Origin of the sequence: Amycolatopsis echigonensis (assembly GCF_002846615.1) — a bacterium.
GTDB classification, from domain to species: Bacteria; Actinomycetota; Actinomycetes; order Mycobacteriales; family Pseudonocardiaceae; genus Amycolatopsis; species Amycolatopsis echigonensis.
Window position 1 is genome coordinate 1 of record NZ_PJMY01000002.1, and the last position, 113,033, is coordinate 113,033.

The 113,033-nt window shown below is 69.2% G+C and carries 95 protein-coding genes, 2 tRNA genes, 3 rRNA genes and 5 pseudogenes (1 of these 105 running past the window's edge); 49 read left to right on the top strand and 56 right to left on the bottom strand.

Annotated features, from left to right (window positions below; translation table 11 throughout):
• Positions 1–463, bottom strand: a pseudogene (locus ATK30_RS01665) (hypothetical protein); the annotation flags it as partial.
• 509 nt (positions 464–972) lie between these two features.
• Here ATK30_RS01665 and ATK30_RS01670 point away from each other — a divergent pair.
• Genes ATK30_RS01670 through ATK30_RS01685 form a run of 4 tightly spaced genes read left to right on the top strand, consistent with a single transcriptional unit; the run spans position 973 to position 3,573 of the window.
• On the top strand, positions 973–1,173 hold the full coding sequence (locus tag ATK30_RS01670; protein WP_101433973.1) for a hypothetical protein: 201 nt from the start codon (positions 973–975) through the stop codon (positions 1,171–1,173).
• A gap of 44 nt (positions 1,174–1,217) precedes the next feature.
• Positions 1,218–1,973 (top strand): SDR family oxidoreductase, encoded by a 756-nt coding sequence (locus tag ATK30_RS01675; protein ID WP_101433974.1) that lies wholly within the window; start codon positions 1,218–1,220, stop codon positions 1,971–1,973.
• A gap of 13 nt (positions 1,974–1,986) precedes the next feature.
• Positions 1,987–2,643: a histidine phosphatase family protein gene (locus ATK30_RS01680; RefSeq protein ID WP_101433975.1), complete on the top strand. Its 657-nt coding sequence runs from the start codon at positions 1,987–1,989 to the stop codon at positions 2,641–2,643.
• Positions 2,644–2,652: 9 nt separating this feature from the next.
• The gene (locus ATK30_RS01685) at positions 2,653–3,573 is read left to right on the top strand and encodes an SMP-30/gluconolactonase/LRE family protein (RefSeq protein WP_101433976.1); all 921 of its coding nucleotides are present in this window, start codon (positions 2,653–2,655) and stop codon (positions 3,571–3,573) included.
• Positions 3,574–3,596: 23 nt separating this feature from the next.
• Here the strand turns inward: ATK30_RS01685 and ATK30_RS01690 are convergent, their stop codons facing one another.
• Positions 3,597–4,424 (bottom strand): enoyl-CoA hydratase family protein, encoded by an 828-nt coding sequence (locus tag ATK30_RS01690; protein WP_101433977.1) that lies wholly within the window; start codon positions 4,422–4,424, stop codon positions 3,597–3,599.
• Complete coding sequence (locus tag ATK30_RS01695; RefSeq protein ID WP_101433978.1) at positions 4,421–5,125, bottom strand: SDR family NAD(P)-dependent oxidoreductase; 705 nt, start codon at positions 5,123–5,125, stop codon at positions 4,421–4,423. Before ATK30_RS01695 ends, ATK30_RS01690 begins: the two co-directional genes overlap by 4 nt.
• An 88-nt stretch (positions 5,126–5,213) precedes the next feature.
• Between ATK30_RS01695 and ATK30_RS01700 the strand changes: the two genes are divergently transcribed.
• The 4 genes from ATK30_RS01700 (at position 5,214) to ATK30_RS01715 (ending at position 9,204) form a co-directional block, all read left to right on the top strand.
• Positions 5,214–5,987: a PaaX family transcriptional regulator gene (locus tag ATK30_RS01700; protein ID WP_101434417.1), complete on the top strand. Its 774-nt coding sequence runs from the start codon at positions 5,214–5,216 to the stop codon at positions 5,985–5,987.
• Positions 5,988–5,995: 8 nt separating this feature from the next.
• Entirely contained in the window at positions 5,996–6,787 is a 792-nt protein-coding gene (locus ATK30_RS01705; RefSeq protein ID WP_101433979.1) for a tryptophan 2,3-dioxygenase, read from the top strand.
• Entirely contained in the window at positions 6,784–7,983 is a 1,200-nt protein-coding gene (locus tag ATK30_RS01710) for a kynureninase (protein ID WP_101433980.1), read from the top strand. Before ATK30_RS01705 ends, ATK30_RS01710 begins: the two co-directional genes overlap by 4 nt.
• Before the next feature lie 147 nt (positions 7,984–8,130).
• Complete coding sequence (locus ATK30_RS01715; RefSeq protein ID WP_101434418.1) at positions 8,131–9,204, top strand: Glu/Leu/Phe/Val dehydrogenase dimerization domain-containing protein; 1,074 nt, start codon at positions 8,131–8,133, stop codon at positions 9,202–9,204.
• 388 nt (positions 9,205–9,592) lie between these two features.
• Here ATK30_RS01715 and ATK30_RS01720 read toward each other — a convergent pair whose 3' ends face one another.
• From ATK30_RS01720 to ATK30_RS01730, 3 genes are all read right to left on the bottom strand, one after another.
• Positions 9,593–9,778: a DUF5302 domain-containing protein gene (locus ATK30_RS01720; RefSeq protein WP_101433981.1), complete on the bottom strand. Its 186-nt coding sequence runs from the start codon at positions 9,776–9,778 to the stop codon at positions 9,593–9,595.
• A 71-nt stretch (positions 9,779–9,849) separates the two neighbouring features.
• A complete protein-coding gene (locus ATK30_RS01725; protein ID WP_101433982.1) occupies positions 9,850–10,272 on the bottom strand; it encodes a hypothetical protein in 423 nt (140 codons plus the stop codon).
• Between the two features lie 91 nt (positions 10,273–10,363).
• The gene (locus ATK30_RS01730; protein ID WP_101433983.1) at positions 10,364–11,230 is read right to left on the bottom strand and encodes an alpha/beta fold hydrolase; all 867 of its coding nucleotides are present in this window, start codon (positions 11,228–11,230) and stop codon (positions 10,364–10,366) included.
• 69 nt (positions 11,231–11,299) lie between these two features.
• On the opposite strand from ATK30_RS01730, the gene ATK30_RS01735 reads away from it, so the two are divergent.
• Positions 11,300–12,010 (top strand): TetR/AcrR family transcriptional regulator, encoded by a 711-nt coding sequence (locus ATK30_RS01735; RefSeq protein WP_101433984.1) that lies wholly within the window; start codon positions 11,300–11,302, stop codon positions 12,008–12,010.
• 204 nt (positions 12,011–12,214) lie between these two features.
• On the opposite strand, the gene ATK30_RS01740 is transcribed toward ATK30_RS01735, so the two are convergent.
• From ATK30_RS01740 to ATK30_RS01765, 7 genes and pseudogenes are all read right to left on the bottom strand, one after another.
• Positions 12,215–12,844 (bottom strand): TetR/AcrR family transcriptional regulator, encoded by a 630-nt coding sequence (locus ATK30_RS01740; RefSeq protein ID WP_101433985.1) that lies wholly within the window; start codon positions 12,842–12,844, stop codon positions 12,215–12,217.
• A 105-nt stretch (positions 12,845–12,949) separates the two neighbouring features.
• A complete protein-coding gene (locus tag ATK30_RS01745) occupies positions 12,950–14,644 on the bottom strand; it encodes a flavin monoamine oxidase family protein (protein WP_101433986.1) in 1,695 nt (564 codons plus the stop codon).
• The gene (locus ATK30_RS01750) at positions 14,641–15,417 is read right to left on the bottom strand and encodes a carbon-nitrogen hydrolase family protein (RefSeq protein WP_101433987.1); all 777 of its coding nucleotides are present in this window, start codon (positions 15,415–15,417) and stop codon (positions 14,641–14,643) included. The genes ATK30_RS01745 and ATK30_RS01750 overlap by 4 nt, the downstream gene beginning before the upstream one ends.
• Positions 15,414–16,799 carry an amino acid permease gene (locus ATK30_RS01755; RefSeq protein ID WP_101433988.1) on the bottom strand — a complete coding sequence of 462 codons (1,386 nt, stop codon included), beginning with the start codon at positions 16,797–16,799 and terminating at the stop codon, positions 15,414–15,416. The genes ATK30_RS01750 and ATK30_RS01755 overlap by 4 nt, the downstream gene beginning before the upstream one ends.
• Positions 16,800–17,286: 487 nt before the next feature.
• Positions 17,287–17,479 (bottom strand): annotated as a pseudogene (locus ATK30_RS47625) (hypothetical protein); the annotation flags it as partial.
• 22 nt (positions 17,480–17,501) lie between these two features.
• Positions 17,502–18,767 carry a HAMP domain-containing sensor histidine kinase gene (locus ATK30_RS01760; protein ID WP_101433989.1) on the bottom strand — a complete coding sequence of 422 codons (1,266 nt, stop codon included), beginning with the start codon at positions 18,765–18,767 and terminating at the stop codon, positions 17,502–17,504.
• 5 nt (positions 18,768–18,772) lie between these two features.
• Positions 18,773–19,456, bottom strand: a complete 684-nt coding sequence (locus tag ATK30_RS01765) for a response regulator transcription factor (protein ID WP_101433990.1) — start codon at positions 19,454–19,456, stop codon at positions 18,773–18,775.
• Positions 19,457–19,547: 91 nt separating this feature from the next.
• Between ATK30_RS01765 and pip the strand changes: the two are divergent.
• The 4 genes and pseudogenes from pip to lpdA all read left to right on the top strand — a co-directional run.
• Positions 19,548–20,486 (top strand): annotated as a pseudogene (gene pip / locus ATK30_RS01770) (prolyl aminopeptidase); the annotation flags it as partial.
• A gap of 75 nt (positions 20,487–20,561) precedes the next feature.
• Positions 20,562–20,966 (top strand): nitroreductase family deazaflavin-dependent oxidoreductase, encoded by a 405-nt coding sequence (locus ATK30_RS47630; RefSeq protein WP_460431641.1) that lies wholly within the window; start codon positions 20,562–20,564, stop codon positions 20,964–20,966.
• 55 nt (positions 20,967–21,021) lie between these two features.
• A complete protein-coding gene (locus ATK30_RS01775) occupies positions 21,022–21,801 on the top strand; it encodes a lysophospholipid acyltransferase family protein (RefSeq protein ID WP_167441802.1) in 780 nt (259 codons plus the stop codon).
• A 236-nt stretch (positions 21,802–22,037) separates the two neighbouring features.
• A complete protein-coding gene (gene lpdA / locus ATK30_RS01780; RefSeq protein WP_101433992.1) occupies positions 22,038–23,423 on the top strand; it encodes a dihydrolipoyl dehydrogenase in 1,386 nt (461 codons plus the stop codon).
• Here lpdA and ATK30_RS01785 read toward each other — a convergent pair.
• Positions 23,413–23,919 (bottom strand): GNAT family N-acetyltransferase, encoded by a 507-nt coding sequence (locus ATK30_RS01785; protein WP_101433993.1) that lies wholly within the window; start codon positions 23,917–23,919, stop codon positions 23,413–23,415. The genes lpdA and ATK30_RS01785 overlap by 11 nt on opposite strands.
• A gap of 37 nt (positions 23,920–23,956) precedes the next feature.
• The gene (locus ATK30_RS01790; protein ID WP_244194472.1) at positions 23,957–25,150 is read right to left on the bottom strand and encodes an MFS transporter; all 1,194 of its coding nucleotides are present in this window, start codon (positions 25,148–25,150) and stop codon (positions 23,957–23,959) included.
• A gap of 162 nt (positions 25,151–25,312) precedes the next feature.
• Here ATK30_RS01790 and ATK30_RS01795 point away from each other — a divergent pair, with 162 nt between their 5' ends.
• The gene (locus ATK30_RS01795) at positions 25,313–27,214 is read left to right on the top strand and encodes a S8 family serine peptidase (RefSeq protein WP_101433995.1); all 1,902 of its coding nucleotides are present in this window, start codon (positions 25,313–25,315) and stop codon (positions 27,212–27,214) included.
• Positions 27,215–27,252: 38 nt separating this feature from the next.
• Here ATK30_RS01795 and ATK30_RS01800 read toward each other — a convergent pair whose 3' ends face one another.
• The gene (locus ATK30_RS01800) at positions 27,253–27,885 is read right to left on the bottom strand and encodes a class I SAM-dependent methyltransferase (protein WP_101433996.1); all 633 of its coding nucleotides are present in this window, start codon (positions 27,883–27,885) and stop codon (positions 27,253–27,255) included.
• Between the two features lie 59 nt (positions 27,886–27,944).
• On the opposite strand from ATK30_RS01800, the gene ATK30_RS01805 reads away from it, so the two are divergent.
• Positions 27,945–28,682 carry an SDR family oxidoreductase gene (locus tag ATK30_RS01805; protein WP_101433997.1) on the top strand — a complete coding sequence of 246 codons (738 nt, stop codon included), beginning with the start codon at positions 27,945–27,947 and terminating at the stop codon, positions 28,680–28,682.
• Here the strand turns inward: ATK30_RS01805 and ATK30_RS01810 are convergent.
• Positions 28,666–29,697: an SDR family oxidoreductase gene (locus ATK30_RS01810; protein WP_101433998.1), complete on the bottom strand. Its 1,032-nt coding sequence runs from the start codon at positions 29,695–29,697 to the stop codon at positions 28,666–28,668. The genes ATK30_RS01805 and ATK30_RS01810 overlap by 17 nt on opposite strands.
• A gap of 71 nt (positions 29,698–29,768) precedes the next feature.
• Here ATK30_RS01810 and ATK30_RS01815 point away from each other — a divergent pair, with 71 nt between their 5' ends.
• A complete protein-coding gene (locus tag ATK30_RS01815) occupies positions 29,769–30,647 on the top strand; it encodes a LysR family transcriptional regulator (RefSeq protein ID WP_101433999.1) in 879 nt (292 codons plus the stop codon).
• Here the strand turns inward: ATK30_RS01815 and ATK30_RS01820 are convergent.
• A complete protein-coding gene (locus tag ATK30_RS01820; RefSeq protein WP_101434000.1) occupies positions 30,644–32,113 on the bottom strand; it encodes an ABC transporter substrate-binding protein in 1,470 nt (489 codons plus the stop codon). The two genes, ATK30_RS01815 and ATK30_RS01820, sit on opposite strands and share 4 nt — an antisense overlap.
• A gap of 134 nt (positions 32,114–32,247) precedes the next feature.
• Here ATK30_RS01820 and ATK30_RS01825 point away from each other — a divergent pair, with 134 nt between their 5' ends.
• Positions 32,248–33,546 (top strand): LVIVD repeat-containing protein, encoded by a 1,299-nt coding sequence (locus ATK30_RS01825; protein WP_101434001.1) that lies wholly within the window; start codon positions 32,248–32,250, stop codon positions 33,544–33,546.
• Here the strand turns inward: ATK30_RS01825 and ATK30_RS01830 are convergent.
• On the bottom strand, positions 33,543–33,953 hold the full coding sequence (locus ATK30_RS01830) for a hypothetical protein (RefSeq protein WP_101434002.1): 411 nt from the start codon (positions 33,951–33,953) through the stop codon (positions 33,543–33,545). The two genes, ATK30_RS01825 and ATK30_RS01830, sit on opposite strands and share 4 nt — an antisense overlap.
• The gene (locus tag ATK30_RS01835) at positions 33,950–34,888 is read right to left on the bottom strand and encodes a TetR/AcrR family transcriptional regulator C-terminal domain-containing protein (RefSeq protein ID WP_101434003.1); all 939 of its coding nucleotides are present in this window, start codon (positions 34,886–34,888) and stop codon (positions 33,950–33,952) included. The genes ATK30_RS01830 and ATK30_RS01835 overlap by 4 nt, the downstream gene beginning before the upstream one ends.
• A gap of 117 nt (positions 34,889–35,005) precedes the next feature.
• Between ATK30_RS01835 and ATK30_RS01840 the strand changes: the two genes are divergently transcribed.
• The 3 genes from ATK30_RS01840 (at position 35,006) to ATK30_RS01850 (ending at position 38,121) form a co-directional block, all read left to right on the top strand.
• A complete protein-coding gene (locus ATK30_RS01840) occupies positions 35,006–36,067 on the top strand; it encodes an FAD-dependent oxidoreductase (protein ID WP_101434004.1) in 1,062 nt (353 codons plus the stop codon).
• Positions 36,068–36,166: 99 nt separating this feature from the next.
• Positions 36,167–37,132 carry an alpha/beta hydrolase fold domain-containing protein gene (locus tag ATK30_RS01845; protein ID WP_101434005.1) on the top strand — a complete coding sequence of 322 codons (966 nt, stop codon included), beginning with the start codon at positions 36,167–36,169 and terminating at the stop codon, positions 37,130–37,132.
• Between the two features lie 23 nt (positions 37,133–37,155).
• A complete protein-coding gene (locus tag ATK30_RS01850) occupies positions 37,156–38,121 on the top strand; it encodes a helix-turn-helix domain-containing protein (protein ID WP_101434006.1) in 966 nt (321 codons plus the stop codon).
• Here ATK30_RS01850 and ATK30_RS01855 read toward each other — a convergent pair whose 3' ends face one another.
• Positions 38,122–40,719 (bottom strand): bifunctional FO biosynthesis protein CofGH, encoded by a 2,598-nt coding sequence (locus ATK30_RS01855; protein WP_167441803.1) that lies wholly within the window; start codon positions 40,717–40,719, stop codon positions 38,122–38,124.
• A gap of 135 nt (positions 40,720–40,854) precedes the next feature.
• Between ATK30_RS01855 and ATK30_RS01860 the strand changes: the two genes are divergently transcribed.
• A complete protein-coding gene (locus tag ATK30_RS01860; RefSeq protein WP_463672399.1) occupies positions 40,855–42,468 on the top strand; it encodes an IS1634 family transposase in 1,614 nt (537 codons plus the stop codon).
• Positions 42,469–42,766: 298 nt separating this feature from the next.
• Here the strand turns inward: ATK30_RS01860 and ATK30_RS01865 are convergent, their stop codons facing one another.
• The 5 genes from ATK30_RS01865 to ATK30_RS01885 all read right to left on the bottom strand — a co-directional run bounded on the left by ATK30_RS01865 (position 42,767) and on the right by ATK30_RS01885 (position 47,132).
• Positions 42,767–43,519, bottom strand: coding sequence for an SDR family NAD(P)-dependent oxidoreductase (locus tag ATK30_RS01865; protein WP_101434009.1), 753 nt, complete (start codon positions 43,517–43,519; stop codon positions 42,767–42,769).
• 8 nt (positions 43,520–43,527) lie between these two features.
• Complete coding sequence (locus ATK30_RS01870; protein ID WP_101434010.1) at positions 43,528–44,337, bottom strand: alpha/beta fold hydrolase; 810 nt, start codon at positions 44,335–44,337, stop codon at positions 43,528–43,530.
• A 67-nt stretch (positions 44,338–44,404) separates the two neighbouring features.
• Complete coding sequence (locus ATK30_RS01875) at positions 44,405–45,523, bottom strand: epoxide hydrolase family protein (RefSeq protein ID WP_101434011.1); 1,119 nt, start codon at positions 45,521–45,523, stop codon at positions 44,405–44,407.
• Positions 45,516–46,721 carry an RNA polymerase sigma factor gene (locus tag ATK30_RS01880; protein WP_101434012.1) on the bottom strand — a complete coding sequence of 402 codons (1,206 nt, stop codon included), beginning with the start codon at positions 46,719–46,721 and terminating at the stop codon, positions 45,516–45,518. Before ATK30_RS01880 ends, ATK30_RS01875 begins: the two co-directional genes overlap by 8 nt.
• Before the next feature lie 18 nt (positions 46,722–46,739).
• Complete coding sequence (locus tag ATK30_RS01885; protein WP_101434013.1) at positions 46,740–47,132, bottom strand: YciI family protein; 393 nt, start codon at positions 47,130–47,132, stop codon at positions 46,740–46,742.
• A 728-nt stretch (positions 47,133–47,860) separates the two neighbouring features.
• On the opposite strand from ATK30_RS01885, the gene ATK30_RS01890 reads away from it, so the two are divergent.
• The 3 genes from ATK30_RS01890 (at position 47,861) to rrf (ending at position 52,985) form a co-directional block, all read left to right on the top strand.
• Positions 47,861–49,380, top strand: a 16S ribosomal RNA gene (locus tag ATK30_RS01890).
• Positions 49,381–49,685: 305 nt separating this feature from the next.
• A 23S ribosomal RNA gene (locus tag ATK30_RS01895) occupies positions 49,686–52,801 on the top strand.
• A 67-nt stretch (positions 52,802–52,868) separates the two neighbouring features.
• Positions 52,869–52,985, top strand: a 5S ribosomal RNA gene (gene rrf, locus ATK30_RS01900).
• The 16S, 23S and 5S rRNA genes sit together here, the layout of an rRNA operon.
• A 115-nt stretch (positions 52,986–53,100) precedes the next feature.
• On the opposite strand, the gene cobF is transcribed toward rrf, so the two are convergent.
• Positions 53,101–53,862, bottom strand: a complete 762-nt coding sequence (gene cobF, locus ATK30_RS01905) for a precorrin-6A synthase (deacetylating) (protein ID WP_101434014.1) — start codon at positions 53,860–53,862, stop codon at positions 53,101–53,103.
• A gap of 114 nt (positions 53,863–53,976) precedes the next feature.
• Between cobF and ATK30_RS01910 the strand changes: the two genes are divergently transcribed.
• Both ATK30_RS01910 and ATK30_RS01915 read left to right on the top strand, forming a co-directional pair.
• Positions 53,977–54,183 carry a heavy-metal-associated domain-containing protein gene (locus ATK30_RS01910; protein ID WP_101434015.1) on the top strand — a complete coding sequence of 69 codons (207 nt, stop codon included), beginning with the start codon at positions 53,977–53,979 and terminating at the stop codon, positions 54,181–54,183.
• Between the two features lie 11 nt (positions 54,184–54,194).
• Complete coding sequence (locus ATK30_RS01915; protein WP_101434016.1) at positions 54,195–56,426, top strand: heavy metal translocating P-type ATPase; 2,232 nt, start codon at positions 54,195–54,197, stop codon at positions 56,424–56,426.
• 257 nt (positions 56,427–56,683) lie between these two features.
• Here ATK30_RS01915 and ATK30_RS01920 read toward each other — a convergent pair whose 3' ends face one another.
• The 3 genes from ATK30_RS01920 to ATK30_RS01930 form a co-directional block, all read right to left on the bottom strand.
• A complete protein-coding gene (locus ATK30_RS01920) occupies positions 56,684–56,965 on the bottom strand; it encodes a metal-sensitive transcriptional regulator (RefSeq protein WP_009081418.1) in 282 nt (93 codons plus the stop codon).
• 347 nt (positions 56,966–57,312) lie between these two features.
• Positions 57,313–58,134 carry a DivIVA domain-containing protein gene (locus tag ATK30_RS01925; RefSeq protein ID WP_101434017.1) on the bottom strand — a complete coding sequence of 274 codons (822 nt, stop codon included), beginning with the start codon at positions 58,132–58,134 and terminating at the stop codon, positions 57,313–57,315.
• A gap of 118 nt (positions 58,135–58,252) precedes the next feature.
• The gene (locus ATK30_RS01930; RefSeq protein ID WP_101434018.1) at positions 58,253–58,972 is read right to left on the bottom strand and encodes an MgtC/SapB family protein; all 720 of its coding nucleotides are present in this window, start codon (positions 58,970–58,972) and stop codon (positions 58,253–58,255) included.
• An 83-nt stretch (positions 58,973–59,055) separates the two neighbouring features.
• Here ATK30_RS01930 and ATK30_RS01935 point away from each other — a divergent pair, with 83 nt between their 5' ends.
• A complete protein-coding gene (locus ATK30_RS01935; protein WP_101434019.1) occupies positions 59,056–59,676 on the top strand; it encodes an L-threonylcarbamoyladenylate synthase in 621 nt (206 codons plus the stop codon).
• A gap of 948 nt (positions 59,677–60,624) precedes the next feature.
• Here ATK30_RS01935 and ATK30_RS01940 read toward each other — a convergent pair.
• Positions 60,625–62,172, bottom strand: a complete 1,548-nt coding sequence (locus tag ATK30_RS01940) for an FAD-dependent monooxygenase (protein WP_101434020.1) — start codon at positions 62,170–62,172, stop codon at positions 60,625–60,627.
• 94 nt (positions 62,173–62,266) lie between these two features.
• Here ATK30_RS01940 and ATK30_RS01945 point away from each other — a divergent pair, with 94 nt between their 5' ends.
• The 3 genes from ATK30_RS01945 to ATK30_RS01955 are packed head-to-tail and all read left to right on the top strand — an operon-like array spanning position 62,267 to position 65,185.
• Positions 62,267–63,523: a TetR/AcrR family transcriptional regulator gene (locus ATK30_RS01945; protein ID WP_101434021.1), complete on the top strand. Its 1,257-nt coding sequence runs from the start codon at positions 62,267–62,269 to the stop codon at positions 63,521–63,523.
• Positions 63,524–63,557: 34 nt separating this feature from the next.
• Positions 63,558–63,941, top strand: a complete 384-nt coding sequence (locus ATK30_RS01950; protein ID WP_101434022.1) for a YciI family protein — start codon at positions 63,558–63,560, stop codon at positions 63,939–63,941.
• Complete coding sequence (locus ATK30_RS01955; protein ID WP_101434023.1) at positions 63,941–65,185, top strand: RNA polymerase sigma factor; 1,245 nt, start codon at positions 63,941–63,943, stop codon at positions 65,183–65,185. The genes ATK30_RS01950 and ATK30_RS01955 overlap by 1 nt, the downstream gene beginning before the upstream one ends.
• A gap of 474 nt (positions 65,186–65,659) precedes the next feature.
• Here ATK30_RS01955 and ATK30_RS01960 read toward each other — a convergent pair whose 3' ends face one another.
• From ATK30_RS01960 to ATK30_RS01990, 7 genes and pseudogenes are all read right to left on the bottom strand, one after another.
• On the bottom strand, positions 65,660–66,139 hold the full coding sequence (locus ATK30_RS01960; RefSeq protein ID WP_101434024.1) for a nitroreductase family deazaflavin-dependent oxidoreductase: 480 nt from the start codon (positions 66,137–66,139) through the stop codon (positions 65,660–65,662).
• A gap of 125 nt (positions 66,140–66,264) precedes the next feature.
• Positions 66,265–66,996 carry a thioesterase II family protein gene (locus ATK30_RS01965; RefSeq protein ID WP_101434025.1) on the bottom strand — a complete coding sequence of 244 codons (732 nt, stop codon included), beginning with the start codon at positions 66,994–66,996 and terminating at the stop codon, positions 66,265–66,267.
• Positions 66,993–68,203: pseudogene (locus ATK30_RS47220) on the bottom strand (sialidase family protein). The gene ATK30_RS01965 and the pseudogene ATK30_RS47220 overlap by 4 nt, the downstream one beginning before the upstream one ends.
• A 52-nt stretch (positions 68,204–68,255) precedes the next feature.
• Positions 68,256–69,290: an AAA family ATPase gene (locus tag ATK30_RS01975; RefSeq protein WP_101434026.1), complete on the bottom strand. Its 1,035-nt coding sequence runs from the start codon at positions 69,288–69,290 to the stop codon at positions 68,256–68,258.
• Between the two features lie 55 nt (positions 69,291–69,345).
• On the bottom strand, positions 69,346–70,383 hold the full coding sequence (locus tag ATK30_RS01980; RefSeq protein ID WP_101434027.1) for an aliphatic amidase: 1,038 nt from the start codon (positions 70,381–70,383) through the stop codon (positions 69,346–69,348).
• 24 nt (positions 70,384–70,407) lie between these two features.
• Positions 70,408–71,034 (bottom strand): AmiS/UreI family transporter, encoded by a 627-nt coding sequence (locus ATK30_RS01985; RefSeq protein ID WP_101434028.1) that lies wholly within the window; start codon positions 71,032–71,034, stop codon positions 70,408–70,410.
• Between the two features lie 88 nt (positions 71,035–71,122).
• The gene (locus ATK30_RS01990) at positions 71,123–72,193 is read right to left on the bottom strand and encodes a substrate-binding domain-containing protein (protein ID WP_101434029.1); all 1,071 of its coding nucleotides are present in this window, start codon (positions 72,191–72,193) and stop codon (positions 71,123–71,125) included.
• Between the two features lie 95 nt (positions 72,194–72,288).
• Here ATK30_RS01990 and ATK30_RS01995 point away from each other — a divergent pair, with 95 nt between their 5' ends.
• Positions 72,289–72,696 (top strand): MarR family winged helix-turn-helix transcriptional regulator, encoded by a 408-nt coding sequence (locus tag ATK30_RS01995; RefSeq protein WP_101434030.1) that lies wholly within the window; start codon positions 72,289–72,291, stop codon positions 72,694–72,696.
• Here ATK30_RS01995 and ATK30_RS02000 read toward each other — a convergent pair.
• Complete coding sequence (locus ATK30_RS02000; RefSeq protein WP_101434031.1) at positions 72,693–73,439, bottom strand: IclR family transcriptional regulator; 747 nt, start codon at positions 73,437–73,439, stop codon at positions 72,693–72,695. The genes ATK30_RS01995 and ATK30_RS02000 overlap by 4 nt on opposite strands.
• A gap of 106 nt (positions 73,440–73,545) precedes the next feature.
• Between ATK30_RS02000 and ATK30_RS02005 the strand changes: the two genes are divergently transcribed.
• The gene (locus ATK30_RS02005) at positions 73,546–74,676 is read left to right on the top strand and encodes a CaiB/BaiF CoA transferase family protein (protein ID WP_101434420.1); all 1,131 of its coding nucleotides are present in this window, start codon (positions 73,546–73,548) and stop codon (positions 74,674–74,676) included.
• A gap of 17 nt (positions 74,677–74,693) precedes the next feature.
• Here the strand turns inward: ATK30_RS02005 and ATK30_RS02010 are convergent, their stop codons facing one another.
• Positions 74,694–75,968 (bottom strand): IS110 family transposase, encoded by a 1,275-nt coding sequence (locus tag ATK30_RS02010; protein ID WP_101434032.1) that lies wholly within the window; start codon positions 75,966–75,968, stop codon positions 74,694–74,696.
• A gap of 191 nt (positions 75,969–76,159) precedes the next feature.
• Between ATK30_RS02010 and ATK30_RS02015 the strand changes: the two genes are divergently transcribed.
• The gene (locus tag ATK30_RS02015) at positions 76,160–77,368 is read left to right on the top strand and encodes an acyl-CoA dehydrogenase family protein (protein WP_208637240.1); all 1,209 of its coding nucleotides are present in this window, start codon (positions 76,160–76,162) and stop codon (positions 77,366–77,368) included.
• On the opposite strand, the gene ATK30_RS02020 is transcribed toward ATK30_RS02015, so the two are convergent.
• The 4 genes from ATK30_RS02020 to ATK30_RS02035 all read right to left on the bottom strand — a co-directional run bounded on the left by ATK30_RS02020 (position 77,335) and on the right by ATK30_RS02035 (position 82,746).
• Positions 77,335–78,513: an MFS transporter gene (locus tag ATK30_RS02020; RefSeq protein ID WP_101434422.1), complete on the bottom strand. Its 1,179-nt coding sequence runs from the start codon at positions 78,511–78,513 to the stop codon at positions 77,335–77,337. The genes ATK30_RS02015 and ATK30_RS02020 overlap by 34 nt on opposite strands.
• Positions 78,510–78,998 carry a carboxymuconolactone decarboxylase family protein gene (locus tag ATK30_RS02025; RefSeq protein ID WP_101434033.1) on the bottom strand — a complete coding sequence of 163 codons (489 nt, stop codon included), beginning with the start codon at positions 78,996–78,998 and terminating at the stop codon, positions 78,510–78,512. Before ATK30_RS02025 ends, ATK30_RS02020 begins: the two co-directional genes overlap by 4 nt.
• Positions 78,999–79,046: 48 nt before the next feature.
• The gene (pdxR, locus tag ATK30_RS02030; protein WP_101434034.1) at positions 79,047–80,438 is read right to left on the bottom strand and encodes a MocR-like pyridoxine biosynthesis transcription factor PdxR; all 1,392 of its coding nucleotides are present in this window, start codon (positions 80,436–80,438) and stop codon (positions 79,047–79,049) included.
• A 172-nt stretch (positions 80,439–80,610) separates the two neighbouring features.
• Positions 80,611–82,746 (bottom strand): phosphocholine-specific phospholipase C, encoded by a 2,136-nt coding sequence (locus tag ATK30_RS02035; RefSeq protein ID WP_101434035.1) that lies wholly within the window; start codon positions 82,744–82,746, stop codon positions 80,611–80,613.
• Between the two features lie 289 nt (positions 82,747–83,035).
• On the opposite strand from ATK30_RS02035, the gene ATK30_RS02040 reads away from it, so the two are divergent.
• From ATK30_RS02040 to ATK30_RS02060, 5 genes are read left to right on the top strand one after another with little or no spacing between them, the layout of a single operon-like run.
• Positions 83,036–83,566: a YbaB/EbfC family nucleoid-associated protein gene (locus ATK30_RS02040; RefSeq protein WP_101434036.1), complete on the top strand. Its 531-nt coding sequence runs from the start codon at positions 83,036–83,038 to the stop codon at positions 83,564–83,566.
• Positions 83,567–83,580: 14 nt separating this feature from the next.
• Positions 83,581–83,913: a type VII secretion target gene (locus ATK30_RS02045; RefSeq protein WP_101434423.1), complete on the top strand. Its 333-nt coding sequence runs from the start codon at positions 83,581–83,583 to the stop codon at positions 83,911–83,913.
• Complete coding sequence (locus ATK30_RS02050; RefSeq protein WP_101434037.1) at positions 83,910–88,394, top strand: DUF6531 domain-containing protein; 4,485 nt, start codon at positions 83,910–83,912, stop codon at positions 88,392–88,394. Before ATK30_RS02045 ends, ATK30_RS02050 begins: the two co-directional genes overlap by 4 nt.
• Positions 88,391–88,990 carry a hypothetical protein gene (locus tag ATK30_RS02055; protein WP_208637241.1) on the top strand — a complete coding sequence of 200 codons (600 nt, stop codon included), beginning with the start codon at positions 88,391–88,393 and terminating at the stop codon, positions 88,988–88,990. The genes ATK30_RS02050 and ATK30_RS02055 overlap by 4 nt, the downstream gene beginning before the upstream one ends.
• Positions 88,991–89,033: 43 nt before the next feature.
• Positions 89,034–89,540, top strand: coding sequence for a hypothetical protein (locus ATK30_RS02060; protein WP_244194475.1), 507 nt, complete (start codon positions 89,034–89,036; stop codon positions 89,538–89,540).
• A 278-nt stretch (positions 89,541–89,818) separates the two neighbouring features.
• Here ATK30_RS02060 and ATK30_RS02065 read toward each other — a convergent pair.
• The 3 genes from ATK30_RS02065 to ATK30_RS02075 all read right to left on the bottom strand — a co-directional run bounded on the left by ATK30_RS02065 (position 89,819) and on the right by ATK30_RS02075 (position 91,270).
• Positions 89,819–89,890: transfer RNA gene (locus ATK30_RS02065), tRNA-Val, on the bottom strand.
• Positions 89,891–89,924: 34 nt separating this feature from the next.
• A tRNA-Val gene (locus tag ATK30_RS02070) sits at positions 89,925–89,996 on the bottom strand.
• 83 nt (positions 89,997–90,079) lie between these two features.
• Positions 90,080–91,270, bottom strand: coding sequence for a sigma-54-dependent transcriptional regulator family protein (locus tag ATK30_RS02075; RefSeq protein ID WP_416332583.1), 1,191 nt, complete (start codon positions 91,268–91,270; stop codon positions 90,080–90,082).
• Positions 91,271–91,437: 167 nt separating this feature from the next.
• Between ATK30_RS02075 and ATK30_RS02080 the strand changes: the two genes are divergently transcribed.
• On the top strand, positions 91,438–93,255 hold the full coding sequence (locus tag ATK30_RS02080) for a flavin-containing monooxygenase (RefSeq protein WP_101434040.1): 1,818 nt from the start codon (positions 91,438–91,440) through the stop codon (positions 93,253–93,255).
• Positions 93,256–93,289: 34 nt separating this feature from the next.
• On the opposite strand, the gene ATK30_RS02085 is transcribed toward ATK30_RS02080, so the two are convergent.
• A complete protein-coding gene (locus ATK30_RS02085) occupies positions 93,290–93,922 on the bottom strand; it encodes a TetR/AcrR family transcriptional regulator C-terminal domain-containing protein (protein WP_101434041.1) in 633 nt (210 codons plus the stop codon).
• 70 nt (positions 93,923–93,992) lie between these two features.
• Between ATK30_RS02085 and ATK30_RS02090 the strand changes: the two genes are divergently transcribed.
• Both ATK30_RS02090 and ATK30_RS02095 read left to right on the top strand, forming a co-directional pair.
• The gene (locus ATK30_RS02090) at positions 93,993–94,868 is read left to right on the top strand and encodes an alpha/beta hydrolase (protein ID WP_101434042.1); all 876 of its coding nucleotides are present in this window, start codon (positions 93,993–93,995) and stop codon (positions 94,866–94,868) included.
• Between the two features lie 9 nt (positions 94,869–94,877).
• Positions 94,878–96,380 (top strand): class I adenylate-forming enzyme family protein, encoded by a 1,503-nt coding sequence (locus tag ATK30_RS02095; protein ID WP_101434043.1) that lies wholly within the window; start codon positions 94,878–94,880, stop codon positions 96,378–96,380.
• Positions 96,381–96,383: 3 nt separating this feature from the next.
• Here ATK30_RS02095 and ATK30_RS02100 read toward each other — a convergent pair whose 3' ends face one another.
• The gene (locus ATK30_RS02100) at positions 96,384–97,793 is read right to left on the bottom strand and encodes an aminotransferase-like domain-containing protein (RefSeq protein ID WP_101434044.1); all 1,410 of its coding nucleotides are present in this window, start codon (positions 97,791–97,793) and stop codon (positions 96,384–96,386) included.
• On the opposite strand from ATK30_RS02100, the gene ATK30_RS02105 reads away from it, so the two are divergent.
• Both ATK30_RS02105 and ATK30_RS02110 read left to right on the top strand, forming a co-directional pair.
• A complete protein-coding gene (locus ATK30_RS02105) occupies positions 97,792–98,730 on the top strand; it encodes a DMT family transporter (protein WP_101434045.1) in 939 nt (312 codons plus the stop codon). The genes ATK30_RS02100 and ATK30_RS02105 overlap by 2 nt on opposite strands.
• A gap of 269 nt (positions 98,731–98,999) precedes the next feature.
• Positions 99,000–99,893: pseudogene (locus ATK30_RS02110) on the top strand (NADP-dependent oxidoreductase).
• 373 nt (positions 99,894–100,266) lie between these two features.
• Here the strand turns inward: ATK30_RS02110 and ATK30_RS45290 are convergent.
• Positions 100,267–100,428 carry a DUF6307 family protein gene (locus ATK30_RS45290; protein ID WP_167441804.1) on the bottom strand — a complete coding sequence of 54 codons (162 nt, stop codon included), beginning with the start codon at positions 100,426–100,428 and terminating at the stop codon, positions 100,267–100,269.
• Positions 100,429–100,771: 343 nt separating this feature from the next.
• On the opposite strand from ATK30_RS45290, the gene ATK30_RS02115 reads away from it, so the two are divergent.
• The 3 genes from ATK30_RS02115 to ATK30_RS02125 all read left to right on the top strand — a co-directional run bounded on the left by ATK30_RS02115 (position 100,772) and on the right by ATK30_RS02125 (position 103,259).
• On the top strand, positions 100,772–101,704 hold the full coding sequence (locus ATK30_RS02115; RefSeq protein WP_158242435.1) for an AraC-like ligand-binding domain-containing protein: 933 nt from the start codon (positions 100,772–100,774) through the stop codon (positions 101,702–101,704).
• A 75-nt stretch (positions 101,705–101,779) separates the two neighbouring features.
• Positions 101,780–102,793 (top strand): carbon-nitrogen hydrolase family protein, encoded by a 1,014-nt coding sequence (locus tag ATK30_RS02120; protein WP_101434047.1) that lies wholly within the window; start codon positions 101,780–101,782, stop codon positions 102,791–102,793.
• Between the two features lie 172 nt (positions 102,794–102,965).
• Positions 102,966–103,259 (top strand): PQQ-binding-like beta-propeller repeat protein, encoded by a 294-nt coding sequence (locus ATK30_RS02125; protein ID WP_143271339.1) that lies wholly within the window; start codon positions 102,966–102,968, stop codon positions 103,257–103,259.
• A gap of 23 nt (positions 103,260–103,282) precedes the next feature.
• On the opposite strand, the gene ATK30_RS02130 is transcribed toward ATK30_RS02125, so the two are convergent.
• The 5 genes from ATK30_RS02130 to ATK30_RS02150 form a co-directional block, all read right to left on the bottom strand.
• Entirely contained in the window at positions 103,283–104,083 is an 801-nt protein-coding gene (locus ATK30_RS02130) for a nitrilase-related carbon-nitrogen hydrolase (RefSeq protein WP_101434049.1), read from the bottom strand.
• Positions 104,080–105,531 carry an APC family permease gene (locus ATK30_RS02135; protein WP_158242436.1) on the bottom strand — a complete coding sequence of 484 codons (1,452 nt, stop codon included), beginning with the start codon at positions 105,529–105,531 and terminating at the stop codon, positions 104,080–104,082. Before ATK30_RS02135 ends, ATK30_RS02130 begins: the two co-directional genes overlap by 4 nt.
• A gap of 73 nt (positions 105,532–105,604) precedes the next feature.
• Positions 105,605–106,960 (bottom strand): histidinol dehydrogenase, encoded by a 1,356-nt coding sequence (hisD, locus tag ATK30_RS02140; RefSeq protein ID WP_101434051.1) that lies wholly within the window; start codon positions 106,958–106,960, stop codon positions 105,605–105,607.
• Positions 106,961–107,083: 123 nt separating this feature from the next.
• Entirely contained in the window at positions 107,084–108,043 is a 960-nt protein-coding gene (locus tag ATK30_RS02145; protein WP_101434052.1) for a LysR family transcriptional regulator, read from the bottom strand.
• A gap of 48 nt (positions 108,044–108,091) precedes the next feature.
• Complete coding sequence (locus ATK30_RS02150; RefSeq protein ID WP_101434053.1) at positions 108,092–109,084, bottom strand: nuclear transport factor 2 family protein; 993 nt, start codon at positions 109,082–109,084, stop codon at positions 108,092–108,094.
• A gap of 237 nt (positions 109,085–109,321) precedes the next feature.
• On the opposite strand from ATK30_RS02150, the gene ATK30_RS02155 reads away from it, so the two are divergent.
• A complete protein-coding gene (locus ATK30_RS02155) occupies positions 109,322–110,659 on the top strand; it encodes an MFS transporter (protein ID WP_101434054.1) in 1,338 nt (445 codons plus the stop codon).
• A 39-nt stretch (positions 110,660–110,698) separates the two neighbouring features.
• On the opposite strand, the gene ATK30_RS02160 is transcribed toward ATK30_RS02155, so the two are convergent.
• Positions 110,699–111,691, bottom strand: a complete 993-nt coding sequence (locus tag ATK30_RS02160) for a LacI family DNA-binding transcriptional regulator (RefSeq protein ID WP_101434055.1) — start codon at positions 111,689–111,691, stop codon at positions 110,699–110,701.
• 163 nt (positions 111,692–111,854) lie between these two features.
• Between ATK30_RS02160 and ATK30_RS02165 the strand changes: the two genes are divergently transcribed.
• The gene (locus ATK30_RS02165; protein ID WP_101434056.1) at positions 111,855–112,997 is read left to right on the top strand and encodes a cupin domain-containing protein; all 1,143 of its coding nucleotides are present in this window, start codon (positions 111,855–111,857) and stop codon (positions 112,995–112,997) included.
• Positions 112,994–113,033, top strand: partial view of an alpha/beta fold hydrolase gene (locus ATK30_RS02170; RefSeq protein ID WP_244194476.1) — the start only. Its footprint extends 668 nt past the window's final position; the window shows 40 of its 708 coding nt (coding positions 1–40); it begins with the start codon at positions 112,994–112,996; its stop codon lies beyond the right edge, outside the window. The genes ATK30_RS02165 and ATK30_RS02170 overlap by 4 nt, the downstream gene beginning before the upstream one ends.

Consider the following 113,033-nt stretch of genomic DNA (forward strand, 5'->3'; position numbering starts at 1 on the left):
GCTGGCCGCCGTCGGCCGCGATCTCGCAGCGGTCGTGCAGGCCGACGAGCTTCAGCTGGTGCTGCTGGTCCAGCGCGTCGGGCGCGCCGACGCGTTCCAGCAGCGGCTGCAGGATCTCGCGGGTGAACGTGACCGGTTCCTCGCCCGCCCGGTCGCGTCTGCTCGCGCCGCGCGGACGGGGCGGCGGCAGCAAGCCGAGCAGCGCGCCGTCGGGGACGTCGAGGATTTCCTCCAGCACCCGCACCGCCGACAGCGACCCGGCGCGTTCCGGCTGGCGTTTGCCCGACTGCCAGTAGCTGAGCGCGGTGACGCTGACCGTCGCTCCCCGGGCGCGCAACCGTGCCTGGATCCGGTCCAGGGAAAGGCCGCTCGCTCCGATCGCGGCGCGCAGCGCGCTCGCGAACGCGGTCCGGGCACCTCCGTCGGTGTCCGGACCGGCGTGGTCCGCATGCCGCTGCGTCATGTCCCGCCGCCCGCCCCCGCTGGTAACCGACCGTGCCGAGCCCGACACAGGCACGGTAGCAGCCGCCGGACCAGGCACAGCGCCGCGGGACTCGGACGAACGGGCTAGTACTGGCAACTGTGAACCATTGCCGTGACCTGCGCCGTCGCGCTTCCATGGCCAGGACGGAACGCGCCGCCCCCGGCGCGTCCGGAGCCTCGGCCCCGGCAGCGCGGACCGCGCCCCGCGCCCGGCCGGCGGCCGCGCCCGGAACCGGTGGCCCGGCATGCCCCCAGAGGCCGGGCCACCGGTCATCCGCGCGGATCCGCCGTGACTTGCGCCCGCGGCCGGGGCGGCAGACGATGAGCGGGATCCCCGTCCGCGGGGCGATTTCCCTCGATCGCAGGTGGTCGAAATGGTGAAATTCCTTCTTCTTTCCCGTGCTGACCAGTCGGCCCAGGCGCCGCCGGAAGCCGCCGGGACCCGCACGGTCGGCGTGCGGGAAATCCTTCCGCGGCAGGGGGCGTGAGATGGCCGCACCGGAATTCGACGGCAAGTGCGCCTTCGCGCTGAGTCTCGGTCCCGCGAGCAAAGCACCCGCGGGCAAGCCGGAGCACGCGCTGGAGATCGACGGCAAGACCTACTACTTCTCCGGGGCGGTGCCGAAATTCCTGTTCCGGCTGATCCCCGGCAGCCGGGAACGCGCGGACCGGAGGTGGACGGCGGGGTGAGCCGCGCCACCGCCAGGCTGGTTACCAGCGGGTAGGCTCCGGGCATGGTCTTGCGGCAGAACATCCTGATCACCGGAGCCAGCTCCGGTCTCGGCGAGGGAATGGCCCGGCAGTTCGCCGCCCGCGGCCGCAATCTCGCGCTGTGCGCCCGGCGCACCGACCGGCTCGACGACCTGGCCGCGCAGCTGCGCGCCGCGTACCCGGGGATCGCCGTCGTCACGCGCGCGCTCGACGTCACCGACCACGACCGCGTCTTCAAGGTGTTCGAGGAATTCCGGTCGGAACTCGGCCGGCTCGACCGCGTGATCGTCAACGCCGGGCTCGGCAAGGGACAGCCGGTCGGCGCGGGACGGTTCGACGCCAACCGGCAGACCCTCGAGACCAACCTCGTCGGCGCGGTGGCCCAGATCGAGGCGGCGGCGGGCATCTTCCGCGAGCAGCGCGACGGGCATCTCGCGGTGATCTCGTCGTTCATGGCGCTGCGCGGTTTTCCCCGGAACCTCACCGCGTACTCCGCGTCGAAGGCCGGGATCTCCGCGTTCGCCGAGGGCGCGCGGCTGGAGCTGAGCGACCACGGCATCAAGGTCACCGACGTGCGGCCCGGCTACATCAGCTCCGAGATGACCGCGCGCTCGACCAAGCGCAATCCGCTGATGGTGTCGGCCGAGGCCGGTGCGCACGCGCTGGTGAAGGCGATCGAAGCGGAACCCAAGCGCGCGTACGTCCCTTCGTGGCCCTGGGTGCCGCTGAGTCTCGCGGTACGCTTGGCTCCGGGCCGGTTGCTGCGGACGTTTTCCTGACGGGACGGCATAAATGGGTGCGATCTACCTGATCCGGCACGGCCAGGCGTCGTTCGGCGCGGCGGATTACGACGCGTTGTCGCCGCTGGGCTTCGAACAGTCCACTTTGGTCGGTGCGGAACTGAAGCGGCGCGGGGTCGAGTTCGCGCAGGTGCGCTCGGGAACGCTGGCCCGCCAGCGGGACACCGCGGCGACGGCGCTGAAGGTCCTCGGCTGCGACGTGCCGGTGGTCGAGGACGAACGGTGGAACGAATACGACCACGTCGACATCGCGCGGCATCACGCGGGCGGTGCGCCGCAAGAGGATTCGCGCGAGTACCAGCGGTTGCTGGACGCCGCTCTGACCGCGTGGGTCGGCTCCGGCGACAGTGGTCCGTGCACGGAAAGCTGGCCCGCTTTCCTCGACCGTTGCACGGCGGCGCTGGCCGAGCTGGTCGGTTCGCTGGGCAAGGGCGAGAACGGGCTCGTGTTCACCTCGGGCGGCGTGCTGGGCGCGGTCGCCGGGTCGTTGCTGGGCACGCCCGGGCCCGGGCTGCTGAAGCTGAACCGCGTCACCGTGAACACCGGGATCACGAAGCTGGCATCCGGTCGCGGCGGCGTGACTCTGTTGTCCTTCAACGAGCATCCGCATCTCGAAGGCGAGACCGCGCGGCTGCTCAGCTACCGGTAGGAGGCCGTCGTGCAGTTCGGTGAGGTCACGATCGTGCCGGTGAACGGGCACGGTCCGGAAGACGTGGTCGTGGACGCCGAGGGCCGGGTCTACACCGGCGTCGACGACGGCCGGATCCTGCGGGTTTCGCCGGACGGACGGCGGATCGACCTGGTCGGCGACACCGGCGGCCGCCCGCTCGGACTGGAGCTGTACGGCGACGGCGAACTCCTGATCTGCGACGCCCGCGCCGGGTTGCTGACCATGCCGCTGGCCGGCGGCGAGATCACGACTCTCGCGACCTCCGGCGCCGGGCTCGACTTCGTGTTCTGCAACAACGCCGCGGTCGCCGCCGACGGCACGGTCTACTTCACGGATTCCTCGCGTCGCTTCGGCATCGACAACTGGCGCGACGACCTCATCGAGCAGACCGCGGGCGGACGGCTGCTGCGCCGCACGCCGGACGGGCACATCGACCTGCTCGTCGACGGTCTCCAGTTCGCGAACGGCGTCGCGCTGCCGCCGGACGAGTCCTATGTGGCGGTCGCCGAAACCGGCGCGTGCCGGGTCAGCCGGGTCTGGCTGACCGGTCCGCGCGCGGGCGACCTCGACGTCCTGATCGGCGACCTGCCGGGTTTCCCGGACAACATCGCGACCGGTTCGGACGGGCTGATCTGGATCACCGAGGCCAGCCCGCGGCTGCGTGCGCTCGACCTCGTGCGCCGTCTTCCCGCGCCGGTCCGGACGGCGGTCCGCGCGTTGCCGGCTTCGCTGCAGCCCGCGCCGAAACGCCGGGTGGGCGCGGTCGCCGTCGATCCGGACGGTGCGGTGGTGCGCGAACTGCGCGGCGAGATCCCGGGTTTCCACCTGCTCGTGGGCATCCGCGAGTACCACGGCCGCCTGTGGTTCGGCTCCCTGGAAGAAAACGCGATCGCCTACACCGACCTCTGATCAGCTGTCCGTGAAGCGGGAAATCAGCGTCCGGTCCACTGTGGACTGCGGCCGGCGGACCACGCGGCGTAGAACTCCTTGTGGTCCTTGGCGGTCATCAGCAGCGCCTGCGTGATGGCTTCCAGCTCGATCGAGCTCCCGAGATCGCTGTCGAGTTCGCGGGTCAGCAGCACCTTCGTGGTGGAGTACGCCAGGGCCGGGCCGTCCGCGAGCCGTCGCGCCAGTGCGGCGGCCTCGCCGGCCAGCTCGTCGTCGGGGACCACCCGGTTCGCCAGCCCGATCGCTTCGGCCCGCGCGGCGGGAAGTTTGTCACCCAGCATCAGCAGTTCCGTCGCGCGGCCGAGGCCAACCAGGCGCGGCAGCAGATACGCCGAACCCATGTCGGCGCCCGCCAAGCCGACCTTGGTGAACAGGAAGGCGAACTTCGCCGATTCGGCCAGCAGCCGGAAATCGCTCGCCAGCGCGAGCACGGAACCGGCGCCCGCCGCGACGCCGTTGATCGCCGCGATGATCGGGATCGGCGTTTCGCGCATGGCTTTCACCACCGCGCCGGTCATCCGCGTGAATTCGAGCAGTTCCGCCGTGTCCATTTTCTGCAGTTCGCCGATGATTTCCTCGACGTCGCCGCCCGAGCAGAACCCGCGGCCCTTCCCGGTGAGCACGAGCACCCGCACGTCGCCGCGATGCGGCAGTTCGGCGACGAGGTCGCGCAGGTCGGCGTAGACGTCGAAGGTGAGAGCGTTGAGTTTTTCCGGACGGTCGAAGGTCACCGTCGCGACCCCGTCGTCCACCGTGAACTCGAAGTGCTCCCACGATTTCGTGAGCGGGACACTGGCGCGGAACGGGCTCATTTCTGGATTCCTCCACCGTCGAGTACGAGGGTCTGTCCGTTGATCGCGGCCGCCTCCGGGGCGGCGAAAAACTCCACGGCGTAAGCGATTTCGCCGGGTTCGAGCAGCCGTCCGAGCGGGGAGGCGGCGGCGAGCGCGGCTTCCGCGTCGGCTTCGTCGCGGCCGGTGCGCTCACGGATCCGGGCGACCGACGTCGCGGTCATGTCGGTGCGCACGAACGACGGGCACACCGCGTTCGCCGTGACGCCCGTGCCAGCCACTTCCGCCGCCACCGCACGCATCAGCCCGACCGCCGCGTGCTTCGACGCGGTGTAGCCCGAGGTGTAGCGCGCCCCGGCCAATCCCGCGGTCGACGCGACCGTGACTATCCGTCCGTAGTCGCGTTCGCGCATGCCCGGCAACACCTCGCGGGTGCACAGGAACGCGCCGGTCGCGTTCACCTCGAACTGGCCGCGCCAGTCGTCGAGACCGGTCTTCGCCAGTGGCGCGCTCGAGGACACCCCGGCGTTGTTGACCAGCACGTCGACCGGTCCGAGCCGGGCGAAGTACGCGCGGACGGCGGCTTCGTCGGTCACGTCGCATTCGGCGCGGCCGGGGGAGTGCACGGTCGCGCCGGCGTCGCGGAACCGCTCGGCGACGGCCGCGCCGATGCCGCGGGTGCCGCCGGTGACCACGACGACTCGGTCGGAAAAACTGCTCACTCCCGAAAGCTACACCGCAGCGGGCTGAGGTGTATAGAGTTGCCTCGTGCCCGACACCGAACCCGCCCGCACGCCCCAGGAGCTCGTGATGACGCTGCTGGGCAGCTACGTGCGCCCGCGCGAGAGCAGGCGCGTGTGGTCCGGCGGGCTTGTCGCGCTGCTGCACGAGCTGGGCTTCTCCGACGGCGCGGCCCGGATCGCGCTGACTCGGCTGGTGCGCCGCGGCCTGCTGTCCCGGCACCGCGAGGGCAGGCTGGTGCACTACTCGCTGACCCCGCGCACGGTCGCCCTGCTCGACGACGGCGACCGGCGGATCTTCGGACTCGGCCGCCGGGACGAACCGGCCGGGACCTGGACCGTGCTGTGGCAGAACATCCCGGAGACCCGGCGCACCTCCCGCGAACGGCTGGTGCGGCGGCTGCGGTTCCTCGGGTTCGGCCCGGTCCAGGACGGCACCTGGCTCGCCCCGCACGACCGCGAGGCCGAGGTGCTTGCGCTGCTCTCCGAACTCGAAGTCGCCGAACACGCCGGTCTGATGCTGGGCACGCCGTCCGCCGCGCTGGACGTGCGCCAGCTCGCCGGACGGGCCTGGGACCTCGACGGACTGTCCGCCCGCTACGCCGCGTTCGTCGCCGAATTCGGCGACTGCCCGAAGGATCTCAGCGACCCGGAAGCGTTCGCCGTGCGCACCCGGCTGGTGCACACTTATCGCGAATTCCCTTCGCTGGACCCGGAATTGCCGTCCGGGCTGATCCCCGCGCCGCAGACGCGGGCGGCGGCGGTCAAGCTGTTCCACGACCTGTATTCGGCGCTCGCGCCACCCGCTCAGCGCCACTTCGACCGAACCCTGTCCCCGAGATGAGGAACCCGATGACCGGAACAGACGACACCCAGGCCGCGCTCAGTTACACGTCCTACCTGGCGCTCGACGAGGTGCTCGCCGCGCAGCGCCCGCGTTCGGACGAACACGACGAACTGCTGTTCATCGTGATCCACCAGGTCTACGAGCTGTGGTTCAAGCAGATCCTGCACGAGGCCGCGTTCCTGCAGGAGAACCTGGAAGCGGGCAACACCGCGCATTCGATCCGCACGCTGCGCCGCATCCTGACCGTGCTGAAGGTGGTGGTCGCGCAGATCGACGTGCTGGAGACGATGACGCCCAGCCAGTTCACCAGCTTCCGCGCCCGCCTCGACGCTTCGAGCGGCTTCCAGTCCGGCCAGTTCCGCGAGCTGGAGGCGGTGCTCGGCCGCCGCGACGAGCGCGTGTTCGCGCACTATCCGGACGGCGGCGAGCAGCGCAGCCGGATCGCCGACGCGATGCGCCGTCCGTCGGTGTTCGACTCGTTCCTGGCCTACCTGTCCGGAAAGGGCTATCCGGTCGACACCGGACGCGACGTGACCCGTCCGCTGGAGCCGTCGCCGGAATTGCAGGAAGTGCTGCTGAAGGTCTACCAGGACGACGGCGGCCCGTCGGTGCTCGCCGAGGCGCTGGTCGACCTCGACGAGGGCCTGCAGGAATGGCGCTACCGGCACGTGAAGATGGTCGAACGCACGATCGGCGACAAGACCGGCACCGGCGGTTCGTCCGGCGCGGCCTACCTGCGCACCACGCTGTTCAACCCGATGTTCCCGGACCTGTGGGCTGTCCGGAGCCGGTTGTGACCACAGTGGAGTCCTTGCGCGCCAAGGGAAACGCGCTCGCCCCGCACTATTCGCGGTTCCGCGTCGCCGACCGGCTGCTGTTGTCCGCGCATTCGCACCAGGCCTGGCCGGACGTCGCCGAAGAGGGCCTGTGCGAAGCGTTCGCCGACGCCGCGGAGGAGGTGGACGAGAAGTGGGGCCGGGCGTTCGCGAAGGCCGACGAGCTGCGGAACGGGTTCCGGCAGTGGCTGTCTGATCCGCACGGCGACTACACGCTCGGCCAGAACACTCACGAACTCGTGCTGCGGTTCCTGTCCGCGATCGAGCTGCGGAAGCGGCCGCGATTGGTGACCACCGACGGGGAATTCCACACTTTGCGCCGCCAGCTCACCCGGTTGGCCGAGGAGGGCGTCGAGGTCGTCCGCGTGCCCGCCGCACCGGTCGCGACGCTGGCCGAACGGCTCGCTGAACAGGTCGACGGCCGCACCGCCGCGGTGCTCACGTCGGCGGTCTTGTTCGAGACCTCCTGGATCGTGCCCGGTCTCGCCCATCTGGCTGAAACGTGCCGGAGCCGCTCGGTCGAGCTGGTCGTCGACGCGTACCACGCGGTCGGCGCGGTCCCGTTCCCGCTGCACGACCTCGGCCTCACCAACGCGTGGGTGCTCGGCGGCGGTTACAAGTACCTCCAACTCGGCGAAGGCAACTGCTTCCTGCGGCTGCCCGCGCACGCGCAGGAGCTGCGCCCGGTGATTACCGGCTGGTACGCGGAATTCGGCGCACTCGCCGACGAACGCCGGCCGGACGAAGTCGCGTACGCCCCTGGCGGCGACCGGTTCGCCGGAGCCACCTACGACCCGTCGAGCCACTACCGCGGCGTGCGGGTGCAGCAGTTCTTCGCCGAACACGGACTCACCGCCGAGTTCCTGCGCGAGGTGTCGCAGCACCAGGTCGGCCTGCTCGCCCGCTGCTTCGACGATCTCGGCCTGCCGGACGACGTCGTCACCCGCGACCGCGAAACACCGCTCGACGGCATCGGCGGCTTCCTCTCGCTGCGCAGCCCGGTCGCCGGGCGCCTGTGCGAACGCTTGGCCGCGCGCGGCGTGCGGACCGACAGCCGAGGGCATTACCTGCGGTTCGGCCCCGCGCCGTACCTGTCCGATGAACAGCTCGAAACGGCGATTTCCACACTTCGGGAAGCTGTCGCGGATCTGGGGTGAAGCTCCCGGGATGCGGGTGGTGGCCCGGAGAACGGCGAAGTAGGTTGACGGTGTGCACTGCGGAACGGGCAACCCTCGTTCCCCGGTGCGCACCGTTCACACATGCGCGCGGCCACGAGCCGCGTGGGAGACAAAGGAGTCACCACCGTGACCGAAGGCGTGTTCGGCCGGCACAGCGGCCATGAGCAAGTCGTGTTCTGCCACGACGAGGCCAGTGGGCTGAAAGCCATCATCGGCATCTACTCCACCGCTTTGGGCCCGGCCCTCGGCGGCACCCGGTTCTACCCCTACGCCACTGAGGACGCCGCGCTGGACGACGTTCTCGCGCTCTCCAAGGGAATGGCGTACAAGAACGCGCTCGCCGGCCTCGACCTCGGCGGCGGCAAGGCCGTCATCATCGGCGACCCGAACACGCTGAAGTCCGAAGCGCTTCTCCGCGCGTACGGCCGGTTCGTGGACTCGCTCGGCGGCCGGTACATCACTGCCTGCGACATGGGCACTTATGTGCGCGACATGGACGTCGTCGCCCGCGAGACCCGGCACGTAACCGGACGTTCCCCGGAGGACGGCGGGGCCGGAGATTCCTCGGTGCTCACCGCCTTCGGCGTGTACCAGGGGATGCGCGCGTCCGCTGAGCAGGTGTGGGGCGTGCCCGAGCTGACCGGCCGCCGCGTCGGTGTCGCCGGGGTCGGCAAGGTCGGCCACATCCTCGTCGGCCACCTGGTGGAGGCCGGCGCGCACGTGGTGATCACCGATGTCGCGTCCAGCGCCGTGGAACGCGCCCGTGCCGCGTACCCGGACGTCGAGGTGGTGTCCGATGTGGACACCATGATCGAGACCGAACTGGACGTCTTCGCGCCCTGCGCGATGGGCGGCGTGCTCACCGACGAGACCGTGGCCGCCCTGCGCGCCCAGATCGTCTGCGGCGCGGCCAACAACCAGCTCGCGCACCCCGGCGTCGACAAGCTGCTGAACGACCGCGGCATCCTGTTCGCCCCGGACTACCTGGTGAACGCGGGCGGCGTGATCCAGGTGGACGACGAACGGCACGGCTTCGACTTCGCCCGCGCCCAGCGCAAGACGGCGGCCATCTTCGACACCACGAAGGCGGTGTACGAACTGGCGAAGGCCGACGGCGTGCCCCCCGCCGCCGCTGCCGACCGCCTCGCCGAACGCCGGATGACCGACGTCGGCCGCCTGCGCTCGATCCTCACGGTGTAACTCCGCAGAAGTCCGTGAAGGGCTCCTTGCGGGAATCAGATTCCCGCAAGGAGCCCTTCACAGCCAGCGACCGGTGGTGAGGGGCCCCTTCACGGACCGCCGCCCACCGCTTCACAGTGCTGCATCCAAGGTGACATCGGGGCCGCGAGCCCCGCCCCGTCGCGAACCGCAACCGGTGCACTAACCCAGCCAGGCTCCCACACCGCCCAACCGCAGCCGACGAACCCGACGGACGGTGCACCCACACCACCCCCGCACCCCGATACGAAGCCAAAACGCGGTCTGGGGTTGCTTGTCAAGGCATCTTTCCCGCCTTGACAAGCAACCCCAGACCGTCGTCACAATGGGGCTTCGGGGTGCCCCACGAACCTATTTCTCTATGCGGCGATCAGCCGCTCTTACGCCGAAAAGTCCGCTTATTAGCCGCCGGCCCATGCGCGTGCTGGCTCTGCTGTCCGGCGTTCTCGTGAGCGGCCCCCTCGCGCGCCTTGGCCTGTTTCCGCTCCAGCGCCTCGCGGAACTTCCGCTTGACGTCGCCCTCCCCGTCGCTGGGTGCCGGTTGCGCTTCACTCATGGCTGACCTCCGAAGGTGACGACGTGGTACTCCGCCAGCCTGGCACCCTTCGCGCACCTTGGCGAGCCATTTCAGAGTGACGCCACCCGGCGGTGGCTCGGCTCGCCAGCCTTCCGCTGCATCGGCACGACAGCCTCCGCGTCCACCGGACGAACCCGCTGAACCATGCGCCAGCCGGCACCGAGCACAAGCCCGAACACCGCCGCACCAGCCAAGATCACCGCCACCCAGGCGGTCACCGCAGTGAAAACCAGAGCCCCGGACCGGCCGTACGCGAAGCCGGACAGAACCGCCCAGCCCACCGCCGTCACCCCGGTCGCGGCGAGAGGAGTCGTGACCACTGCCACTGCGCCGATCACGAGCGCGACAGCCGCGACGGCGTAGCTGGGATGCGCAGTGCCTCCAGCGAGGTCCGCGCCGATCGCAGCCGCTACTACCGCCACACAACCGAGCGGGAAACCGAATCCGCCAGCGAGCCGTCGTTCAGTACGCATGCCCCATGGCACCCCGAGCGGGCGCGTGAAGGAGCCGCGCGGACGGGTTCCGTACGCCCCGGCGCTTGTTATTGACGGCTTCTTGACCTCTTCAGGCGCGCTCGGTCGCGCGGACGATCGCGGCCACGATGTCCGGCCACAGCGGTTCCGGCAGGTCGTGGCCCATGCCGGGGACGATGACCAGTTCCGCGTCCGGGATCGCCGCCGCGGTGGCTTTGCCGCCGCTGACGTCGATCATCACGTCTGAGTCGCCGTGCAGCACGACGGTCGGCACCCGGACGTCGTGCAGTCGTTCAGTGCGGTCGCCCGACGCGACGACGGCGGCCGCCTGCCGCTGCATCCCGACCGGGTGCCGTCCCCGGTCGTAGTTCCGGGTTGCCTTGCGCCGCAAGTACTCCTCGGTGGCCGGATAGCCCGGCGATCCCGTCACGCGGTAGTTCGCGATGCTCTGTTCGATCTGCTCCTCGCGCGATTCCGGCGCCGGTTTGGTGAGCGTCTCCAGCGCGGCGGGCGAGACCTGGCCGACCGACGGGTCGCCGGTCGTCGACATGATCGACGTCAGGCTCAGCAGCCGGTCCGGGTGGTCGATCGCGAGCTGCTGCGCGACCATCCCGCCCATCGAAGCGCCGACGACGTGCGCCTTCGCGAAACCGAGCGCGTCGAACAGCCCGACGGTGTCGTCGGCGAGGTCCGAGAGCAGATACGGAGCCCGGGCGGTGCCCGCGATGATCCCGGCGAGGTCCGGCGTGCCGAGTTCGTCGAACCAGGTGGACAGGCCCGCGTCGCGATTGTCGAAGCGCACGACGTGGAAGCCGCGGCTCGCGAGCAGCTCGCAGAAGCCCTCCTCCCAGGTGATCATCTGGGCGCCGAGTCCCATCACCAGGACGACCGGCGGGGCGGCCGGGTCGCCGAACGTGTCGTACTCGAGTTCGAGGCCGTTGGCCTGTGCGCGTGGCATGCCCCGATCATGCCGCAGCCCGGAACCGCGTGTGGCCGAGCCGGCCGGTCGCCGGTTACGGTGCACGGCATGCCGACTCCGCGTGCCGGACAGCGCGCCAGGTCCCGTTCCGCCGCCGGGCTGCCCGCGGTCACCGCGAAGAAGGTGGTCGACGCGGCGGTGAAGCTCACCATCGAACGCGGCTTGGAGAACTGGACGCTGCGGCAGCTGGCCGCCGCGATCGGCGCGTACCCGGCGGTCGTCTACCACCACGTCGGGGACCGCGACGCGGTGGTGTGCGCGGTGCTGGACCGGGTCGTCGGCCAGCTGCGGCTGCCCGACGACAAGCTGGAGTGGCAGGAGTGGTTCGTCCAACTGCTGACCGGCCTGCGCGAGGTACTGCGCAAGCATCCGGGCACGGCGCGCCGGATGGCGTCGTTCGGCCCGTCGGTGGCCGCGGCCACGCCCACGATGGAACGAGGGGTGCGGATCCTGCTCGACGCGGGCTTCGGCGACGAAAGCCCGCTCGCCTACACCGTGCTCACGACCACCGCGTGCCAGTACGTCGCGCTGGAGGACGACCGGGACCGCAGCCTCGCGTTGCGCCTGGACAACACCGAGGAATACGCCTCCTACCGGGACCGCGAGGACCTGCCCGGCATGGCCGCGCACGGCCGGATGATGCACGAGCTGCTCACCGACCCCGAAGCCGCGGCCGGTTACCATCCGCGACTGTTCGACTTCGCGATCCGCAACTGCCTCGACGGCCTCACCTGCCGATTGGCCCGGCTGCGCGGCTGAAATTCGCGAAATTGCTCCGCGTGAGCATCCGCACTGGGCCGTCCGCGTGGTCGTGGTGAAAAGTCGGGCGGCCGCTGCGCCGACTGACACCGATTCGATGCCTTCCCGGCGTAGCGTGGACAGCTACCGGGGGCCTCGCCTCCGGAAGGGGCCCCCGGCACTTTCCTCCCCCCTCGTGGTGCCGGGGGCTCTCCTTCCGGCGGGTCAGTGCTGGGGCGGATGCTGGATCGCGGGGAACACCCGGCTCACCAAGGTCACGAGCGACATGGTCAGCAGCGTGTGCACCTGCCTGCGGTCCAGCGAGCGGTGCACGAGCCATTCGCGGCCCGCCGCCTTCACCATGCCGGCGAACGCGCGCACCGCGGCGTTCAGTTCCTCGCCGTGCGCGCTGTCGCGGGACAGCCCGACCGCCTCGAGGACGCGGTCGGCCGACGCGCGGTCGGCCTCGGCGACGATCCGGTCCACCTCCGGATCGCGGCCGATGCCCTCCGGCGCGATCGCGGCGAGCCACAGCTTCTCCTGCCCGCGCACCATGTCGAGCAGCCAGTCGATGGCGGCGTCCGCGCGGACTTCCAACGGGCCGTCCGGCAGAATCTGCACCGCGATCCGCGGCACTGTGAGCGCACGCCGAACGATTTCGAGGTACAACTCCCTTTTTGTTCCGAAATAATGATTGATCAGTCCGCGGGCCACGCCTGCCTCGGCCGCGATGTCCGAAGTGGACACTTCCGAATACGGTCGTTCGCCGAACAGCCGCGCCGCACAGGCGTAGATCTGCTCTTTGCGTTCGTCCGGTTCGAGTCGCCGCCACTTCGGCGCCGGATCGGTGCTCATGGCATCAGTTTGGCATGATCGGTTCAGAACGGCGGATTGACCGGGCCGAATGTCGCGGCGGAAACACGTTCGGCTGCTACCGCGCGGTATGGGTTGACGACCCGGTCAGTCCGGAAGCTCGATCGGCGCGAGGTCCGCGAAACGGTCGCCCGGACCGGGATTCGCCGGATCGCTCGCGCCGCCGAAGTGCCGTTGCACGCCCCATACCGCGTTGAGCGCGGTCTGCACCGCGCCCTCGGCCCAGCCCGCGGTCCACGAGATGTCGTCCCCCGCAAGGAATAAACCGCGATAGCGTTCGGGCAGTGAATCCTGCACGAAGTGCGTGAAAAGCCGGTGCTGGTACCGGTAATGCCCGGGCAGGTTCGCCTTGAACGCGCCCATAAAATGCGGTTCGGCCTCCCACGACACGGTCACCGGGTCGCCTACGATGTGCCGCCGCACGTCGACGCCGGGGTAGATCTCGCGCAGCGACTGCAGCATCACCTCGACGCGGTCGGACACGGAAAGCGGCAGCCACTTCAGCGAATCGTCGGCCCACGTGTAGGACAGGCAGATCACCGCGGGCCGGTCCGGGTCGTCGCCGAGAAGGTAGGTGCCGCGCGGCATCCGGTCGGTGAGCGTCATGCTCATCGTTTCGCGGCCGGTGACCGGGTCGCGGTCGAGCCAGAACGGGCGGTCCACCGGCACGAACACCTTGGAGGACGCCATGTAGTGCGTGCGCTCGATCGCCGTCCAGTGGTCGATCGGGAACAGGGCCTCGTCGCATTCGATCTTCGACAGCAGCATCCAGCTCTGCGCGGTGAACACCGCGGCGCCGAACGTGCGGATGTGGCCGGAGGCGTCGGTGACGGTGACGTTGTTCGGCGCGGTGCGGTGCAGCCGCGTGACCCCCGGCCGCGGCTCGCCGTTTTCGTGCAGGGAAGCGAGATTCGTGCCGGACGGCCAGTGTGCGAGCTTCTCCGGGACGTGGTCCCACAGCCGCTTCGGGAGCTGTCCGCTGCCGCCGACGATGCTGTGGTGGTCGTCGTCCGCGCCGGTATAGACGACGCGGAGGATTTCGAGAATCGAGTTCGGGAAGTCGGTGTCCCATCCGCCGGTGCCGAATCCGACCTGGCCGAAGATCTCTCGATGCCGGAACGAGGAAAAGGCCGGGGAATCACACAGGAATCCGTAGAAGGTCTGGTTGTCGAGCAGGGGCACGAGCTTGTTCCAGATCTTTTTGACCGTCGCGGCGTCGCGATTGCGGATCGCGGTCTGCATCTCGGCGAATGACGCGTGCTCGTCGAGCGTGCGTTGCCACGCTCGCGCCACTTCGCCGTACACCTCGGGCAGATCTTCGGGCGTGCGCGCGTAATAGCTTTGGCCCTTGAGATCGACCACTGTGCTCGGCGTGGCGGGCGAAAGCGGGTTCGGGAACGGCGTGGTTTCCAGCCCGGCCTTGTCGATGTAGTGGAACAGCGACGTCGAAGACGGCGGGAAACGCATCGCGCCCATCTCGGCGACCACGTCGTCGGGCAGGCCGGGGAAGTGGTGCGTGCGCAGCCGGCCGCCGATGCCGTCGATCTCGTACACGACCGGCCGCAGCCCGAGCTTCATCAGCTCGTAGGCGGTCACGATGCCGGAGAGGCCGCCGCCGATCACCGCGACCTCGGTGCCGTGCACCTCCTCCGGCACGCTGCCGAGTCCGGCCGGATGCGCGAGGTAATCGTCGTAGGCGAACGGGAAGTCGGGGCCGAACATCGTGATCGGCCGGCCGGCGGGTTCCTCGGCGTGGATCGCGGCGGGAACTGCGGAGGTCATGCCCGGGGTCCTTCGGTGAGAGAGCGGTACAGCGACGGCCGTCGGTCGGCCAGGTACGGGGTTTCAGCTCGCGTTCGGGCGAGCACCGCGGGGTCGAGTTCGGCGAACAGCAGCTCTTCGCCCGGCCCGGCCTTCGCGACGACTTCATCCGGCGACGCGACTGTCGAGCGGCCGCAGTAGGCGAGTTCGCCCTCGGTGTCGCAGCGATTCGCGTACACGACGTACAGCTGGCTTTCGTGTGCACGGACCGGAATGAGCAGGTCCGCGACGCGCTCGTACGGCCGCATCAACGCGGTGGGTACGAGCAGCAGTTCTGTGCCCGCGAGCGCGTGCGCGCGGACCAGCTCGGGGAACTCGACGTCGTAACAGATCAGCAGGCCGGTGCGGAGGCCGTTCACCTCGGCCTGGACCACCGGCTCGTCGCCGGGCGAGAACTGGTCGCGGTCGAGGTCGCCGAACAGGTGGGTCTTGCGGTAGTTCGCGAGCCGTTCCCCTTGTGCGGACAGCAATTGCGCCGAGTTGTACACCGCGTCGCCGTCGCGCTCGGGATAGCCGTAGACCAGCGCGACCTTGTGTTTGGCAGCCAACGCGCCCAGCTCGGCCGCCCGGGGTCCATCCGCCGGTTCCGCCAGCTCGGCGACGGCTTGCGCGCCGATGTTGTACCCCGTCGTGCCCATCTCGGCAGTCACGATCAGCTCGGCACCGCGCTCGGCCGCGGCGGCCATCGCCTCGGGCAGCCGTTCGAACGGTCCTTGGTGGACGGCGACGATCATCGGACGCTCTCCGCGAGCCGCGAGCGACGGACGCTGTAGCCGAAGTAGATGACAAGGCCGAGCAGCATCCACGCGCCGAACACGATCCAGGTCGCCCCGTCGAGGCTGAACATCATGTAGGCGCAGCAAGCCACCCCGAGGATCGGCGTGACCGGCGAAAACGGCACGCGGAACGTGCGCTCGGCCTCGGGACGGCGTTTGCGCAGGATCAGCACGGCGACGTTGACCAGCCCGAACGCGAACAGCGTCCCGATGCTGGTGGCGTCGGCGAGCTTGCCGAGCGGGACGAAGGCGGCGAGCACCGCGACGAATCCGGAGACCACGAGCGTGTTGGTGCGCGGAACGCCGGTTTTCGGATGCACTGTGGACAGCGACTTCGGCACGAGCCCGTCGCGGGACATGGCGAACAGGATCCGAGTCTGTCCGTAAAGGACGGTCAGCACGACGCTGGAGATCGCCACGATCGCGCCGATCGCGAGCAGGATGGCCCAGAGCGGGTTGCTGGTGATCGTGGTCAGCACGTGGGAGAGCGCGGCTTGTTTGTCGCCGAACTGCTGCCAGGGCAGCGCGCCGATCGCCGCGACCGCGACGAGGCAGTAGAGAACGGTCACGATGCCCAGCGACAGCAGAATCGCGCGCGGCAGGTCACGCTGCGGGTTGCGCGCTTCTTCGCCAGCGGTGGAGGCGGCGTCGAACCCGATGTAGGAGAAGAACAACTTCGCCCCGCCGGCGCTCATCCCGGCCAGCCCGAGCGGCAGGAAGGGCGTGAAGTTCTGCGCCCGGACCGCGGTGAACGCGATGGCGCAGAACAGAATCAGCGTGCCGATCTTCACCGCGACCATGATCGCGTTGGCCCGCGCGCTCTCCTTCGCGCCGGACAGCAACAGCACCATCGCCAGCAGCACCACGACAATCGCCGGAATGTTGACCAGCCCGCCGTCGCCCGGAGGCCCGCTGAGCGCGTCCGGCAACGTCACGCCGAACGCCACGTGCAGCAGTTCGTTGACGTATTGCCCCCACCCGACCGCGACCGACGCGACGGAGACGCCGTACTCCAGCACCAAACACCAGCCGCACACCCAGGCGACCAGTTCGCCGAGCGTCGCGTACGCATAGGAGTACGAGGAGCCGGAGAGCGGGATCATGCCCGCCAGCTCGGCGTAGGAAAGCGCGGAGAACAACGCGGTGATGCCGGCCAGAACGAACGAGACCACGACGGCGGGCCCGGCCACCGGAACCGCCTCGCCGAGCACCACGAAGATCCCGCTGCCCAGGGTGGCCCCGATGCTGAGCATGGTCAGCTGGCTCAGCCCGAGTGACCGCTTCAGCGGACCGTGATCCGCCTCGGCCACCAGATCGGTGACCGGTTTGCGGCGCAGCATCGCCGTGGCGAGCCTTCCGCGCGCAGGACTGGTGGAGGTGGTGCTCACCGGCTGGCTCCTAGCGATTGATTGTGACGGCACTGTCGACTTCGAGCCACGGTATCGATCGAAAATTGCCCCGAGAACCGAGATCTGTTGTGGATTGCTGGCGATGGAGGGTGATTCATTGCGCTCTCGAGGTTGGTTTCTGCGGGGCTTGCCGGTCTGGGCCGAGGGCTTCCAGGCCGTTGTTGACTCTAAGTGATCGGGGAGGGGGCTCCGCGGCGGCGGCCTTTCCGGCGCAGGTCGGGCCAGGGATGCTGGCAACTGCGAGCCGGGTGCGGCGGTGCGTGCTCGGGGTGCCGGTCGTCGCGTACGCGGGCCAGTCAGGCGAAGAGACCGGGTCCGGGCGCGGTGGCTGGCTCCGCGTTCGGGGACGGAGTGCGGCGGGCAGAAGTGTTCCGGTCGCCTGCTGCGGAGATCGACAGTTCGGCTGGGCGAGCAGAAAACACCGCACTGCCGCCGCCCTGCCGTCGACCAACGGCCGGTCGGCCAGCAGCGGGACACCGGGCGCGTCCGGCTCGCCGCCGAGCACGATGCCGCCGCCGTGGACGTGCTGCGCAGCGGTGGTCCCAGCTCCGCGCCGACCATCGCAACCTGCACCGGCCCGGACTGCGCCCTCTTGCCTCGGACAGCCAGTGCTCGCTGCCGGGCGAGGGCGGGTCAGGAGGCGGGTGCTTCCGGAAGCAGCAGAGTGAACGTCGGCGGGTCGGGGCGGGACAAGCGCAACCGCCCGCCCTCGGCTTCGGCCAGGCTTCTCGCCAGGCGGAGGCCGATGCCGTGGCCGCTGGGGGAGTGGTCGGAGAACGGGTCGCGTTCGCCCAGGTCCGGGCCTTCGTCGAGGACGTCCACGGCCAGGGCGCCGCCGGCGTCGCGGGCTCGGACGGTGATGGCGCCCTCGCCGTGGTTCACCGCGTTGTCCAGCAGGACGGCCAGCACTTGCCGGACCGCGGGGGCGGACGCGCGTACCGGCGGTGGGTCGACGATTTCCAGGCGCAGCTGGCGATGGTCCGGCAGCGGGACGTCGTTCAACTCCGCCAGGAGGGCTGGCAGATCGAGTTCGGCGCGAGCGGCGCGGCGTTCCCGAGACAGCGCGAGCAGATCCTCGACGGTCCTTTCCAGCCGGTCGGCGGCGGTGATTCCGGCCCGCACCGCGGCGTAGGGGTCGCGGCCGGGAGTTTCCAGGGCGGATTCCAGCTGCAGGCGCAGACCGGCCAAGGGAGTGCGGAGCTGGTGCGAGGCCTCGGCGGAGAAGGCACGCTCCCGTTCCAGCGTTTCGCCGATGCGGGTCGCGGTGACGTCCAGGGCGGCGCCGACGCGGTCGATTTCCGGGATCGCCGAGCGCCGGGACCGGGCGGAGAAGTCGCCTTCGCCGAGCCGGGTCGCGGCGCAGGCCAGGTCTTCCAGCGGGCGGGTCAGCCGGGCGGCGATCCGGCGGGCGACGAGCCAGCTCGCGAGCACCGCGCCGATCGCGCATCCGGCCATCACCAGCCAGGTGATGCCGACGTCGTGAGTCAGCGCCGACCGGGGCAGCGACGCGCGCACGATGCCGGTGAGGCGGGCACCGGTCAGCACCGGGACGGCCAGCACGTCCTCGTCGCCGACCTTCTGGTTCAGCATGTCGCTGCGGCTGGCGGCGACTCCGCGCACGACGTCGTCCGCGGTCGGCGGACCTTCTCCGGCGAGAAGATGGCCGACCGGGTCGTAGACGCCGACCTCGGCGCCGTCCTCGTTGTCCGGGACCTGGAAGGGCTGGCCGGCGGCGAGCGCGTCGGAGATCACGACGGCTGTGCTGTCGGCGGCGCGCTCCAGCGCGGACGTGGTGTGCGTGCGGAAGTACCACAGCGCCCCGACGGCGAGCGGCAACCCGAACAGGCTCGTGGCCAGGACCGCCGCGAGGACGGTGAGCGTCACGATCCGGCGGCGCACTCCGTTCAGTCCCCTTCGAGCCGGTATCCGTGCCCGCGCAGGGTGGCGATCCTCGGCACCTCGTACGGCGACTCGGCGGCCGAGGCGAGCTTGCGGCGCAGCGCGGCGATGTGCACGTCGAGCGTCTTGGTGGAACCGTGCCAGTGCGAGTCCCACACGTCGGACATCAGCGTGTCGCGGCTGACCGCCTGCCCCGGCTGGACGGCCAGCCGCGCGAGCAGGTCGAACTCCCGTGCGCGCAGTGCGACCTCCCGGCCGTTCAGCGTGACCCGCCTGCTCGCGATGTCGACCTCCAGCGCGCCGATCCGGACGACTGGCGTCGACGGCGCGGCGGGCGCGCCGCGGCGGAGGTGCGCGCGCACCCGGGCGAGCAGTTCGGCCAGCCGGATGGGCTTGGTGAGGTAGTCGTCGGCTCCGGCCTCCAGTCCGACCACGACGTCCATCTCGTCCGCTCGCGCGGTCAGGATCACCAGCACCGCGCCCGGCAGGGCCGAGCGCAGCCGCCGGCACACCTCGACGCCGTCGACGTCCGGGAGGCCCAGGTCCAGCAGCACGAGATCGGCCGCGGTCTCGCGCAGCGCGCTCCGGCCGTCCCGGCACCATTGCACTGTGTGGCCGTGTCCGCGCAGCGCGGAGTCGAGGACGCTGCCGATCGCCGCGTCGTCCTCCACCACCAGTACCTTCGCCATGAGGTAAGCCTAACCGGAGCCCTCCGGCCGCGTCCGCGCGTCCACAGTGGACCCCCAGCGGGACACGGCCGAGGTCGGGCATAGTGGCTGCATGCTCGGTCTGTACCCGGAACTCGATCCGTACGACCACGGGATGCTGCCGGTCGGCGACGGCAACACGCTGTATTGGGAGGAATGCGGCAATCCCGAGGGCAAACCGGTCGCGTTCCTGCACGGCGGGCCCGGGGGCGGCGCTTCGGCGCGGCACCGGCGGCTGTTCGACCCGGAGCGCTACCGGATCGTGCTGTTCGACCAGCGCGGCTGCGGCCGGAGCACGCCGCACTGCAGCGAGCCGGACGTCGACCTCTCGGTGAACACGACCTGGCATCTGGTGTCCGACATGGAGCAGCTGCGCGAGGACCGCGGCATCGACCGCTGGCAGCTGTTCGGCGGCTCGTGGGGCAGTGTGCTCGCGCTCGCCTACGCCGAGACGCATCCGGAACGCGTGACCGAGCTGATCCTGCGCGGCGTCGCGACGCTTCGGCTCAAAGAAGTGCAGTGGCTCTTCGGCGGCGGCGCGGCGTGCATCTTCCCGGAGGCGTGGTCGCGCTTCCTCGCGCCGGTGCCGTACGCGCGCCGCGGCGGCGACCTGCTCGAGGTGTACCACGAACTGCTGAATCATCCGGACCCGAAGGTGCACGGGCCCGCCGCGCTCGCCTGGAGCCGGTGGGAGGGCGAGACGGTCAAGTTCACCCCTCAGGAAGAGGTGGTGGCCGCGTTCGCCGAGCCGGAGTTCGCGCTCGCGATCGCGCGGATCGAGAACCACTACTTCCGCCACGGCGGCTGGCTCGCCCCGGACCAGCTGATCCGCGGCGCCGGGAAGCTGTCGGGCATCCCGTGCGTTCTGGTGCAGGGCAGGTACGACGTGGTCACTCCCGCCACCACCGCCTGGGAACTCGCGCAGGTGCTGCCGGGCGCCGAGCTGAAGATGATCGGCGACGCCGGGCACGCCTTCGACGAACCGGGCACGCTGCACGAGCTGATCAGCGCGACCGACCGGTTCGCGGCAGGGTGGGAGGGCAGGTCCGGGCTGTCGAGCGCGGAAGTCGAACGAAAGGAAATCCGCATGCTGTTCGGTGACGAGCACGTTCGCCGTTACGAGGAGACCGACGGGGAGGTCGGGCACGACTGGCAGGAGGGCGTGCCGACGCTGGTGCTCACCACGAAGGGGCGCAAGACCGGGCAGGACCGCAAGTTCGCCCTGATCTACCAGGAGGACAACGGCAACCCGGTGATCGTCGCCTCGAAGGGCGGCGCGCCGAACCACCCCGGCTGGTACCTGAACCTGCAGGAGAACCCCGAGGTCCGCGTGCAGGTACGGGCGGACAAGTTCACCGCGCGCGCCCGGACCGCGACCGGCGAGGAACGCGCCCGGCTGTGGGACAAGCTCGCCGCGGTGTGGCCCGCCTACAACGACTATCAGAAGAAGACCGACCGCGAGATCCCCGTGGTGGTGCTCGAGCGAGTGTGATCCGTGCCGCGTCCGGGGTGCGCGCGGCGCCGAACCGGAGTGTCTTCCGCTACGAATGACGCTCATGGCGCTGCGCACCCGGACCCGGGACCACTGGACCCCGCTCGAAGGGGAGCTGCTCGGCTTCCGCGGCATGCAGAGGTACGGCAGGCGCTTCGCGCGGTCCGGCCGGGGCACCTGGTACCACTTCGCGATCGAGGTCGTGTGGCAACTGCTCGCCCTGACGAGCCGGTTCCGCGTGCGCGGCGCGCGGAACATCCCGGAATCGGGCGGGGTCGTGGTGGCCTCCAACCACCTGTCGAACGCCGATCCGACGACGCTCACCGCGTTCTGCCTCGGCTCCGGCCGCGTGCCGCGGTACCTGGCGAAGGCGAGCCTGTGGAACGCGCCGGTGATCAAGTCGGTGATGCGTTCGGGCAAACACATCCCGGTCCACCGCGGCGCGCCGACCGCCGCAGGCGCGTACCGCGACGCCGTCGCCGCGGTGCGGGCGGGCGAATGCGTGGCGATCTTCCCTGAGGCCGGGCTCTCCGCTGATCCGGACGGCTGGCCCTCGAAGGGCAAGACCGGCGCGGCGCGGATCGCGCTGGAGACCGGCGTGCCGGTGATCCCGGTCGCGAACTGGGGCACGCACGAACTGCTGCCGGCCGGCGCGTGGTTCCCGCGCGTCCTGCCGCGGCGGAAGATCGAGTTCGTCGCCGGGGAGCCGGTGGACCTCGGCGATCTGCGCGGGAGGGAGCTGACCAGGGAAGTGCTGGAGGAGGCCACAGCGCGGATCATGGCCGCGGTCACGGAGCTCCTGGCCGGGATCCGGGGAGTGCGCCCGCCGGTCTGACCGGCGGATTCCGCGGTCCCGCCAGGCGAAGGCGCGGCGGCCACTGTGGACAATCCAACCGCCGCCGAGACAGCGCGACGGAGCAGACGACGTCCGGTTCTGGCGAGCTTCACCGGCAACAGTCGCCCGACGATGCGCGGCGGGAGGAGGCGGACGACCCAGGGCGGGCGGCAGCCGGGCATGCAGCGGGCGCCGTCACGCCGCCCCGCGCGGGCGCGGGAGGTAGTTTCAACGGTATGAGCGCAGACTATGACGTGGTGGTCCTCGGGGCCGGAGTCGGTGGGTACGTCGCGGCGATCCGGGCTTCGCAGCTGGGCCTGAGCGTGGCGGTCGTGGAAGAGAAGTACTGGGGCGGGGTGTGCCTCAACGTCGGCTGCATCCCTTCGAAGGCGCTGCTGCGCAACGCCGAGCTGGCGCACACGGTGAAGGAGGAGGCCAAGACCTACGGCATCTCCTCCGACGGCGAGATCCGGTTCGACTACACCGCGGCGTACGAGCGCAGCCGCAAGGTCGCGGACGGGCGCGTCAAGGGCGTGCACTTCCTGATGAAGAAGAACAAGATCACCGAGTACAACGGGCGCGGCACCTTCGTGGACGCCAACACCCTCGAGGTGAACGGCGAGCGCATCACCTTCACCTACGGCATCATCGCCACCGGCGCGACCGCTCGGCTGCTGCCGGGCACGCAGCGCAGCGAGCGCGTGGTCACCTACGAGAAGCAGATCCTCGAAAGCGAGCTGCCGGGCAGCATCGTGATCGCCGGGGCCGGCGCCATCGGCGTGGAGTTCGCGTACGTGCTGCGCAACTACGGCGTGGACGTGACGATCGTCGAGTTCCTCGACCGGATGGTGCCGCTCGAGGACGCCGAGGTGTCGGCCGAGCTGGCGAAGCGCTACCGCAAGCTGGGGATCAAGGTGCTGGTGGGCACCAAGGTCGAGGCGATCGACGACTCGGGTGCCAAGGTGGCGGTGACCGTGTCGAAGAACGGCGAGCAGCAGGTGCTCGAGGCCGACAAGGTGTTGCAGGCCATCGGGTTCCGGCCGAACGTCGAGGGCTACGGCCTGGAGAACACCGGCGTCGAGCTGACCGAGCGCGGCGCGATCGCGATCGACGGCCGCGGCCGGACGAACGTGCCGCACCTGTTCGCGATCGGCGACGTGACGGCGAAGCTGATGCTGGCGCACGCGTCGGAGTCGATGGGCATCGTGGCGGCGGAGACGATCGCCGGCGCGGAGACCATGGAACTGGACTTCGTGATGATCCCGCGCGCGACCTACTGCCAGCCGCAGATCGCGAGCTTCGGCTGGACCGAGGAACAGGCGCGCGAGAAGGGCTTCGACGTTCAGGTGGCGAAGTTCCCGTTCACGGCGAACGGCAAGGCGCACGGCCTCGGCGACGCGGCGGGCTTCGTGAAGGTGCTGAGCGACGCGAAGTACGGCGAACTGCTCGGCGCGCACCTCATCGGCCCGGACGTCACGGAGCTGCTGCCGGAGCTGACGCTGGCGCAGCAGTGGGACCTGACGGTGCACGAGGTTTCGCGCAACGTGCACGCGCACCCGACACTGGGCGAGGCGGTCAAGGAAGCGGTGCACGGACTGGCCGGCCATATGATCAACTTCTGATTCTTCGACGGTCGCCCTGGCCCGTGGTGGTTTCGCGGGCCAGGGCGCGGTCGTTTTCGGGCTCTGTTAACGAAAACACCAGTTCCGGCCGGGACCACGAGATCTTCGGCGGTCTTGGCGGGACAGTCCCGACCTGCCGGGCACCCATGCGTTCGTAGAATTTCACCGCAGGTGGATGCGACACCACGCGCACCTCGGACAGTCCGTTTTCCCTTGCCACAGTGAGAATTCCCTGCACCAGCCGAGCGCCTAGCCCGGTACCTTGCGCTTCGTCGGCGACGAACAGCAGGTCCAGCTCGGCATCGGTGAGCGCGGCGAACCCGGCTGGTCCGGCTGGACCGCGGGCGACCAGAACCTGGTGCTGGCGAAGGTAATCCGGCGTGACGGCGTATCCCTCCAGGATCGAGGCGTACTGGCCTTGATAGGCCGATGACGCGTGCATGAGGTCGGTGAGCGCGGCGGCGTCGGCAGCGGTCGCGCGGTCGATCTTGAACATGGCAGCCACGGTAACCGGCGCCACCGACAAAAACTGATCATGCGGCTCGGCGGGCGGGCAACGCCGCGGCGCTGAGCAGACAGAGCACGGCACCGATCCCCAGAGAGAAGCGCACGCTGAGCACTCCGGCGGCGATCCCGCCGAGGGTGACGAAAATCGGTTTCGCGGTACGGGTTCCGGTCGACCAAGCGGTGAGCGTCCGGGTCAGGACGGTGTCGTCGATCAGCGAGAGCCGATACGCCGAGTAGGTCGGGTTGAAGATGCCCGCCACCAGCAACAGCCCGAAGTTCGCGGCGATCAGCAAGGCGACTCCGCCGGCTCCGGGAATAGCGAACGGCAGCGCGAGAAGCCATGGAGCGCGCGCGAAACTGGTCCAGAGCAACACTTTCTGCGCGTCGTAGCGAGAGCTGAGCGTTGGCGCGAGACGAGCGCCGAGAAGTCCGCCGAGGCAGGGAACGCCGAGCACGAGGCCGTATTCCCAAGGCGCGAAGCCGAGATCGCGCAGCATCAGCACGGTTTGCAGCGGCGTGACCCAAAGAACCGCGCCGCTGAACAGCACCGAGTTGAAGAACAGCGGCCGTAGTTCAGGACTGCGCAGCAGGTAACGCCAGCCATCGGTGAATCCGCGCCGCGAAGGCCCTTTGGCCACAACAGGCGGCGGCTCCGGCGTGCGCAAGCGGCGGATTCCGAGCGCGGACAGCAAGAACGAAAAAGCGTCGATGAGCATCGTTGCGGTCGCGCCCAGCCCGCTGATCAAGACGCCGCCCAGCGGTGGTCCGGCTGACCAGCAGATCCAGTCCGTGCTTTCGAAACGGCTCAAGGCGACAGCCCGTTCGTGAGGCCCGACAAGGGCTTTCAGGTGCGCACCGCTGGCCGCGGAGAAGACAACGGCCGCGGTGGCGACGACGATGTCGACGGCGTAAAGCTGCGGCATGGTCAGCACATGCAGCGCGGCCGCCAACGGCACGCTCGCCAGCGCGGCGCAGCGGACCAGGTCTCCGGCGATCATCGCGGGACGCTTCCGGGCGAACTCGACGCGGGGTCCGAGCGGGAAGGCGAGGACCGCGCTGGCGGCAGCCGAGATGGCGGTGATCAGCGAAACCTGCCATGCGGGAGCGTCGAGCACGAGCACCGCGACAAGCCCGAGCGCGCCCGCGCCGACCGTGCTGCCCGCTGTGCTGATCGCGTACGCGCACCAGAGCCGCGCGAAGTCCCTCCCCAGGTTCGCCACGAGAGCAGAGTGCCAGCTCCGCTTCGGGCCGGGAAGCGCCCGGTGAAGTCTCACCAGGTGGGCTTTCCGGGCAAATACCACTTTGGTCGGTGGTCTTCCTCCCGGTCGCTCTTTAGATTCACCTGACCACAGTGGGTGGCCGGGGCGAGGACAGGAGTTGGCATGAGACGAACGAGACGGGTGGCCGCGTATTCGGTGCCCCTCGCGGTAGGGGTGGTGCTCGCTGGGAGCGGGGTCGCCGTCGCGCAGCCGTCGGCCGCGGACGTGGCGAACGCGCGCACGGGGGCGGGGATCAGCGCGCTGCAGGGGATCAAGAAGACTCTCACCCCGGCCGAGCAGAAGCAGTCCAGCCAGCTCGTCGTGGAGAAGCGCTTGCGCGCTGACCGCGGTCTCGCCGCTCTGCTGCCGAATTACCGCACTGGCCTGCCGGTCACCCAGGCTGGCACGGTGTCAGTGGACATCGCGGGCACGGCGGGCGAGGCGATCGCGAAGGCCGTGCGCGCCGCGGGCGGCACCGTTCAGTCCACCTCGCCCAATGGCTCGGTTCGCGCCCAGCTGCCGCTCAACGCGGTGGACCGGATCGCAGCGCGCAGCGACGTCCGGCAGGTCCAGCCCGCCACACAGGCGATGACCTGGAACGAGCCGGACGCGCAGCGCCGGCAACTGGCCAAGAAGGCCGTCGCCGCCGTGCAGGTGTCCGAAGGGGACAAGACCCACGGCGCCGACACCGCCCGCACGCAATACGGCGTGAACGGCGCCGGCGTGAAGGTCTGTGTGCTTTCAGACGGCGTCAACTCGCTGAAAAAGTCGCAGGACGCAGGCGAACTGCCCGCGGTCGACGTGCTGCCCGGACAGGCAGGCAGCGGCGACGAGGGCACCGCGATGCTGGAGATCGTCCACGACCTCGCCCCAGGTGCGACGCTCGGCTTCGCGACCGCGTTCACCAGCGAGTCGAGCTTCGCGGACAACATCCGCGCGCTGCGCACCACCGGCAAGTGCACGGTGATCGTCGACGACGTCGCGTACTTCGACGAGTCGCCGTTCCAGGACACCCAGGTCGCGCAGGCGGTCAACGACGTGACCGCGGCCGGCGCGCTCTACTTCTCCTCGGCGGGCAACTCCGGCAACCTCACCGACGGCACCAGCGGCTACTACGAGGGCGACTTCCGTTCGTCCGGCGCCACGCTGCCGGGCGTCACCGGAACCCCGCACGACTTCGACTCGGGCAGCGGCGTGCAGACGACCGACCCGCTGTCGCCGGGTTCGCTCGGCAGGCCGGTGACGCTGTTCTGGTCGGACCCGTGGGGACACTCGACCAACGACTACGACCTGTTCCTGCTCGACGCTTCCGGCAGCGTCGTCGCCTCCAGCGACAACCCGCAGAACGGTTCGCAGAACCCGTACGAGAGCCTGACCGTGCCGTCCTCCGGCTCCGGCTACCGCCTCGCGGTGGTCAAGTACAGCGGCGCGGACCGGTTCTTCGCGCTCAACGTGGTCCGCGGCCGGTTCGTCGACTCCGGTTCGCTCAAGGGCTTCAGCACCGCAGGCGTGACTGCGGGCCACTCGGCGGCCGCTGCGGCGTTCTCGGTGGCCGCGGCCCCGGCAGCGGCCGCGTTCGGCCGTCCGCTGGAGAACGGCGACCCGGCGAACCCGGCCGGCCCGTACCCCGGCCTGTTCACCTCGGCCAGCAAGTGGGAGCGCTTCACGTCCGACGGCCAGCGGCACGTCTTCTACAACGCCGACGGCACTGAGCTGACCCCGGGCAACGTGTCCTCGACCGGCGGCGCGACCCGCGCGAAGCCGGACATCACCGCGGCCGACGGCGTGGCCACCTCGGTCACCGGCTTCCAGCCGTTCTTCGGAACCTCGGCGGCGGCCCCGCACGCGGCGGCGATCGCGGCGCTGCTGCTGTCCGGCAAAACGTCCGCGACCCCGGCGGACGTCCGCACCGCGCTGGTGTCGAGCGCGATCGACCTCGGCGCACCCGGGTTCGACGCGGTGACCGGGAACGGCGTGATCATGGCCGGTCCGGCGCTGGCCGCGCTGGGCGTGCCGAAGAAGTAGCGGCAGGGGCGGGTTCCTCGAAGGGGAACCCGCGCTTTTCACCGTCCGGTGACCAGCAAGTGGAACGCGCGAGGCCCGTCGCCGAGCCGGTCGTGGCGGCGGAGCGCCAGACCCGCGTCCTCGAGCGCTTTCTCGATCTCTTCCGGCGGCCGCAGCCGGAAGCCGTGGCTGGTGAACGGCATGTTCCGCATCATCGCGGGATCGCCGATGCCGACGACGAACCGCCCGCCGTCCGCGAGGACCCGCGCGACCTCGGCGAACGCGGGCACCAGTTCGGGAATGAAGTAGACCGTGTTGACGGTCAGCGCCGCGTCGATCGATCCGTCGCCCAGCGGAAGCTCGGCCATTCCGGCTTGGTGCAGCACCAACCGTCCGGCGGCGAGGTTTTTCGGGAACGTCCGCCGCGCTCGGGCCAGCGCCGTCTCGGAGATTTCCGCGCCGTGCACCGTGCCGCCCTCGGTGGCCCGCAGCAGCAGGTCGAGGCCCAGCCCGCCGCCGAAACCGACGTCCAGAGCGGTTTCGCCGTGCCGGATCTCCAGCGCCTCGACCGCTCCGGTGACCGGTCCGCGGTTGACGTTGTTGAGCAGCCGGACGACAGCCTGCCCGGCCCGGCCCCGCGGATGGCCCAGCTGTTTGGCGAACCCGGCGAGCAGCGTGTCACGTGGTCCCATGAACCCAGTGTGCCGCGATATGGCAACGTGCGCGCGAGCGGATTTTTTGAGGAGGCGACGTGTCGGAGAAGACTGCTGTGGTCACCGGGGCGGGTTCCGGGCTGGGCCGCCGGATCGCCGGGGCGCTGCTCGGCGCCGGGTACCGGGTCGCGCTCGCCGGACGGCGCGAGGACGCGTTGCGCGAGACGGCCGGTTCGGACACGAACGCGCTGGTCGTGCCGGCGGACGTCGCCGATCCGGCTTCGGTGGAGGCGCTTTTCTCGACGGTGCGCAGCGAGTGGGGCCGGCTGGACCTGCTGGTGAACAACGCCGGAGTGTCGCTCGGCGGCACCGTCGCGGATCTGTCCGTCGAGGACTGGCGGCGCACCGTCGACACGAACCTCACCGGCATGTTCCTCTGCGCGCAGCAGGCCGTGCGGCTGATGCGCGACCAGGAGCCGCAGGGCGGCCGGATCATCAACAACGGCTCGATCTCCGCGCACGCGCCCCGTCCGGCGAGTGTCGCCTACACCGCGACCAAGCACGCCGTCACCGGGCTCACCCGGTCGATTTCGCTCGACGGCCGCGCCTGGAATGTCGCGTGCGGGCAGATCGACATCGGCAACGCGGCCACCGAGATGACCGAGCGGATGGCCGCGGGCATCCCGCAGGCCGACGGACGGCTCATGGCCGAGCCGACCTTCGACGCGGCCCACGTCGCCGACGCGGTGCTCTACATGGCGGGCCTGCCGCTGGACGCCAACGTCCAGTTCCTCACCATCACCGCCACCACGATGCCGTTCATCGGCCGGGGATGACGTGGTCGCGGCGGAATTCGTCGAACAGCCGGTAGAACATCCGCTCAGTGTCCACATAGGAGTGAAAACCCGCGCGGCGTGACTTCGACGTGTCCGCGAACATGTCGTAGTCCCAGGAGAACACGAAGTCCCCGAAGGCCCACGAGGAGACGTCGGCGTACGAAGCGGTGAGGCCGTGCTTCGCCGCCATCTCGGTCCACAGTGGTTCCTTGTCGGCCATAACGGTGGCCAGCGGCAGCTGCAACGGTGGCGCGACCTCGAGGTCGAAGTACGCGGCCAGCTTCGGCCACAGTTCGCGCCAGCGGAAGAGGTCGCCGTTGGCGATGTTGAACGCTTCGTTGCGGCTCGACGTCGCCGCCCACACCGTGCCCTCGGCGAGCAACTGCGCGTCCGTCATCTCCAGCAGACTGTCGTATGCGCCGGGCTTGCCGGGGAAGCGCAGCGGCAGGCCGAGTTCCTTCGAGATCGAGGCGTAGACCGCGATCACGAGCGCGAGATTCATCGGGTTGCCGAGCGTCGTCCCGCCGACCACGGACGGCCGGATCGCCGACCACGACCAGCCGCCGGCCGCGGCCCGGCGTTCCAGGAACTTCTGCTGGTCCACGTTGAACTCCGGCGGCATGTGCTGTCCGGCGTCGGCTTCGCGCGCGGGAGTCTTGAACGGGCCGAGGTGCGCGCCGTAGACCTTGTAGCCCTGCATCAGGCTGACGTGCTCCAGCGGGCCCTCGTCGAGGCCGTTCACCAGGTTCTCCAGCATCGCCATGTTGGGCGGCACGAGTTCCGCCCACGTCGGCCGGTCCTGGTAAGCCGCGTAGAACAGGTGCGTCGCGCCGACGCCGGACAGCGCCGCCCGGGTGCCCGCCGGGTCGAGCAGATCGACGGCGAGGCTGCCCGGCCCGCCGCGACGGGAGAGCCCGAGCACCTCCCAGCCGTCGAGAGTGCGCAGGTGAGAGATGAGTTTGCGGCCGATGATCCCGTTGGCCCCGGCCACGAGGGCCACGCGTGTGCTGCTCATGTCTCCGATCCTGACCTCGCGCGTCCGATGAGTCCAAGGCTTACTTCTCACGTGTTCGATAAGCTTGGTTTATGACAAGCCTGCGTCAGCTCGAGTACCTGGTCACGGTGGTGGACACCGGTTCGTTCACCCGGGCCGCCGAGCAGCTGCACGTGACGCAGCCCGCGCTTTCGCACCAGATGCGCGCGCTGGAGCACAGTGTCGGCGGGCCGCTGCTGGAACGGCTGCCGCGTTCGGTCCGGCTCACGCCGATGGGTCGCGCGATGCTGCCGCACGCCCGCGCCGCGCTCGCCGACGCCGAACGCGCTCGGTGCGCGGCCCGGCAGGCGTCCGGTCAGGTCGCCGGAGAACTGCTGGTCGCCACGGTCTACTCGGTGAGCCTCGGGGTGCTGCCGCCCGCGCTGCGCGTGTGGCGGCGCGAACGGCCGGACGTTGATGTGCGGCTTTTCGAGTACCGCCACGCCGACGAACTGCGCGACGCGATGCTGGCCGGAGAAGCGGACCTCGCGATCGGTCCGCGTCCGGCCGGGTGGACTGGCCCGGTGCGGACCCTCGGCACGGAAGAATTCGTCGTCGTGCTCCCGGCTGACGGAGCTACGGAGTCCACTTCGGACGGCACCGTCGACCTCGCCGAGCTCGCGGACTGCGCGTGGGTGCACTACGCGCCTGGCCACGGCTTAGCGGAACTTCTCGACGCTGCTTGCGCGGAAGCGGGATTCCGGCCGCGTCCTGCGGTGCGCACCGAACAGACCGCCGCCGCACCGTTGCTCGCGGCGGCCGGATTGGGGCCCGCGCTGGTCCCGGCGAACGTCCTGCCCGCGGAGTTCAGCGGCCGGGTTTTGCGCCCTGGCAAGCCGATCCGGCGCGAGCTGGTCGCATACGGCCGCAGCGAACCGGACCCGTTGACAGCGGCGTTCGGCGAGGTACTGGCGCAGCACGCGCGGGTTTAGGCACGCAGGCGCGTCAGGTCGATCCCAGCGAACGGCGTCGCGACGGCGTCGTGGACCCTGGCGGACCAGACGGCGTGGCCGTGTCCAGTCCACAGTGGAATCGCCGGGAGGTCGCGCAGGGCTTCGTTCTCGGCGATCCGGAATAGCTGCGCGGCTTCTTCCGGTGACGCAGTGGTTTCGGCGGAGTTGAGGTCGGCGGCGAACCCGGCATCGGTGTAACTCGCGGCGTCGGCGAGTGTGTGGAGCAGGTCGGCCGGGCTCGGCGAGAAGGCCTTGACTTCCACAGCGGCCGGCCCAGTTGGCTTGCCCCCGGTCGCTTTTCGCTGGGCGGTGACCGGTATTCCCAGGGTTTTCGACAAGCCGTCGGCCAATGCCTGCGGCCAGGTGCTGTCGAAACTGTCGTAGTACACCGTGGCGTCGCCGGTGAATCCCGCTTGGCTCACCAGGGATTTGGCGGCCGGGCCGTCGAAAGTGCACGGACGGCAGTTGCCGGACCGTTCGCCCGGCGCGACCGCCGGCGGCAGCAATCCCTTGGCGGCGTCCGCCTGGTGCGCGAGCGGGCCGGACTCCAGCGCGGCGCGGTCGGTGCCGAGCGCGAAGGCGTGCCGCACCGTCGGGTCGGCGAAGCGCGTTGCCTCGGCGGAAAACACCAGATAGCCAGCGCGGGGGAGAGCCCACATCGCGTGCCGGTCGGCGAAATCGGCGTGCATCGCCTCGTGCCGTTCGCCCGGTACGGATGTGGCGACGTCGAGTTTTCCTTCTTTGACATCGTCGTATTGCTCCGCCGGATTGCCGACGCGCAGATCGATTTCCTTGGCCCGTCCCGGATCGGCCGTGACCCGGACGAGTTTTCCGCCGGAACCGGACTGCCAGTCGCCCTCCAGGCGGAGCGGGCCGTTGCCGATCGGATGGTGGGCAAAACCGTTCCAGTCGCGGGATTTCAGCACCGACGCGGGCAGCGGCACTAGCCCGGGCGCGGAGAGCCAGGCCGGCACCTGGTTCGACGGCCGGTCGAGAACGATCCGCAGCTGTTTCGTGTTTACTGCGGTGATTTCCTTGGCTCGTAACGACTTCGTGAGTATCGGTGTGCTCGCCCAGTGATGGCCCGCGATCGCCTTCCAGGTGTCCGCATAGGACTGCGCGGTGACCGGCGTGCCGTCGTGGAACTGGCCGGGCCGCAGCCGGACGGTCCAGGTCACCTGGTCCGGGCTGCTGATCGATTCGGCCGCGCGCGGGGTGAGTTTCCCGCTGGCCGGATCGTAATCGGCGAGCGGCGTCCAGAGCGCGCCGGTGACGAGCCGTCCGGACGGATCGGTGACGTCCGCGGGCAGCAGCGTGCCGGGTTCGCCGAGGCCGACCGACAGGACGCCGGGCTGAGCGGGTTCGGCCGACGGCGAACAGCCGGAGAGACCGGCCGCGACGACGGCGGCGGCGAGCGTGAGCGAGACGAGCGGACGCGATCGCATGCTGTCTTATTACCAGGCGGAAAGCGACGAAAGGCGGTTGTGTCCGGTTAGGGACCGGCTTACAGTGCTTCCGTCACACTGGGGTCTCGGGGAGGTTTCGCGTGCGCCGTTGGTGGATTCGTTCCGGGCTGGCGATGGCGACCGCGGCAGCGACTCTCGTCGCCACCGGCTTGCCCGCCGCGGCCTGCGAGGACGACAAGCCGGTCACCGAGGCGAAGCACAGCCTGGGCGATCCGGGCGCGATCAAGGGCGTGCAGCCGGTCGGCAACGTGCCCGACGCGCAAGGAGCCATTTCGGCGAATTTCCTCAGCTACGGCAAACGCGACGTGATGGTCGTGTCCGGCCAGTTCGGCCTGAAGGTGTACGACCTCACGCAAGATCCGGCGAAGCCGCGTGCGATCGGCGAACTGAGCCTGCCCGGGCTGTGGGAGACCGAGGACACCGAGGTCGACGCGAAGCGCAAGCTGGTGTTCCTGTCCCGCGATCCGCGCGCGTTCAAGGGCAACACGCACACCGGCGAGTCCGGGATTTACGTGGTCGACGTGGCGCATCCGGAGAAACCGGAGATCCTCAGCTACGTCAAGGTCCCGGCGGGGCACACCACCAGCTGCGTCGACGACTGCCGCTACCTCTGGACCGGCGGCCCGGCGAAGGCCGACAACCAGCCCGCGGACTGGGGCGGCCGGCCGATCTGGGTCACCGACGTGCGCGACCCGCGCGCGCCGAAGGTGCATCCGGACCCGATCGAACTCGCCCGCAACGACGGCAAAACCGACTACGTGCACGACGTGCAGGTGGACAAGAGGGGCGTCGCCTGGGTGTCGGGCGCGGGCGGTGTGCGCGGCTACTGGACGTCCGGGTTCCATCGCGACCCGGTGCAGAACCGCTACCGCTTGGCGACCGCGCTCAAGCCGGTGCCGTACGCGGGCGGCGGGGTGTCGGAAACCGCCGCGCCGTCGAAGTTCCTGCACAACAGCTTCCACCCGGTCGGCTCAGGCGATGACGGCGCCTGGCGCGGCCACGACCTCGTGTACGCCACCGAGGAAAGCTTCCTCCCCGGCTGCGCGGGCGACGGCGTGCTGACCATTTCCGCGTTGGACGGCTCGTACAACGGCGAAGGCTGGCGCTCCACGCCGGAAAAGCCGTTCCGGATGCGCAGCATCGGCACCTGGGGCGTCGCCGGACAGGAAGGCAGCGACCCGGCCTCGGACGACTGCTCGGCGCACTACTTCGACGTGCGTGGGCACGTGCTGGTGCAGTCGTTCTACTCGCAGGGCACGCGGTTCCTGGACGTGAGCGACCCGTCGAACCCGACGCAGATCGCGTACTACCGCCCGGCGGACACGGCTTCGTGGGCTCCGTACTGGCACGACGGGTACGTGTATGTGGCGGACAACAAGCGGGGGATCGACATTCTGAAGCTCACTGCTTAGCGGTCGGCCAGTTCGCGGACGAGCTGTCGCGCGGAGAAGGAGACCGTGGTCTCGGCGAATTCGTTGTCCGCCTCATCCTCTTCCGGTACGCCGAAGTCTCGCCAGGTGACGAGGTCACCTCGCCTCAAAACCTTCGAGGCGACGGCACCGCACTCGATGTCCTCGCATTCGGGGCAAACGTAAAGCAGCACCCGTCCGTCCGGCGCGTCGCCCGGAGCCTCGCCGAGCACGCGCGCCAAACGCGGCGGATCGCGCGGACGGTCGGTGACCAGCACCGAGATCAGGTCGAGCCCGGTGTCGACCAAGCTGCGCAGGCTGACGCCGTCGACCTCGAAGTCGAGATACCTGCGTTCACGCTGATACTTGCTGCGCTCGCGGATCGTCGGGACCAGGCGAATGCGGTTCACGCCCGCAGATCCTGCCTCTCCGAGACCGCGCCGCCAACCGGATATCGGACCGCCAGCCCGTCCAGCAGTGCCTGCAACCCGATCTCGAACAGGTGGTCCAGATCCAGGTCGTAGCCCTCAGCCAGATCCTCGATCATCCGCGCCAGCACCGGATACCGCCCGGACCCGGTCAACGCCGAGTACCCCCGGGCCTGCGTCTCCATCCACTGGTCCTCGGTGATCCCGGTCGCGCCCATTGCGTGCCGCTCCCGCTCCAGATGGATCGCGGTGCCTTGAATGTGGTTGTAGAACAACACATTCAGATCACACAGATCAGCCGCGTTGAGCCCGAAGACCGACAACGCGGCCAGCGCGCGTTCGTTGTGCGCCGCCAGATTCGGCAGCGGCCAAGGCCGGGTGAGCGGCACGAGATGCGCCAGCCACGGATGCCGCCGGTGCACTGACCACAGTGTGCGCGCTGACAGCTCCAACTGCGCCCGCCAGCCTTCCGGTTTCCGCGCCGGATAGCCGGTTTCGCCGTAGACCATGTCCGCCATCAGGAAGACCAGCTCGTCCTTTCCGGACAGATAGCGGTACGGCGCCATCGCCGGAACGCCCAGACGCGCGGCGAGTCCGCGCATCGACAGCGCCGCCACACCTTCCGCGTCAGCGATCGCGATTGCCGTGCGCACCAACCGATCCCGCGTCAACGCCGGACGCTTCGACTCTGCCTGGGTGTGCTGACCAGCGACGACATGGCCGGACCGCGGTTCGGCGCGGACCAAGCCTTCACGACGCAACACGTCGAGCGCCTTGGCCGCAGTGGCCGTCGCGACACCGTGCGCCGAAGCCAGCTGACGGGTCGACGGCACCTTCGCCCCGGGCGGCAGCTCTCCCTGCGAGATCGCTTCGCGCAACGCGGCGGCGATGCGGAGGTACGGCGGTTCGGTCAGCATCGGCGTCCTGTCTGTACTAGGTCAGCGGGTCATCTGTACTAGCTCAGTTTTGGCGGCAGATCCGAGGTCAGGGCAGGTTCATCAAGGTAATGATGCACCGTATCGAGAGGTGGAGACATGCCTGAAGCACTGGTTTGCGGCGCGGGAGTCGCCGGGTGCGCGTCGGCCTACTGGCTGCGCCGCAACGGCTACGACGTGACGGTCGTCGAGCGCGCGGAGGGGTTGCGCAGCGGGGGCCAGGCGGTCGACATCCGCGGGGTCGCACTGAAGGTCGTCGAGCGGATGGGGCTGGGGGAGCAGGTCCGCGCCGCACGGACGCGGATGCGCGGGATGTCGATGCTCGACGCGTCCGGCAACGAGGTGTTCCGTTCCGAGGAACGCGTCTACAGCAGCGGGAGGCTCGACAGCGCGGACATCGAAATCCTCCGCGACGATCTGGTCGAGCTGCTGCACAAGGCGGCCGACGTCGAGTACCGCTTCGGCGACGAGATCACCGCGCTCGACGCCGAGTCCGGCCGGGTCGAGTTCGTCAAGGCCGAGCCGCGGACGTTCGACTTGGTCGTCGGCGCGGACGGCGCGCATTCGGCGGTCCGGCGGCTCGCGTTCGGCCCGGAGGACCAGTTCCGCCGCTACCTCGGCCAGTATCTGGCGATCTTCCCGGCGGCCAACACGCTCGGCCTCGAAGACTGGCAGATCTGGTTCCAGGGCGAGGGCGTCGGCGGCGCGGTCTACCCGGTGCCCGGCAACGAGGAGATCCGGGTGACGCTCGGTTTCGGCGAGCCGGAGTACCGCGAGATCCGCGACGTCGCGGAGCAGAAGAAACTCGTCGCGGAGCGGCTGAGCGAAGTCGGCGGCCCGGTCCCTGACCTGGTCGAAGCCATGGCGGACTCGCAGACGTTCTTCTTCGACGCCATGCTCCAGATCCGCATGGACCGCTGGACGACCGGCCGGGTCGCGCTCGTCGGCGACGCCGGGTACTGCGCGTCCGTGCTGTCCGGTCAGGGCACGAGCCTCGCCCTGGTCGGCGCGTACGTCCTGGCCGACGGTCTCGCCGGCTACGAAACCCGGATGCGCCCGTTCGTCGAGCTGAACCAGGCGCTGGCCACGGAAAACGCGGCCGGGCCCGCCTCGGAGGAATCCGTCGAGCGGGCGAAGAACGCGATCAGCCTGGACCGCTGATCCGCCACGTGGCGGGGGATCCCCGCCGCCCGGCTGGTCCCGTCCGGCTCCCGGGCGGCCAGGATGGAGCCACCAGCCGATCCCTTGGAGGCGCCCGAGATGACCGCCAGCTACCCGCCGCTCCCGTTCGACCCCGAGCTCGCCGCGGCGCTCGAGGTGCTCGCCGCCGAGCGTCCGCCGATCAAGACGCTCGAGTCGATCCCGGCGGTGCGGGCGGCCGCGGCGAAGCGGCAGATCTCGCTGGACGAGATCACGGCCGACGGCGCCCTCGAAGTGTCCGAAGTGGACGCCGAGGGGCCGCGCGGTCCGATTCCGCTGATCGTCGCGCGGCCGGCCGGTGCGGTCGACGTCCCGGTCCTGTACTGGCTGCACGGCGGCGGCATGATCATCGGCGGCCACAAGGGCGGGGACCTGTACTTCCTCAAGGAGTACGCGGCGGAACTGGGACTCGGTTTCGTCTGTGTCGACTACCGGGTCGCGCCCGAACACCCGCATCCGGCACCGGTCGAGGACTGCTACGCCGGGCTGGAATGGACGGTCAAGCACGCCGCCGAGTACGGCTTCGACGGCTCCCGCGTCGTGATCGGCGGGGCGAGCGCGGGCGGCGGGCTCGCGGCCGCGACGGCGCTGCTCGCCCGGGACCGAGGCGGCCCGGAACTGCTCGGCCAGCTGCTCGTGTACCCGATGCTCGACGACCGCAACGACTCCCCGTCGGCGATCCAGATGGCCGAAATGGGCAGCTGGGACCGCGCCGCGAACAACGTCGGCTGGACGGCCCTGCTCGGTGACGCTCGCGGCGGCCCGGACGTGTCGCCGTACGCCGCGCCCGCGCGCGCCGAAGACCTGTCCGGCCTCCCGCCCGCGTTCCTCGACGTCGGGAGCACCGAGACCTTCCGCGACGAGGTCATCGCCTACGCGAACCGGCTGTGGCTGTCCGGGGTGCAGGCCGAACTGCATGTCTGGCCCGGTGCCTTCCACGGTTTCGACGGCTCGGCCCCGCAGGCGGCGCTGTCGCAGCAGGCCCGCGCCGAGCGGACGCCGTGGCTGCGGCGGCTGCTCGGCTGAGCCGGACGCGCGATGATGGACCGATGAGGGAGCTGGTCACGCATCTGAGCGCGCTCGATTCCGGCGCGGCCGAGACGGTCAAGGTCATCGCGTACTTCGACCGGCTGGTCGAGGGCCGCGCCGGGCTGGAACCGATCGTGCGCGGGGCGGCGGTGCTGTCCGGCTGTCCCGCGCGGCTGGCCGACGACGAACGCCGGGTGCGCGTCCGCGTCGAACCGGACGGGCGCGTGGTGCCCGCGGCCGAGCCGCCCGATCCGGAATGGCCGTCGGCTCCGGTGCGTCCGGACGGGCCGGTCGCGCTGTGGCTGGAACGGCCCGGCCCGCCGAGCCCGGTGGACGCGATGGTGCTGGAGCGCGCGTCCGCGGCGGCGCGCGCGGTGCTGGACCGCACGCGCGGCCGGGTCGTCGATCCGGCGTCGGTCGAAGTCGTGCTCGACGCGTCGGCGGACGAGCGAACCCGGCTCCGTGCCGCCCATCGCCTCGGGCTCGGAGCCACGGCGAGGGCGGTCGTGACCGACGCGGTCCCGCTGGTCGTCCCTCCACAGTGGACTCCGCCGGAGCGCGGCCGGGTGGGCCTGGGAACCGTGGTGAATCTGGTCGACCTGCCGCTGTCCGGCGAGCAAGCGCGGACTGCTTTCCGATTCACCGCAACCGAAGACGATCCCGGACCGTCCGTTGTGGACTACGCGGAACTCGGCGGCCTGGCCGTGCTCGCCGACGCGGTCGGGCCCCGCACCGAACCGGTAGCGGACGTGCACAGCTTGGAGAACGCCCGCACGGCGGCTCCGTGGGTACTGCCCACACTGGTCGCCGTCGCGGGCGCACCGAGCTTGCGTGCCGCCGCGAACACGCTGGTAGTGCACCATTCGACCCTGCAGGAGCGCCTGGCCCACGCCGAACACCTGCTCGGCTGGCCAGTGCGCGATCCCGCTGGACGGTTGCGGTTGCAGCTGGCTATCGCGCTGTGGCGGCTGCACCGCAACGGTTGATCACGGCGTGAGCAGCGGCAGCAACGGCTTCCGCACGGCCGTCGCGACCCCGTCCGACGCCTGGGCCGCGGCGATCCGCTCGTCCGTCGGCGTCCCGTAGGACGTGGTCCGCTGCCGCAGCGGCCGGCCGAGCGGCTCGACCATCGCGCGCATGTCGCTGATCGTCTTGTAGGACCCGTTCGACGCGCCCGCCATCCGGCTGATCGTCTCCTCCATCAGCGTGCCGCCGATGTCGTTGACGCCGCCCTGCAGCACCGCCCGGCTGCCTTCCTCGCCGAGTTTCACCCAGGAACTCTGGATGTTGTCGAACGTGCCGTGCAGCAGCAGCCGGGACAGCGCGTGCACCGCCCGGTTCTCGCGCAGCGTCGTGCCCGCGCGGGCGAGACCGGCCAGGTAGATCGGCGAGCTCTGGTGGATGAACGGCAGCAGCACGAACTCGCTGAACCCGCGCCGTCCGTTGCGTTCCACGCCCTCTCGCTGCAGTTTGGCCAGCAGCTTCAGGTGGCCGACCCAGTGGCTCGGGTTGTCCACGTGGCCGTACATCATCGTCGCCGTGGTCGGCAGCCCGACGTCGTGCGCCGTGGTGACCACCTCGATCCACGCGTCCGTCGGCAGCTTGCCCTTGGTGAGCACCCACCGGACGTCGTCGTCGAGGATTTCCGCCGCGGTGCCCGGCAGCGAGTCCACTCCGGACTCCTTCGCCCGGATCAGGAAGTCGCGAATGGACAGATTCGTCCGCGACGCGCCGTTCACGACCTCCATCGGGCTGAACGAGTGCAGGTGGATGTCCGGCTGCCGCCGCTTCACCTCGGCCGCGAGGTCGAAGTACGCGGTGCCCGGCAGATCCGGGTGGATCCCGCCCTGCATGCAGATCTCGGTCGCGCCCGCGGCCCACGCCTCGTCCACGCGGTCGCCGACCTGCTCCAGCGACAGCGTGTACGCGTCGGCGTCGGTTTTCCGTTGCGCGAAAGCGCAGAAGCGGCAGCCGGTGTAGCAGACGTTGGTGAAGTTGATGTTCCGCGTGACCACGAAGGTGATGTCGTCCCCGACGACCTCGCGGCGCAGGTCGTCGGCCAGTTTCGTGAGCGCGTCCAGCTCCGGTCCGTCGGCGTGCAGCAGGGCGAGCGCGGCGTCGTCGGACAGCCCGGCGGGGTCCTTTTCCGCGCTGCGCAACGCATCCCGCATGTCGGTGTCGAACCGCTGCGGCCCGGTCTTGATCTTCCGGCCGATTTCCTTCCAGTCGCCGTAGACCGAATCGAAGTCGCCTCGCCGGTCCTCGGTGCGGCCGGTCGTGTCGATCTCGGTGTGCAGGTCGGTGCGCCCGGATTCCTGCCAGCCGCCGTCCGGCTCCTGCCACGGGATCCCGACCGGCATCGCGCCTTCGCGGGCCAGCCCGGTCTCCGCGTCGACCAGCGCCGCGACGTGCCGCGTGACGCGCGGGTCGAGCCACGGCTGGCCGCGCTTCACGTACTCCGGGTAGATGGTCAACCGCTCGCGCAGCGCGAAACCGGCCTTCTCGGTCTGCCGGGCGAGCAGGTCGATCTGCGGCCACGCGCGTTCGGGGTTGACGTGGTCCGGGGTGAGCGGCGAAACGCCGCCCCAGTCGTCGATGCCCGCGCGGATCATCAGGTCGTACTGGTCGCCGATGAGGTTCGGCGGGGCCTGGATGCGCATCCGCGGACCCAGCACCAGCCGCGCCACCGCGATGTTCGCGGCCAGTTCTTCGAGGTCGGCGTCCGGCGTCGCGCGCATCTTCGTGTCCGGCTTGGCCCGGAAGTTCTGGACGATGACTTCCTGGATGCCGCCGTACTCGCGTGCGGTCTTGCGGATGGCGAACAGCGCGTCGGCGCGTTCCTCATGCGTCTCGCCGATCCCGATCAGCACGCCGGTGGTGAACGGCACCGAGCTGCGGCCCGCGTCCTCCAGCACGCGCAGCCGGACCTCGGGATCCTTGTCCGGCGAACCGTAATGCGGCCCGCCCTTCTCGCTCCACAGCCGTCGCGCGGTGGTCTCCAGCATCATGCCCATCGACGGCGCGACCGGCTTGAGCCGCTGGAAGTCCTGCCAGGACATGACTCCCGGGTTGAGGTGCGGCAGCAGACCGGTCTCCTCGAGCACCCGGATCGCCATCGCGCGGACGTAGGAAAGCGTGTCGTCGTAGCCGTGCGCGTCCAGCCAGTCGCGCGCGGCCTTCCAGCGGTCCTCCGGCCGGTCGCCGAGGGTGAACAGGGCTTCCTTGCAGCCCATCTCCGCGCCCTTGCGGGCGATGTCGAGCACCTCGTCCGGCGACAGGAACGGCGATTCGAGCCTGCCGGGGACAGTGACGAAGGTGCAGTAGCCGCACCGGTCCCGGCACAGCCGGGTCAGCGGGATGAACACCTTGCGGCTGTAGGTGATGATCCCCGCGCGCCCGGCTTCTTCGAGGCCGGCGTCGCGGATGCGGGAGGCGTGGTCGGACAAAGTCTTGAGGTCGTCGCCGCGGGCGTGCAGCAGCACGGCCGCCTCGGCGACGTCGAGCGTCTTCCCGTCTCGCGCCCGGGCGAGCGCACGGCGCATGGCCGACGGGGTGGGCGTGGTCACGCCAGCTTCGGGCTCCATTCCCGCCACGCTAGGACCCGGCCGCCGCGACCAGCCAGCTCTCCGCCCGCCGCCGCGCCCGCGAGGAGTCCGGGGTGATCATCGCCGCAGGTTGCGGGCTTGTGGGTGCGGTCTGCCGACGGTATTACCTAAAGGGTGGCGTCAGTGATCGGGAAGCGCATCGGCGGGCGGACGTACTACTACTTCGCCGAGTCCGCGCGCGTCGACGGCAAGCCGCGCGTGGTCGGCCAGCGTTATCTCGGGACGGCCGAGGACATCGCGGCGGCGGTGGCCGGCGGCGGTCCGGAGGCAGCCGGCGCGCGGCATCGGTCGTTCGGCGATGTTTCCGCCGTATGGGGGACGCTGCAGCGGCTCGACCTCGTCCGGCGCGTCGACTCGGTGGCGGGACCGCAGCGGGCGCGGCCGACGCTCGGTCTCCACGTCGCGCTCGCCGTGCTCCATCGAGCGACCGCGCCGGACTTGGAGTTCGAGGAGTGGTGGACCGGCTGTCTGGCGCAGGATCTCGTCCGGCCGCGTCCGCCCAAGGGATCGGTCACGACAGCCAGTCACTGGCGGGCATTGCAGCGGCTTACCCCGGAGCGGATCGCTGGCGTGGAAACCGTGGTGGCGGAAGCAGTTCTGGAGCTGCTGGGCGACGACGGCACGGAAGCGCTGGCGGTCGATGTCGCGCAGTTCGCCGCGTTTACCGCCGCGGATTGCACGCTGCCGTCGGCCTGCCAGGACGTGCTCGCCGGACTCGGCCTGGTCGTCACGCGGGACGGGGCGATTCCGCTGGCTTCCCGGGTCTATCGAAGGGAAAGCGCGCCGACGTTCGGTGCGCTGGCCGTCGAGTTGGGGGAGCGGTATCCGGCCACGGACGTCACGCTGGTCTTCCACGCCGGGCAAGCCGCGCAGCTCGACCTCGGCGCGCGGACCGGGTTTGTCGGCTCGCTGCCGCTGGCTGACCATCCGGACTTGCTCGCGCGGCCCGCGTCCGTGCGGCGACGAGTGGATCCGGAGCGGTTCGCCGGGCTGACCGCCTTCGACACGGTGGCGACTGTGGACGGTGCCCACCGACGCGTCATCCTCACCCATTCCGCGACGTTGCACGCGGCGCAGTATCGGGCGTTCACCAGCGAATTGAGCACTACGGTGCGCGAACTCGACGGGCTCGCCGCCGCGCTCGAGGCAGGCACTCATCGCGGCGACCGGACCCAGGTGCACGCGGAGATGTCCCGGATCATTCGCGGACGCCGGGTGGAACGGGTGCTGAACACGACCCTCACCGGCAACCGCGCCGGGGAACTGCGGCTGGAGCGGCGGGTCGACGAGGCCGCGGTCGCCCGGCTGGCGGAGGAGTTCTTCGGCAAGCAGATTCTCGTGACGGACCGGGACTGGCCGGTCGCCGAGGTCGTCACCGCTTACCGCGCCCGGACGCACCTCGAGTCGACGTTCCGGTGGCTGACCGGGCCCGCCGCGGCCGGGCCGTCGCCGCGGTGGGAGTGGACTTCGCATCGGATCGCGGTGCATACGTTGGTGTCCGTGCTCGCGGCGACGGTCACGCACTTGATGCGGCGGGAGGCGGACCGGGCGGGGATGAATTTGTCGGTGGCGGAGTTGCTCGATCAGTTGCGGGGGATCGGGGAGACGGTGCTGCGGCATCGGTCCACTGGGGGGAGGCCGCGGACGAGGCGGATTTTGTCCGATCGGACGGGGAGGCAGCAGGCGTTGTTCGAGTTGTTCGGGTTGGAGAGGTTTGCGCCTGGGTGAGGGGGCTGCTCGTCGCCCTGGCGGGCGACATTGCGCCGGGTGGTGCGGTGGGGCACCCCGAAGCCGAGTGTGCTGACGGTTCGGGGGTGCTTGTCAAGGCGGGAAAGATGCCTTGACAAGCACCCCCGAACCGCAGAGAAGGCTTCGTATCGGGGTGCGGGGTGGTGTGGGTGCCTGGCGCGTTGGGCGCGTTGGCTGGTGGGCGCACGGCTTGGGTTGCGTGGTCGCGATCGGCGGGTCGTCCGTGAAGGGCTCCTTCCGGGAATCTAAGTCCGGGAAGGGGCCCCTCACGGATTGTTCAGGAGTCGCGGTCGATGTTCAGTGCGGAGAAGGTCTGCACCACCGGCATCAGCTCGATGACGTTGATGTTCACGTGCTTGGGCTGCGAGCTGGCCCAGAAGACCGACTCGGCGACGTCGTCCGCGGTCAGCGGGGTCGTGCCGGCGTAGACGTTCGCCGCTTTGTCTTGGTCGCCGTCGAATCGGACGGTCGAGAACTCCGTGCCGCCCACCATGCCGGGCTCGATGTTCGTCACGCGGACGCCAGTGCCGCGCAGGTCAGAGCGCAGGTTGAGGCTGAACTGGTGGACGAACGCCTTGGTCGCGCCGTAGACGTTTCCGCCGGGGTAGGGGTAGCTGCCCGCGACGGAGCCGATGTTGATCACGTGCCCGGCACCGCGTTCGACCATGCCGGGCAGCACTGCGCGGGTGAGGTGGACGAGACCGGTCACGTTGGTCTCGATCATCTGGTCCCAGTCTTCCAGCTTCGCCTCGTGCGCGGGTTCGAGACCCTTCGCGAGGCCGGCGTTGTTGACCAGGATGTCGATCTTCGCCCACTCCTCGGGCAGTTGCGCGACGACGTCCGCGACCGCGTCCGCGTCGCGTACGTCGAGTACCAGCGGGTACACCGCGTCGCCCAGTTCGTCCGCGAGCGTCTTCAACCGGTCGCCGCTGCGGGCCGCGGCGACGACCCGCGCGCCTTCCGCGACGAACCGGCGCGTGATCGCGGCACCGAACCCGGCGCTCGCGCCGGTCACCAATACGGTCTTCATGGAGTGAGTCACCGTTCTTCCGCGTGGTCCAGGAACCGGCCGAACACGTCGTTGAACTCGGCCGCGCGTTCCAGGTTAGGCAGGTGCCCCGCGCCGTCGAGCACCACCAGCTCCGAGCCGGCCACGAGCTGGTGCAGCAGCCGCGCGTCGGCGACCGGCGTGAACTCGTCCTCGCTGCCCACCACGACCAGCGTCGGCACGGTGACCCGCTTCAGCGAATCGCGGTAGTCCGGCCGCTTCGCCCTCGCCCGCAAGGCCGCCGCCGCGCCTGCTGCCGGTGCGTCGCGCATCATCTTCTGGACGTGCCCGGTCACCTCGGGGTTCTCGCGCAAAGTGCCCGGCGACACCATCTTCGGCAACAGCTCGTCGGCGTACGCGGTCATGCCCTCCGCGAGCACCCGGTCCGCGGCCTGGTTGCGCACCACCTTTCCTTCGTTGGTCTCGGGCTCGGCGAAGGTGTCGGCGAGCAGCACCGCGGCGATCCGCTCCGGGTGCTCCCGGACGGTCTGCATCACGATCTGCCCGCCCATCGACAGCCCGCCCAGCGCGAAGCGGTCCAGCCCGAGGTGGTCAGCCAGCCCGATGAGGTCCTCGGCGAAGTCTTCGAGCCCGCGGACCGCCGGCCCAGTGCTTTCTCCGTATCCGCGCAGGTCGGGCACGACGACGCGGTGCCCGTTCCGCGCGAGGTGCTCAGCCTGCGGGCCCCACATGGACCGGTCGAACGGGTGCCCGTGCACGAGAAGCACCGGGAGCCGCGGCTGGTGCCCGAGGTCGTCGTAGGCGATCCGAGCGCCGGAGGAGAGGAGGACTGTCTGCATGTCGCCGACGCTAATCGGAGCGATTTCTCAGAGCAATACAGCGCAATGTAGTCGGAGCAATGTTTTTCTAGCGCACCTTCGCGAAGAACTGGCGGACGTCGCCCGCCCACAGCTCCGGCACCTCCTGCGCGGCGTAATGCCCGCCGCGGTCGTACTCGTTCCACGACACGAGGTTCCGGCGGTGCTCGGTGAACACGCGGATCGACGGCAGATCGCCGGGGAACTGCGCGACCCCGAGCGGCACTGGATTGCGGCCCTCGGCAGGCGTCTCCCGGGCTTGCTCGGCGTAGATCCGGATCGCCGAACCCGCGGTGCCGGTCAGCCAGTGGATCGTGACGTGCGTGAGGATCCCGTCGGCGTCGAGGCCGTGGTCGTGCATCGCCTGCGCGTTCCAGCCGAGCAGGCCGACGGGGGAGTCGGACAGCGCGTGCGCGAGGGTCTGCGGCTGCTGCGCCTGGACGACGCCGTAGGACGCCTCGTCGGTGAAGTAGTGGTGGAACGCGTCCCATGCCGCTTTGTCCTTAGGGGACAGTTCGGCAATCCACTGTGGATCGTCGTCCGGCGGCGGATCCCAGGTCTGCGTCACGTGCGCGCCGATCACCTGCTCCGGTGCCACGCGACCGACCTCCGGCGCGATCCTCGAACCCCAGTCGTTGCCCGCGGTCCCGTACCGCGCGTACCCCAGCCGGCGCATCAACTCCGCCCACGCCCGCGCGATCCGCTGCGGACCCCAGCCGGTGTCGGCCGTCGGGCCGGAAAACCCGAACCCCGGCAACGACGGCAGCACGACGTCGAACGCGATCGACGGGTCCAGCCCGTGCGCGCGGGGATCGCTCAACGGCCCGACCGCGGCCAGATACTCCGCCACCGAGCCCGGCCACCCGTGGCTGAGAAGCAAGGGGATCGCGTCCGGCTCCGGCGAACGGGCGTGCAGGAAATGCACGTTGCTGCCGTCGATCGTGGTCGTGAACTGCGGATACCGGTTGAACCGCCGTTCCCAAGCCCGCCAGTCGTAGCGATGCCGCCAGTGCTCGGCCAGCTCGCGAACCCGGCCGACGCTGACGCCGTACCCCTGGTCGCCGCCGGCCGGCTCGGGTGCCCATTTCGTCCGATCGAGCCGTTCCCGCAGGTCGGCAAGGTCCGCTTCCGGGATCTCGAGCCGGTACGGCCGGATCTCGTCAGTCATGTCCAGCTCCTTGAGAGAGCCGCCGGGCGCAGGCGTTGAGATACCGCACCTGGCGGATGTTGGTGGCGAGTTCGGCGGCGCGCAGGTACGCGCTCCGGGCCGCTTCGCGGTCGCCCGCCCTTTCCAGAAGATGTGCTCGCGCCGCGTAAAACCGCCGGTCGCGGTTGTCCAGCGCCTCCAGCAGGTCGAGCCCCGCCGCCGGTCCGTCCGCCATCCCGACCGCGACGGCGTGGCTCACCTTCGCGACCGGACTCGCCGAAACCTTGAGCAACAGCCGGTAGAGCCCGGCGATCTGCCGCCAGTCGGTCTCCTCCGCGGTGGCTGCCTCGTCATGGACCGCCGCGATCGCCGCCTGCAGCTGATACGGCCCGACCGGCCCGCGCGGCAACGCCGCCGTCACCAGCTCCACCCCGCGCCGGATCGACTCGGCCTTCCACCGCGTCCGGTCCTGTTCGTGCAGCGGAACCAGCTCGCCCTGCTCGGTCACGCGCGCCGGCGATCGCGCGTCCGTCAGCAACATCAACGCGAGCAGTCCCTCGGCCTCGCTGTCGCCCGGCAGCAACGCGGCGGTCATCTCGGCCAGCCGGATCGCTTCGGCGACCAGGTCGCCCCGGCGCAAATCCGGCCCTGACGTCGCCGAATACCCCTCGGTGAAAATCAGGTACAGGACGTGCAGGACCGCTTCGAGCCGCTCGTCCCGTTCCTCCTTCGGCGGCATCCGGAACGGCACACCGCTGTCCTGGATCGTGCGCTTGGCCCGGGAAATCCGGCGGGCCATCGAATCCTCGGAAGTGAGGAACGCCCGCGCGATCTCCGCGGTGGTGAGCCCGCCGACGGCCCGCAGGGTGAGGGCGATCTGCGACGCCGCCGACAACGACGGGTGGCAGCAGAGCAGGAGCAGGATCAAGGTGTCGTCCCCGGTCTGCTCGCTGACGTCCTCGCGAGCCGCGCGGATCTCTCGCTCCCGCCTCGCCTGGTCAGCCCGGAGCAGATCGATCAGCTTCCGGCTCGCGACCTGCAGCAACCAGCCGAAGGGACGCTCGGGGATGCCCGACTCCGGCCACTGCTGGGCGGCTTTGAGCAGGGCTTCCTGGACCGCGTCCTCAGCCGGATCGAACCGTCCGTAGCGGCGGACCAGCGCTCCCAGCACCTGCGGCGCGAGGGTGCGCAGGGTGTCGTTGACCGCGGAGTCGGTCATCTCTGCCTGCCTCGTGGCTCAGAGTTCGCCCTCGGACCCCATCACCGGCCGGACCACCACTCCGGCCTCCGCCAACCGCCCCGGTGCCTTGAGCAGTCCCGCCGCGATGTCGGTCGCGCGGTCGAAACTGGCGCAGTCGACCATCCAGTACCCCGCGATGACCTCCTCGGTCTCGCCGAAGGGCCCGTCGGTGACGACCGGAGCCCCGTCCCGCAGGCAAAGGCGGCGGGCCAGCACCGGAGCGGAGAGCCCCTGCGTCTCGACCAGCTCGCCCGATTCGGCCAGCGCCCCGCTGAACCCGGTGAGGAACTCGTAGACCGCCGCCGCCTCCGCCGGGGTCGCCCCGCCGTCCTTGCCGCTGAGGTAGTCGTAGTCCTGCTGGTTGCCGTACGCCAGGATCAGGTACTTCATCGGTGCTCCCTCTTCGCTCGGGCCTGCTCTCGCGACCGGCGCTTGCCCGCCAGTCTCGGAAAGAACGAAGCTGCCCGCCCCGGACCGGACATCGCCTCGGCGCTCTTCTGGGTGACCCGGGTCACTCGGCGCTCATGATGCCCCTGCTGGAACGCGCGCGCCCAGGGTTGTTGCGCGCGGCAGGTCGATGTCCAGCAGCAATCCGCGCTCCGTCCGCATTGCTCGGCGCTTCCTTTGGCAGTCGTCGGCCCGTGCCTGCTCGGGCATTCGCCGATAACGCGAGCCGCCCGTTCTTCCGCATTACGACATCCGCGAGCCGATAACGCCGCGCTCTGGCCCGCGGGCTTGCCGCCGCCCAGCCCGCCGGATCGGCCGCATCGGGCCCATTCGGTCGGTTGACCTGCGAAGATCGTATTAAGGGACCCCCCTGTTTCGGGCCGTTTTGAGCCGTGTAATGTTCTCCAGGTCGCCAGGGAGACCGGGCGGCCGCCGGGACACGAACCAAGCTCTCGCCTCTAGGGTGATTGAGTGGGTGTCCCACCAAAAACTGCTAGGAATGACCGCTTCGGTCAGGCTCGCCCTTGCGGGGGTGGGGTTGGTGCGGGGTGTGTTGCTTGAGAACTCAACAGTGTGCTAGTGAACTAAGCCAGTAGAGCTTATTTATGGTAACCCCCTCGTCGGGGTTTCCTTTGAGATTGATTGAGAAGTAGTCTCGATCGAACTGTTCATTGTTGGAGAGTTTGATCCTGGCTCAGGACGAACGCTGGCGGCGTGCTTAACACATGCAAGTCGAACGCTGAACCGGTTTCGGCCGGGGATGAGTGGCGAACGGGTGAGTAACACGTGGGTAATCTGCCCTGTACTCTGGGATAAGCCTGGGAAACTGGGTCTAATACCGGATACGACCACTGCAGGCATCTGTGGTGGTGGAAAGTTCCGGCGGTATGGGATGAACCCGCGGCCTATCAGCTTGTTGGTGGGGTAATGGCCTACCAAGGCGACGACGGGTAGCCGGCCTGAGAGGGTGACCGGCCACACTGGGACTGAGACACGGCCCAGACTCCTACGGGAGGCAGCAGTGGGGAATATTGCACAATGGGCGCAAGCCTGATGCAGCGACGCCGCGTGAGGGATGACGGCCTTCGGGTTGTAAACCTCTTTCGCCAGGGACGAAGCGCAAGTGACGGTACCTGGATAAGAAGCACCGGCTAACTACGTGCCAGCAGCCGCGGTAATACGTAGGGTGCGAGCGTTGTCCGGAATTATTGGGCGTAAAGAGCTCGTAGGCGGTTTGTCGCGTCGGCCGTGAAATCTCCACGCTTAACGTGGAGCGTGCGGTCGATACGGGCAGACTTGAGTTCGGCAGGGGAGACTGGAATTCCTGGTGTAGCGGTGAAATGCGCAGATATCAGGAGGAACACCGGTGGCGAAGGCGGGTCTCTGGGCCGATACTGACGCTGAGGAGCGAAAGCGTGGGGAGCGAACAGGATTAGATACCCTGGTAGTCCACGCTGTAAACGTTGGGCGCTAGGTGTGGGCGACATTCCACGTTGTCCGTGCCGTAGCTAACGCATTAAGCGCCCCGCCTGGGGAGTACGGCCGCAAGGCTAAAACTCAAAGGAATTGACGGGGGCCCGCACAAGCGGCGGAGCATGTGGATTAATTCGATGCAACGCGAAGAACCTTACCTGGGCTTGACATGCGCCAGACATCCCCAGAGATGGGGCTTCCCTTGTGGTTGGTGTACAGGTGGTGCATGGCTGTCGTCAGCTCGTGTCGTGAGATGTTGGGTTAAGTCCCGCAACGAGCGCAACCCTTATCCTACGTTGCCAGCGCGTCATGGCGGGGACTCGTGGGAGACTGCCGGGGTCAACTCGGAGGAAGGTGGGGATGACGTCAAGTCATCATGCCCCTTATGTCCAGGGCTTCACACATGCTACAATGGCTGGTACAGAGGGCTGCGATACCGCGAGGTGGAGCGAATCCCTTAAAGCCGGTCTCAGTTCGGATCGCAGTCTGCAACTCGACTGCGTGAAGTCGGAGTCGCTAGTAATCGCAGATCAGCAACGCTGCGGTGAATACGTTCCCGGGCCTTGTACACACCGCCCGTCACGTCATGAAAGTCGGTAACACCCGAAGCCCATGGCCCAACCCGCAAGGGAGGGAGTGGTCGAAGGTGGGACTGGCGATTGGGACGAAGTCGTAACAAGGTAGCCGTACCGGAAGGTGCGGCTGGATCACCTCCTTTCTAAGGAGCACAACACATCCACGCCTCCCGGGATGCCCGGAGCACGGGGCGTGGGGTGGGCACGGTTTAACACCCGCACGCGGTGTTGCCGGGCTTGCTCAAGGAATTGTGGAACTACTGGTTACGGTTCGCGGTGGCGGTGATGCCGCCGGTCAGTACTGCGAGGTCTTCGGGTCTCTGCGTGGAACGCCGGTCGCGGATCCGGGTCGCGGATTGTTCGCTGGCGCGCTGTTGGGTCCTGAGGCAACACACGTTGTTTCTGGTGTGGTGTTTGAGAACTGTAGAGTGGATGCGAGCATCTTTGTGGTCAAGTTGTTAAGGGCACATGGTGGATGTCTTGGCTTCAGGAGCCGATGAAGGACGTGGGAGGCTGCGATATGCCTCGGGGAGCTGTCAACCGAGCTGTGATCCGAGGATTTCCGAATGGGGAAACCCAGCACCAGTGATGTGGTGTTACCCGCCGGTGAATATATAGCCGGTGTGGAGGGAACGCGGGGAAGTGAAACATCTCAGTACCCGCAGGAAGAGAAAACAAAAGTGATTCCGTGAGTAGTGGCGAGCGAAAGCGGATGAGGCTAAACCGATTGCATGTGATACCTGTCAGGGGTTGTGTGGTCGGGGTTGTGGGACCTGTCTTCTCAGAGCTGACACTCTGGGCGTGATGCGGCATGGTTAGCGGAACCGTTTGGGACGGCGGGCCGGAGCGGGTGAGAGCCCCGTACGCGAAAACTGTGTTTGTGTCGTGTGGCGGTGTTCCCGAGTAGCAGCGAGCTCGTGGAATTTGCTGTGAATCTGCCGGGATCACCCGGTAAGCCTAAATACTTCCTGGAGACCGATAGCGGACGAGTACCGTGAGGGAAAGATGAAAAGTACCCCGGGAGGGGAGTGAAAGAGTACCTGAAACCGTGTGCCTACAAGCCGTCAGAGCGTTTCGGCGTGATGGCGTGCCTTTTGAAGAATGAGCCTGCGAGTTAGTGCTGCGTGGCGAGGTTAACCCGGGTGGGGTAGCCGTAGCGAAAGCGAGTCCGAACAGGGCGACTGAGTCGCGTGGTCTAGACCCGAAGCGGAGTGATCTACCCATGGCCAGGGTGAAGCGACGGTAAGACGTCGTGGAGGCCCGAACCCACTTAGGTTGAAAACTGAGGGGATGAGCTGTGGGTAGGGGTGAAAGGCCAATCAAACTCCGTGATAGCTGGTTCTCCCCGAAATGCATTTAGGTGCAGCGTCGCGTGTTTCTTGCCGGGGGTAGAGCTACTGGATGGTCTAGGGGCCTTACCGGGTTACCGAAATCAACCAAACTCCGAATACCGGTTAGTGAGAGCGCGGCAGTGAGACGGCGGGGGATAAGCTTCGTCGTCGAGAGGGAAACAGCCCAGAACACCAGCTAAGGCCCCTAAGTGTGTGCTCAGTGGGAAAGGATGTGGGATTGCCCAGACAACCAGGAGGTTGGCTTAGAAGCAGCCACCCTTGAAAGAGTGCGTAATAGCTCACTGGTCAAGTGGTCCTGCGCCGACAATGTAGCGGGGCTTAAGCACACCGCCGAAGCTGTGTCACTCGTGCAATACATCCGCTGTTTCTTCGGGAACGGTGCAGTGGCACGGGTGGGTAGGGGAGCGTCCTGCATCCAGGGAAGCGGCCGCGGAAGCGAGTCGTGGAGGGTGCGGGAGTGAGAATGCAGGCATGAGTAGCGAATGCAGAGTGAGAAACTCTGCCGCCGGATGACCAAGGGTTCCTGGGCCAGGCTAATCCGCCCAGGGTAAGTCGGGACCTAAGGCGAGGCCGACAGGCGTAGTCGATGGACAACGGGTTGATATTCCCGTACCCGAGCATGTGCGCCCATGGCGAGGCGGTTGACACTAACCACCCGAAGCCACTCGTGAAGCCTTCGGGCGGATCGGGTGTGTGGAGCGTGGGACCTGATTCCGTAGTAGTCAAGCGATGGGGTGACGCAGGAAGGTAGCTCCGCCAGGCGATGGTTGTCCTGGTGTAAGCGTGTAGGCCGTCATGTAGGCAAATCCGCATGACATATAGGCTGAGACGTGATGCGTAGCCGTTTGAGGCGAAGTGGGTGATCCTATGCTGTCGAGAAAAGCCTCTAGTGAGTGCATGCACGGCCCGTACCCCAAACCAACACAGGTGGTCAGGTAGAGAATACCAAGGCGATCGGGTGAACTGTGGTTAAGGAACTCGGCAAAATGCCCCCGTAACTTCGGGAGAAGGGGGGCCAAGCGCTGTGAAGCCCTTCGCGGGTGGAGCGGTGGTTGGCCGCAGAGACCAGCGGAAAGCGACTGTTTACTAAAAACACAGGTCCATGCGAAGTCGCAAGACGATGTATATGGACTGACGCCTGCCCGGTGCTGGAACGTTAAGAGGACCGGTTAGCCAGCAATGGCGAAGCTGAGAATTTAAGCGCCAGTAAACGGCGGTGGTAACTATAACCATCCTAAGGTAGCGAAATTCCTTGTCGGGTAAGTTCCGACCTGCACGAATGGCGTAACGACTTTCCGGCTGTCTCGACCACAGGCCCGGCGAAATTGCATTACGAGTAAAGATGCTCGTTACGCGCGGCAGGACGGAAAGACCCCGGGACCTTTACTATAGTTTGGTATTGGTTTTCGGTTCGGCTTGTGTAGGATAGGTGGGAGACTGTGAAGCGCTCACGCTAGTGGGTGTGGAGTCGTTGTTGAAATACCACTCTGGTCGGATTGGGAATCTGAACCTCGGACCATGATCTGGTTCAGGGACAGTGCCTGATGGGTAGTTTAACTGGGGCGGTTGCCTCCTAAAGGGTAACGGAGGCGCCCAAAGGTTCCCTCAGCCTGGTTGGCAATCAGGTGTCGAGTGCAAGTGCACAAGGGAGCTTGACTGTGAGACAGACATGTCGAGCAGGGACGAAAGTCGGGACTAGTGATCCGGCACCTCCTGGTGGAAGGGGTGTCGCTCAACGGATAAAAGGTACCCCGGGGATAACAGGCTGATCTTGCCCAAGAGTCCATATCGACGGCATGGTTTGGCACCTCGATGTCGGCTCGTCGCATCCTGGGGCCGGAGTAGGTCCCAAGGGTTGGGCTGTTCGCCCATTAAAGCGGCACGCGAGCTGGGTTTAGAACGTCGTGAGACAGTTCGGTCCCTATCCGCCGCGCGCGCAGGATACTTGAGGAAGGCTGTCCCTAGTACGAGAGGACCGGGACGGACGGACCTCTGGTGTGCCAGTTGTCACGCCAGTGGCATGGCTGGTTGGCTATGTTCGGAAGGGATAACCGCTGAAGGCATCTAAGCGGGAAGCCTGTTCCAAGATGAGGTATCCCACCCCTTTGTGGGTTAAGGCCCCCAAGAGACGATTGGGTTGATAGGCCAGAAATGGAAGCACAGTAATGTGTTGTCGAGTTGACTGGTACTAATAGGCCGAGGACTTGCCTACGAAGATGTTGCGCATCCACTCTACGGTTCTGAAACACCACGCTGGTGCGTGTGTTGTTTCGGAGTGTTTCGGTGGTTTTAGCGTCAGGGAAACGCCCGGTCCCATTCCGAACCCGGAAGCTAAGCCTGACTGCGCCGATGGTACTGCAACCGAAGGGTTGTGGGAGAGTAGGACACCGCCGAACTTACTTTGGAAGAAGGGGCGGGGCCCCGGTCGAGAACCTGACAAGGTTTTCCCGGAGCCCCGCCCCTTTTTTTCATGCCCGAAAACGGGCGGACCGCGAAGACGGCCCGCCGCCCTCACTCCGGCCGGCGCAGCAGATACGTGTCCATGATCCACCCGTGCCGCTCCCGAGCCGCGGCCCGCGTCTCCCGGATCTTCGCCGCCAACGCGTCATCCAACGGGCCGGACAGCAAAATCTCGTCCGGAGTCCCGACGTACGCGCCCCAATAGATCCACAACCCCTTGCCGGCGTACTGATCGAACGTGGTGTGCGCGTCGAGCAGCACGAAGACGTCATCAGCGTCATTCGGCCAGCCCTCGGCCAGCCGGCGACCCGTCGTGAGCTGCACCGCCCGGCCGATCTGATTCATCGTCGTGCGATGCCGTGCCACGAGCGCGGAGATGCTGCTGATCCCCGGCACGACCTCGTACTCGAACGCCACGTTCCCGCGCGCGAGGACGGCCTCAATCAACGCGATGGTGCTGTCGTAGAGCGCCGGATCGCCCCAGACCAGGAACGCGCCGGTCTCGCCTTCGGCCAGCTCGTCGCGGATCAGCCGCTCGTAGACGTCGGTGCGGAGCTGGTGCCAGTCGGCGACCGCGGTGCGGTAGTCGGACGGCGTCCGGTCGCGGTCCGGGTCCTTCGCGCGCACCACGCGATACCCCGGCCGGCTCACGAACCGCTCGAGGATCTCCTGGCGCAGCTGCACCAGGTCGGCCTTCGCGCTGCCCTTGTCGAGCACGAAGAACACGTCGACGCGATTGAGCCGGTCGACTGCCTGCACCGTCAGGTGTTCCGGGTCGCCGGCGCCGATCCCGATCGCGTAGATCTTCCGCATCCCAGCAGTCTCTCCCGGCGGGTAACCGGACTCACGAGAGGGTCCCCTGGCATGCCACTACCCCCTAGGGGTATAAAGGAGACATCAGCGAAGAGCACGATAGGGAGTGTGGCGATGACCGAAGCGACTTACACCGTCGAGGGCATGACCTGCGGGCATTGCGTCGGATCGGTGAAAGAGGAGGTAGGCGGCCTGCCCGGCGTGCAGAAGGTCGACGTCGACCTCGCCACCGGCGCGGTCAAGGTCATCAGTGCGGAGCCGATCTCGCGCGAGGCCGTCGAGGCCGCGGTCGCTGAGGCCGGCTACCAGGTCGTCGCGTAAAAAGGAGTGACATGAGCACCACGACACCAGCCCCCGTGCAGTCAGTCGAACTCGCCATCGGCGGGATGACCTGCGCGTCGTGCGCTGCTCGGGTCGAACGGAAGCTCAACAAGGTCGAAGGCGTCACCGCGAGCGTCAACTACGCGACGGAGAAGGCGCACGTCGAATACCCCTCCACCGTTTCGGTCGACGACCTGGTGGGCGTCGTCGAAGCGACCGGGTACACCGCGCAGGCGCCGGAACCGGAGAAGCCGGAGGAACCCGAGCAGGACGAGACGCGGCCGCTGCGCGACCGGCTCCTGTACTCGGCGATCCTCACCGTGCCGGTGATCGTGCTGGCGATGGTCCCTGCGCTGCAGTTCACTAACTGGCAGTGGCTGTCGCTCACGCTCGCCGCGCCGGTCGTGGTCTGGGGCGCGTGGCCGTTCCATCGCGCAGCCTGGACCAACCTCCGGCACGGCGCGGCGACGATGGACACGCTGATCTCGCTCGGCGTCTCCGCCGCCACGCTGTGGTCGCTGTACGCGTTGTTCTTCGGCATGGCGGGGATGCCGGGCTTGAGGCACGGCTTCGAGTTCAGCGTGTCCGGGGGCTCGGGGACCGACAACATCTACCTCGAGGTCGCTGCGGGGGTCACCACGTTCATCCTCGCCGGCCGCTATTTCGAGGCGAGGTCCAAGCGTCGCTCCGGCGCTGCGCTCCGGGCCCTGCTCGAACTCGGTGCGAAGGACGTGACGGTCATTCGGGACGGCCGCGAGCAGCGGATCCCGGTCGATCAGCTCCGGGTCGGGGACACGTTCGTGGTACGCCCCGGCGAGAAGATCGCCACGGACGGCGTGGTCACCGACGGTAGCTCGGCAGTCGACGTCAGCATGATCACCGGGGAATCCGTGCCGGTCGAGGTCGCAGTGGGTGACGGCGTGACCGGAGCGACGGTCAACGTCGGCGGCCGGATCACGGTGCGCGCGACGCGGGTCGGCTCGGACACGCAGCTCGCGCAGATGGCCCGGCTCGTCGAGGAGGCGCAGAACGGCAAGGCCGCGGTCCAGCGACTGGCGGACCGCGTCTCGGCGGTCTTCGTGCCGATCGTGCTGGTGCTGGCTCTGGGCACGCTGATCACCTGGCTGCTGACCAGCGGAAATGCCACCGAGGCGTTCACCGCGGCGGTAGCGGTCCTGATCATCGCCTGCCCGTGCGCACTGGGGCTCGCGACGCCGACCGCCCTGCTCGTCGGCACTGGTCGCGGTGCGCAGCTCGGGATCCTCATCAAGGGACCGGAGGTGCTCGAGTCCACTCGCCGGGTCGACACCGTAGTGCTCGACAAGACCGGGACCGTCACGACCGGGCGAATGAGCCTGGTGGACGTCCACGTCGGAGAAGGCGTCACGGAGCGCGAACTGCTGCGCTACGCGGGGGCGGTCGAGCATGCTTCGGAGCACCCAATTGCGAAAGCCATCGCAGACGGTGCTCGCGAGCGGGTCGGCGACCTCCCGGTGGCGACGGAGTTCCGGAACACCGAGGGTCTCGGCGTCTCCGGCCTCGTGGAAGGTGCAGCAGTCCTCGCTGGTCGTGCGGCCTTCCTGGCCGACTGGAGCGTCAAGATCGACGACCGTCTCACCGAGGCCAAAGCCGCAGCAGAAGCACGAGGTGCGACGGCGGTCTTCGTCGCGTGGGACGGTGTCGCACGGGGTGTGCTGGTGGTCGCGGACACGATCAAGCCGACGTCAGCACAAGCTGTTGCCGAGTTGCGGGCACTGGGGCTGCAGCCGGTGCTGCTGACCGGCGACAACGCGGGCGCAGCGCGAGCGATCGCCGACGCCGCGGGCATCACCGAGGTAGTGGCGGAGGTTCTGCCCGCGGAAAAGGTGGCCGTGGTCAAGCGCATGCAAGGCGAAGGCCGAGTGGTGGCCATGGTCGGTGACGGCGTCAACGACGCGGCCGCGCTCGCCCAAGCCGACCTCGGACTGGCCATGGGCACCGGAACGGACGCAGCGATCGAAGCCGGCGACCTGACCCTGGTCCGAGGCGACCTGCGAGCCGCCGTCGACGCGATCCGCCTCGCCCGGCGCACCCTCGGCACGATCAAGGGGAACCTGTTCTGGGCGTTCGCCTACAACGTCGCGGCACTGCCGCTGGCGGCGTTCGGCCTGCTCAACCCCATGATCGCAGGCGCGGCGATGGCTTTCTCGTCGGTGTTCGTCGTCTCGAACAGCCTGCGGCTCCGACGGTTCCGCGCAGCGTGATTCACCTGGAGACGGGCCAGCGGCGGGAGTTTCCGCTGCTGGCCCGTCTGCCTTTGGCGCTGGTCTGGGTGGACGACTGTGGATTGTCTCGCTGACCAGCCTGGTCGTTGCCGTAGTGGTTTGCGCTGAACTGTGTGGGGATCCGCCCGCCTCCACGCACGCTCTGAGTACCGGGATGAAGCTTCGCCCGAAGCCGACGTCTGCGGTCTCCCGGCAGCACCAAGCAGGAAAACCGGACTGATGCTCTGGGAGTTACTTCAGGAACGCACCAGACGGGCGATCGCGTCGGAGGCCTCGCGCACCTTCAGGTCCGCTTCCTCCCCGCCAGCGGCCGCCGCCTGGACGACGCAGGTCGCCAGGTGCTCGTCGAGCAGTTCCAGCGAGAACGACTGCAACGCCTTCGTCGCCGCCGACACCTGGGTCAGGATGTCGATGCAGTACTTGTCCTCCTCGACCATGCGCTGCAGGCCGCGGATCTGGCCTTCGATCCGGCGAAGGCGCTTGAGGTAGGCCTCTCGTTCACTGCCGTAGCCGGTCATCGCACATCGTCCCTTTTCCTCGGCATCCCCGGTGGTTCACTACCGAGTATACCCACCCGGTGTATCCGGGCTCGGCGCTCCAGTTGGCCGAGGTGGCCTAGGCGACATGGCTCAGCGCAGAGGTTTGGACGCTGGTTGAGCGCCCGGAAGCCACGTCCGGCCAAGGCTGGCATTCGCAGTGGCCAACTGCTGAGCATCCGCCCTGCTGAACCGCGCCGATGCTCAGTTAGCGGAGACGACCTCGGTGCCTTCGGCGAGCGCGGGGCCCTGCGTTGCTTCGATGCGAGATGGATGCTCGCGGTGGCTGGTCGCCGAGCAGGCACCCACGGCGTCTCCGCAGCTGGTGTTCAGCCCGTCGGGGCAGCCTCGGCGACTTCCGGCAGGGGAGACGTTCGTCGCTGGTTCGGCACGGGTGTGCCGTCCGGGGCGAGGTCGGCGTTCGCGGTGGCCAGCAGTTCGCGGGCGCCTCGCAGCGCGGCCTTTACCCGTTGCTGGACGGCGACGAGTTCGGCGACCCGCTGTTCGGCGTCGGAGACGATTCGGGTGGCGTGGTCGGTGGCTTGGCGGACGTGCGCGTCGGCTTCGGCGCGGGCGGCGGCGGTGCGGTCGGCGATTTCGCGGAGTGCGTCGGTGCGACGGTCGGCCAGCGTGCGCGTCAGATGTTCTTCGAGCCGCTGGCGTTCCTTCGCGGCCGCTTCGTCTGCGGCCTTGCGCTCTTCGACTGCACGGCGCAGCAGATCTTCGTGTTCTCTTCGCTGTTGCTCGCGGTCCGCGGCGACGGCTTCGACGAGCGCGCGTTCCTTTTCGGTGAGACGAACCGCTTCTGCCTTGGCGTCGGCGATGATCCGCGCGGCGGTGTCCTCGGCGCGGGCGGTGATCTCCGCGGCTTCCTCGCGCGTCAGCTCGACCATCCGGCGGGAGCGTTCCTGCAATGCGTCCGGCGGGATGGGGGTGCGGCTGATCCGGTCGATCGTCGCGCGCAGTTCGCGATTGCGCTCGGCGAGTTCGGCCGCTTGGTGTGCCGCGGCGTCGCGTTCCGCGGCGAGGCGTTGGAATTCCGCCTCGACCCACGTGACGAATTCTTCGACCTGGCCGCGCTGATAGCCGCGCCAAGCCGAGTCGAAGGACGGCCGGACGGCCATCAGGTCCTCGCCACCGCCGGGGGCCATGCTCTCACCTCCCATTTGGATGGTTTCTCCTCGGCGCTCGTTTTTCTTGCCGCACCGGGGTTTCCGCACTGCCTCCAGTGTGCCTGAAGTCCGGCGCTCCGTGGGAGCCTGGGGCGGGTCAATCTTCGAGCGGGTCTTCAGTGCCGGTCGCGGTGCTTCGCACGCCGGGCAATTCGGCCAGTTCCGCGGTGAGTTCGGGAAGATCTCCGCGCCCCTGCAACAGCAAGGTGACGACCGCGATCCGTTGTCCCTCTTCGGAAACTGTCTCGCGGTCGACCGCCACGCGGTGGACGGCCCAACCCCGGTCGGTGCACGTGGCGAGGACGGCACGCAGTACTCCGTGGCCGTCGGCATAGCTCAACCGGAGAATCGGCGGCTGCCGCCGATGGCGCGCGACGAACCGGGAAATCGGCGGGAATCCGCGCGTGATCACGACAAGCCCGGCAGTGGTCGCGACGGCCAGCACCGGAAGCCCGGCACCGCACGCGACTCCGACGGCCGCGGCGAGCCAGACGGTCGCCGCGGTGGTGAGGCCGCGCACCGCGTCGCGGCGCACGAAGATCAGCCCGCCGCCGACGAACCCGATGCCGGACACGATCTGCGCGGCGATCCGCGACGGGTCGAGTGCGACGTGCTCGATGCCGAGCAAATCGGCGAAGCCGTATTTCGACACCAGCATGAAGACCGCCGACCCGACGCCGACCAGCGTGTGCGTGCGCAGGCCGGCCTGTTTGTTGCCGACCTCGCGCTCAATGCCGATCACCGTGCTGAGCAGCAGGGCGAGCAGCACTGGAGGCAGCAGTTCCCACTGTTCGCCGGTGGACCAAAGAGCATGCACGGACGTACCTCCTCTCCCGTCACTGTGCCCGGCCCTCAGAGAGCCCGCGCGCCCGGCCCGGCGATCACGCCTAAGCTCGGGCAATGGCCCGCTACTTCGACGTGCACCCGCAGAACCCGCAGCGCCGCGCGCTCTCCCAGGTGGTCGACCTGCTGCGTGACGACGGGCTCATCGCCTACCCGACCGACTCGTGCTTCGCGCTCGGCTGCCGCATCGGCAACCAGCAGGGGATGGAACGGATCCGCACCATCCGCAAGCTCGACCACCGGCACCACTTCACGCTCGTCTGCCAGGACTTCGCCCAGCTCGGCCGGTTCGTGCACATCGACAACGCGGTGTTCCGCGCCATCAAGGCCAGCACCCCCGGCGCGTACACGTTCATCCTCCCGGCGACAAAGGAAGTCCCGCGGCGGCTGCTGCACGCCAAGAAGAAGACCGTCGGCGTACGGATCCCCGACCACGTGGTGACCCAGCAACTGCTCGGCGAACTGGGCGAGCCGATCCTGTCGAGCACGCTGCTGCTGCCCGATTCCGGCGAGCCCCTCACCCAGGGCTGGGAGATCAAGGAAGAACTCGACCACGTACTGGACGCCGTCATCGACTCCGGCGACTGCGGTGTGGAACCCACCACGGTGATCGACTTCACCTCGGGAGAGGCGGAGGTCGTGCGGCATGGGGCGGGAGACCCGTCCCGGTTCGAGTGACCAGGGTCGTCATCGGTTTTGTCGCCTCCTGTGGTCTGGTTGTGATCCTGATGCGGGCGGTGCTCTCGGGCCGCTCGGCGTGACGTTGTTGACGCGGTTTGCCGGGCTCGACGGCTGCACCTGACAGCTTCTTGACGCGGCAGCTGCCGACACGGGCTGTCTACTGACGGCCACTGGTACCGGCGGCTTGAACCGACTGCTCGTGGTCCGGAACGGTCGCCGCGAGGCTGGGTAGCGCGGGTCGCGCGGCGGACGTTCGCAGCTCCGGCCTGCTGCGGATACGAGCGCATGCTGGCGCAGGCCACTCGGAGTGACGACCGCGGCGGGTCGGCGGACGGTAATGCAGGTCGCTGGCGAGCCTCCTTCTCCTGATGCAGGCGGCGGAACCTTCTCGTCGCCGGATAAGCCGAGCACCCTCGACGGCGACCGACGTGGTCCAGCCGTGCCTCCGGCGTGATCCGGTGGCGCGTTCGGCATGAACCGCTGGCGCGTCCGGCGTGATCCGGTGGCACGTTGGGCATGAACCGCTGGCGCGTCCGGTATCGCCCGGTGGCACGTCCAGCGCGAACCGCTGGCGGGTCCGGAGGGAAGCGCAGCCGCGGCACGCTCGAGGGCCTCCCTCGGCAGCGGCCATGGCTCTCTAGACTCCTGTTGGCGCTGGATTCCCGTTGGCGCGAGCTGCGGCGATTGTCGCCGTCGGGGGCGTCGGCAGCTGCAGTCTCCGTCGGACACGAGCCGCGCCAAGCGCGGGCTGGCATGGTGGCGCGGTTCGGCCTGGACAGGAGAGACAGCGGCGGATCGCAACCGGTCGGTGCCGAAGCGGGCTGGCAGGTAACCGGCACCGGGGTCCGCGCTCTCAGGTGCGTTCGATCGATACTCCTCTCTTGCGTCGGATGGGTGGCAGATCCGGTGCCGCGGGGCGGGCGAACCCGGGCACCGTCGAAGAGATCACACGGTTGCCTCCACGGGGGTGTTGAGCATGCGGGCCAGGGCGTCGGCAAGCGGGACCTCCGACGAGGAATGCCAGCCGACGATGGCGTCCGGCCGGAGCAGCAGCGCGCCGTCGGCAGGCAGTTCTGTCTCGGCCAGCCATGCCTCGTCCGAGACGGGAACGAGACGGAGGCCTAGGCGGTCGGCTTCGGCTGTCCACCGGGTGTGGTCCGGGCCGCATAGCAAGGCGAGGCCAGGCCCCGCCAAGTCCACTGTGGACGTCGTGGCGTCGAGCCAAGCGTGTGGCACTCGGGTGCCTGGACGACCGGCCGGGGCGTACCGGTCTTCTGGTGCGGGACCGCGTCCGTCCGGGACGAAGGCGCCGTGGTCGTATTGCACGCCGAACAGCGTGGCGAGCGGGTCGATGCGCGGCGCGTCGTCGCTGGTGATCGCGCTGAGCATGGTTCCGAGATGGCCGCTGGCCATGCTGGAGAACTCCGCCGTCGCGTACCCGATCGGGTATCGCTCGGCGTGGTAGGTGTCGAGCAGGGCGGGCGTCGCTTTGCCGGACAGCACCGCGGCGAGTTTCCAGGCGAGGTTGGCTACGTCCGCGATCGCGGTATTCGCACCCGCGGCAGCCATCGGCGGCATCGCGTGTGCGGCGTCGCCGGCCAGGAAGACCCGGCCGGAGGAGAACCGGTCGGCCACGTACATTCCTGACTCCCAGTGCATCCGGCTCAGCACTTCGACTTCGAGGTCCGGTGCGCCGACGACGGTGCGCAGCAACTCGCACCAGCCGTCCTCGCCCAGGGATTCCGAGCCGGGGAAGTCAGAGGTGGAGAAGAGCCACCGGTCGGTGCCGTTGACCGACACGAACGCACCGGAAGCGGCCGGGTTTTCGATCCGGCACAGGTTGAACGGTTTGTCCCGGACGAGCTCGGCGAGGTCGGCGCGGAAGCAAATGTCGAGATTGTCGGCCAGATGCCCGTGCCCGCTGCGCGGAATGCCGAGCGCGGTGCGGATCGGACTGCGCGCGCCGTCCGCCGCGATCAGGTATTCGGCGCTGACCTGGTACGGCTCGCCATCGGGTGGGCGCAGTTCGGCGGTGATCCCGGTGCCGTCCTGCTCGAACGCGACCAACTCGGTGCCGAACCGAACCGACACCCCGCGCTCGGCGGCGGCCTGCCGCAGCACCGGTTCCAGCACGTCCTGCGGACACAGCACGCTTGGCGCCGGGCTGAGATCGGGCATTTTCGCGTGCTGGGCGAGCCGTTCGCGCAGAGTGTCGGTGACCTCGGGCCAGGTCGCGTCGGCCAGCGTGGTGCCGGTCAGCATTCCGGTGAACGACGCGAGCGGTGCGCTCGCTTGCTCGACCTCGTCCATGAGGCCGAGCAAGCGGAACACTTCGGTGCTGCGCGGGTTGAACCGGCGTGCTTTCGGCTGCGGGGACGTGCCGGCGTGCTTTTCCACCAGCATCGGCGCTACCCCCTCGCGGTGCAGCAACAGGGCTGCAGTGAGCCCGGCGATCCCTCCGCCGCAGATCAGAACGGGAATTCGTGCTGTCATTTCGTAACCCCCAGGTCGTGTACGTCGTACATCTTGTGTACGTTGTACATGACGATGTACTGTGTACGCAAGCGGGCTGGAGACAGGGAGTTGAATGGGAGATCAAGGGCCGACACCGCCGATTTGGCTGTTGCCTGAGCCGCCGGAACGCGGTTGGGGCCTCGGACGAATCGACATCGTCAACGCGGCTGTACGGCTGGCCGACCACGGTGGCGCGGAGGCGCTCACGATGCGGGCAGTGGCGAAGGAGCTGGGCGCGTCCACGCCGATGTCGCTGTACCGCTACGTGCACAGCAAAGACGGTCTGGTGGACCTGATGCTGGACCTGGCGAACAGCGAGGTGCGCACCCCGGAAGTCCCGGGCGAGGACTGGCGGGGCGAGTTGACTGCTGTCGCGGTCGAGATGTGGGCGATGACGAAGCGGCATCCGTGGTACGCGCGGTTCGTGCACCAACGGCCCCCGGCGGGGCCCAACGCGAGCCGGCGGACGGAGTTCGTGCTGGCGACGTTCGACCGGCTGGGGCAGGACCTCGCGTCGGCGCTCGGGTACGCCCGGCTGCTCGACGGGTACGTCATCGGTCAGGCGCTGCAGTGGGCGGAAGAGCGGGCGATGTGGCAGCGCAACGCGTTCGTCGACGTGGTGGACGTGCAGCGGCAGGCGCGGGCGTGGTTCGGCGACATCGCGTCGGAGGACAGTCCGTATCCGTTGCTTGTGCAGGTGCTGGAGAGCTTTCTGGCCGAGCGGCACGACGCGGCTGGCGAGACCGGCGCGGTCAAGGCGGAGGGGGCCGGATCGGTCGCGGAGACGGACGAGTCTGGCCGGGTGACCGGTTCGGGCCGCGGGGCCGGTGCCGGTGAGGCGGCCGCTCGGCCGGGTGCGGAGGTGGCCGCTCGGGCGGATGCGGACGTGGCCGGATCTGGGCGGGCGGCTGAGGCGGACCGCGTGGCTGCTGGCTCTGGCCAGGTGGCTGGGACTGGCCGGGCGGCTGGCTCTGGCCGGGCGGCTGGGACTGGCCGGGTGGCTGGGACTGGCCGGGCGGCTGGGACTGGTCGAGGGGACGGGAGTCGTCTCGACTCGGCTGAGGTCGGTCAGCCGGGTGCCGGAGCGGTCCGGGCTCGGGATGCGTGGGCGGTTGCCGGAGCGGGGCAGCCGACGGGAACCGGTCAGCCGACCGGAACCGGTCGGTCGACGGGCTCAGGTCGAGCGGCTGGGTCGGGCCATGTGGTCACGGACCAGGCGGCGGATGCTGCTGATCGAGCGCAGAGGACAGGCGCGCCCGCGGCCGAGGACGCGCAGTTCGAGCTCGGCCTCGAATGTCTGCTCGACGGCATCGCCGCGCGGCTCCGCTAGGTTGGTCGCCAGGACCGGCTGGTGGGGAGACGACGTGAAGTTCCTGCTGACGATGCACATGAACCCCGACGTATGGGAAGGGCTGAGCGAGGAGACCCGACAGGAGGTGATGGACGGGCACGCGGACTTCGTAGCGAAGATCCGGGCGTCCGGCGAGATGATCAACACGCAGGCGCTCGGCGGGCCGGAGGACAGTGCCGTCGTGCGGGTGCGCGGCGGGGTGCCCGCGGTCACCGACGGTCCGTTCGCGGAGTCGAAGGAGTTCCTCGCCGGGTTCTACCTGGTCGAATGCGAGAGCCGGGACCGGGCGCTGGAGGTCGCGGCGATGATTCCCGACGCGAGGATCGACGGGCTCGGCATCGAGGTCCGGCCGGTCGTGTTCTTCGCTGACGCGGAAACACAGTCCGACTTCGGCTGATGGCGGACGTCGGCGAGCTGCTCCGGCCGCTCGTGCCGCAGGTGCTCGGGACGCTCGTGCGGCGGTACGGGCAGTTCGAGGCGTGCGAGGACGCGGTGCAGGAGGCGCTCGTCGCGGCGGTCGAGCAGTGGTCGGCCGGCGAGGTGCCGGACAACCCGCGCGCATGGCTGCTCACGGTTGCCACCCGTCGGCTGACCGACCTTTGGCGCAGCGAGAGCGCCCGTCGGCGGCGCGAAGAAACTGTTGCGGTGCAAGACGTCGCGCTGACCGCGGCGGTGCCCGGGCCGGAGGACGAGCAGCCGCCGGAGCAGGACGACACGTTGACGTTGCTGTTCCTGTGCTGCCATCCGGCGATTACGCCCAGCTCGCAGGTCGCGCTGACGCTGCGTGCGGTCGGCGGATTGACGACGGCGGAGATCGCGCGCGCGTTCCTCGTGCCGGAAGGCACCATGGCGCGCCGGATCACGCGGGCGAAGGAGACCGTCGCGGCGGCTGGTTCGACCTTCACGCCTCCGTCCGCCGAGGATTGGCCGGCTCGGCTGCAGGTCGTCTTGCATGTGCTGTACCTGATCTTCAACGAGGGATACACGGCGACCTCCGGCGAGAATCTGCATCGGGCCGAACTGTCCGAGGAAGCGATCCGGCTGACGCGCGCCGTCCATGCCTTGCTGCCGGACGATGGCGAGGTCGCGGGGCTGCTCGCGCTCATGCTGCTCACCGACGCGCGACGGCCCGCGCGCACCGGGCCGGACGGAACGCTGACGCCGCTCGCCGAACAAGACCGTCGAAAGTGGATGGTGCCGTTGATCGTCGAGGGGCTGGAGCTGGTGAATCGGGTACTCGGCCAAGGCCCGGTGGGGCCGTACCAGGTGCAAGCTGCCATCGCGGCACTGCACGACCAGGCGGCGGGCGCCGATTCCACTGACTGGGCGCAGATCCTGGAGTTGTACGGCCTGCTCGAAGAACTCGCGCCCAGCCCCGTCACGACGCTCAACCGGGCGATCGCGGTCGCGATGGTTCACGGTCCGGAGAAAGCTCTGGCACTGCTGGCCACTCTCGAGGACGACGCGCGCCTGAAGCAGGGCCACCGGCTCGACGCGGTCCGTGCGCATCTGCTCGAACTCGCTGGTGATACCGCGAGTGCGCGCGAGCATTACCTGCGCGCGGCGAAACGGACGAGCAGCATTCCGGAACGGCGGTATCTCCAGGCGAAGGCGGCGAAACTCCTTCCACGCGAAGGGTAGGCGGGTGGTGCCTCGCAGGTTGGCGGGAGGATCGTCAGGCGTGAGGCAGGCGGTTTCGGGTTGGGCGGGCGGTGGGTTGCGCCGTCGGTTCGGCCGCGCGGCTGACGAAGTCGCTGGGCTGGGCGGCCCGCCGGGAGAGAAAGCCGAGTTGTCAGCGTCGTGGTCGAGCTGTGTCGCTGGGGTAGATGGGCCACCAGAGTGGTCAGCGAGTTGGTCGCGTGGCGTTGCTGGGGTGGATAGGTGGCCCGGTGGGAGAGCAAAGCAGAGTTGTCAGCGTCTTGGTCGAGCTGTGTCGCTGGGGTAGATGGGCCACCAGTGCGGTCAGCGAGTTGGTCGCGTGGCGTTGCTGGGGTGGATAGGTCGCCGGGTATGGCGAGTAGGTCGGAGTGCTGCCGGACGAGCGGGTCGCCGGATTGAGGTTTCCGCGGGTATGCGCCGGAGAAATCGGGGATATCCGGAGCGAACCAGGTCCGGTCAGGGGGCGGAGTTTGTGCGTTCCAGGAGGAATACGCGGATTTCGCGGTGGGCGGCGCGTTCGGCGTAGCGGTCGTAGGCCGGCCAGTAGGAGGCGACTGCGTCCCACATTTCCTGTCGTTCGTCGTCTTTCAGGAGACGGCCTCGGACTGGCACGGCGCGGCCGTGGACGGAGACTGTCGCGTCGGGGTGGGACAGGAGGTTTGCCGTCCAGGCGGGGTGGCGTTCGCCGCCCCAGTTGGAGCCGATCACGACGTATCCGCCGGAGCGTTCGACGTACAGCAGCGGGACCTGGCGTGGTTCGCCGGTCGTGCGGCCGATCGTGGTGAGCAGGAGGGTGCGCAGTCCCACTGCCGCGCCTACGCCCAGGCGGCCGCCGCTGATGCGGAGGAGCAGGCGGTCGGCGGGCATCATCGCCTGGCCGAACGCGGCGAATGCCTTGCTGCGGCCCAAACCGGCGAACATCCTGCGCAGTTCCATGGGCGGCAGCCTACGGGGCGGTGTAGGGGAAGCCGCCGGGGTGGCTGCTTGGGCGGATAGTTCGGCAGCTGTGGGGGACGGGCGGGCAGAACCGGAGCGAACAGGCTGAGAAGGCGAAGCGAAACCTACAACCCGCTCGTCAGTTTCAGGAGGGCGTCGGTCAGCGCGGCCGCGTGGTCGACCAGGTAGAAATGGCCGCCTGGGTACGTGGTCAGCGTGAACTCGCCGCTGGTGTGCGACGACCAGGCTTGCACGTCGTCCACGGGGGCGTGGGGGGCGGCGTCTCCGGTGTGGGCGTGGATGGGCGCGGCGAGCGGGCCTGGGCTCGGGCGGTAGGTCTCGACGGCCGTGTAGTCCGCTCGCAGGGCTGGCAGGAACAGCTCTCGCAGTTCCGGGTCTCGCAGCACCCTCGGGTCGGTGCCTGCCAGGCCTTCGATCTCGGACAGCAAACCCTCGTCGTCTTGGAGGTGGACTCGGTCGTGGACCAGGCGGGACGGGGCTCGGCGCCCCGAAACGACCACCGCCTCCGCGGGGGTACCTCTTGACTCCAGGCGCAGGCCTACCTCGTACGCGAGCGTCGCGCCCATGCTGTGGCCGAACAGCACCACCGGCAGGTCCAGCCACGCCAGGAGGGCTTGGGTGACGCCGTCCGCCAGCTCGCCGATGGTGCGCAGGGCGGGTTCGGCCATGCGGTCCTGCCTGCCGGGATATTGCACCGCGAGGACATCGACGGCGGGGGACAGCGCTTTCGACAGCGGGTGGAAGAACGGGGCTGCGCCGCCCGCGTGCGGCAGGCACACCACACGGGCGGGGGCGTCGTCGGCGGGGTGGAAGCGGCGTAGCCACGGGTCCGTCATGCGGGCGATTTTAGCGGGGACGGGCACAGAGAAAGCCTGCGGAATTCGATCTTCTCGTACGCGCTGGCGACTCCGGTTTCGAACAGGACGCCGACGGTGAAACGGTCTGGTTGCACCAGATCGGAGTAACCGGCGGGAGCGTCGGCGAGAACGGTCGACGGCTGCCAGGTTCTGCCGCGGTCCGAACTGGTCCTCAGTTGCATCGTGCGGCGGGCGGCGGGGTCGGAGGGGCCGGAGTAGAGGAGTACGCGGGGGTTGGTCGTTTGCAGGACGCTGCCTTCTACCTTCGGGCCGGACAGGGTCGGCTGCACTTGATAGGGACGGGTCAGGGTGCGGCCGCCGTCGGTGCTGTAGGCGTCGAGCCGGTTTTCCGGGGCGGAGCCTTGGTTGCGGCTTGAGAAGTAGACGGTGCCGTCGGGCAATTCAGTGGCGGTGGTTTCGTTGGGGGCGATGACGCCGTCGGTCGGGTCGTCGGTGAAGCCGATGTGCCAGGTACGGCCGTTGTCGTCGCTGTAGAGGTCGTGGCCGCCGTAGTACTTGGTTTCGGTTCCGACGTCCGCGGAACCGGCGGGAGGTGCGCTGGAGTGGTTGGCGGGCACGACGATCCGCCCGGCGTGCCGGCCGTGCTGAAGCAGGGTCGCGTGCCCGGGGCGGTGGCGTACCAGCGCCAGGACGGGAGTTTCGTCGTGGCGGTGATGTCGCGGGCGGGCGTCCAGGTGCGGCCGTTGTCGGGGCTGCGCTGGACGAAAACCCGGCGGGTATCTTGCGGGGACACGGTGCCGGACATGATGGCTTTCTCGCTGACGGGTCCGTTGTGGACAGTCAACAGCACCAGGTCGCCGTTGCGGGCTACGACAGGGGTCGGGTTTCCGGCGGTGGCCTCGCCGTTGCTGTCCACTACGCTCAGGCTGCCCCAGGTGCAGCCGCCGTCACGGGAGGTTTTGGCGACGGTCTGGATCGCGCCGGAGTCGCCGGGGGAGTCGCGGCGGCCTTCGGCGAAGGCGATCAGTGAGTTGTTCGCCGCGCGGACCACTGCGGGGATGCGGAAGGTGTGGTAGCCCTCGGTGCCTGAGATGAACGGAGTCGACGAGGTGCAGCCGGGTGTTGCGCTGGCCGGTGGGGCCGGGATGACGCTCAAGATCGTTGCGGCGAGCGCAATCGTGACTGTTCTCGGGAGCACCGGGGGACCGCCTCTCGCTCCGGACATGGGATGTCCGACGTCCTATGTCCGGAGAACATAGAGAGGAGGTCGCGCGGCGTCAAGACGCCGGACCGGTGGCGGTCGCGCGGACGGTTCCGGCCGCGGCGGTCGCGGTGATCCGCAGCGGGGCGGTGCCGGTCGGGCGTGCGCGCAGGATTTCCTCGGCGACCGGGGCGGCCAGGTGCGTGCGCAGGGTCCGGCGCAGGCCGCGGGCGCCGTAGACCGGGTCGAAACCCTGGTCGGCGAGCAGGCGGACGGCGGATTCGTCCACCTGGAGCTCGACACCGCGGCGGCGGAGCCTCGCGCGCAGCAGGTCGGTTTCCAGGCGGGCGACGCGCTCGACAGTGGTGCGGTCCAGTTCGTCGAAGATCACGGTCTCGTCGATGCGGTTCAGGAACTCCGGGTCGAAGAACGACCGCAGGGCTTTGTCGACGACCGCCCGGCGGGTGTGGCCGCGGTCCAGGAGCGTGCGCCAGCGGGACCCGCGGCGGCGGGCGAGTTCTTTCGAGCCCAGGTTTGAGGTCATGAAGACGAAGCTGTTGCGGAAGGAGATCTTTTCCTGGCCGTTCGCGAGACGCAGCATTCCGTTGTCGAGGACGCCCAGCAGTGCGCGCAGAACGGTGGGGTGAGCCTTTTCCACCTCGTCGAAGAGGACGATCCCCGGGGTGTACGGGTCGCCCTCCACAGTGGAGCGATCGAAGACGGTGAAGGCTTCCTTGCTTCCCGCGTATCCGGGCGGGGCGCCGTTGAAGGAGGCTGCGTAGTGTTCTTGGGCGAGGGAGTTCATGTCCCCCCGGCACAGATCGTCCGGGCCGGAGCGCAGGGCGGCGGCTAATTGGCGCACCAGTTCGGTTTTGCCTACCCCGGTCGGGCCCAGCAGCAGGACTGTCGCGGGTGGACGGTCGGGTTCGGTCGCGCCCGCGCGGGCCAGGGTGATTGCCCGGACGACGGCGTCGACGGCCGGGTCTTGGCCCAGGACGCGGCTGCGCAGGCGTTCCGCCAAGGAGGCGGGAGTGTCCGGAGTGGACACAGTGGGGGCGGCTGGCTGCCGGTTCCGGTTCTGGTCGTGGTACCTGTCGGTGATGAACGGCATGGTGTCCTTTCCCTGAACCGAAAACCGAAAACCGGAACCGGCGGTCAGCGGATGGTCAGGCCTGTTTGGTCTTTTCCGCGGGCAGCTGGCCGACCGGGCATTCCGCGACGCCGATCGTGCTGCGCGTGATGGCCTCGACGTTCTCCTGCGCTTTCTGCGCGTCGGTGACCCAGGTGCGGTAGAACTCGAACGGGCAGTCCGCGACGCCCTTGTCGCCGTCGCCGGCCGCGTGCACGCCCGAGTAGCCCCGGTGCAGCAGCTTGAACAGATGGTTCTGCGACTGGTCGTACTCGCGGGCGTCACGGATCGCCGAGAGCGACAACTGGGCGAACTGGATGCCGTATTCCTCCTCGCCGGTTTCGCCGAGCGTCCGGCCGTCGAAGCCGATGATGGAGGAGTGGCCGAAATACGAGTACACGCCGTCGAATCCGGCCGCGTTGGCGACCGCGACGTAGCAATTGTTGGCCCACGCCATGGCTTTCGCCATCAGCACCTGCTGGTCCTTCGCCGGGTACATGTAGCCCTGGCAGCGGACGATCAGCTCGGCGCCCTTCATCGCGCAATCCCGCCAGATTTCCGGGTAATTGCCGTCGTCGCAGATGATCAGCGAGATCTTGAGCCCCTTCGGACCGTCGGTGACGTACGTCGTGTCACCGGGGTACCAGCCCTCGATCGGGCACCACGGCAGGATTTTCCGGTACTTCTGCACGATCTCGCCATGGTTGTCGATCAGCACCAGGGTGTTGTACGGCGGTTTGTCCGGGTGGTCCTCGTGCTGTTCGCCGGTGATCGAGAAAACGCCCCAGGTGTCGGCCTCGCGGCAGGCGGCGGAGAAGATCGCGGTCTCCTCGCCGGGCACGGTCGCCGCGGTCTCGTACATTTCCTGCTCGTCGTACATGATCCCCTGCGTCGAGTATTCGGGGAACACGACGAGGTCCATTCCGGGCAGGCCGCCCTTCATGCCGACCACCATGTCGGCGATCTTGCGCGCGTTGTCCAGCACCTCGGCCTTCGTATGCAGCCGCGGCATCTTGTAGTTCACGACCGCGATGCCGACCGTGTCCGGGCTCGAGGAAATGTCACCGTGTCGCATGGGATTTCTCCTTTGGATGGAGGGTCAGGCCGCGGCCGCGGCGCGGTCGTGGACGGAGCGAGGCTGGCCGCGGAACCCGAGCACCGCGGCGAGAGCGACAAGCAGGACGGCGGCCGCCGCCGCGATGAGAGCGGCGCTCGTGGTGGAGCGGTAGCCGCCGGTGAGCGCGAGGAACGCGGGCAGCGTGCAGGTCGGCTGGCTCAGCAGGACGGTCGTCCAGCCGGTGAACCGGGTCAGCTCCTCGCGGCCCAGCCCGAGCACGAGGAAGAACAGGCCCCACAACAGAGCCCAAGACAGCCAGATGACGCCGAACACCGGATCGTGCTGCCGCCAGAACGCCAAGCCGGCGTACACGATCGCGGCGCCCGCGACGAACAGCGAGAACCAGCCGATGCCCTCGGGTTCGAGCCCGGCGAGGTTGGCGATTCCGACGTACAGATAGGTGAAGCCGAACAGGAACAGCCCGGACGCGCCGAGGATCGCCTCGGAATCCCCGTGCGCCTGGATGATCAGCACCGTCGGCGTCACGCACTGCAGCCCGCCCACGAACAGATTCAGCGCGGCGGCCGACCGCGCGGGCACGCGCCCGAGCAGCATCAGCCCGTTGACCAGCAGTACCGCCCCGACGTAGAGCAGGCCGACGTTGTTCATCGCACGCTCCTCAGTTGGTACCAGGTGAAATACTGTCAAATGAAAATAAATGGCCGGGAGTCGGCCGTCAAGACCGGGGGCGGCCGGGTCAGAGCCGGGTGATCGGATCGAAGTCGCAGCCGTGCGCGGCGGCGAGGTGCACGTGCTGAGCGGCTTGCTGGCCGTGGAATTCGACGGTGCCGCGCGGTCCGTCGTAGGCCACGCCGTCGATGGCGGCGTTCAGCGCGCGCAGGTCCGGAGTGCCTGCGCGGCGGGCGAGTTCGGCGAACGTGTGCAGGCCCTCGTAACAGGATTCGGCCGCGTTGTTGAGCGGCGGCGCGGCCGGGCCGTGCAGGTGGACGTACCGGCCGAGCAGGTCCATCGCGTCCGCGGTGACGAGGGAGCGGAAGTACGCGGCGGAGGCGAAGAGGTTTCGGGTCGCCTCGGCTCCGCTGGCGAGGAGCATGTTTTCCTCCATCAGCGGGCTGAACCGCAGCATCTGCTCGTGGAGTCCGCGTGCGGCGAACTGCCGGTTGAACCGGACCGCGTCCTGTCCGACGAAGAGCATGAGAACGCCGTCGCACACCGAGGTTTCGACGCGCCGGACGAGCCGCGCCATGTCGCCGGAGCCGAGCCCGACGAAGGCTTCGCCGACGATCTGGAGATCGAGTTCCCTTGCGTAGCGCCGGATCGCGCTCGCCGAACCGCGCGGCCACACGTAATCGTCACCGGCCACGAACCAGGTGCGCGCACCGCAGTTGTCGCGCAGCCACCGCAGCGCGGGCTGGATCTGCACGCGCGGGATTTCGCCGGAACAGTAGATGCCGGAACGACTTTCGCCGCCTTCGTAGAGCGACGTGTACACATACGGCACCCGGTCGGCGAGCACTGGCGCGAGTGCGTTGCGGACCGAGGAAATGTGCCAGCCGGTGACCGCGTCGATCTCGCCCGCGTCGACCAGCCGTCGCACGGCCGAGGCGACCTGGGCGGGCGGTGCGCCGCCGTCGACGACTTCCAGCGTCACTTCGCGGCCGAGGATGCCGCCCGTGTCGTTCAGCTCCCGGACCGCGAGTTCGCTGATCGCCTCGCACGAGGGCCCGAAAAGGCCCGCCGGTCCCTGCAGCGGGACGACCAGCGCGACGCGCAACGCGCTCACGCGGCTGGCGACTCCGAGTCCCATGCCGGCTCCGGGCTTCCTTGCCGGGTTGACTTGCTTCCATTTGGAAGTCTTACAATGCGGAGACATTTGCGCAAGGGCGGAACGAGGGCGGGCGGATGAGGCAGGCACAGGCGGCCGAGGCGTCGTTGATCCGGACGCTCACCCGCACCGCACGCGCGGTCACCCTGCGGATCGAGCCGCTCCTCAAGAAGGAGGGGCTGACCCTCGACGGCTGGCTGGTGCTGGACGCGCTCGCCGCCGGCGACGGCCTCACGATGACCGAACTGGCCGGGCACACGCTGGTCACCGGGCCGACGCTGACCCGCGTGGTCGACCGGCTGGTCACCACCGCGGCGGCGTACCGCGAGGTGGACGTCGAGGACCGGCGGCGGGTCCGGGTGTATCTCGCGCCGCGCGGGCGCAGTGCGCATCAGCGGGCGACGGCCCGGCTGGCCGAGGTCGAACGCGAGCTGGATCCCGACGGGGGCGTGGCGGCGGCCCTCGTGAGTGTTGATCCCGGTTAGAACCGTGCTTGCCACTCGCGACGACGCTGGGTCAGGACCTTCACCAGTTCGGCTTTGCGTTCGGCGACCTCGGCGTGGCTGCCCATGATGCCGACGGCGGCGACGGTTCGGCCGTCCTCGACCACGGCGACGGACACGCCGTCGGCTTCGGTGGAGGCGCTCGGCGCGGCGACCAGGCCTTCGGTGCGGATCCGGGTCAGGTCCTGCACGAAGCGTTCGACCAGTTCGGCGTCAGCGGGCGGCAGCGCGCCGATCTGCGGCCACAAGTCCCGGTTTTCCATGGCAGCCAACAGGATCCAGCCGGTCGACGTGCGGATCGGCGAGCGGCGCACGAACCCTTCGGCGAGGTAGGCGTAGCGCGGGTCGTGCGAGGCGTAGTCGACGTAGTAGAGGTCGCTGCCGACCATGATCGCCAGCACTGCGGTCATGCCGGTTTCCTCGTGCAGCGCTTCCAGATCTTCGTGCGACACCGTGGTGACGGTGGGGCGGCCGACCAGCCGCACCAGCAGGTACGGCGCCGGGCCGAGCGAGTAGCGGCGGTCGTGCTCGTCGAGGTAACCGGTCGCGACTAGGCCGTTGACCAGGCCCTGGATCGAGCTCATCGGCGCGTCGAGTTCGCGGGCGAACTCGGTGAGCGTGACCCCGTTCCGGGAGCGCGCGGCCCGCTCCAGGATGGTCGACACCCGGTCGATCATCCGGTGGTGCGGCCTCGGGCGGCCGTCCGGCGTGGGGTGCGTCGGCATCGGTGCTTTCTCTCCTCGGGTGATCGCGGACTCTACCCGGACCAGTGGGTTGCGTAAATACGTATTTTGATGCCAGTATGCGTAGCGAGGAGGTGCGCTCGTGAGCATGCCACTGGACGGTGTCGTCGTCGCGGACTTCAGCCGGGTGCTGGCCGGTCCGCTGGCGTGCGTGAACCTGGCGGACCTCGGGGCGACGGTGGTCAAGGTCGAGCGGCCCGGTTCCGGGGACGACACCCGCGGCTGGGGCCCGCCGTGGACCGCGCACTCCAGCTCGTACTTCGAATGCGCCAACCGGTCCAAGCAGTCCGTGGTGCTCGATCTCGGCGACCCGGACGACCTGGTCCTGGCGCGCGAACTCGCCCGGCGCGCCGACGTGCTCGTGGAGAACTTCCGGTCCGGCGCGCTGGGGCGGCGCGGGCTCGACTACGAATCCGTCCGCGTGGGTAATCCCGGCATTGTGTACTGCTCGGTTTCCGGCTTCGGCGGCGACGCGGACCTGCCCGGTTACGACTTCCTCGTGCAGGCGATGGGCGGGCTGATGAGCGTCACCGGCGCCGAGGACGGCGAACCGGCGAAGGTCGGCGTCGCGCTGGTCGACGTGCTCGCCGCGAAGGACGCCACCATCGGCATTCTCGCCGCGTTGCGAGCCCGGGAGAAGACCGGACGGGGACAGCGCGTCGAGGTGAATCTGCTGTCCAGTTTGCTCGGTTCGATGGCCAACCAGGCTTCCTCGTATCTCACGACCGGACGCGCGCCGCGCCGGATGGGCAACTCGCATCCGTCCATCGCGCCGTACGAAACGTTGCGCTGCAAGGACGACGTGCTCGCGCTCGCCTGCGGCAACGACGGGCAGTTCCGCCGTCTCGCGGAGGTGCTGGGCGTTCCGGAGCTGGCCGACGACGAGCGGTTCGCGACGAATGCCGAGCGCGTGCGCAACCGTCCGGAATTGAGAGCCGCGCTCGAACAGCAGCTCGGCACGGACACCGTTGCGGCGTGGGCCGCGCGGCTGACCGAGGTCGGCGTGCCGGCCGGCCCGGTCGGGGATCTCGCGGACGGGTTCAAGCTCGCGGAATCGCTCGGGCTCGCCCCGACGGTGCCGGTCGGCGACGACGCGCCGCCGCAGGTCCGCCATCCGATCGGCTATTCGGACACGCCGGTCGCCCGCTATTCCGCCCCGCCCCGGCTGGGGCAGCACAGCGACGAGATTCGCCGCTGGCTCGCAGAGGAGAAGAAATGAGACACCCTCTGTCAACCTCAGGCCGCCGAGGGATGCTGGTGGGCTTGCTGCCGGTTGCGAATGTGAATGGTCTCGTCGTAGCGGATGCGTTTGACCAGGCAGTGCCACAAGATTTCCAGCCATCGGTTCGCCAAAGCGCGCAGGGCCGAGTGATGGCTCTTCCCGGCGGCGATTTTCCCGTCGTAGAACTCCCGCGCCCATGCGCTGCGGGAGAGGCTGCAAAAGGCCCACTGATGCACGGCTGCGCCCAGGTAGTGGTTGTGCGCCAGACGACGGGCGACGACGAACTCGCTCCGGCCGGAGCGGCGGGTGACCGGGGCGGTTCCGCCGTAGCATTGCAGCCCGTTCGGTGTGGCGAACTGGGTGATGTCGTCTCCGATTTCTCCGGCTATCCGGGCGGCGAGCCGGTCCCCGAGTCCGGGGAAACTCAGGTAGATGTCACCGCCCGGGACCGCTTTTCCCGGATCGGGTTCCTTCGCCTGTGTTGCGTGGCCGCGGCGGGCCGTTCCGAGCAGCAGTTCGGCCATGCGGCGTTCCCAGGCCCGTCGTTGGTCGCGGATGGCCAGCAGCTGGGTCGCGGTCAGCGCGATCGTGCCGGTTTTCGCGCGCGCCAGGTAGTCTTTCACCGGCAGCCGGTCGGCGGCGAGGGCGTCGGCGACGCGGGCGGCGAACCGGTCGGGCCAGCCGTGGCTGGCGGCGCGGGCGAACGCGGCGATGTCGTGCGGGTCGGCCGCAGCGAGCTCGTCGTGGCCGGGCCAGCGGCTCAGCAGCTTGAGCATGACCGGCGAACCGAGGTTGCCGCCGGCGATGGCCAGCGCGGCAGGGAAGGTTGCCAGCAGGTCCGCGCGCAGCCGGTTGAGCAGCCGGCGCTCGTCGCGGGCGGCGCGTTCGTCGTCCCGGGCGATCGTGCGCAATTCTCCCGCCAGCTCGCCGTGCGGGATCAGTTTCCGCAATTCCAGAAACTGGTCCAATGCCAGCAGGCAGCAGATCCTGGCGTCTTCGGCGTCGTCTTTCTTTTTAGCCGGCCCGCGGCGGCGGGCCACCACGTCCGGATTGACCGGAAGAACAGTGAAACCGGCGTCGGCCAGCGTTTCCACCAACAGGCCGTGTCGGGTTTCCAGCACGACCCGCACGTCGGCCGGGTCGGTTTCCAGCTCCAGGCAACGGGCCACAAGCCGGTTGACTCCCGCTGCGGTGTGGTCGATACGGAATTGTTCGATCACCCCTTCTCCGGGGCGACCCAAGGCCACGTCGTGAAACGATTCCGCCCAGTCGATGCCTGCTCCAAGCAAATGCTCCGACTCCCTTCGCGTCCAGCAACGAAAAAACTGGAACCGGAGGCCGCGCGTCGTGCTGATAAACCAGTCCTCATCGGGACAACACCCTCCAAGACGACAAGCCTCCGGCTACAACCCCCGAGGACGCTGTCTCATTTCAGTCCTCGCAGGACAAGCACCAGAAGCGTTCCCCGGAGGTCCCAGCCATGAAAGAAGGTACCGCTATCAGCGCCACGAAGTCCCTGCCGCCGCTGGATCCGCGCGACCCCGCCGGGCTCGGCGACCTGTTCACCGAAGACGAGAAGGCGATCGCGGACGCGGTCCGCCGGGTCTGCGCCGACCGGATCGACCCGTATGTCGGCGAGTGGTTCGAGCGCGGCGAGCTGCCCGACGTCCGCGGCTTGGCCAAGGACCTGGGCTCGCTCGGCGTGCTCGGCATGCACCTGGAGGGCTACGGCTGCGCCGGGATGTCGGCGACCGAGTACGGGCTCGCGTGCCTCGAGCTGGAGGCGACCGACTCGGGCATCCGCTCGCTGGTGTCGGTGCAGGGTTCGCTGGCGATGTTCGCGATCTGGAAATGGGGTTCGGAGGAGCAGAAGCAGCAGTGGCTGCCGTCGATGGCGGCGGGCGACGCGATCGGCTGCTTCGGGCTGACCGAACCGGACGCCGGCTCGGACCCGGCCAGCATGCGCACGCGCGCGCGGCGCGACGGCGACGACTGGATCCTCGACGGCCGGAAGATGTGGATCACCAACGGAAGCGTCGCCGACGTCGCCGTGGTCTGGGCGCAGACCGACAAGGGCGTGCGCGGCTTCGTGGTGCCCACCGACACCCCGGGCTTCTCGGCACCGGAGATCAAGCACAAGATGTCGCTGCGTGCTTCGGTCACCAGCGAACTCGTTCTCGACGGCGTGCGGCTGCCCGCGGACGCGGTGCTGCCGGAGGTCACCGGGCTGAAGGGGCCGTTGAGCTGCCTCAACGAAGCGCGCTTCGGCATCGTGTGGGGCTCGGTCGGCGCGGCGCGTTCCTGCTTGCAGGCGGCGATGGCCTACGCCGAGGACCGCACGCAGTTCGGGAAGCCGATCTCCGCTTTCCAGCTGACGCAGCAGAAACTTGTCGACATGACGCTCGAGTACACGAAGGCGTTGCTGCTCGCGATCCACTTGGGACGGCGCAAGGACGCCGGGGTGCTGCGGCCGGAACAGGTCAGCATGGGCAAGCTGAACAACGTCCGCGAGGCGATCGAAATCTGCCGCACCGCGCGCACGATCCTCGGCGCGAACGGGATTTCGCTGGAGTACCCGGTGATCCGGCACATGAACAACCTCGAATCGGTGCTGACCTACGAGGGCACCGTCGAGATGCACACGCTGGTCGTCGGTCAGGCCATCACCGGGCAGTCCGCTTTCCGCTGAGGGGCGGCCATGGCCGCCAGCGCGGCGGCCGCGGCCAGCATCCCGAGCCCGGCGAGCGTCCAGCCGAGGAGGCCGAACGTCAGCACGAGCGGGACCAGCACGATCGGTCCGGTGATGCGGGCGAGTGCGGTGCTGGTGGCGAACAGCGCTTGGTATTGCCCCTGATGTCCTTCCGGGGCAAGGCTGAACGCGAGGTGCCAGGCACCGGCGGAGGCGGTCGTTTCGGCGACGGTGAGCAGGAGCGCGCCCACAAGCGCCAGGACCACCGGGTGTGCGGAAGCGCCGAGCGAGCCGAAGACGGAACAGGCGGCGATCAGGAAAATTCCGGCTGCGGCAAGGGATCGGCGTGCGGTGCGGCCGTCGCGGACCTGTCGGCTGATCGGCAGTTGAAGGAGTACGACGAGGACGGTGTTGGCCAGCAGCACCACTGCGGACGTCCATTGTGGAGCAGAGCTGCGCGTGACTATCCACAGTGGAAGCGTGACGCTGAGGATCGGCATGGTCAGCTGGGTGACCGCGGCCAGCATGGTCAGGGTGACGTAGCGGCGGTCGCGCAAGGCTGGCCAGCCGACCTGGCGTTCGGTCGGTGCGTCTGGCCCGCTGTGCAGGTACAGCGCGGTGGCGAAGACGAACAGTCCGGCGTCCACGACGAACACGGTGACCGCGTTGGTGCCCGCGGCCAGGACGAGCGCGCCGAGCCCGGAGCCCGCGCCGATGCCGATGTTGACGGCGGTGTGCAGCAGCGCGCGGGCTCGGACACGTCCTTCGGGAGCCACGACAGTCGCGACGACGGCTTGGCGGCCCGCCGCGAGCGCGCTCTGCCCGCAGGCGAAGAGCGCGCACGCGGCGATGTACAGCGGAACAGTGTGCGCGACGGCGAACAGCAGCAGGCCCCCGACCGCGGCGACGGTCGCCGCGGCGAGTGCGCGGCGGGCGCCGATCCGGTCCAGCAGCGTCCCGAACGGGACGGTGGTGGTCAGGCTCGTCGCGGCGCCGAGCGACAGCCCGAGCGCCACGATTCCCGCCGGCAGGCCGACCCGGGTCGTGAAGTGGACGGCGGACACGGCCAGGACCGCGCCGTCGCCCGCCGACGTCAGGGCTTGTGCGGTGGCGAGCCGCCGGATCGCCGTGCGCGCGGTGCTCATGCCGGGCTGACCGACCAGCAGCGGGTCGTCACGCCGACCGTGTTCCACATGGTGATGGCGGTGATGAGCGCGATCAACGCGGCCGCGCCTTCCTCGCCGAACGAAGCGATCGCCTCCGAGACGGTCGACTCGGGCACGTGCGTTTCGGAGAGGCGCGTGACGTCCTCGGTGAGCGCGAACGCGGCCCGCTCGGCGGCGGTGAACAGGCCGGATTCCGCCCAGACCGCGAGCGCGTCGACCCGCTGCGCCGTGACGCCTTCCTTGCGCGCGGCCTGCGAGTGCATGTCTACGCAGTACGCGCAGCCGTTGAGCTGGGACGCGCGGAGACGGACCAGTTCGCGCAGACCCGGGTCGATGCCGGCCTGGTCGAGCTGCTGGGTCGCGGCGTCGTCCAGAGTGCTCATCGCGCGGGAGAAAATCGGGGCCAGCGCGTCGAAATCGAGGCGCTGGGGGATCGGGACCAGAGTGGGGTTCGTCGTTGTCATGGAACTAGATTAGGTCTCTAATGGACTGGGTTACTGGCCAATCCAGCACTAAGAACTCAGTCCATTTGCCAGGGCGTCGGCGGCCAGCGCGAGGGCGCGCGCGGCGCGGGCGGAGGACACCGCGCCGTAGCCGATGACGACCCCGGCGCGGTCCGGGTTGCAGCCGGGGGCGCGGTAGTCCGCGAGTCCTTCGAGGACGACGCCGAACTGGCGGGCGGCGGCGAGCGTGCGTTCTTCGGCAGCCGCGTCCGGGAGTTCGACCAGACATTGCAGACCTGCGGCGAGACCGCCGGGCCGCAGCTGCGGGGTGCGTTCGGCGAGGAGCTGGGCAAACAGTTCGCGGCGCGTCCGGAACGTCGCGCGGCGTCGGCGGACGGCTCGGTCGTATTCGTGGGACTCGATGAACCGGGCGAGGACTTGCTGATGCAGACCGCTCGGCGTGACGCCGCTGAGGCTCCGCTGCCGGAGCAGCTCGGGGAGAAGTGCGGGCGGGGTCACCGCCCATGCGACGCCGACGGCAGGCGCGAGGGCTTTGCTTGACGTGCCCAGGTAGACGACCCGATCCGGTGCGAGGGCTTGGAGCGCGCCGATGCTGCGGCGGTCGTAGCGGAACTCGCCGTCGTAGTCGTCCTCCAGGATCAGCGCGTCGCGGGCGTTCGCCCATTCGACGACGGCTCGGCGGCGTTCCGGGGAGAGCGGGACTCCGGTCGGGAATTGGTGCGCTGGGGTGAGAAAGACTGCGTCCGCGTGAGCGTCCGCGATGTCGGCGCCGTCCGCGTCGACGGGGATGGCGACGATCTCCAGTCCGGACTCGGCGATGATGCGCCGATGCCGCTCGTGCCCGTACTCCTCGACGGCGATCCGCTTGCCGCCGCGCGCGCGAATGCTTCGGCAGGTCAACGACAGCAGGTCGCCGAAGCCGCTGCCGATCAGGACTTCCGCCGCGGTGACCGCCACGCCGCGAGTCCGGGCGAGGTAACCGGCGAGGGTGTCGCGGAGTTCGACCGCGCCTTCGGGCGGTGCATAGGCGAATGCCGAGACTGGCAGGTCCGACAGCGCCCGCCTGGTTTGTGCGCTCCATTGGCTGCGCGGGAAATCGCCGGCGTCGGCGAGGCCGCCGCGAAGCTCGTACTCCGGCGGTGATTGTCGTTGCGCGGCAACCGGTTGCGCCTGGCGCGGAAACCCGGCGATCCACGTCCCGGCACCGACGCGGCTCTCCAGCCAGCCTTCGGCGGCGAGCCGCGAGTAGACCTCGGAGACGGTGCTGCGGGCGATCCCGAGGTCGGCGGCGAGTGCGCGCGAGGCGGGCAGCCGGGTTCCCACGGGAAGTCGGCCGTCGACGACCGCGGCGCGCAATGCGGTTTCGAGCGCGTGCGCGGGGCGGGTCGTGGAGACGGGCAGGTAGAGGTCGAGCCCCTCGGCCACCGATGCGCGCTTCATGCGCCGGACTTTAGCTCGACCGGGGAGCCTGCCTTCGCGACGAGCCGAGAGCACCTTCGGCTTCGACACCCCGACGCGCTCGGCCGCTGTCGCACCACGGCCGACTCGGTGAAGCAGCGGGACGCCCGGCCGGTTCCGCACGACCGGGCGTTTCCGCTTTCGTTCAACGGGACTACCGCTGCGGACCAGGGTCGCTGAAGCTGGGGCGGCCGGTTTCGTTGTGCCCGGCGAACCGCCGCAGGTAGCCCGGTGCGGCGGGGTCGGTCAGCGAGATGTCGAACCAGCCGAACGAGGACGCCGTCTCGCACGGCACCCGCTGGGTTTCGCCGGGTCCGAGCACGATCGTCCGGGCGGCGCTGGTGCTGTAGTCGTTGCGCAGCTTCAGTTTCCGGCGCTGGCGGCCCGGGTTCGTGACGGTCAGCGTCAGCAGCGGGGTGCCGTAGTTGTTCGTGGACACCGACACCTCGGGCTCGGTGGTGTCCGCGGTGGTGCCGGTGAACTGCGCGAGGTAGCCGTTCGCGCCGGTGACGCGCAGGTCGTAGTGGCCGTGCTCGTCGGTGCCCGGCGCACCTTCCCAGGTGTCGCTGATCGTGTCGTGCGCGGCGACCGTGTAGCGGCGGGGCGAATCGCCGTGCGCGTAGACGTAGAAGTACGCGCCCGCGGTGCCGTCGTTGGTGAACTGCACGGAAACCGAGCGGCCGTCGCGCTTTCCGGCGAGTGCGGTGGTGAACCGGTACGGCAGCGCCCGCGCGGGCCGGACGCCCGGCTCCTGCTTCGGCATCGCCTGCGGCAGCTTCACCGAGAACGGCTGGTTCTTGCTCGGCAGCGGGGCGGGGGTGGGCGTCACGACCGGTTTGGTCTGCGGGCGGGAGAAGTCGAACGCCGAGGTGAGGTCGCCGCAGACGGACCGGCGCCACGCGCTGATGTTCGGCTCCGCCACGCCGAACCGGGCTTCCAGGAAGCGCAGGACCGAGGTGTGGTCGAAGGTTTCCGAGCAGACCCAGCCGCCGCGCGACCACGGCGACACGACGAGCATCGGCACGCGGGAACCGAGTCCGGCGGGGTGTTTGCCGGTGAGCGAAACGCCGGTCGGTGCGCCGCCGGTGCCCTTCGGGAGCTTGTCGAAGTCGAGAGTCTCGTCCGGCAGGCTCGCCGCGAGCGAGCGCGAGACGAGCCCGTCCGTGCCAGGCCGGTTGACCAGCGGCGGCATCGGCGGGACGACGTGGTCGAACAGGCCGTCGTTCTCGTCGTAGTTGATGAAGAAGACGGTCTTGCTCCACACCTCGGGGTTCGAGACGAGCGCGTCGAGGACGAGGTTGAGGTAGTACGCGCCGTCGCTGGCGGACGCGGCGGCGTGCTCGCTGTACTTGTACGGCGGGACGATCCAGGTGACCTGCGGCAGCTTCCCGGCCTGCACGTCGGCGCGGAACTCCTTGAGCGTGTGCGTCGAAACGCCCTGCTCGACCAGCGGCCCGGACGCGCCTTCCTTCGCGTGGTAGTTCGCGAAGAACTCGAGGGAGTTGTCGGTGTAGTTGTCCGTCGGCTCGCCGGGGATGCCGCTGCCGCCCTGGTAGAGCTTCCAGCTGACGCCCGCCTGCTGCAGCCGTTCGGGGTAGGTCGTCCAGGTGTAGCCGTTGGTGTCCGGCCGTTCCCAGAGCCCGGGCCCGTTCTGCTTGCTGCCCAGGCGGTTCTGCGTGTCGATCGTGCCGGACCACAGGAGGATCCGGTTCGGCGCGGTGTCCGCGGGGACGGAGCAGTGGTAGGCGTCGCAGATCGTGAACGCTTCCGCGAGCGCGTAGTGATACGGCAGTTCGGACCGCTGCTGGTAGGTCATGGTGAACACGTCCTGCTTTTCGTTCACCCAGCCGTCGTAGCGCCCGCCGTTCCACAGCGGTTCGCCGCTGCCCCAGCCGTGGTGGGTGCCGGCGATGTGCTCGCTGGTGCGCAACGCGTCGAGCGGGAACGGCAGGACGTACTCGGCGTCGTCGGGCAGGCCGCGGCTCTTGTAACCGGCGGTGCGGACCTTGGCCGGCGGCTGGTAGAAGACCGGCCGCCCGTCGGGCAGCAGGTGCGGCCGGGGGTCGCCGTAGCCGCGCACGCCGCGCATGGTGCCGAAGTAGTGGTCGAAGGACCGGTTTTCCTGCATGAGCACGACGACGTGTTCGACGTCCTCGATGGTCCCCGACCGGCGGGCCGGTTCGACCGCGAGCGCCTTCCCGATAGACCCGGGCAGCAGCCCTCCGGCCGCGGCCCCGGCCAGCGAAGCGCCCGCCATGCCGAGAAAGTTCCGGCGACTCGTACCCGCCATGTTTCGTTCCTCCACGTGCTCGCGGCGAGACAGCGGTCGCCCGGATTTACCGGCCGCCGCTCGCCCGGAGCAGAGCATTGCCGAGCCGGATGTCCCGGATCTGGCGTACGGGTGAATACTCGCGCCGTCCCGGGCCGTGTTCCCGGATTCGGGCAAACCGGTTAACCCGTTGTTTTCCGGCCGGGAACGCCTCGGCCGTTCGAGCTAACTTGCGCAGTCCGCGCCGTTCGCCTCGAACGCCGGTGGTTTCCTCGACAGGTTCGAAAAACGGGGGAACGGAGTGACCGGGATGACCGATCCGCTTTCCGGCGGGGACGCGGCGGCACGGGTGGACCAGATGGTGGCGCAGGCGAAGCAGAAAGCCCAGCGGTACCAAGCCATGCAAGCGGCGGTCGGGCAGGTCTCGGTGACCGAGACGGGCAAGGACGGGCTGGTCACGGTCACGGTGGACTCGGCGGGGAACGTGACCGATCTGCGGATCACCGATCAGGTCCGGGAGCTTTCCGGGGCGCAGGTGGCCGCCGCGGTCCTGACGACCCTGCGGCGGGCGCAGTCGCGGTTGCCGGACCGGCTCGGGGAGGTCATGGCGGAGACGATCGGCGACGACCGGCAGACGGTGGACACGATCGTCGGCAACTACCGGGCCAAGTTTCCCGAGCCGGAGCCGGAAGAACCGGAACCGGCCGAGAGCCAGCACGTCCGGAACCTCGGCGCCATCGAGGAGGAACCCGCACCGAAACCGCCTCCGGCGCGGCGTCCTCCGGGCGGTTCGGACGAAGACGAGGACGGCTTCGGCCACTCGTTCATGACACGGGGATGAATCCGGGGGATCCGATGGCAGGTGACGGTTCCGGCGGCTACGAGGTCCATCCGGACGATCTCGTCAAGCACGCGAAAGCGGTGGAGCAGGTCGGCAAGACGCTGGGGCAGGCGTTGTCCGCGGCGGAGCAGGTGACGGTGGGGGTGCAGGCGTACGGCATGATCACCGGTCCGTTGTTCGTGCCGATCGTGCTCGCGGTGAGCGCGCCCGGGCTGGCGACGCTGGCGTTGGCACAGGAGGCGATGGGCCAGGTGGCGCAGTCGGTGAACCAGGCCGTGACGACGTATCAGACCGCGGAGCAGAACCACGCGCAGACCATCAACGGCCTCGGAAAGAAGCTCTCGTGAGCAACCCGCTGGTGGCGCAGCGGCAGGACTCGACCACCTGGCACAGCGGGATCAACGTCCTCGACGACGCCGCCGGCGTGTACGACGGGGTGCAGTCGGGTTCGTGGATCGAGGGCGGGATCGCCGCCTTCGGCACCGGCCTCGACATGCTGACCATCGCGATGAACCCGGTCGGCACGCTGATCTCCTACGGGCTGAACTGGCTGATCGAGCACGTGAAGCCGTTGCAGGACGCGCTGAACCAGCTCGCCGGCGACGGCGACCAGATCTCGGCCTATTCGCAGACCTGGAAGAACATCGGCAAGGCGACCGAGCAGGCGGCGAAGGACCTGGCCGCGACTGTGCAGCAGGACACCGCGAACTGGAAGGGCGCGGCCGCCGACGCGTACCGGGCCGGCATCGGGAAGAAGATCGACCACATCAACGCCGCGGCGACCTGCGCGAACACGATCAGCACGGTGGTCGAGGTCGTCGGCGTGATCACCGCCGCGGTGCGCTGCCTCGTCCGGGACATGATCACCCAGGCGGTCGGCGATTTCGTCCAGGACGCGCTGGAGGAGGTGTGCTCCCTCGGGCTGGGCACGCCGGTCGTGGTGGCGCAGGTCGTCGAGCAGGTGTCGGCGTGGCTGGAGAAAATCGGCGCGCTGCTCAAGAAACTGATCAACTCGGTCGAGAAGCTGCGGCCGCTGATGTCGAAGCTCGAGGAGATCTTCGCGTCGATCAAGAAGGTGCTGGGCGAGTTGCACGGCCGCCCCGGCGAAGGCGGCGACGCGACCCACGTGTCGTCCGCCGAAGATCCGCACACCTCGCCGCACGGCAAGGAACCCGGCGGCGACGGGACACAGGCCGCCCACGCCGACGATCCCGGCACCGCACCGGACGGGACGACCTCGCCGAGCGAGGCGCGCACCGGGAACCCGGACGGCGACGGTTCCGTGCACGAGAACGGCGATCCGCGCAAGGACGGCCGGTCCAACGACGGGAAGTGCGAGGGAGGCGACCCGATCGACCTGGCCACCGGCGACATGCTGATGGTGCAGACCGACGTGGAACTGCCCGGCGCGCTGCCGCTCGTGGTGACCAGGGCGCACATCTCGTCGTACCGCGTCGGCAGGTTCTTCGGCCGTTCGTGGGCATCGACTTTGGACGAGCGGCTCGAGTCGGACGGCACGCGGATCTGGTATGCCGCCCCGGACGGCGTACTGCTGGCGTACCCGGTCCCGCCCGAGGACGGTTCGCCGGTGCTGCCGGAGGAAGGCGCGCGGTGGCCGCTGGCGCGCACGCCGGACGGCGGCTACGCGATCAGCTGCCCGGAACTCCGCCGTACGCTGCGTTTCACGGCCTCGCACCAAGCCGGCGCGATCACCGTGCTGCCGCTCGCGGCGATCGCCGACCGCAACGGCAACCGGATCGAGGTCGACCGCGACGAGAACGGCGTCCCGACGCTGATCCGGCATTCGGCCGGGTACCGGATCGCGGTGGACAGCGGAAACGGCCTGGTGACCGGGCTTCGTTTGCTCAGCCCGGACACCGGGGCCGCGATCGAGCTGGTGCGCTATCGCTACGACGACGCGGGCAGGCTGGTCGAAATCCTCAATTCCTCCGGCCTGCCGACCCGGTTCGAGTACGACAGCCAGGGCCGCGTGGTCAAGTGGATCGACCGCAACGACCGGTGGTACGGCTACGTTTTCGACGAACTCGGCCGGTGCGTCCGCACCGAAGGCTCCGGCGGCGCGCTCGCCTGCACCATCGACTACGACTCGGCGGGCCGGACGACGACCTACACCGATTCGCTGGGCCACGTCACGACCTACCATTTCAACGACGCCTGGCAGCTCGTCCGCGCGGTCGATCCCTTGGGCCACGCGGTGGTGACCGAGCGGGACCGCTACGACAGGCTGCTTTCGCGCACCGACCCGCTCGGGCAGACGACTCGCTTCCGTTACGACGAGGACGGCAGGCTGGTCGCGGTCACCGACCCGGACGGCCGGACCACGACCGCCGAGTACGACAGCGCCGGCCAGCCGGTCGTGCTGACCGGACCGGACGGGGCGGTGTGGCGCAACGAGTACGACGAACGCGGCAACCTCGCCGCGGTCACCGATCCCGCGGGCGCGGTCACCCGGTACCACTTCGATCACCGCGGGCATCCGGCCGGGCTGACCAACGCGCTCGGCCAGACCCGCCGAATGGAGACCGACGCGGCGGGCCTTCCGGTCGCGGTCACCGATTTCCTCGGTGCCACGACCCGCTACACCCGGGATGTTTTCGGCCGGATCAGCGCGGTTGTGGATCCGCTCGGCGGCGTCACCCGGTTCTCCTGGACCGTCGAGGGCAAGCTGCTGTCCTGCACGCAGCCGGACGGGACCACCGAACAATGGCGGTACGACGGCGAAGGCAACGAAATCGCTTACGTCGACGCCCTCGGCCAGACTATCCGCACCGAATTCACGTATTTCGATTCGCCGTCCGCGAAAATCGACGTCGACGGATCCCGGCTGGAATTCGGGTACGACACCGAAATGCGGCTGGTGTCGGTCGTCAATGCGCAGGGCCGGGTGTGGCGCTACACCTACGACCCCGCGGGAAACCTGGTTTCGGAGACCGATTTCGGCGGCCGGACGCTGTCGTATGCGTACGACCCGGCCCGCCAGCTGGTCGCCCGGACGAACGGCGCGGGCGAAGTCATGACTTTCCGCCACGACGCGCGGGGGAACGTCATCGAGAAACGCGTCGGCGGCCAGGTGACGACGTACGAATTCGACGCGACCGACCAGCTGCTCCGGGCGTCCGGGCCGGACGCCGAACTGGTCGTCGAGCGCGATCCGCTCGGCCGGGTGCTCAGGGAAACGTGCAACGGACGTGCCGTCGAATCGGTGTACGACCTGCTGGGCAGGCGGATCCTGCGGGTGACTCCGGCCGGGGTGCGGACCGGGTGCGAGTACAACGGGAACGACCAGCCGGTGGTGGTCCGCACCGACGGCCACACGGTCCGGCTCAGCTACGACGCGGCCGGTCGCGAGGTCCGCCGCCAGCTCGGCGGCGGCGCGATGGTGAACCAGACCTGGGACGCGAACCATCGCCTCGCCGGACAGCAGGTGACCGACGCCTTCGCCAGGTCGCGTCAGCGGCGCACGTATCACTACCGCGCGGACAGCGTCGTCACCGGCATCCAGGATCAGCTCGCCGGCACCCGGCAGTACGACCTCGACCGCTGGGGCCGCGTCACCGCGGTGCACGGGGCCGGATGGACGGAACGCTACGCCTACAACGAATTCGGCAATGTCAGCAACGCCGAGTGGCCGGATCAGGACCCGGCCGCGCAAGGCGGCCGCGAATACGCCGGCGTCGTTCTCCGCCGCAGCGGTGCCGTGCATTACCGGCACGACGCGCAGGGCCGGATCGTCGAACGGTCCAGCCGCACGCTGTCCGGGCAGCGGAGGATCTGGCGCTACACCTGGGACGGCGACGACCGGCTGACCGGCGTGACGACCCCGGACGGGACCAGATGGCGCTACCGGCACGACCCGCTCGGGCGGCGGATCGCCAAGGAACGCCTCGCCCCGGACGGCGTGCACGTGGCCGAGGAAACCGTTTTCGCTTGGGACGGCGTGCATCTCGTCGAACAGAGCACCCGGGCGGGCGACCGTCCGGACGTGGTGACCACGACCTGGGACCGTGACGGCGTACGGCCGGTGAGCCAGGTCGAACGCCGGACGATGGCCGACGCTCCGCAACACGTGGTGGACGAACGGTTTTTCGCGATCGTCACCGATCTGCTCGGCACTCCGACCGAACTGGTCGACGAGAGCGGCTCCGTCGCCTGGCACGCGCGGCGCACCGTGTGGGGCATCACCAGCCGGGCCCCGGACTCGACCGCCGACACCCCGCTGCGGTTCCCCGGGCAGTACTTCGATCCCGAAACCGGCTTGCACTACAACTACTTCCGGCATTACGACCCGGCGACCGCGGAGTACACCAGCGCCGATCCGCTCGGTCTCGCCGGCGGTCCGAACCAGCGTTCGTACGCGGTCAACCCGATGGCGTGGCTGGACTATCTCGGATTGCTGACGTGCAAGCAGAACGCCGCGATCCTCCGCGACAACATGGCGGCCGAGGGACGCGCGCCCGCACCGGGCGAGGCAGCGGCGCACATCGTCCCGTCCGGCGGCAGCAAGAACCAGTGGGCGTGGGGCGCGAAAAGCCGGGATCTGCTCGACGCGCACAAGGTCGACATCAACGACCCCGCGAACGGGATTCCGCTGGGGCATCCGACGCCGCACAATTACACGCACCGCGGGGGATTCCACGAAAAGGTCTACAACCGGCTGCAGGGCGTCGTCGCCCAAGGGCAGGCGCGCGGTCTCAGCCAGACCGCGATCGGCGGGCTGCTGCGGAACGAGTTGCGCGGCATCGGGAAATCGGTGCTGGGCGAGCTTTCCAGCGGGGTACCGGGGCCTGGGGCATACTGGACCGCGTGATGGCCGAGATCCCACGTGGCCGGGCAGTGTGCCGGCTGCTGCCGAGCGTGAGCGAAGCCCGCGGGGAGTACCGCGCCCTGACCATCGGCGGCGAGCTGACGAAGGTCGTCCGCTGGATGCTTTCCGGTTCGCCGGACGACTACCCGCGCGGGATCGCCGCGGAGTGGGTCGGCGACCCGGACTGGCGGCCGGTGGAGTTCTCGCCGGGCGCGGACGAGGCCCCGATCGTCGGCCGCCGCCTTGCCGACGAGTTCCGCGCCGACTTCGAGGCTTCGGGAAGCCTGCTGCCGCTCACCATTGACGGCAAGGAGAGCGAGGACTGGTTCCTCTTTCTCGTCGAGCAGGTCGTCGACTGCCTGGACACGACCGAATCGTCCGAGCCGGAATGGGACGGCGTGATCCGGCGGTCGGTATTCCGCCCGGACGCGGTGCCCGGGCATCTCCCGGTTTTCCGGGTGCCGCAGTCGACCAAGCTCTACTGGAACGAATGGGCGGCCGAACGCTTGCGGAAGCTCGCCGCCCCGGATGTGGAAGCCCGCCTGGTCTGGTCGGAAGACCCGTCGCGGGTCCCGCACCCAGACCCCTGGAGCTTCTGACGGGGCCGCCGAAGGGTGTCCGGTGACAACCTTGCGAGCCGACTTGGCCGCTCTCTTCGAAGCCGCCGGGCTAACAGACGTCGACCTCGACGCCACGGTCGCCGACGAACACGCCCGGTCCGCCGCCTACCGCCGCGTCATCGCCGCGGCCGTCGTGCCGAGTCCTCGCGACCTGGCGGCAGTGCTGGCACGCGATCCAGAACCACTGACAGCCAAGACTGCAGTGGTGAACCTAGTAGACCACCTCGCGACGACGGCTCCGTCGAAGTTCCAGCAGCAGGCAGCGGAGATCGCCGCCGAGGCAAACCAGCTGGCTCCGCAAAACCGTGAGTTCGTCCGTCAGCGACTGCTGGACTGGAACCTGTGGCTAGCCACCGAAAACGGCCAGACCCCGAGCGTCGCCTCTCTGTCCTCGGCAAGCGACTGGATGCAACGACGGCTGGCCGATTTCTCCGCCTCGCCGCAGACGCTGGCCCTCCTTGCCGAGCACGGCCGCACCAAGAAGATCAGAAACACCGCCGCGAACCGAACAAAACCCACCAACCGCTGACCCACCCGCCCCGCCCCCCGGCGCACGACCTGAACAACGAGCCAGCCCCAGCACCGCCAAGCCAGCGGGCCGCCCACGCTCGAAGCCCTAAAAGCGAGAGGCCCAGTCCCCAGCCACCGACATCGCGGCACCGACACCCCCAACCGGACCACACGCGATGGGGGTCCGGGGGGCGAAGCCCCGCCGGGCGGGGCCTGGGGGTCGCACCCCCAGAAAACACTTCGAGGCGAGGAAGGCCCGCGTGTTTCGCGGGCACACCTCGCCTCGAGCCTCGAACGTGGGCGATACTGGGATCGAACCAGTGACCTCTTCGGTGTGAACGAAGCGCTCTCCCCCTGAGCTAATCGCCCGTTGTGCAACGCACCAGCCTGGGGTGGACTGGAGTGCGCGATACTGGGATTGAACCAGTGACCTCTTCCGTGTCAGGGAAGCGCTCTCCCGCTGAGCTAATCGCGCTTGCTGCTGTGCAACGTGTCGTAAACATTAGCGGACGCCTCGGCGACGCCGCACGGGGGGCCCGGTTTCGGGGACCGCGCTGGTCACTGTCCTGCGTGGACAGTCATGCGGACGCCGTCGGCCAGGCGGTAGGGGCGGGTGTCGACGATGGCGCCCAGCAGGCGGCGCAGGCGCGACACCTCGGCGCGGACGGTGACCAGGTGTTCTGCGTCTCCGTAGAGGGCGTGGCTGAGCGCGACCGCGGACAGGCCTTCGCGGCCGGCTTTGTGGAGGCGGACCAGGATTTCGGCGTGTCGTTTGGTGAGCGGCCGGCGCCAGCCGGTGTCGCCGGCTTGGAGGCTGAGCAGGGGAGCGGGCGTGAGGTCGAGGTCGAGCTGGACGGTGCGGGCGGTGCTGGCGGGGCGGACGAGCCAGCCGTCGGCGATGGGTTCGGGGAGGCAGGCTCCCAGGCCGGGGACGGCGACGACCTGGCCGGCTTTGGGCGCGGCGATGCGTTCGCCCGCGGAGACGCCGACGCTGTGCGCGACCCAGCCGTCCTCGTCCACGACCAGGGCGGGCCCCGAAGACAGGACGGGTTCAGCCATGTGGCGCAGTCGTTCGAGGCGCTGGCGGTGCGTGCGCCACAGTTCGGATTCGGCCAGCCGTTTGCCGGTTTCGACGAGGGCGCCGATCGCCGGGTGCAGGGTCAGTGCGGGGCCGCTGACGTCGATGACGCCGAGCAGTTCGCCGGTGCGCGGGTCGTGGATGGGCGAGGCCGTGCAGTACCACGGGTGCTGGTTCTGCTCGAAGTGTTCGCCGGCGAGCAGTTCGATGGGCGCGGCCTCGGCCAGCGCGGTGCCGATCGCGTTCGTGCCGACGCGGGATTCGGTCCACTCGGAGCCTTCGACGAAACCCAGCGTGTCCGCCTTGCGGCGAACGGCGGACGAGCCTTCGCGCCACAGGATGATGCCGTCGGCGTCGGTGACTACCAGGAGCATGTGCGCTGAATCGGACGTCGCGCCGACGACCTGGCGGAGATCCTCGATGACGTGCCGCAGCGGGGAGTCGTGCCTGCGGCGTTCGACCTCGTCCTCGGGCACCGAATCGCGCGCGTTCATCCCGTCGGCGGTGAGGCCGAGGCTGAGCACGCGGGACCAGGAACGCGAGACGAGCGGGCGCGGCGGCACCGCGGGACGGCTGCCGCCGATGACCGCTTCGTGCATGCGGACGAGGTCGCGGGCGTGGGTGGGCAGGTTGCGGCCCGGAGGCACCGCGCTGTGCACCACCACAGTCACCTCCCGCACCATCGCGTCAGCGGCCCAGCATAGGTGACCTGCGCCGATGTTGTCATGCCTCGGCGCGTGCAACTCGTTGCAACCCTTGCCGCGCGGCTCGCCCGGGGAGTGTGATCGGCGCTACACCACCGACGACGCTGGTATCGCGAGCAGATGGAGGAGCAGCCATGACACAGACGGTCGACCGGATCGCGCAGGCGGGCACGCCGCAGGCCCGGGTCGAGGACTGGCTGGCCCGGTTCGAGGCCGCGCTGGCCGCCCGCGACATCGAGGCTGCCGCGGCGTTGTTCGCCGTCGATTCGTATTGGCGCGACTTGGTTTCGTTCACCTGGAACCTCAAGACCGTCGAGGGCCGCGACGGGGTCGCGGGCCTGCTCGGCGGCTGCCTGGAGACGACCGATCCGAGCGGGTTCCGCACCGCCGAACCGGCCACCGAAGCCGACGGCGTCACCGAGGCGTGGATCGAGTTCGAGACCGCCGTCGGACGCGCGAAAGGGCATCTGCGGCTGAAGGAAGAAGGCGCATGGACGCTGCTCACCAGCCTGCGCGAGCTGAAGGGGTTCGAGGAGCCGCAGCGGGAACGGCGGCCCAAGGGCGTCGAGCACGGCGTGGTCCGCGGGCGCCGGTCGTGGGCGGAGAAGCGGGCCGAAGAGCAGGAGAAGCTCGGCTACGACCAGCAGCCCTACGTCGTCGTGATCGGCGGCGGGCAGGGCGGGATCGCGCTCGGCGCGCGGCTGCGCCAGCTCGGCGTGCCCTCGCTGGTGGTGGAGCGCAACGACCGGCCCGGCGATTCGTGGCGCAAGCGGTACAAGAACCTCTGCCTGCACGACCCGGTCTGGTACGACCACCTGCCCTATCTGCCCTTCCCGGAGAACTGGCCGGTGTTCGCGCCGAAGGACAAGATCGGCGACTGGCTCGAGATGTACACGCGCCTGATGGAGGTGCCGTACTGGACGCGGTCGACGGTCACCTCCGCGGCGTGGGACGACGAAGCGAAGCAGTGGCACGTCACGGTGGACCGCGACGGGGAGCAGGTGGTCCTGACGCCGCGGCACGTCGTGTTCGCGACCGGGATGTCCGGCAAGCCGAATCTGCCGTCGTTCCCCGGGATGGACGAGTTCCAAGGCGACCAGCACCACTCGTCGCAGCACCCCGGACCGGACGCGTACGCGGGCAAGAAGGCGGTCGTCGTCGGCTCGAACAACTCGGCGCACGACATCTGCGCGGCGCTGTGGGAGCACGGCGCGGACGTGACCATGGTGCAGCGCTCGTCGACGCACATCGTGAAGTCGGATTCGCTGATGGACCTCGGCCTCGGCGACCTGTACTCGGAGCGCGCGGTGGCCGCGGGCGTCACCACGGAGAAGGCCGACTTGATCTTCGCTTCGATCCCGTACCGCATCATGCCGGAGTTCCAGATCCCGGTGTACCAGGCGATCCACGAGCGCGACGCGGACTTCTACGCCCGGCTCGAGGCGGCGGGCTTCAAGCACGACTGGGGCGACGACGGCTCCGGCCTCTTCATGAAGTACCTGCGCCGCGGTTCCGGCTACTACATCGACGTGGGCGCGTCGGAACTCGTCGCTAACGGCAGCATCAAGCTCGCGCACGGCCAGGTCGACCACCTGACCGCGAACTCGGTGGTGCTCGAGGACGGCACCGAGCTGGAAGCCCACGTGGTCGTCTACGCGACCGGCTACGGCTCGATGAACGGCTGGGTCGCCGACCTGGTCGGGCAGGAAACCGCGGACAAGGTCGGCAAATGCTGGGGCCTCGGCTCGGACACGACGAAGGACCCGGGTCCGTGGGAGGGCGAGCAGCGCAACATGTGGAAGCCCACCCAGCAGGAGGGTTTGTGGTTCCACGGCGGGAATCTGCACCAGTCCCGGCATTACTCGCTGTACCTGGCACTGCAGCTGAAGGCGCGGTTCGAGGGCATTGAGACGCCGGTGTACGGGCTGCAGGAGGTGCATCACCTGTCTTGAGGGTGACGGGAAACCCGGTGGCCGCCTGGTGCGGTCACCGGGTTTTTCCTTGCAGCCCATGCAAGACGATGCGCATTCCGGCGGCGAACTCGGTCTCCGGGTCGCTGGCCTCGGCTGCCGTGGCGATTTCGGCGAGTCCGGCGAACTGGTCTCGCGGCAGTGCCGCGATCCGGCCGGTGGTCTCGGTGACGTCCTTGTCGCGCGACAGCGGACCGACCAGTTCGGCCTGCGCGAAGCCCGTGACGAAGGCCGACACGGTCCGGAACGCGACCAGCAGGTCCGCGCCGGACCGTCCGCTGCGCGCAAGCGCTTGCACCAGAGCTTCGGCCGGACGGAGCGTCGTCAGATCGAGGCTGCGCCGGGTCAGGATCAGCGGGATGGCGTGCGGATGCGCCCGCACCGCCCGCCACATCCCCTCGGCGACGGCATGGACGTCGGCCCGCCAGTCGTCCGACGGTTCCGGCCAGGCCGCCTCCGCCATCACCGCCTCCGTGACGAGTCGCTCCAGCCCGCCGCGGCCGTCGACGTAGTTGTAGATCGTCATCGGCCCGGTGCCCAGTTCGGTCGCGAGGCTGCGCATGGTCAGGCCGTCGAGTCCGGCGGCGTCGACCAGCGCGAGCGCGGCGGCCTGCAGCCGTTCGCGCGTGAACTTCCGCGGTGCGGGCATGGTGCTCCTTGATTAAGTACAAGGTACGTGTTTAGCTAGGTTCACGTACAACGTACTTGATGGAGAGGCCATGCGCACCAGCTTCCGTTCCGGCCGCGACGAGTGCGCGGCCTGGCTCACCCTCCCGGACGGACCGGGGCCGCATCCGGCGGTCGTGCTCGTGCACGGCGGCGGCGCGACGCACGCGATGATGCTCGGCCAGTACGAAACCTGGTTCTCCGCGGCGGGTTTCGCCGTGCTGGCGTTCGATTTCCGGCACCTCGGCGAGTCCGGCGGCGAGCCCCGGCAGCTGGTCAGCCAGCGCCGGTACGCGCGCGATGTCGACGCGGCGCTGGCGTTCGCCCGCGCGCGGCCGGAGATCGACGCCGGCCGGATCGCGTTGTGGGGAACGTCGTTCGGGGCCAGCCACGTGCTCGCCGCGGCGGCGCGGCATCCGTCGCTGGCTGCGGCGGTCGTGCAGTGCCCGGTGTTCAGCGGCCGCGCCGTCGTCGCGCGAGCCGGGCTGCGGCACCTCGCGCGGTTTACTGGGCCGATCGTCTCCGACCTGGTGCGGTCGGCTTTGCGGCTGCCTCGCCGGTACGTTCCGCTGGTCGGCCGCCCGGGTGACCTGGCCTTTGTGAATCAGCCCGGCGCTTTGGAGGGCTGGGAATCGGTCACGCCGGACGGTTACGAGTTCGACAACCGGATCACCGCCGCGTCCGGATTGGCCATGGCGTTCTACAACGCCGCCGCGCAGGCTCCTCGCGTGCGGTGTCCGCTGCTGATCTGCGCTTGCGACCGCGAGAATCTCATCAACCCGTCGATTGCCGTCGCGGTGGCCGAGGAAGCGCCGCGGGCGGAGCTGAAGCACTACGACGCGGATCACTTCACGGTCTACCATCCGCCTGTGGTCGAAAAGGCGGTCGCGGATCAGCTCGACTTCCTCGCCGTCCACCTGACCGAGTGAGGACGAGTGATGACGCGTATTCCCGACCTGCTCCGCAGCGCTCCCGCGGACGCCGTCGGCTGGACCGCCGGTTCGCGCGACCTCCGGTTCGCCGAGATGGACGCCTGGTCGGACCGGATCGCCGCCGACTTCCTGCGGCGGGGCGTGCGGCGCGGCGACCGGATCGCGGTCAACGGGCGCACGACGCCGGAGTGGCTGGCGGTGTACTTCGCCGCCGCGAAGATCGGCGCGGTGGTGGTCGGATTGAGCCCGCGGTACCGGGAAACCGAATTCGCGCACATCCTGAACGATTCCGGTGCGCGTCTCGTGGTGACCGAACCTTCGGCGGGCGACGTCGATTTCCTTGCGCTGCTGGAAAACCTTGCGCTGCCCGGCGTTTCCGTCACGACCTTCGCCGAACTCGGCATAGCGGAGGCGGACACCGATGCGGTGGCTGCTGCTTCGGCGGCGGTCGAGGCGGACGACCCGGTGATGATCATTTACACCTCCGGCACCACCGGCCGTCCCAAAGGCGCGACGCTGACTCACCGCGGTCAGTTGGCGTCCGCCGCCGCGGAGGCCGATCACCTGCAGTTGAGCCGCGATGACGTACTCCCGGTGGCCGTTCCGCTGAATCACGTCAGCGGTATTACCTGCTGCATCCTGTCCGCTTTGATCGCGCGCAGCCGTTCGGTGCTGTTGCCGGCCTTCGACGCCGGTGCTGCCGCCGATTTGTTCCGGACTGCTGGCCTGACGATCTGGGTCGGCGTGCCGACAATGCACACGCTGCTGCTGAATCACGAGCGTTTCGCTGGTGCCGACACCTCGGCGATTCGCGTAGTCGTCACCGGCGGCGCGAACGCGGAACCTGCTCTGCTGCAACGCCTTACGGCTGCGTTCCCGAATGCGACAGTGATGAATCTGTACGGGCTGAGCGAGGTGTCCGGTGCGGTGGTGATGACGCCGTGGGGTGCCAGCACGGAAGCGACCGAACGTTCCATCGGCGTCCCTTTCCCCGGCGTGGAAGCGAAAATCGCCTCGCCGTCCGGAGAAGCATTGCCGGTCGGGGAAACTGGCGAATTGCTGTTCCGTACCCCGTCGATCATGGCTGGCTACCACAATCTGCCGGCCGAAACCGCGGCGGCGGTCGACGCGGACGGCTGGCTGCACACCGGCGACATGGCCCGGGCGGACGAGGACGGTTACCTGACGCTGCACGGCCGCGCCAAGGACATGTTCGTCCAAGGCGGATTCAACATTTATCCGGTCGAGGTCGAGAACGTCCTCGCCGCGCACCCCGGAGTTCTGCTGGCGGCCGGCGTCGGCGTTCCCGATCCCGTGCTGGGGGAGATCGGCCGGTATTACGTTGTCCCGGCACCGGATTCGGCGGTCACTGAGGCGGAATTGAAGGAGTTCTGCGCGGGAAAGGTGGCTGACTACAAGGTTCCGCGTCAGATCGTGCTCCGCGACAGCCTGCCCCTGACGCCGTCCGGGAAGGTGCAAAAGGCCGCTCTGCGCGCGGAAAATGGCTAGTCATCAGGCGTTCGCCAGTACCGCCTCCTGGATCACCCGCGCGGCGTCGGCGAACGCGTCCGGATTCGGTCCGGCGTAGTTGAGCCGGATGAATCGACCGGTCGGTTCGGCGGGAAACCATTCGTCGCCAGGACCGATGACCACTCCGGCGGACTCGCAGTCGCGGACCACGCGCGCCAGGTCGACCGTGCCGGGCAGCCGCGCCCAGAGGTTCAAGCCGCCCTGCGGCACGGATTCCACCCGCACCGCGGGCGCGTGGTCGCGGAGGCCGGCGAGCAGCAGGTCCCGGCGGGTCTTGAGCTGGTGCCGGACCCGGCGCAGGTGGGTGCGCCAGGCGGGCTGGGTCACGATGTCGAGCGCGACGGTCTGCAGCACCGTGCTGACGTACATCGATTCCGCCAGGGTGTCGACGAGAATCCGGTCGCGCGCCGGGCCGCGGGCGATCAGTGCGGCGACGCGGATCGCGGGGGAGACGCTCTTGGTGAGGGAACGGAGGTAGACCACGTGGCCGTCGTCGTCGTGGCCCGCGAGCAGTTGCGGCTCCGCAGTGATGCCGAAATCGTGCGCGGAGTCGTCTTCGATCAGGAAGGCACCGTGCTGGCGGACTGTGTCGAGGACGCGGTCGGCCAGGTCGGGCTGCCACAGCGCGCCGGTCGGGCTGGCGAAACTGGGCTGCGCGTAGAAGGCTCGCGCGCCGGTTTGCTCGAACGTCTTGGCCAGCACGTCGGGGTCCGGTCCGTGCGGGCCGCTCGGCACCGGCACCACCGCGACGCCCGCTTTCCTCGCCGCGAGGATCGCGCCCCAGTACGTCGGCGATTCGAGCAGGAGCGGCTGTCCCGGTCCGACCAGCGCGCGGAAGGCGGTGACCAGGCCGCTTTGGCTGCCGGGGGTGATCACGACGTCTCGTGGGGTCACCGGGGCGATGCCCGCGCGTGTCACCGCGCGCAGTTCCGCGGCGAACCAGGCCTGCAGTTCGGGAACGCCCGCGGTCGGCGGCCGTCCGACCAGCGCGGCCGTCCGGGCCGCGCGGGAGAACGCACTCCGGACGAGACGCTCCGGCAGCAGGTCCGGGTCGGGATAGCCGGAATGAAGCGCTACTGAGTCAGTGGATACCGGTTGCAGCGACGCGGGCTGCTTGAGCAACCCGTGCCCCGGCGTTCCGAGCGCCGTGGTCTGCCAGCCGTAGTCACCGGATCCCGTCGCGGGCGCGGCGCGGACGAACGTGCCGACTCCCGGCAGACTTTCCACCAGCCCTTGGGAAGACAGGCTGCGTAGGGCTTTCTGGACGGTCACCGGACTAGCCGAGTACCGCGCGACCAGCGCTCGCGACGACGGCAGCTTCGCTCCCGCCGGGGCGGTGGCGATCCACTCGCGCAGTGTCGAAGCGATCCGGGAGCTGCTATCGTCGGACATGAAACTAGAGGATAGCGCTACTCTTCCGGTGGCATCGGCGTTACCCCGGGTCGGTCTCTGGTGGGGCCTGCTCGGCGTCGTGGCGTTCTCGTTCACGATGCCGTTCACCCGGGTCGCGGTGGAAAACGGCGGTCTCTCGGCGATGTTCATCGGCTCTGCCCGGGCCGTGGTCGCCGCGGTGTTCGCGAGCGTCGCGCTGATCGCCACCAAACAACGCCTCCCGCGCGGTACGCAGTGGTTCCGCCTCGCCGTAGTCGCGGGCGGAGTGGTGGTCGGCTTCCCGATGTTGACCTCCTACGCCCTCACCACGGCCCCCGCCAGCCACGGCGCCGTCGTCATCGCGCTGGTCCCCGCAGCGACGGCCGTAGTAGCAGTGCTCCGCGCCCGCGAACGTCCACCCGCGGCTTTCTGGGTCGTGGCCGCCATCGGTGCCGTCGCGGCGATCGGCTTCGCGGTGCTGCAAGGCGGCGGACTCAGCGGACTGCAGTGGTCGGACGCGCTTTTCTTCGGCGCAGTATTGGCCGCCGCGGTGGGTTACGCCGAGGGCGGCTTGCTGGCGCGGGAATTGGGCGCCTGGCAGACCGTTTCGTGGGCGCTGGTGGTCGCCTCGCCGTTGATGGTCGGGTTGACCGTCGGGACGATGGCGAGCCACCCTCCACATGCGACAGTGGGAGAATGGGCCGCCTTCGCTTATCTGGCGGTGGTGAGCATGTATTTGGGTTACTTCGCGTGGTATCGGGGGCTGGGTCTTGGGCCGATGACTCAGGTCAGCCAGGTGCAGCTCGTGCAGCCGGTGCTGAACCTGGTGTGGGCAGCGGTGTTCCTGGGCGAAGAGCTGACCTGGCAGACCATCCTGGGCGGACTGGCGGTGATCGTCTGCGCGGGCAGCGCGGTGCGGGTCCGGACTGCCCGGCCTCCGGTGCCGGGGGTGAGCTGATCTCGGTCAGGTCCAGTAGTCGCGGGTCGGACAGCCGGATCGCCGGACGGTCTGGTGGTCGCCGCCGGAGCGCAAGGCCCCGCCGGGGCTCTCACCGTCGCGGACGATCAAGCCATGGCCGGCGCTCTGGGAATTGGCGTACCTGCCGACAAAGCCTTGGTCACGCGGTGCGTATCCCCCGCGCCTTTGCGCGCGCACCCGCTGGCTCGGTCCGTCGACCGTAACGCTAACCGTTGCAAAACACTAACCGTTGTTGTTACGTTGGCGGCATGAAAGCAGTGCGCTTCGCCGCATACGGCGGCCCCGAAGTCCTTGAACTGGCCGAAGTGCCCGAACCCCACGCGGGACCCGGTCAGATCCGCGTCGCCGTGCGAGCGGCGGGCGTGAACCCGCACGATTGGCGCACTCGCGAAGGCCAGTTCCAGCGGATCCGCCCGATCGACCTGCCGTCCGGCGTCGGCCAAGACGCGTCCGGCGTGGTCGACGAGGTCGGCGAGGGCGTCGCCGATGTCAAGGTGGGCGACCCGGTGCTGGGCCGGGGCTCGAACACCTACGCCGAACTCGCCGTGCTGTCGTCGTGGGCGCGCTTGCCGTCAGGTTTGACCTTCGCCGAGGCCGCCGGGTACCCCTCGGTGGTCGAAACCGCGCTCCGCGTCATCCGTCTCGTCGGTGTCCAAACTGGATAGACATTGCTGGTGAGCGGTGCCGCGGGCGGAGTCGGCTCCGCGGTGCTGCAGGTGGCGCGCGACCGAGGAATCAAGGTGATCGGCACGGCGAGCCCCGCGAACCAGGACTACGTCCGAAGCCTGGGTGCCATCGCGACCACCTACGGCGACGGCTGGGTCGACCGGGTCCGCCAGTTCGGCCAGATCGACGCGGCCCTGGACCTCAACGGCACCGGCGTCATTCGCGGTTTGCTTGACCTGACCGGAGATCCGTCGCGAGTGATCACCATCGCCGACCTGGAAGCGCCGATGCTGGGCATCCGTTTCGCCGGCGTGGGCGGGAACATGAAGGAAGCCCTGGCCGAGACGGTGGATCTGGTAGAGCGCGGAAAACTCCACATCCCGGTCGATCAGTCCTACCCGCTGGCCGAAGCCGCTGCCGCGCACGCGGACAGCCAGGCGGGACACACCCGCGGGCGGCGGGTCTTGGTGGTCTGAGCACCGCGAATTCGAAGGGGCGCCGCGGGGTTGGGCTGGCGACGCTCCTTCGCATTCGCTGTCCGGAGGTCGCCGTCGGTCCTGACTCTCTTGTGCCCTGCCAGGCGTTCCGCGACCGCCCGATCCGGCCACCATTCCGAGGCGGCAGCCGTGTCTTTCTCCCTTGGCCAGGGCGGCGACGGTCGCTCACCGCGCTTCATCCGCGATTAGTGCGCCGTGTATGTCCTATGCAGACGCTCCCGACTGCCGGTGCGCACCCGCCCGCCCCTGGACAAGGGGCGGGATGCTCGACGCGGTGCGGGTACTGCGGGAGCGTCGCTGGAAGGCAAGACCCTTTGCTGGATTGCGGTCCTGGCGACGTCGGCAGGGCGGGTTACCGTCGCAGCGTCTCGGGTGCCTCGTCGAGGAGGTGCAGCAGCCGCACTGCCAGTGTGTGGCAAGCGGGGTCGGTCAGGCCGGTGTCCTGCTTGAGCAGGTCCTGCACCTGGGCGACCCGCAGGTCGTAGCGGGACACGAAGGCGGTTTCGGCGGTCATGGGCTGTTCCTCTTTCGGGTTTCGCGGCTGCCTGCGACGCAGGCACATCTGCGAGGGGATCCTGCTGCCACGGTGACGCTCCAGTCCCCGGCAACCACCGAAGCGGAGAACGTCCCGCGATCGTCACCACGTGGCGTGCGAGTAGGCGGAGCCCGGAAGCGGCGCAGGCATGACCGCCAGCGCACGGGAGGCTCCCGGACCTCACCGACACTACCCGCACCCGGACCCCGGAAGGTCACGATCGCGCACCCGGCGCTTCGATGCCCGCAGTGGCAGTCGGGATCCCGGTGCGAGAGCTTCGTCCGCGCTCGACAGGGTGTCCCGGCGGGGTGACAATCCGGGGATGGACCGGCAGGCCCGGGTGGAACTGAGTACGGCGGCGGTGCCCGCCGCGGAGGCGTTCGCCTACTGGCGCGAGATGATCTGCGAGACGTTCGTGCAGCTCAGGGCCGCCCCGATCGCCGCGGGTGCCTTTTCGGGCCGGATCGAGCACGTGCCGGTCGGCGAGCTGGAACTGTCCACTGTGGCGGCTGGCGGGCAGGTGGTGCGCCGGACTCCGGGCCTGATCGCCCGCAGCGGGGACGAGTACCTGCTGGCGAGCATCCAGCTGTGCGGTCGCGGGCGCGTCGAGCAGGACGGCCGGGTCGCCGAGCTCGGGGCGGGCGACATGGCGTTCTACGACAGCACCCGCCCGTACACGCTGAACTTCGCCGACGAGTTCCGCCAGCTCGTGGTCCAGGTGCCTCGGCGCGGTCTGGCGGTACGCGACACCCGGGCCTTGACCGCCCGGACGTTGGGCCGGGGCGGGCCGGGACAGGTGGTTCCGGCGTTCTTCACCGCGCTGGCCGATGCGGCCAGGACCAGCCCGCAGACGTCGGTCTCGCTGCTGCCGCACGCGCTCGGCCTGCTGTCCGCGGCGGCGTCGTTCGCGGCGTCCGCCGAGCCCGGGCCGGACCCGGCGCGTGCCCTCGTCCGCGAGCGGGCTTCGGCGATCATCCGGCGGCACCTGGCCGATCCAGGCTTGGACGTGGACCTCGTCGCCGCGGCCTGCCGGGTCTCGCGGCGCACGCTGAACCGGATCTTCGCTCCCGAAGGCGGGGCCGCCGCGACGATCCGCCGAGCCCGGCTGGAGCAGGCGAAGGCGTTGCTGGTCGAGCATCCGGACCGTCCGATCGCGACGGTCGCCGTGCAGTGCGGGTTCGGCAGCGAGTCCGGATTCCACCGCGCGTTCCGTGCCGAGTTCGGCACGACCCCTGGTGGCGCACGCGGTCAGTGACCGTGGCACGCGCGGTCAGTTCCGGGGGTGCCCGCGCCCGCATGATGGCTGCCACGGCGACAACGAGGAGGCGTCATGGAAAGCGTTGTGCGGGTGGCGGCGGTGCAGGCAGAGCCGGTGTGGCTGGACCTGGCCGGCAGCATCGACAAGGCGATCGCGCTCATCGGCGAGGCGGCGCGTGGCGGGGCGAAGCTGGTCGCGTTCGGCGAAACGTTCGTCCCCGGCTACCCGTGGTGGATCTGGCTTGATTCTCCCGCCGCGGGCATGGCGTTCGTGCCCCGGTACGCCGCCAACTCGATGACCCGCGACGGCGACGAAATGCGGCGTCTGCGCCGGGCCGCCGCCGACAACGGCGTGCACGTGGTGCTCGGCTTCAGCGAACGCGACGGCGGCAGCCTGTACATGGCTCAGGCGTTCATCTCCGACACCGGCGAGCTGATTTCCGTCCGCCGCAAGCTCAAGCCCACGCACGTCGAACGGTCCGTCTACGGCGAAGGCGACGGCAGCGACCTGCAGGTGCACGACACCCCGCTCGGCAAGCTCGGCGGGCTGAACTGCTGGGAGCATTTCCAGCCGCTGACCAAATACGCGATGTACAGCCTCGGCGAGGAGATCCATGTCGCCTCCTGGCCGAGCTTCTCGGTCTACCGCGGCGCGGCCACCGCGCTCGGCCCCGAGGTCAACACCGCCGCCAGCCTCACGTACGCGGTTGAAGGACAGACCTTCGTCCTCGCCGCCTGCTCGGTCATCGGCGAGGCCGCCCAGGAGTTGTTCTGCGACACAGAAGCCAAGCGGCAGCTCCTGCGAACCGGCGGCGGCTTCGCCCGCGTCTTCGGTCCCGAAGGCACCCCGCTGGCCGAGCCGCTCGCCGAAACCGAGGAAGGCATCCTCTACGCCGACCTCGACCCGGCGCTGATCGCGATCGCGAAATCCGCCGCGGACCCGGTCGGGCACTATTCCCGCCCCGACGTGTTCCGGCTGCTGATCAATCGCAACCCGGCCCCGCGCACCGTCGAAGCGCCCGCCGAGCCTGCGGCGGCGACCCTGCACCATCCGGACGAGGAACTGTCCGGACTGATCTCCGGCTGATCTGCGAGAAACCCTGGCGACCGGCCAGGAATGTGCCGAGCCAGGCCCCGTCGCGGAGAACACTCACCGCCGTAGCCGATGTTGGGCCCCCTCCGATCCGCGGCTCGGAGGGGGCGTTGCCGGTTAGCCTGGACGGCCCGCGCCGCTCGGCGCTGTCGCGCGGGATACTGCGGTGCCAGTGGAGTCATCGGCCACCGGCGACGCGGTCGATCTCGCACCGCTGGGCACGCTCGGGACGGCCTGGCAGACCACTTTGGACGGTGCGATGTACGGGCAGCCGCTGGTGGTTGGCGGGCAGATCCTGGCCGCCACGGAGAACGTCCTGTACGCCCTGGCACCCGCCGACGGCTCGGTGCGGGGCCAGCTGAATCTAGGCACCGTCCCGCATTTCACCTCTCCCACCCTGTCCGGGGACCACGCCTATGTCGGCACCATGACCGGCGTGGTCGCTGTTTCCGGTGCCTGACACGACGAAATCCCCGTCAGGCTTCAGCGAGACAGCCCGTACAGATCGGTTCTCCGATCGCCAAAGAGGTGGTTGCGGGTACTGATGTTCTTGTCCCGGGCCGAAACGAGGTCTGCGTCCCACTCCGCGCGTCCGTCCGGTCCCGCGGTGGCAGCGATCCAGCCGTCGTCGCTGACGATCGTCGTTCCCTCCGTCCACCGTTGGCCGCGTTCGGTTCCGGAGCGGTCGCAGCAGGCGATGGCGACCCGGTTGACGCGGGCGGCGGCTTGGGCGATGACGACTTCCGGCGGCCGTTCTCCCTCGGGCCGGGCGACTTCGGGCCAGTTGGTCGGGACGGCGATCAGGTCGGCGCCGTCGAGGGCGACGCGCCGGGTGTATTCGGGGAATTCCAGGTCGTAGCAGACCATGACCGCGATCCGGCCGAACCGGGTGGCGACGACTGGCGGAGGCTGGCTTCCCGGGGCGAAGAACAGCTTTTCCCGGTCCCACAGATGAGTTTTCCGGTAGCTGGCCAGGATTCCAGTGGAATCCAGCAGAACCGCGCTGTTGTACAGAACGCCCTCGGGTCCGCGTTCGGCGTACCCGCAGACCACCACCGAGTCGCCGTTGATCGCTGCTGCCCACTCGCCGATCTTCGGGTCGTCCGGCGGAATCGCGCACTCCGCGGCCTCGGCCGCCGACTCGAAGACGTATCCGCTCGTGGCCAGTTCCGGCAGGACGAGAATGTCGGCCCTCGTTTCGGCGATCGTGCTGACGATCTGGCGGTGGTTCGCGTCCAGCTCGCCGACGCGCGGAGCGAGCTGGACGCAGACGATCCGGGTCATTCGCTGTCTCCCTGATCGGCGATCCGCGTCCGGACCCGGTCGGCGAGGCCGGGCACCGCGGCCACGACGACGGTGGCTACGAGGAGAACCGCGAGAATGATGTACGGGAAGAACCGGTACGGGCCGGACACGCCCACCACGTTCTTGAAGATCGTGTACGCGATGAAGGCGAGTGCGAGCACCGGGACGACTGCCTGCCAGCGCGGCGCGTTCGGCCGGCCGCTGAGGAAAAGGAACCGGAACGCGCCGACGGTGGCCATGGCGTAGGCGACGAGCAGGGAGATGGTTCCGATGGTGAGCCAGTAGAAAGTGGCGTCCAGGACTCCGGTCCCGGCCAGTCGTTGCCCGACGGCGAAGCAGAGGATCAGGAGACTGGTCACGACGATCGTGCCGACCGGCGCTCCGCGTTTGGTCAGCCGCACGACCGGACCGGGGACCCCGGCGTCGCGAATCAGCGCGTAGCCGACCCGGGCCGCGCCGTTGACGGTGCCGAGGGTGATCGCGAACAGGCTCACGCTGGCGACCAGGTTCAGCAGGACGCCCATCGCGCTGCCGAGGTACTGCCCGGCCAGGTCGCCGTACGGATCTTCGGCCGCGGAGAAGGCTTTCACCCCGGCCGGTCCGGTGCCGTAGCCGAGGGCCTGCCCGACGATGGCGAGCAGGAAGAACGCGCCGACCACCACGATGGTGATCTTCAGGGCGCGGGGGATCTCCCGCTTGGGGTTCATCGTCTCCTCGCCGAGCGACGCGGCGCCTTCGAACCCGGCGAACGCGAGGAACCCGAACACCGCGGCGCCGGCGATCGTGCCGACTCCGGTGCCGGCGGGCAGATGCAGGAAATTCCAGCTGAAGGTCTGCCCGTGCGGACCGTGGCCGGCCGCGACCCGCACGATGATCACGATGCTGAGCAAGCCGACCAGCGCGGCCCCGGCCAGTTCGCAGATCAGCAGAATCCGCGTGATGACGCGGATTTCGCTCAGCGACAGCGCGACCACCAGCACCAGCGCGACCAAGGCGGTCCAGATCCATTCGGACGCCCCGGCCCCGGCCAGGCCTAGCTGCCCGAGGACTTTGTTGAAGAACAACGCGATTTCAATGGTCGAGCCGGTGCCGATGGTCGCGTACGCGGTGAACAGCGCGGCCCCGGCGACGAATCCGGCGCGCGGGCCGAGGGTGCGGCCGACCAGCGCGTAGACGGATCCGGTGTGCGAGATGTGCTGCGAGAGCTTGACGAAGCCGTAGCCGACCAGCGAGACGCCGAGGATGGCGAAAACGAAGGCCCAGGTGGCGCCTTCGCCGAGCAGGCCGGCCGCGCCCACGCCGAGCAGCGCCATGGCGCCGACCGGGCCGATGAGACCGACGGAGAACGCGGCCGCGTCCGTGACTTTGAGTTCTCGTCGCAGTCTTTCCGGTGCGGCGGCTTGGTTTCCGTTGGCGGGTGCGGACATGTCCATCAGCCTCTGTCTGGTTTCGGTGCCGGGGCGCGGCACATGGCGGCGGGGACGGGCCGGGTGATCGTGGTCAGTTCCGGTCGACGGCGGGAGTGCCGTCGAACGCGCCGGAGTGGCGGCCGATGTGTTCGATGCGGACGGTGGCGGTGGCCTCGTGCGCGGCCAGGCCCTCGAACGCGGAAATCCGTTCGACCGCTGGCGCCAGCGCGGCGGTGCCTTCCTTGGCGGCGCGCTGGTACGTGAGCGGCTTGAGGAAGCGCGAGACCGACAGACCGGCGTTGTAGCGGGAGGTCTTGCCGGTCGGCAGGACGTGGTTGGTGCCCGCGATCCCCTTGTCGGAGTAGGCGACGGTGCTCCACCGGCCCAGGAACAGCGAGCCGTAGTTGGCGAGGTTCTTGAGGTAGTAGTCGTCGTCCGCGGTCTGGATTTCGAGGTGCTCGGGGCCCCAGACGTCGCTGACCGCGGCGGCCTGGGCCGCGTCGCGGGCGACGACGACCGAGCCGAAGTCGCGCCACGCCGGACCGGCCACCTCGCTGGTGGCGAGCGTCGCCAGGCGGCGGTCGATGGCGGCGATGACCTGGCGGCCGAACTCCTCGGACGTGGTCACCAGCGCGGCCGGCGAGTTGGGTCCGTGCTCGGCCTGTCCGAGCAGATCGGCCGCGACCCAGTCGGGGTCGGCGGTCTCGTCGGCGATCACGGCCACTTCGGACGGTCCGGCGAGCAGGTCGATGCCGACCTGGCCGAACAGCTGCCGCTTCGCTTCGGTGACGTAGGCGTTGCCCGCGCCGACGAGCATGTCCACCGGGGCCTCGTCCAGGAGCCCGAACGCCATCGCGCCGAGCGCCTGGACGCCGCCGAGGGCGAACACGCGATCCGCGCCGGAAAGGTAGGCGCCGTAAAGCACCGCCGGATGCGCGCCGTGCTCGCCGGACGGGGGAGTGCACGCGAGAACGGACGGCACGCCCGCGGCCTTGGCGACGCCGACCGTCATGAACGCGCTGGCCAGCAACGGGAATCGGCCGGCGGGCAGGTAGGCGCCGACCCGGCGGACCGGTACGTAGCGCTGCCCGCAGACGACCGAATCGGCCAGTTCGATCTCGAAGTCGGTCAGGTGTTCGCGCTGGGCGGCGGCGAACCGGCTGGTGCGCTCGTAGCCGAGTTCGAGGGCCGCGCGCAGGTCGGCGGGCAGCTGGTCGCCGGAACGGCGCAGCTCGTCCTGGCCGAGTTCGAGCGAGCCGGTCCAGCCGTCGAGGTCTTCGGAGTACTGGCGGACCGCGGCGAGGCCGCGGCGCTCGATGTCGCGCAGCATTTCGCTGACGCGTTCGACGACGCGCGGGTCGCGCTGGGCCGGAGGCCCGTCCACAGCGGGCTTCTTGAGCCAGGTCAACGGGCCGAGCTGGGCTGCCTCGGAGGGGGTGATCTGCATGGCACGAGACGGTAAGCGCGATTCAGCCAACGGACCAGAGGGTGCGATCCTGACCGAGCCATCGGATTGCCCGATGCCTCCGGGTGCGGTGCCCGGACGCGAAACTGTCCAAACCGGACACTGCTAGCCGCGGGTGCGCTTGGGGCGGGCGGCCGGGCCGCGGGCGTCGCTGACCGCGTCCTCAGCCAGCCGGGCCAATTCCCGCGTGGCGCGCGACAACGGGCGGCCGCGCTTGCGCGCGATGGCGATGGTGTCGAAAAGCGGCTCTTCGAACGGCGCCGTGTGCAGTCCTGGGGGGAACGCGGCGCTGCGGACCACGGCGGTGCTGGCGATGGTGTCGCCGGCCCCGTCCGCGACCAGCTTCAGCGCGGCTTCCACGTGCTCGATCTCGAAGATCGGCTCGATCCGCACGCCGGCGAGCTGAGCCCGGTCGGCGAGCTGCCGGCGGGTGGGGTCCCGCCAGCCGTAGCGGGCGTCGTAGAGGACCAGCCGCGCGGCCGCGAATTGCCGGATGCTGACCGGTTTCGCGGCCGCGGCCGGGTCGGCGCTCACGTAGCGGACCTCGTCCCGCATCAGCGGCGTGATGTCCAGGCCCTCGTCGTCGACCGGAAGCACGATGAGCCCGGCCTCGATGTCGCCGGCCCGGATGGCGTCCGCGGTCTCCGCGGAATTCTGCCCGACCAGCCGGACCTTGACCGACGGATACCGGCGGTGGAAGGTCTGCGCGAGATTGCCGAGCAGGTAGTAGTCCGCGTTGCGGAGGACCCCGAAGGTCGCGGTCCCGCCGCCCAGCGAACCAAGCGACTGCACCGCGCGGACGCCCTCGTCGGTCGCGTGGACCGCGCGGCGCGCGAACGGCAGCAGTTCCTCGCCGGCCGCGGTGAGCGTCAGCCGGCGCGCGCCGCGATGGAAGAGGACCGCGTTGAGCTCTTCCTCGAGCCGGCGGATCAATTCCGACATCGAGGCCTGGGAAATCTCCAGCTGGACGGCGCCCCGGGTGAACGAGCCCCGGCTTTCCGCCGCGACGAACGCCCGCAGCTGGTTCAAGGTCACCCGGTCGCCGTCCCGGGACTCCTGCTCCATCGGCCGATCCTAAGCGGGCGCCGCCCGGCGGGGTCAGTAGATGCGGGGTCAGTAGATGTTGGTTTCGGCGAACGAGCTCTCGTGGCCGTTGATCTGCGCCCGGAGCGAGATCTGGTCGAACACCCGGACCTCGCGCACGATCCGCCCGTTCTGCACGAGGAATTGCGATACGCCGAGCAGTTCGACCGGCTTGCCGGTCAGCGGCCCGAAATCGGCGACCCCGCGATAGCTGCCCCGCATCACCCAGAGCACGGCGATGCGCAGCCCGGCGTAGCGCGCGGCGTTGTTGGCCTGGATGTCGCGGATCTCGAACCGGGCGTCCGGGAACGGCGCGATCTGGGTGAGCAGATCCTTCTGGTACCCGTCGGGCCGGAGCACCGTCCGGTCGCCGACGGTGTGCAGGAACAGGTCTCGCTGCATGTATTCGCCGACCTTGTGCAGCCGGCGTGCGTTCCAGACCTCTTCGACGAACTCCAGCACCATTTCGCATTCGGGCCGGTAGTCGTCCGCGCGCGGCCCGCTGTCGCCCGCGGCGAGGACGTCGGCGGGCGCGGGTTTCGTCATCGAGCCTTCGTAGCCGCGGAAGCGCAGCCCGCGCGCCACTTCGGCCGGGTCGAGCCCGAGCTGCAGGCAGTCCGCGAGGTCGTCCCGGACGACCCATTCCTCGACCATCCGTCCGCGCCGGTACAGGCAGTTGGCGATGGTGCGCTTGCGGACCGGCACCGGCCGGCCGTCCACGAGGTGGGTGTCGCTGGAGAAAACGAGGTGCGAGCTGAGGAAGGCGTCGTCGCCCCGGGCCTCCCAGACGACGTCCTCGGCCTGGCCCACGTGCTGCGGCACCTGCGCGATCCGCATCAGGCTGCCTTCGATGACGCCTTCCCGGCCGGTCACGGTGCCGAGGCCGCCGTGCACAATCGAGTCGGGTTCGTAGTTGTCGACGATGTAGGAGATGTCGCGCTGCACCCAGATCCGGTCGGTGACCTCGCGGATGAAGTCGTCCGGGTCCTCGTAGGGCTGGTAGGCGACCGGATCGAGCGGCATGGTGGTTCCTTTCTCGGCGGGGAGCTGACGGCGGGCACTCTGGCGATGGGCACTGTATCCGTATGCATTCCCGGAGGCAAGGGAAGCGACCGAGAGCGCCGTCCGAATGATCACGCGGGCACCACCTTGGGAAAATTCGTGGTCGCGGTGGCCTTGACCCGGTGACCCGGGCCACTTAAGTTGCCATCCATACGTATGCAAACGGCTGAGCCGTTGTGAGACGCCACTGGAGGTGTCATGTCCACCGTCGCGCCCACCGCAGCCGCGTCCGCCGAGGCGACCGGACGTCGAAAGGTGATCCGCCGGGTGATCCTCGCCGGCAGTATCGGCAACTTCGTCGAACAGTTCGATTACGGGCTCTACGGCTACATGGCGCCGGTCCTCGCGGCGTCCTTCTTCCCGGCGAGCGACCACACCGCGAGCGTGCTGAGCGCGTACGCGGTGATCGCGATCGCCTGCCTGGTCCGTCCGCTGGGCGGGACTCTGCTCGGCCGGTGGGGCGATCGGCTGGGGCGCAAGAAGGTGCTGCTGTGGACGGTGCTGTTCATGGGCGTGTCCACGGCGGCGATCGGCGTGCTGCCCACCTACGGCCAGATCGGGCTGGCGGCTCCGCTGATCCTGCTGGTGCTGCGCGTGCTGCAAGGCATGGTCGCGGGCGGCGAGTATGTCGGCGCGGTCGCGTTCGTGGTCGAGTGGGCCGAGCCGCGCCGGCGTGGGTTCTACACGTCGTTCGCGTCGAACAGCTGCTTCTTCGGCATCCTCGCCGGAGCCGGCACGGCCGCGCTGATGAGTGCCTTGTTCAGCGACGCGGCGCTGCACAGCTGGGGCTGGCGGATCCCGTTCCTGGCGGTGCTGCCGTTGTGCGCGATCGGGGTGTGGCTGCGCAGCCGGCTCGACGAGACGCCGGAATTCGTCGCCGCCACCGAGCACGGGACGAATGTCGTCGAAGCGCCCCTCCGCGAAGCGCTGCGTTCGCAGTGGCGGCCGATCCTGGTGTTCTGCGGCGCGTCGATCATGCTCGCGATCCTGTCCTACGCCTGGGTCACCTTCTATCCCGAATACCTGTCGGAAACGCTGCACCTGTCGAAGTCCGCGGCCTGGCTGTCGAACGCGATCTCGGTCGCGGTGCTGATCCCGCTGCTGCCGCTGGCCGGTGCGATCTCCGACCGCATCGGGCGCAAGCCGATGCTCGTCACCGGGGCGGTGTGCTGCATCGTGCTGGTGCCGCTGGCGTTCCGGGTCGGCCAGGCCGGCACCTTCGGGGCCGCGGTGGCGAGCCAGCTGATCTATCTGGTCCCGGAGTTCTTCCTGACCGGCATCGTCACGGTGTGCGCGGCGGAGATGTTCGCGACCCGGACCCGGTTCAGCGCGAGCTCGATCGCCTACAACTGCTCGTTCTCGATCTTCATGGGCATCACGCCGTTCGTCGCGACCCTGCTCGTGGCGGAGTTCGGCACGATCTACGCGGTGTGGGCGTACCTCGCGGCCGCGGCCGTGCTGGCGCTGGTGGTGATCACGGTCTTCATGAAGGAGACCTACCGCAGCGACCTCTCCGCGGACAAATACGCGCGATGAGCCGTCGGACTCCCGCTGTCGGCGTGCCGGCCGCGGGAGTCATCGCGGCGCGTGCGTTCCCCGGGACACGAGCGAGGGCGCGAACACCGTGCGCCGCGGGGGTTCGGCGTTTCCGGAGAGGCGTTCGACCAGGAGCTCCGCCGCGGCCTTGGCCATCCCGTCGAGGTCGTGGCGGACCGTCGTCAGGTCGAAGGTCTCCCAGGCGGCCATCGGCAGGTCGTCGAAGCCGATGACGGTGAGGTCGCCGGGGATGTCCAGGCCGAGCCGGCGGGCGGCGTTGATCGCGCCGATCGCGATGACGTCGTTGCCGCAGAAGACCGCGGTGGGGCGCGGGCCGTCGGACATCAGGGCGAGCAGGCCCTCGTACCCGGTGCCGTAGTCGAACGGACCCTGGCGGACCCAGCGGCGCGGCAGGCCGACGCCGGCCTCGGAAAGGCTGATCCGGAAGCCGTGCTCCCGATCGCGTCCGGTGGTCGTGTCGCCGGGGCCGCCGATCAGGGCGATGTCCGAATGGCCCAGCCGCAGCAGCTCCTCGGCGACCAGCCGCCCGCCCGCCTCGTTGTCGACGACCGCCGCGTCGGCGTCGCCGCCGCCGGTTTCCCGGTTGAGGAAGACGAACGGGAGCCCGCGGCGGGCGAGTTCGGCGGGCAGGGCCGAGCCGATCACCGCGGTGGTGAGCACGACCCCGTCGATCGACCGGTCCAGCAGCCGCTCGGTCTCCAGCGCGGCCTCGCTGCGTTCGGCGAAGAGCATCATCCGGTAGCCGTGCTGTTCGAGCGTGTCGTGCAGCGGGCCGATCAGGTGCGGGTAGAACGGGTTGGCCAGATCCGTGACGACCACTCCGACGCAGTGCGTCGACCGGGTGGCGAGGCTCCGGCCGGCTTCGCTCGGCACGTAGCCCAGCGCGTCCGCGGCCTCGCGCACGCGGACGCGGGTGGCCTCCGAAACCCGGTGGTCCCCGCGCAGCGCCCGGGACACGGTCGGCTGCGACACCCCGGCGAGCCGGGCCACGTCGTGGCTCGTGATCGGCATCGGCTCCTCTTCCGCGCAACGGCTTGTGCATACGGATCCTAGCGGAAATTCCGGACCGGCCTCGCGCGGCTCGCCAGAAAGCCGGACGCTGGAGCGCCTTGACAGACAGCCGCGCCAATGGTCGTATGCATACGTATAAACAACCAGTTTTCGGAGGGGTGCCATGCGTACCGACGACGGGCCGGTGCCGGCCGGCGAACTGGCCCGCCGGACGATCCGGCGGGCAGATTTCGTGTCCTGCGACCAGGCGTTCATCGACTGCCGGACGCCGGGGTCGGACCGCAAGGAGAACTACTCGATGATCGGCCCGGGGGTGACCCAGAACGCGGACCAGGTGGTGAACCTGCGCGAGCCGCACGGGTTCAACATCGGCGCCGCCGCGATGCCGCACGGGATCACGAACAACCTGCACCTGCACTTCACCGCGGAAGTGTTCCTGTGCTTCCGCGGCGAGTTCCTGCTCCGCTGGGGCGCGGACGGCGGCGAGGGCGAGCTGGTGCTGCGCGAGGGCGACATCGCCTCGATCCCGACGTGGATCTTCCGCGGGTTCACCAACATCGGCCCGGACGACGGCTGGCTGTTCACCGTCCTCGGACACGACGACACCGGCGGCATCATCTGGGGTCCCTCGGTGCTGCGCGAGGCCGCGGGCCACGGCCTGTACCTGACCGCGGACAACCAGCTGGTCGACACTCTCGCGGGGGACGAGGTTCCCGACCCGGCGGAGCTGATCCAGCCGATGGCCCCGGCGGACATCGCGGCCCTGCCGTCCTACGACGCCGCGAAGCTGCGCCGCCGGGTCGCCACGAGCGACGATTTGCAGTGGTCGAGCCGAGCTCTGCTGGGCACCGCGGTTTCCGGCGGGCGCGTGGAATTGGCCCCCGTGATCGGCTTCGGCATGACCGAGGATCGCGACCAGGAGCCGCGGGTCTACCACCCGCACGGGCACAACGTCGCGTGGCTGCGCGCCGAGCCGGGCGAGGGCATTCCGCTGCACCGGCACGACGAAACGCAGGTGCTGCTGGTCAAGGACGGCGAATGGGAGGTGACGCTCAACCGGCACGACGAGGTGAGCGTGCGCCTCGGCCCCTGGGACATGGTCTCCGTGCCGCGTGGTGCGTGGCGCAGCATCCGCAACGTCTCCGGCGAACGGGCGACGCTGCTGGTCGTCAACAGCGGGGACGGCCGCGTTCGGCTCGACTGGGACGACGAGGTCGTCAAGGCGGCGGCCGACGCCGGCGTGGGACGGGACCACAACGGTTACCTCGCGCCCTGGCATTTGCTGCCCCGCGCGGCCGGCCGGTGACCGCTCTGCCCGTGGTGCTGGTCCCGGGAATGCTGT

Bases quoted from the DNA above. Each gene is read 5' to 3' on its own strand.
- ATK30_RS01670 (WP_101433973.1), top strand. From the start codon at position 973: ATGGCCGCACCGGAATTCGACGGCAAGTGCGCCTTCGCGCTGAGTCTC.
- ATK30_RS01675 (WP_101433974.1), top strand. From the start codon at position 1,218: ATGGTCTTGCGGCAGAACATCCTGATCACCGGAGCCAGCTCCGGTCTC.
- ATK30_RS01680 (WP_101433975.1), top strand. From the start codon at position 1,987: ATGGGTGCGATCTACCTGATCCGGCACGGCCAGGCGTCGTTCGGCGCG.
- ATK30_RS01690 (WP_101433977.1), bottom strand. From the start codon at position 4,424: ATGAGCCCGTTCCGCGCCAGTGTCCCGCTCACGAAATCGTGGGAGCAC.
- ATK30_RS01700 (WP_101434417.1), top strand. From the start codon at position 5,214: ATGACGCTGCTGGGCAGCTACGTGCGCCCGCGCGAGAGCAGGCGCGTG.
- ATK30_RS01705 (WP_101433979.1), top strand. From the start codon at position 5,996: ATGACCGGAACAGACGACACCCAGGCCGCGCTCAGTTACACGTCCTAC.
- ATK30_RS01720 (WP_101433981.1), bottom strand. From the start codon at position 9,778: ATGAGTGAAGCGCAACCGGCACCCAGCGACGGGGAGGGCGACGTCAAG.
- ATK30_RS01725 (WP_101433982.1), bottom strand. From the start codon at position 10,272: ATGCGTACTGAACGACGGCTCGCTGGCGGATTCGGTTTCCCGCTCGGT.
- ATK30_RS01730 (WP_101433983.1), bottom strand. From the start codon at position 11,230: ATGCCACGCGCACAGGCCAACGGCCTCGAACTCGAGTACGACACGTTC.
- ATK30_RS01735 (WP_101433984.1), top strand. From the start codon at position 11,300: ATGCCGACTCCGCGTGCCGGACAGCGCGCCAGGTCCCGTTCCGCCGCC.
- ATK30_RS01740 (WP_101433985.1), bottom strand. From the start codon at position 12,844: ATGAGCACCGATCCGGCGCCGAAGTGGCGGCGACTCGAACCGGACGAA.
- ATK30_RS01745 (WP_101433986.1), bottom strand. From the start codon at position 14,644: ATGACCTCCGCAGTTCCCGCCGCGATCCACGCCGAGGAACCCGCCGGC.
- ATK30_RS01750 (WP_101433987.1), bottom strand. From the start codon at position 15,417: ATGATCGTCGCCGTCCACCAAGGACCGTTCGAACGGCTGCCCGAGGCG.
- ATK30_RS01755 (WP_101433988.1), bottom strand. From the start codon at position 16,799: ATGCTGCGCCGCAAACCGGTCACCGATCTGGTGGCCGAGGCGGATCAC.
- ATK30_RS01765 (WP_101433990.1), bottom strand. From the start codon at position 19,456: ATGGCGAAGGTACTGGTGGTGGAGGACGACGCGGCGATCGGCAGCGTC.
- ATK30_RS47630 (WP_460431641.1), top strand. From the start codon at position 20,562: ATGCTGTTCGGTGACGAGCACGTTCGCCGTTACGAGGAGACCGACGGG.
- ATK30_RS01775 (WP_167441802.1), top strand. From the start codon at position 21,022: ATGACGCTCATGGCGCTGCGCACCCGGACCCGGGACCACTGGACCCCG.
- lpdA (WP_101433992.1), top strand. From the start codon at position 22,038: ATGAGCGCAGACTATGACGTGGTGGTCCTCGGGGCCGGAGTCGGTGGG.
- ATK30_RS01785 (WP_101433993.1), bottom strand. From the start codon at position 23,919: ATGTTCAAGATCGACCGCGCGACCGCTGCCGACGCCGCCGCGCTCACC.
- ATK30_RS01795 (WP_101433995.1), top strand. From the start codon at position 25,313: ATGAGACGAACGAGACGGGTGGCCGCGTATTCGGTGCCCCTCGCGGTA.
- ATK30_RS01800 (WP_101433996.1), bottom strand. From the start codon at position 27,885: ATGGGACCACGTGACACGCTGCTCGCCGGGTTCGCCAAACAGCTGGGC.
- ATK30_RS01810 (WP_101433998.1), bottom strand. From the start codon at position 29,697: ATGAGCAGCACACGCGTGGCCCTCGTGGCCGGGGCCAACGGGATCATC.
- ATK30_RS01815 (WP_101433999.1), top strand. From the start codon at position 29,769: ATGACAAGCCTGCGTCAGCTCGAGTACCTGGTCACGGTGGTGGACACC.
- ATK30_RS01820 (WP_101434000.1), bottom strand. From the start codon at position 32,113: ATGCGATCGCGTCCGCTCGTCTCGCTCACGCTCGCCGCCGCCGTCGTC.
- ATK30_RS01825 (WP_101434001.1), top strand. From the start codon at position 32,248: ATGGCGACCGCGGCAGCGACTCTCGTCGCCACCGGCTTGCCCGCCGCG.
- ATK30_RS01835 (WP_101434003.1), bottom strand. From the start codon at position 34,888: ATGCTGACCGAACCGCCGTACCTCCGCATCGCCGCCGCGTTGCGCGAA.
- ATK30_RS01840 (WP_101434004.1), top strand. From the start codon at position 35,006: ATGCCTGAAGCACTGGTTTGCGGCGCGGGAGTCGCCGGGTGCGCGTCG.
- ATK30_RS01845 (WP_101434005.1), top strand. From the start codon at position 36,167: ATGACCGCCAGCTACCCGCCGCTCCCGTTCGACCCCGAGCTCGCCGCG.
- ATK30_RS01850 (WP_101434006.1), top strand. From the start codon at position 37,156: ATGAGGGAGCTGGTCACGCATCTGAGCGCGCTCGATTCCGGCGCGGCC.
- ATK30_RS01855 (WP_167441803.1), bottom strand. From the start codon at position 40,719: ATGGAGCCCGAAGCTGGCGTGACCACGCCCACCCCGTCGGCCATGCGC.
- ATK30_RS01865 (WP_101434009.1), bottom strand. From the start codon at position 43,519: ATGAAGACCGTATTGGTGACCGGCGCGAGCGCCGGGTTCGGTGCCGCG.
- ATK30_RS01870 (WP_101434010.1), bottom strand. From the start codon at position 44,337: ATGCAGACAGTCCTCCTCTCCTCCGGCGCTCGGATCGCCTACGACGAC.
- ATK30_RS01875 (WP_101434011.1), bottom strand. From the start codon at position 45,523: ATGACTGACGAGATCCGGCCGTACCGGCTCGAGATCCCGGAAGCGGAC.
- ATK30_RS01880 (WP_101434012.1), bottom strand. From the start codon at position 46,721: ATGACCGACTCCGCGGTCAACGACACCCTGCGCACCCTCGCGCCGCAG.
- ATK30_RS01885 (WP_101434013.1), bottom strand. From the start codon at position 47,132: ATGAAGTACCTGATCCTGGCGTACGGCAACCAGCAGGACTACGACTAC.
- cobF (WP_101434014.1), bottom strand. From the start codon at position 53,862: ATGCGGAAGATCTACGCGATCGGGATCGGCGCCGGCGACCCGGAACAC.
- ATK30_RS01910 (WP_101434015.1), top strand. From the start codon at position 53,977: ATGACCGAAGCGACTTACACCGTCGAGGGCATGACCTGCGGGCATTGC.
- ATK30_RS01915 (WP_101434016.1), top strand. From the start codon at position 54,195: ATGAGCACCACGACACCAGCCCCCGTGCAGTCAGTCGAACTCGCCATC.
- ATK30_RS01920 (WP_009081418.1), bottom strand. From the start codon at position 56,965: ATGACCGGCTACGGCAGTGAACGAGAGGCCTACCTCAAGCGCCTTCGC.
- ATK30_RS01925 (WP_101434017.1), bottom strand. From the start codon at position 58,134: ATGGCCCCCGGCGGTGGCGAGGACCTGATGGCCGTCCGGCCGTCCTTC.
- ATK30_RS01935 (WP_101434019.1), top strand. From the start codon at position 59,056: ATGGCCCGCTACTTCGACGTGCACCCGCAGAACCCGCAGCGCCGCGCG.
- ATK30_RS01940 (WP_101434020.1), bottom strand. From the start codon at position 62,172: ATGACAGCACGAATTCCCGTTCTGATCTGCGGCGGAGGGATCGCCGGG.
- ATK30_RS01945 (WP_101434021.1), top strand. From the start codon at position 62,267: ATGGGAGATCAAGGGCCGACACCGCCGATTTGGCTGTTGCCTGAGCCG.
- ATK30_RS01955 (WP_101434023.1), top strand. From the start codon at position 63,941: ATGGCGGACGTCGGCGAGCTGCTCCGGCCGCTCGTGCCGCAGGTGCTC.
- ATK30_RS01960 (WP_101434024.1), bottom strand. From the start codon at position 66,139: ATGGAACTGCGCAGGATGTTCGCCGGTTTGGGCCGCAGCAAGGCATTC.
- ATK30_RS01965 (WP_101434025.1), bottom strand. From the start codon at position 66,996: ATGACGGACCCGTGGCTACGCCGCTTCCACCCCGCCGACGACGCCCCC.
- ATK30_RS01975 (WP_101434026.1), bottom strand. From the start codon at position 69,290: ATGCCGTTCATCACCGACAGGTACCACGACCAGAACCGGAACCGGCAG.
- ATK30_RS01980 (WP_101434027.1), bottom strand. From the start codon at position 70,383: ATGCGACACGGTGACATTTCCTCGAGCCCGGACACGGTCGGCATCGCG.
- ATK30_RS01985 (WP_101434028.1), bottom strand. From the start codon at position 71,034: ATGAACAACGTCGGCCTGCTCTACGTCGGGGCGGTACTGCTGGTCAAC.
- ATK30_RS01990 (WP_101434029.1), bottom strand. From the start codon at position 72,193: ATGGGACTCGGAGTCGCCAGCCGCGTGAGCGCGTTGCGCGTCGCGCTG.
- ATK30_RS01995 (WP_101434030.1), top strand. From the start codon at position 72,289: ATGAGGCAGGCACAGGCGGCCGAGGCGTCGTTGATCCGGACGCTCACC.
- ATK30_RS02000 (WP_101434031.1), bottom strand. From the start codon at position 73,439: ATGCCGACGCACCCCACGCCGGACGGCCGCCCGAGGCCGCACCACCGG.
- ATK30_RS02005 (WP_101434420.1), top strand. From the start codon at position 73,546: ATGCCACTGGACGGTGTCGTCGTCGCGGACTTCAGCCGGGTGCTGGCC.
- ATK30_RS02015 (WP_208637240.1), top strand. From the start codon at position 76,160: ATGAAAGAAGGTACCGCTATCAGCGCCACGAAGTCCCTGCCGCCGCTG.
- ATK30_RS02020 (WP_101434422.1), bottom strand. From the start codon at position 78,513: ATGAGCACCGCGCGCACGGCGATCCGGCGGCTCGCCACCGCACAAGCC.
- ATK30_RS02025 (WP_101434033.1), bottom strand. From the start codon at position 78,998: ATGACAACGACGAACCCCACTCTGGTCCCGATCCCCCAGCGCCTCGAT.
- pdxR (WP_101434034.1), bottom strand. From the start codon at position 80,438: ATGAAGCGCGCATCGGTGGCCGAGGGGCTCGACCTCTACCTGCCCGTC.
- ATK30_RS02035 (WP_101434035.1), bottom strand. From the start codon at position 82,746: ATGGCGGGTACGAGTCGCCGGAACTTTCTCGGCATGGCGGGCGCTTCG.
- ATK30_RS02040 (WP_101434036.1), top strand. From the start codon at position 83,036: ATGACCGATCCGCTTTCCGGCGGGGACGCGGCGGCACGGGTGGACCAG.
- ATK30_RS02045 (WP_101434423.1), top strand. From the start codon at position 83,581: ATGGCAGGTGACGGTTCCGGCGGCTACGAGGTCCATCCGGACGATCTC.
- ATK30_RS02080 (WP_101434040.1), top strand. From the start codon at position 91,438: ATGACACAGACGGTCGACCGGATCGCGCAGGCGGGCACGCCGCAGGCC.
- ATK30_RS02085 (WP_101434041.1), bottom strand. From the start codon at position 93,922: ATGCCCGCACCGCGGAAGTTCACGCGCGAACGGCTGCAGGCCGCCGCG.
- ATK30_RS02090 (WP_101434042.1), top strand. From the start codon at position 93,993: ATGCGCACCAGCTTCCGTTCCGGCCGCGACGAGTGCGCGGCCTGGCTC.
- ATK30_RS02095 (WP_101434043.1), top strand. From the start codon at position 94,878: ATGACGCGTATTCCCGACCTGCTCCGCAGCGCTCCCGCGGACGCCGTC.
- ATK30_RS02105 (WP_101434045.1), top strand. From the start codon at position 97,792: ATGAAACTAGAGGATAGCGCTACTCTTCCGGTGGCATCGGCGTTACCC.
- ATK30_RS02100 (WP_101434044.1), bottom strand. From the start codon at position 97,793: ATGTCCGACGATAGCAGCTCCCGGATCGCTTCGACACTGCGCGAGTGG.
- ATK30_RS45290 (WP_167441804.1), bottom strand. From the start codon at position 100,428: ATGACCGCCGAAACCGCCTTCGTGTCCCGCTACGACCTGCGGGTCGCC.
- ATK30_RS02115 (WP_158242435.1), top strand. From the start codon at position 100,772: ATGGACCGGCAGGCCCGGGTGGAACTGAGTACGGCGGCGGTGCCCGCC.
- ATK30_RS02120 (WP_101434047.1), top strand. From the start codon at position 101,780: ATGGAAAGCGTTGTGCGGGTGGCGGCGGTGCAGGCAGAGCCGGTGTGG.
- ATK30_RS02130 (WP_101434049.1), bottom strand. From the start codon at position 104,083: ATGACCCGGATCGTCTGCGTCCAGCTCGCTCCGCGCGTCGGCGAGCTG.
- ATK30_RS02135 (WP_158242436.1), bottom strand. From the start codon at position 105,531: ATGTCCGCACCCGCCAACGGAAACCAAGCCGCCGCACCGGAAAGACTG.
- hisD (WP_101434051.1), bottom strand. From the start codon at position 106,960: ATGCAGATCACCCCCTCCGAGGCAGCCCAGCTCGGCCCGTTGACCTGG.
- ATK30_RS02145 (WP_101434052.1), bottom strand. From the start codon at position 108,043: ATGGAGCAGGAGTCCCGGGACGGCGACCGGGTGACCTTGAACCAGCTG.
- ATK30_RS02150 (WP_101434053.1), bottom strand. From the start codon at position 109,084: ATGCCGCTCGATCCGGTCGCCTACCAGCCCTACGAGGACCCGGACGAC.
- ATK30_RS02155 (WP_101434054.1), top strand. From the start codon at position 109,322: ATGTCCACCGTCGCGCCCACCGCAGCCGCGTCCGCCGAGGCGACCGGA.
- ATK30_RS02160 (WP_101434055.1), bottom strand. From the start codon at position 111,691: ATGCCGATCACGAGCCACGACGTGGCCCGGCTCGCCGGGGTGTCGCAG.
- ATK30_RS02165 (WP_101434056.1), top strand. From the start codon at position 111,855: ATGCGTACCGACGACGGGCCGGTGCCGGCCGGCGAACTGGCCCGCCGG.